The organism is Arthrobacter sp. Leaf234 (genome assembly GCF_001422665.1).
Lineage (GTDB): Bacteria > Actinomycetota > Actinomycetes > Actinomycetales > Micrococcaceae > Arthrobacter_D.
In genome coordinates, this window is the sequence record NZ_LMLU01000006.1 from 115069 (window position 1) to 230411 (window position 115343).

General features: G+C 68.5%; 110 protein-coding genes, 2 pseudogenes, 1 riboswitch and 1 other annotated feature (2 of these 114 only partly in view). Of the genes and pseudogenes, 47 read left to right on the forward strand and 65 right to left on the reverse strand.

Features of this window, described 5'->3' with window-relative positions; translation table 11 throughout:
* Positions 1-345 carry the 3' end of an amidase gene (locus ASF21_RS11390; RefSeq protein WP_200914822.1) on the forward strand. It extends 1416 nt beyond the left edge of the window, so only the last 345 of its 1761 coding nucleotides appear in the window; its start codon lies off the left edge, out of view; its stop codon occupies positions 343-345.
* A gap of 20 nt (positions 346-365) precedes the next feature.
* Here ASF21_RS11390 and ASF21_RS11395 read toward each other — a convergent pair whose 3' ends face one another.
* Positions 366-1859, reverse strand: a complete 1494-nt coding sequence (locus ASF21_RS11395) for a GntP family permease (protein ID WP_055771568.1) — start codon at positions 1857-1859, stop codon at positions 366-368.
* Between the two features lie 162 nt (positions 1860-2021).
* Here ASF21_RS11395 and ASF21_RS11400 point away from each other — a divergent pair, with 162 nt between their 5' ends.
* From ASF21_RS11400 to ASF21_RS11450, 11 genes are all read left to right on the forward strand, one after another.
* On the forward strand, positions 2022-3500 hold the full coding sequence (locus ASF21_RS11400) for a four-carbon acid sugar kinase family protein (RefSeq protein ID WP_055771121.1): 1479 nt from the start codon (positions 2022-2024) through the stop codon (positions 3498-3500).
* Positions 3490-4428, forward strand: a complete 939-nt coding sequence (locus ASF21_RS11405; RefSeq protein WP_268753692.1) for an NAD(P)-dependent oxidoreductase — start codon at positions 3490-3492, stop codon at positions 4426-4428. The genes ASF21_RS11400 and ASF21_RS11405 overlap by 11 nt, the downstream gene beginning before the upstream one ends.
* Positions 4406-5128: a FadR/GntR family transcriptional regulator gene (locus ASF21_RS11410; RefSeq protein WP_055771124.1), complete on the forward strand. Its 723-nt coding sequence runs from the start codon at positions 4406-4408 to the stop codon at positions 5126-5128. Before ASF21_RS11405 ends, ASF21_RS11410 begins: the two co-directional genes overlap by 23 nt.
* Positions 5125-5889: an SDR family NAD(P)-dependent oxidoreductase gene (locus ASF21_RS11415; RefSeq protein WP_055771127.1), complete on the forward strand. Its 765-nt coding sequence runs from the start codon at positions 5125-5127 to the stop codon at positions 5887-5889. Before ASF21_RS11410 ends, ASF21_RS11415 begins: the two co-directional genes overlap by 4 nt.
* 226 nt (positions 5890-6115) lie before the next feature.
* Positions 6116-6242: riboswitch (SAM riboswitch) on the forward strand.
* A gap of 150 nt (positions 6243-6392) precedes the next feature.
* A complete protein-coding gene (locus ASF21_RS11420; RefSeq protein ID WP_200914823.1) occupies positions 6393-8084 on the forward strand; it encodes an ABC transporter substrate-binding protein in 1692 nt (563 codons plus the stop codon).
* Positions 8085-9017 (forward strand): ABC transporter permease, encoded by a 933-nt coding sequence (locus tag ASF21_RS11425; protein WP_055771132.1) that lies wholly within the window; start codon positions 8085-8087, stop codon positions 9015-9017.
* Entirely contained in the window at positions 9014-9931 is a 918-nt protein-coding gene (locus ASF21_RS11430) for an ABC transporter permease (protein WP_055771135.1), read from the forward strand. The genes ASF21_RS11425 and ASF21_RS11430 overlap by 4 nt, the downstream gene beginning before the upstream one ends.
* Positions 9928-11685, forward strand: coding sequence for a dipeptide ABC transporter ATP-binding protein (locus ASF21_RS11435; RefSeq protein ID WP_055771138.1), 1758 nt, complete (start codon positions 9928-9930; stop codon positions 11683-11685). The genes ASF21_RS11430 and ASF21_RS11435 overlap by 4 nt, the downstream gene beginning before the upstream one ends.
* Positions 11682-13271, forward strand: coding sequence for an LLM class flavin-dependent oxidoreductase (locus tag ASF21_RS11440; protein WP_082471504.1), 1590 nt, complete (start codon positions 11682-11684; stop codon positions 13269-13271). The genes ASF21_RS11435 and ASF21_RS11440 overlap by 4 nt, the downstream gene beginning before the upstream one ends.
* Positions 13268-14704, forward strand: coding sequence for an acyl-CoA dehydrogenase family protein (locus ASF21_RS11445; protein ID WP_157365884.1), 1437 nt, complete (start codon positions 13268-13270; stop codon positions 14702-14704). Before ASF21_RS11440 ends, ASF21_RS11445 begins: the two co-directional genes overlap by 4 nt.
* 37 nt (positions 14705-14741) lie before the next feature.
* Positions 14742-15311: an MOSC domain-containing protein gene (locus ASF21_RS11450; RefSeq protein WP_055771141.1), complete on the forward strand. Its 570-nt coding sequence runs from the start codon at positions 14742-14744 to the stop codon at positions 15309-15311.
* Between the two features lie 57 nt (positions 15312-15368).
* Here ASF21_RS11450 and ASF21_RS16915 read toward each other — a convergent pair whose 3' ends face one another.
* The gene (locus tag ASF21_RS16915; protein WP_157365885.1) at positions 15369-15536 is read right to left on the reverse strand and encodes a hypothetical protein; all 168 of its coding nucleotides are present in this window, start codon (positions 15534-15536) and stop codon (positions 15369-15371) included.
* A 15-nt stretch (positions 15537-15551) separates the two neighbouring features.
* Positions 15552-16106, reverse strand: coding sequence for an isochorismatase family protein (locus tag ASF21_RS11455; RefSeq protein ID WP_055771144.1), 555 nt, complete (start codon positions 16104-16106; stop codon positions 15552-15554).
* Positions 16107-16282: 176 nt separating this feature from the next.
* On the opposite strand from ASF21_RS11455, the gene ASF21_RS11460 reads away from it, so the two are divergent.
* Positions 16283-16720 carry a VOC family protein gene (locus ASF21_RS11460; protein ID WP_055771147.1) on the forward strand — a complete coding sequence of 146 codons (438 nt, stop codon included), beginning with the start codon at positions 16283-16285 and terminating at the stop codon, positions 16718-16720.
* A 126-nt stretch (positions 16721-16846) separates the two neighbouring features.
* Here ASF21_RS11460 and ASF21_RS11465 read toward each other — a convergent pair whose 3' ends face one another.
* Complete coding sequence (locus ASF21_RS11465; RefSeq protein WP_055771151.1) at positions 16847-17311, reverse strand: VOC family protein; 465 nt, start codon at positions 17309-17311, stop codon at positions 16847-16849.
* 103 nt (positions 17312-17414) lie between these two features.
* Between ASF21_RS11465 and ASF21_RS11470 the strand changes: the two genes are divergently transcribed.
* Both ASF21_RS11470 and ASF21_RS11475 read left to right on the forward strand, forming a co-directional pair.
* On the forward strand, positions 17415-17858 hold the full coding sequence (locus ASF21_RS11470; RefSeq protein ID WP_082471505.1) for a DUF3054 domain-containing protein: 444 nt from the start codon (positions 17415-17417) through the stop codon (positions 17856-17858).
* A gap of 31 nt (positions 17859-17889) precedes the next feature.
* Entirely contained in the window at positions 17890-18171 is a 282-nt protein-coding gene (locus ASF21_RS11475) for an Lrp/AsnC family transcriptional regulator (RefSeq protein WP_055771154.1), read from the forward strand.
* Positions 18172-18221: 50 nt separating this feature from the next.
* On the opposite strand, the gene trpD is transcribed toward ASF21_RS11475, so the two are convergent.
* Positions 18222-19283 carry an anthranilate phosphoribosyltransferase gene (gene trpD, locus ASF21_RS11480; protein ID WP_157365886.1) on the reverse strand — a complete coding sequence of 354 codons (1062 nt, stop codon included), beginning with the start codon at positions 19281-19283 and terminating at the stop codon, positions 18222-18224.
* A gap of 148 nt (positions 19284-19431) precedes the next feature.
* On the opposite strand from trpD, the gene ASF21_RS11485 reads away from it, so the two are divergent.
* The 5 genes from ASF21_RS11485 to ASF21_RS11505 all read left to right on the forward strand — a co-directional run bounded on the left by ASF21_RS11485 (position 19432) and on the right by ASF21_RS11505 (position 24485).
* Complete coding sequence (locus ASF21_RS11485; protein WP_082471506.1) at positions 19432-20070, forward strand: heme-copper oxidase subunit III; 639 nt, start codon at positions 19432-19434, stop codon at positions 20068-20070.
* An 86-nt stretch (positions 20071-20156) separates the two neighbouring features.
* The gene (locus ASF21_RS11490) at positions 20157-20948 is read left to right on the forward strand and encodes a c-type cytochrome (protein WP_055771158.1); all 792 of its coding nucleotides are present in this window, start codon (positions 20157-20159) and stop codon (positions 20946-20948) included.
* A gap of 72 nt (positions 20949-21020) precedes the next feature.
* Positions 21021-22043: a ubiquinol-cytochrome c reductase iron-sulfur subunit gene (locus ASF21_RS11495; protein ID WP_055771161.1), complete on the forward strand. Its 1023-nt coding sequence runs from the start codon at positions 21021-21023 to the stop codon at positions 22041-22043.
* 1 nt (position 22044) lies between these two features.
* On the forward strand, positions 22045-23730 hold the full coding sequence (locus ASF21_RS11500) for a cytochrome b (RefSeq protein ID WP_055771163.1): 1686 nt from the start codon (positions 22045-22047) through the stop codon (positions 23728-23730).
* Between the two features lie 110 nt (positions 23731-23840).
* Positions 23841-24485: a hypothetical protein gene (locus tag ASF21_RS11505; RefSeq protein WP_055771168.1), complete on the forward strand. Its 645-nt coding sequence runs from the start codon at positions 23841-23843 to the stop codon at positions 24483-24485.
* A gap of 122 nt (positions 24486-24607) precedes the next feature.
* On the opposite strand, the gene ASF21_RS11510 is transcribed toward ASF21_RS11505, so the two are convergent.
* The 6 genes from ASF21_RS11510 to ASF21_RS11535 form a co-directional block, all read right to left on the reverse strand.
* Entirely contained in the window at positions 24608-25399 is a 792-nt protein-coding gene (locus ASF21_RS11510) for a GntR family transcriptional regulator (RefSeq protein WP_055771586.1), read from the reverse strand.
* Positions 25400-25525: 126 nt separating this feature from the next.
* Positions 25526-25927: a cytochrome c oxidase subunit 4 gene (locus ASF21_RS11515; protein ID WP_055771172.1), complete on the reverse strand. Its 402-nt coding sequence runs from the start codon at positions 25925-25927 to the stop codon at positions 25526-25528.
* A complete protein-coding gene (ctaD, locus tag ASF21_RS11520; protein WP_055771175.1) occupies positions 25924-27651 on the reverse strand; it encodes a cytochrome c oxidase subunit I in 1728 nt (575 codons plus the stop codon). The genes ASF21_RS11515 and ctaD overlap by 4 nt, the downstream gene beginning before the upstream one ends.
* The gene (gene coxB / locus ASF21_RS11525; RefSeq protein ID WP_055771178.1) at positions 27651-28523 is read right to left on the reverse strand and encodes a cytochrome c oxidase subunit II; all 873 of its coding nucleotides are present in this window, start codon (positions 28521-28523) and stop codon (positions 27651-27653) included. Before coxB ends, ctaD begins: the two co-directional genes overlap by 1 nt.
* Before the next feature lie 203 nt (positions 28524-28726).
* Positions 28727-29107, reverse strand: a complete 381-nt coding sequence (locus ASF21_RS11530) for a HesB/IscA family protein (protein ID WP_055771181.1) — start codon at positions 29105-29107, stop codon at positions 28727-28729.
* A 170-nt stretch (positions 29108-29277) separates the two neighbouring features.
* Positions 29278-30699, reverse strand: coding sequence for a dipeptidase (locus ASF21_RS11535; protein ID WP_055771184.1), 1422 nt, complete (start codon positions 30697-30699; stop codon positions 29278-29280).
* Positions 30700-30795: 96 nt separating this feature from the next.
* On the opposite strand from ASF21_RS11535, the gene ASF21_RS11540 reads away from it, so the two are divergent.
* Entirely contained in the window at positions 30796-31386 is a 591-nt protein-coding gene (locus ASF21_RS11540; protein ID WP_055771187.1) for a DUF3043 domain-containing protein, read from the forward strand.
* Between the two features lie 129 nt (positions 31387-31515).
* On the opposite strand, the gene ASF21_RS11545 is transcribed toward ASF21_RS11540, so the two are convergent.
* The gene (locus ASF21_RS11545; RefSeq protein WP_055771190.1) at positions 31516-32586 is read right to left on the reverse strand and encodes a quinone-dependent dihydroorotate dehydrogenase; all 1071 of its coding nucleotides are present in this window, start codon (positions 32584-32586) and stop codon (positions 31516-31518) included.
* A 107-nt stretch (positions 32587-32693) separates the two neighbouring features.
* Here ASF21_RS11545 and ASF21_RS11550 point away from each other — a divergent pair, with 107 nt between their 5' ends.
* On the forward strand, positions 32694-33758 hold the full coding sequence (locus ASF21_RS11550; protein ID WP_055771193.1) for an alpha/beta hydrolase: 1065 nt from the start codon (positions 32694-32696) through the stop codon (positions 33756-33758).
* Positions 33759-33810: 52 nt separating this feature from the next.
* Here the strand turns inward: ASF21_RS11550 and ASF21_RS11555 are convergent, their stop codons facing one another.
* The 3 genes from ASF21_RS11555 to leuA form a co-directional block, all read right to left on the reverse strand.
* On the reverse strand, positions 33811-34611 hold the full coding sequence (locus ASF21_RS11555; RefSeq protein WP_055771196.1) for an isoprenyl transferase: 801 nt from the start codon (positions 34609-34611) through the stop codon (positions 33811-33813).
* Entirely contained in the window at positions 34608-35354 is a 747-nt protein-coding gene (gene recO, locus ASF21_RS11560) for a DNA repair protein RecO (RefSeq protein WP_055771199.1), read from the reverse strand. Before recO ends, ASF21_RS11555 begins: the two co-directional genes overlap by 4 nt.
* A 107-nt stretch (positions 35355-35461) precedes the next feature.
* Positions 35462-37204 carry a 2-isopropylmalate synthase gene (gene leuA, locus ASF21_RS11565; protein WP_055771589.1) on the reverse strand — a complete coding sequence of 581 codons (1743 nt, stop codon included), beginning with the start codon at positions 37202-37204 and terminating at the stop codon, positions 35462-35464.
* A 226-nt stretch (positions 37205-37430) separates the two neighbouring features.
* On the opposite strand from leuA, the gene ASF21_RS11570 reads away from it, so the two are divergent.
* The gene (locus ASF21_RS11570; RefSeq protein ID WP_055771202.1) at positions 37431-39398 is read left to right on the forward strand and encodes a M13 family metallopeptidase; all 1968 of its coding nucleotides are present in this window, start codon (positions 37431-37433) and stop codon (positions 39396-39398) included.
* Between the two features lie 78 nt (positions 39399-39476).
* On the opposite strand, the gene ASF21_RS11575 is transcribed toward ASF21_RS11570, so the two are convergent.
* From ASF21_RS11575 to ASF21_RS11595, 5 genes are all read right to left on the reverse strand, one after another.
* Positions 39477-41066 carry an LCP family protein gene (locus ASF21_RS11575; protein WP_055771205.1) on the reverse strand — a complete coding sequence of 530 codons (1590 nt, stop codon included), beginning with the start codon at positions 41064-41066 and terminating at the stop codon, positions 39477-39479.
* Positions 41067-41248: 182 nt separating this feature from the next.
* Positions 41249-42178 carry a GTPase Era gene (era, locus tag ASF21_RS11580; protein WP_055771207.1) on the reverse strand — a complete coding sequence of 310 codons (930 nt, stop codon included), beginning with the start codon at positions 42176-42178 and terminating at the stop codon, positions 41249-41251.
* Positions 42165-43475: a hemolysin family protein gene (locus ASF21_RS11585; protein WP_055771210.1), complete on the reverse strand. Its 1311-nt coding sequence runs from the start codon at positions 43473-43475 to the stop codon at positions 42165-42167. The genes era and ASF21_RS11585 overlap by 14 nt, the downstream gene beginning before the upstream one ends.
* Entirely contained in the window at positions 43472-43945 is a 474-nt protein-coding gene (gene ybeY / locus ASF21_RS11590; protein WP_055771213.1) for an rRNA maturation RNase YbeY, read from the reverse strand. Before ybeY ends, ASF21_RS11585 begins: the two co-directional genes overlap by 4 nt.
* Complete coding sequence (locus ASF21_RS11595) at positions 43942-44976, reverse strand: PhoH family protein (protein ID WP_055771216.1); 1035 nt, start codon at positions 44974-44976, stop codon at positions 43942-43944. Before ASF21_RS11595 ends, ybeY begins: the two co-directional genes overlap by 4 nt.
* Before the next feature lie 445 nt (positions 44977-45421).
* On the opposite strand from ASF21_RS11595, the gene ASF21_RS11600 reads away from it, so the two are divergent.
* Positions 45422-46411 (forward strand): GerMN domain-containing protein, encoded by a 990-nt coding sequence (locus ASF21_RS11600; RefSeq protein WP_055771219.1) that lies wholly within the window; start codon positions 45422-45424, stop codon positions 46409-46411.
* Between the two features lie 55 nt (positions 46412-46466).
* On the opposite strand, the gene ASF21_RS11605 is transcribed toward ASF21_RS11600, so the two are convergent.
* The 3 genes from ASF21_RS11605 to hrcA form a co-directional block, all read right to left on the reverse strand.
* Positions 46467-47234, reverse strand: a complete 768-nt coding sequence (locus ASF21_RS11605; protein ID WP_055771221.1) for a 16S rRNA (uracil(1498)-N(3))-methyltransferase — start codon at positions 47232-47234, stop codon at positions 46467-46469.
* A 2-nt stretch (positions 47235-47236) separates the two neighbouring features.
* The gene (gene dnaJ / locus ASF21_RS11610) at positions 47237-48367 is read right to left on the reverse strand and encodes a molecular chaperone DnaJ (protein WP_055771224.1); all 1131 of its coding nucleotides are present in this window, start codon (positions 48365-48367) and stop codon (positions 47237-47239) included.
* A 77-nt stretch (positions 48368-48444) separates the two neighbouring features.
* A complete protein-coding gene (gene hrcA, locus ASF21_RS11615) occupies positions 48445-49458 on the reverse strand; it encodes a heat-inducible transcriptional repressor HrcA (RefSeq protein WP_055771226.1) in 1014 nt (337 codons plus the stop codon).
* A 175-nt stretch (positions 49459-49633) separates the two neighbouring features.
* Here hrcA and ASF21_RS11620 point away from each other — a divergent pair, with 175 nt between their 5' ends.
* Positions 49634-50485, forward strand: a complete 852-nt coding sequence (locus ASF21_RS11620; protein WP_055771229.1) for a DUF3097 family protein — start codon at positions 49634-49636, stop codon at positions 50483-50485.
* Positions 50486-50564: 79 nt separating this feature from the next.
* Positions 50565-50981 (forward strand): DUF4870 domain-containing protein, encoded by a 417-nt coding sequence (locus ASF21_RS11625; protein WP_055771234.1) that lies wholly within the window; start codon positions 50565-50567, stop codon positions 50979-50981.
* Between the two features lie 96 nt (positions 50982-51077).
* Here the strand turns inward: ASF21_RS11625 and hemW are convergent, their stop codons facing one another.
* Positions 51078-52307, reverse strand: coding sequence for a radical SAM family heme chaperone HemW (hemW, locus tag ASF21_RS11630; protein ID WP_055771236.1), 1230 nt, complete (start codon positions 52305-52307; stop codon positions 51078-51080).
* A gap of 27 nt (positions 52308-52334) precedes the next feature.
* On the reverse strand, positions 52335-54188 hold the full coding sequence (gene lepA, locus ASF21_RS11635) for a translation elongation factor 4 (RefSeq protein ID WP_200914824.1): 1854 nt from the start codon (positions 54186-54188) through the stop codon (positions 52335-52337).
* Between the two features lie 188 nt (positions 54189-54376).
* On the opposite strand from lepA, the gene ASF21_RS11640 reads away from it, so the two are divergent.
* Positions 54377-54937 carry a type II toxin-antitoxin system PemK/MazF family toxin gene (locus ASF21_RS11640; protein ID WP_055771242.1) on the forward strand — a complete coding sequence of 187 codons (561 nt, stop codon included), beginning with the start codon at positions 54377-54379 and terminating at the stop codon, positions 54935-54937.
* A 186-nt stretch (positions 54938-55123) separates the two neighbouring features.
* A complete protein-coding gene (rpsT, locus tag ASF21_RS11645; protein ID WP_055771245.1) occupies positions 55124-55384 on the forward strand; it encodes a 30S ribosomal protein S20 in 261 nt (86 codons plus the stop codon).
* A gap of 221 nt (positions 55385-55605) precedes the next feature.
* Here rpsT and holA read toward each other — a convergent pair whose 3' ends face one another.
* The 8 genes from holA to ASF21_RS11685 form a co-directional block, all read right to left on the reverse strand.
* Positions 55606-56619 (reverse strand): DNA polymerase III subunit delta, encoded by a 1014-nt coding sequence (holA, locus tag ASF21_RS11650; RefSeq protein WP_055771249.1) that lies wholly within the window; start codon positions 56617-56619, stop codon positions 55606-55608.
* 158 nt (positions 56620-56777) lie between these two features.
* Complete coding sequence (locus tag ASF21_RS11655; RefSeq protein WP_055771252.1) at positions 56778-59378, reverse strand: ComEC/Rec2 family competence protein; 2601 nt, start codon at positions 59376-59378, stop codon at positions 56778-56780.
* Positions 59375-60232: a ComEA family DNA-binding protein gene (locus tag ASF21_RS11660; RefSeq protein WP_162237545.1), complete on the reverse strand. Its 858-nt coding sequence runs from the start codon at positions 60230-60232 to the stop codon at positions 59375-59377. Before ASF21_RS11660 ends, ASF21_RS11655 begins: the two co-directional genes overlap by 4 nt.
* A gap of 348 nt (positions 60233-60580) precedes the next feature.
* The gene (locus ASF21_RS11665) at positions 60581-61426 is read right to left on the reverse strand and encodes a DegV family protein (protein WP_055771256.1); all 846 of its coding nucleotides are present in this window, start codon (positions 61424-61426) and stop codon (positions 60581-60583) included.
* An 88-nt stretch (positions 61427-61514) separates the two neighbouring features.
* Entirely contained in the window at positions 61515-64013 is a 2499-nt protein-coding gene (gene leuS, locus ASF21_RS11670; RefSeq protein ID WP_055771258.1) for a leucine--tRNA ligase, read from the reverse strand.
* 385 nt (positions 64014-64398) lie between these two features.
* Positions 64399-65916, reverse strand: coding sequence for a glycerol kinase GlpK (glpK, locus tag ASF21_RS11675; protein WP_055771261.1), 1518 nt, complete (start codon positions 65914-65916; stop codon positions 64399-64401).
* A gap of 66 nt (positions 65917-65982) precedes the next feature.
* Positions 65983-66729: an MIP/aquaporin family protein gene (locus ASF21_RS11680; protein ID WP_055771264.1), complete on the reverse strand. Its 747-nt coding sequence runs from the start codon at positions 66727-66729 to the stop codon at positions 65983-65985.
* A gap of 139 nt (positions 66730-66868) precedes the next feature.
* Positions 66869-68581: a glycerol-3-phosphate dehydrogenase/oxidase gene (locus tag ASF21_RS11685; protein WP_055771267.1), complete on the reverse strand. Its 1713-nt coding sequence runs from the start codon at positions 68579-68581 to the stop codon at positions 66869-66871.
* A gap of 155 nt (positions 68582-68736) precedes the next feature.
* Between ASF21_RS11685 and ASF21_RS11690 the strand changes: the two genes are divergently transcribed.
* Genes ASF21_RS11690 through ASF21_RS11710 form a run of 5 tightly spaced genes read left to right on the forward strand, consistent with a single transcriptional unit; the run spans position 68737 to position 72948 of the window.
* A complete protein-coding gene (locus ASF21_RS11690) occupies positions 68737-69735 on the forward strand; it encodes a sugar-binding transcriptional regulator (protein ID WP_055771592.1) in 999 nt (332 codons plus the stop codon).
* A 46-nt stretch (positions 69736-69781) separates the two neighbouring features.
* On the forward strand, positions 69782-70615 hold the full coding sequence (locus tag ASF21_RS11695) for an aldo/keto reductase (RefSeq protein ID WP_055771270.1): 834 nt from the start codon (positions 69782-69784) through the stop codon (positions 70613-70615).
* On the forward strand, positions 70615-71511 hold the full coding sequence (locus tag ASF21_RS11700) for an alpha/beta fold hydrolase (RefSeq protein ID WP_055771273.1): 897 nt from the start codon (positions 70615-70617) through the stop codon (positions 71509-71511). Before ASF21_RS11695 ends, ASF21_RS11700 begins: the two co-directional genes overlap by 1 nt.
* Positions 71508-72629: a glycosyltransferase family 4 protein gene (locus tag ASF21_RS11705; protein WP_055771278.1), complete on the forward strand. Its 1122-nt coding sequence runs from the start codon at positions 71508-71510 to the stop codon at positions 72627-72629. Before ASF21_RS11700 ends, ASF21_RS11705 begins: the two co-directional genes overlap by 4 nt.
* A 34-nt stretch (positions 72630-72663) precedes the next feature.
* The gene (locus tag ASF21_RS11710) at positions 72664-72948 is read left to right on the forward strand and encodes a hypothetical protein (protein ID WP_055771281.1); all 285 of its coding nucleotides are present in this window, start codon (positions 72664-72666) and stop codon (positions 72946-72948) included.
* An 86-nt stretch (positions 72949-73034) separates the two neighbouring features.
* Here ASF21_RS11710 and ASF21_RS11715 read toward each other — a convergent pair whose 3' ends face one another.
* The 13 genes from ASF21_RS11715 to pyrR form a co-directional block, all read right to left on the reverse strand.
* Entirely contained in the window at positions 73035-75242 is a 2208-nt protein-coding gene (locus ASF21_RS11715; protein WP_055771284.1) for a primosomal protein N', read from the reverse strand.
* A 43-nt stretch (positions 75243-75285) separates the two neighbouring features.
* Positions 75286-76497 carry a methionine adenosyltransferase gene (gene metK, locus ASF21_RS11720; RefSeq protein ID WP_055771287.1) on the reverse strand — a complete coding sequence of 404 codons (1212 nt, stop codon included), beginning with the start codon at positions 76495-76497 and terminating at the stop codon, positions 75286-75288.
* Between the two features lie 110 nt (positions 76498-76607).
* A complete protein-coding gene (gene coaBC, locus ASF21_RS11725) occupies positions 76608-77819 on the reverse strand; it encodes a bifunctional phosphopantothenoylcysteine decarboxylase/phosphopantothenate--cysteine ligase CoaBC (RefSeq protein WP_055771290.1) in 1212 nt (403 codons plus the stop codon).
* A 10-nt stretch (positions 77820-77829) separates the two neighbouring features.
* Positions 77830-78090 carry a DNA-directed RNA polymerase subunit omega gene (gene rpoZ, locus ASF21_RS11730; protein ID WP_055771293.1) on the reverse strand — a complete coding sequence of 87 codons (261 nt, stop codon included), beginning with the start codon at positions 78088-78090 and terminating at the stop codon, positions 77830-77832.
* A 43-nt stretch (positions 78091-78133) separates the two neighbouring features.
* Positions 78134-78703, reverse strand: a complete 570-nt coding sequence (gene gmk, locus ASF21_RS11735) for a guanylate kinase (RefSeq protein WP_055771296.1) — start codon at positions 78701-78703, stop codon at positions 78134-78136.
* A gap of 9 nt (positions 78704-78712) precedes the next feature.
* Positions 78713-79051, reverse strand: coding sequence for an integration host factor, actinobacterial type (gene mihF, locus ASF21_RS11740; protein WP_055771299.1), 339 nt, complete (start codon positions 79049-79051; stop codon positions 78713-78715).
* A gap of 130 nt (positions 79052-79181) precedes the next feature.
* Positions 79182-80063, reverse strand: coding sequence for an orotidine-5'-phosphate decarboxylase (gene pyrF / locus ASF21_RS11745; protein WP_055771302.1), 882 nt, complete (start codon positions 80061-80063; stop codon positions 79182-79184).
* Positions 80053-83358: a carbamoyl-phosphate synthase large subunit gene (gene carB, locus ASF21_RS11750; RefSeq protein WP_055771305.1), complete on the reverse strand. Its 3306-nt coding sequence runs from the start codon at positions 83356-83358 to the stop codon at positions 80053-80055. The genes pyrF and carB overlap by 11 nt, the downstream gene beginning before the upstream one ends.
* Positions 83358-84707, reverse strand: coding sequence for a glutamine-hydrolyzing carbamoyl-phosphate synthase small subunit (gene carA / locus ASF21_RS11755; RefSeq protein ID WP_082471508.1), 1350 nt, complete (start codon positions 84705-84707; stop codon positions 83358-83360). Before carA ends, carB begins: the two co-directional genes overlap by 1 nt.
* Complete coding sequence (locus ASF21_RS11760) at positions 84704-85255, reverse strand: hypothetical protein (RefSeq protein WP_235498943.1); 552 nt, start codon at positions 85253-85255, stop codon at positions 84704-84706. Before ASF21_RS11760 ends, carA begins: the two co-directional genes overlap by 4 nt.
* 11 nt (positions 85256-85266) lie before the next feature.
* Complete coding sequence (locus ASF21_RS11765; RefSeq protein ID WP_082471509.1) at positions 85267-86709, reverse strand: dihydroorotase; 1443 nt, start codon at positions 86707-86709, stop codon at positions 85267-85269.
* A complete protein-coding gene (locus tag ASF21_RS11770; protein WP_055771311.1) occupies positions 86706-87743 on the reverse strand; it encodes an aspartate carbamoyltransferase catalytic subunit in 1038 nt (345 codons plus the stop codon). The genes ASF21_RS11765 and ASF21_RS11770 overlap by 4 nt, the downstream gene beginning before the upstream one ends.
* The gene (pyrR, locus tag ASF21_RS11775) at positions 87740-88327 is read right to left on the reverse strand and encodes a bifunctional pyr operon transcriptional regulator/uracil phosphoribosyltransferase PyrR (protein ID WP_055771314.1); all 588 of its coding nucleotides are present in this window, start codon (positions 88325-88327) and stop codon (positions 87740-87742) included. The genes ASF21_RS11770 and pyrR overlap by 4 nt, the downstream gene beginning before the upstream one ends.
* Before the next feature lie 96 nt (positions 88328-88423).
* On the opposite strand from pyrR, the gene ASF21_RS11780 reads away from it, so the two are divergent.
* Entirely contained in the window at positions 88424-89701 is a 1278-nt protein-coding gene (locus ASF21_RS11780; RefSeq protein WP_082471510.1) for a PrsW family intramembrane metalloprotease, read from the forward strand.
* A 117-nt stretch (positions 89702-89818) separates the two neighbouring features.
* Here ASF21_RS11780 and ASF21_RS11785 read toward each other — a convergent pair whose 3' ends face one another.
* Positions 89819-90763, reverse strand: a complete 945-nt coding sequence (locus tag ASF21_RS11785; RefSeq protein WP_055771321.1) for an oxygenase MpaB family protein — start codon at positions 90761-90763, stop codon at positions 89819-89821.
* Positions 90764-90964: 201 nt separating this feature from the next.
* Here ASF21_RS11785 and ASF21_RS16920 point away from each other — a divergent pair, with 201 nt between their 5' ends.
* Positions 90965-91225, forward strand: a complete 261-nt coding sequence (locus tag ASF21_RS16920) for a hypothetical protein (RefSeq protein WP_157365887.1) — start codon at positions 90965-90967, stop codon at positions 91223-91225.
* A gap of 164 nt (positions 91226-91389) precedes the next feature.
* On the opposite strand, the gene ASF21_RS11790 is transcribed toward ASF21_RS16920, so the two are convergent.
* Both ASF21_RS11790 and ASF21_RS11795 read right to left on the reverse strand, forming a co-directional pair.
* Positions 91390-91776, reverse strand: a complete 387-nt coding sequence (locus ASF21_RS11790; protein WP_055771324.1) for a VOC family protein — start codon at positions 91774-91776, stop codon at positions 91390-91392.
* 209 nt (positions 91777-91985) lie between these two features.
* A complete protein-coding gene (locus tag ASF21_RS11795) occupies positions 91986-92876 on the reverse strand; it encodes an EamA family transporter (RefSeq protein ID WP_082471511.1) in 891 nt (296 codons plus the stop codon).
* Between the two features lie 86 nt (positions 92877-92962).
* Between ASF21_RS11795 and ASF21_RS11800 the strand changes: the two genes are divergently transcribed.
* Complete coding sequence (locus ASF21_RS11800) at positions 92963-93814, forward strand: LysR family transcriptional regulator (protein ID WP_055771327.1); 852 nt, start codon at positions 92963-92965, stop codon at positions 93812-93814.
* A 135-nt stretch (positions 93815-93949) separates the two neighbouring features.
* Here the strand turns inward: ASF21_RS11800 and ASF21_RS11805 are convergent, their stop codons facing one another.
* Together ASF21_RS11805 and ASF21_RS11810 are read right to left on the reverse strand one after the other, a co-directional pair.
* Positions 93950-94441: a DinB family protein gene (locus tag ASF21_RS11805; protein ID WP_055771331.1), complete on the reverse strand. Its 492-nt coding sequence runs from the start codon at positions 94439-94441 to the stop codon at positions 93950-93952.
* Positions 94442-94698: 257 nt separating this feature from the next.
* Positions 94699-95037, reverse strand: coding sequence for an ArsR/SmtB family transcription factor (locus tag ASF21_RS11810; protein ID WP_055771598.1), 339 nt, complete (start codon positions 95035-95037; stop codon positions 94699-94701).
* Here ASF21_RS11810 and ASF21_RS17440 point away from each other — a divergent pair.
* Entirely contained in the window at positions 95036-95158 is a 123-nt protein-coding gene (locus ASF21_RS17440; RefSeq protein WP_162237546.1) for a JAB domain-containing protein, read from the forward strand. The two genes, ASF21_RS11810 and ASF21_RS17440, sit on opposite strands and share 2 nt — an antisense overlap.
* An 86-nt stretch (positions 95159-95244) precedes the next feature.
* Here the strand turns inward: ASF21_RS17440 and ASF21_RS11815 are convergent, their stop codons facing one another.
* A complete protein-coding gene (locus ASF21_RS11815) occupies positions 95245-96609 on the reverse strand; it encodes an MFS transporter (protein ID WP_082471512.1) in 1365 nt (454 codons plus the stop codon).
* Between the two features lie 370 nt (positions 96610-96979).
* On the opposite strand from ASF21_RS11815, the gene ASF21_RS11820 reads away from it, so the two are divergent.
* Positions 96980-97807, forward strand: a complete 828-nt coding sequence (locus ASF21_RS11820; RefSeq protein ID WP_162237547.1) for an IS3 family transposase — start codon at positions 96980-96982, stop codon at positions 97805-97807.
* Between the two features lie 171 nt (positions 97808-97978).
* On the opposite strand, the gene ASF21_RS17580 is transcribed toward ASF21_RS11820, so the two are convergent.
* The 6 genes and pseudogenes from ASF21_RS17580 to ASF21_RS11845 all read right to left on the reverse strand — a co-directional run bounded on the left by ASF21_RS17580 (position 97979) and on the right by ASF21_RS11845 (position 101549).
* Positions 97979-98119 carry a DUF1905 domain-containing protein gene (locus tag ASF21_RS17580; protein WP_414826631.1) on the reverse strand — a complete coding sequence of 47 codons (141 nt, stop codon included), beginning with the start codon at positions 98117-98119 and terminating at the stop codon, positions 97979-97981.
* A pseudogene (locus ASF21_RS17585) lies at positions 98109-98267 on the reverse strand (DUF1905 domain-containing protein); the annotation flags it as partial. The gene ASF21_RS17580 and the pseudogene ASF21_RS17585, both read right to left, overlap by 11 nt.
* Before the next feature lie 118 nt (positions 98268-98385).
* Positions 98386-98703 carry a hypothetical protein gene (locus tag ASF21_RS11830; RefSeq protein ID WP_055771334.1) on the reverse strand — a complete coding sequence of 106 codons (318 nt, stop codon included), beginning with the start codon at positions 98701-98703 and terminating at the stop codon, positions 98386-98388.
* A 200-nt stretch (positions 98704-98903) separates the two neighbouring features.
* Entirely contained in the window at positions 98904-99932 is a 1029-nt protein-coding gene (locus ASF21_RS17495; RefSeq protein WP_321166895.1) for a DUF1349 domain-containing protein, read from the reverse strand.
* Positions 99933-100170: 238 nt separating this feature from the next.
* A complete protein-coding gene (locus tag ASF21_RS11840; RefSeq protein WP_235498950.1) occupies positions 100171-100620 on the reverse strand; it encodes a hypothetical protein in 450 nt (149 codons plus the stop codon).
* A 167-nt stretch (positions 100621-100787) separates the two neighbouring features.
* Positions 100788-101549, reverse strand: coding sequence for a hypothetical protein (locus ASF21_RS11845; protein WP_157365889.1), 762 nt, complete (start codon positions 101547-101549; stop codon positions 100788-100790).
* Positions 101550-101863: 314 nt separating this feature from the next.
* Here ASF21_RS11845 and ASF21_RS11850 point away from each other — a divergent pair, with 314 nt between their 5' ends.
* The 6 genes and pseudogenes from ASF21_RS11850 to mscL all read left to right on the forward strand — a co-directional run bounded on the left by ASF21_RS11850 (position 101864) and on the right by mscL (position 107615).
* Positions 101864-102820 carry a hypothetical protein gene (locus ASF21_RS11850; RefSeq protein WP_055771343.1) on the forward strand — a complete coding sequence of 319 codons (957 nt, stop codon included), beginning with the start codon at positions 101864-101866 and terminating at the stop codon, positions 102818-102820.
* 253 nt (positions 102821-103073) lie between these two features.
* Positions 103074-104332 (forward strand): annotated as a pseudogene (locus tag ASF21_RS11855) (IS3 family transposase).
* Positions 103374-103507 (forward strand) — a sequence feature (AL1L pseudoknot). Its footprint overlaps the pseudogene before it by 134 nt.
* Before the next feature lie 122 nt (positions 104333-104454).
* On the forward strand, positions 104455-104850 hold the full coding sequence (locus tag ASF21_RS11860) for an SRPBCC family protein (protein WP_055771346.1): 396 nt from the start codon (positions 104455-104457) through the stop codon (positions 104848-104850).
* Between the two features lie 297 nt (positions 104851-105147).
* Positions 105148-105975 carry a GNAT family N-acetyltransferase gene (locus ASF21_RS11865; RefSeq protein WP_055771349.1) on the forward strand — a complete coding sequence of 276 codons (828 nt, stop codon included), beginning with the start codon at positions 105148-105150 and terminating at the stop codon, positions 105973-105975.
* 320 nt (positions 105976-106295) lie between these two features.
* Positions 106296-106925 carry an ANTAR domain-containing protein gene (locus tag ASF21_RS11870; RefSeq protein ID WP_235498952.1) on the forward strand — a complete coding sequence of 210 codons (630 nt, stop codon included), beginning with the start codon at positions 106296-106298 and terminating at the stop codon, positions 106923-106925.
* A gap of 270 nt (positions 106926-107195) precedes the next feature.
* Positions 107196-107615: a large conductance mechanosensitive channel protein MscL gene (gene mscL, locus ASF21_RS11875; protein ID WP_055771352.1), complete on the forward strand. Its 420-nt coding sequence runs from the start codon at positions 107196-107198 to the stop codon at positions 107613-107615.
* Positions 107616-107944: 329 nt separating this feature from the next.
* Here the strand turns inward: mscL and ASF21_RS11880 are convergent, their stop codons facing one another.
* Complete coding sequence (locus ASF21_RS11880) at positions 107945-108313, reverse strand: hypothetical protein (RefSeq protein ID WP_055771355.1); 369 nt, start codon at positions 108311-108313, stop codon at positions 107945-107947.
* 672 nt (positions 108314-108985) lie between these two features.
* On the opposite strand from ASF21_RS11880, the gene ASF21_RS11885 reads away from it, so the two are divergent.
* Positions 108986-109294 carry a hypothetical protein gene (locus tag ASF21_RS11885; protein ID WP_157365890.1) on the forward strand — a complete coding sequence of 103 codons (309 nt, stop codon included), beginning with the start codon at positions 108986-108988 and terminating at the stop codon, positions 109292-109294.
* A 535-nt stretch (positions 109295-109829) separates the two neighbouring features.
* Here the strand turns inward: ASF21_RS11885 and ASF21_RS11890 are convergent.
* Positions 109830-110213 carry a hypothetical protein gene (locus ASF21_RS11890; protein WP_157365891.1) on the reverse strand — a complete coding sequence of 128 codons (384 nt, stop codon included), beginning with the start codon at positions 110211-110213 and terminating at the stop codon, positions 109830-109832.
* Between the two features lie 185 nt (positions 110214-110398).
* Complete coding sequence (locus tag ASF21_RS11895; protein WP_055771363.1) at positions 110399-110662, reverse strand: hypothetical protein; 264 nt, start codon at positions 110660-110662, stop codon at positions 110399-110401.
* A gap of 259 nt (positions 110663-110921) precedes the next feature.
* Here ASF21_RS11895 and ASF21_RS16555 point away from each other — a divergent pair, with 259 nt between their 5' ends.
* Together ASF21_RS16555 and ASF21_RS11905 are read left to right on the forward strand one after the other, a co-directional pair.
* Positions 110922-111644, forward strand: coding sequence for a GAF and ANTAR domain-containing protein (locus ASF21_RS16555; protein WP_162237548.1), 723 nt, complete (start codon positions 110922-110924; stop codon positions 111642-111644).
* Between the two features lie 132 nt (positions 111645-111776).
* Complete coding sequence (locus ASF21_RS11905; RefSeq protein ID WP_055771370.1) at positions 111777-112553, forward strand: GAF domain-containing protein; 777 nt, start codon at positions 111777-111779, stop codon at positions 112551-112553.
* Positions 112554-112655: 102 nt separating this feature from the next.
* Here ASF21_RS11905 and nusB read toward each other — a convergent pair whose 3' ends face one another.
* The 4 genes from nusB to ASF21_RS11925 all read right to left on the reverse strand — a co-directional run.
* Positions 112656-113066 (reverse strand): transcription antitermination factor NusB, encoded by a 411-nt coding sequence (gene nusB / locus ASF21_RS11910; RefSeq protein WP_055771373.1) that lies wholly within the window; start codon positions 113064-113066, stop codon positions 112656-112658.
* Positions 113063-113626: an elongation factor P gene (gene efp, locus ASF21_RS11915; protein ID WP_055771376.1), complete on the reverse strand. Its 564-nt coding sequence runs from the start codon at positions 113624-113626 to the stop codon at positions 113063-113065. The genes nusB and efp overlap by 4 nt, the downstream gene beginning before the upstream one ends.
* A 171-nt stretch (positions 113627-113797) precedes the next feature.
* Positions 113798-114892 (reverse strand): 3-dehydroquinate synthase, encoded by a 1095-nt coding sequence (gene aroB / locus ASF21_RS11920; protein WP_055771378.1) that lies wholly within the window; start codon positions 114890-114892, stop codon positions 113798-113800.
* On the reverse strand, positions 114882-115343 hold the 3' portion of the coding sequence (locus ASF21_RS11925; RefSeq protein WP_082471516.1) for a shikimate kinase. The gene runs 201 nt beyond the window's last position; the window shows 462 of its 663 coding nt (coding positions 202-663); its start codon lies beyond the right edge, outside the window; the stop codon is at positions 114882-114884. Before ASF21_RS11925 ends, aroB begins: the two co-directional genes overlap by 11 nt.

A 115343-nucleotide genomic window follows, 5' to 3' on the forward strand; every position in this document is an offset into this window, starting at 1 on the left:
GTCGTCTTCCCCGCGGCAGCCGACGTCGGACCGGCGGACAGCGACAGGAACCCCGCGTCGGCGGACATCGCCTGGCGGAACGGCGTGTGGGTCTCCAACGGGAACCTCGTCCCCCGCCATCTGGGGCTGCCCACCGTCACCGTCCCCCTGGGCATCATGGCGGACCTGCAGATGCCCGTGGGCCTCACCTTCGCCGGCTCCGCCTACGACGACACCGAACTGCTGCGCATCGGAGCCGCCTTCGAGGCGGTGAACCCGACGCGGAGGACGGTTCCCGCCCGCACCCCGCGCCTCGACCCGGAGGTCGCGCCGCGCTCGGCGAGCGGCGGCGGGGCGGCGGCCTGAGCGACGGCGGGCCTCGCGGATCAGCCCAGAACCGCGTTGGCGATGAACAGGAGCGGAATGGAACCGGCCCACACCGCCGTCGTGATGCCCGACCATCCCTTGAGGGCCGCGACGCCGTCGAGCCCGGCGAAGCGGGTCACGACCCAGAAGTAGGAGTCGTTGAAGTAGCTGAACACCATCGATCCGGCGGTGCAGGCCATCGCCGCCACGATCGGGTCGATGCCGAGTGAACCGACCAGCGGCGCGGTCACCGATGCTGCGGTGATCATCGCGACCGTCCCGGAGCCCTGGGCAAGGCGCACCAGTGTGGCGATGAGGAACGGTACGAGGAACGCCGGCAGGGCGGTGCCGGCGATGGCCTCCGCCAGGGCGTCCCCCACACCTGAGCTCCGCAGCACCTGACCGAGCGCCCCACCGGCACCGGTGATGAGGAGGATCAGGCCGGCGGACGCCGCAGCCTCGGCGAACCAGCCCTGCACCTTCGACCTCGGGGTCCAGCGCGGCAGCAGGATGTAGACGGCCAGGATGACACCGATCACCAGAGCCACGACGGGGTTGCCGACGAAAGCCAGCGGAACGGCCCATGACGACGGCACGTACTCCCCCGTACCGACGACGCCCTGGTTGTTCTGGTCGATCGCGCCGCTGACCGTGTTGAGGATGATCAGGAGCAACGGGACCAGCAGCGGCAGCGATGCGACGAAGGCACCGACCCGGTGCGGTGCGGCGCCCTCCGGAGGGGTGCCGAGGGTGGTGTTGTCGACGTCCATCGACGGGGCATCCCCATCGGCGCCTATTCCGGCTCGGCTCCCACGATCCGCAACAGCGGTCCCTCCTCGGTGCACTGACTGCGCCTGCGCCGTGCCGTAGACGACCTCGCGCACGCTCTCGTTCATGGACGGCTCGATCTTCGGACCGATCCACTTGGCGTAGACGATGACGATCGGCAGCAGCAGGATGGTGAACACGAGACCCGCGAGGATCAGCGCACCGAGATCCGCACCGAGGATTCCGGCGACCGCCAGCGGGCCAGGGGTTGGTGGTACCAGGTGATGGGTCAGCGTCATGCCGCACCCGAGGGCCAGCGCAAGGGTGATGTAGCCGGCGCGCTTGACCCGGGCGATCGAACGGGCCAGCGGATTCATGATCACGTAGCCGGAGTCGCAGAACACCGGGATGGACACCAGTGCGCCCACACTCCCGAGCGCCCAGGGCTCTCGTCCCTTGCCGAAGAGTTTGAGGAACGCCATCGCCAGCGAATTGGCAGCACCCGATACCTCGAGGATCTTGCCGATGCCGACGCCCCGGCCGATCACGATGCCGATCGACGCCAGGGTGTTGCCGAAGCCCGTCGTGATCGACGTGACGATGTCCAGCGGTGCCTGCCCGGCGACGATACCGGTCACGAGCGCGGCGATCAGGAGGGCGACGAAGGCATCGAGCCGGGTCCTCAGCACCAGCACGATGATGGTGGCGATGCCCAGGACGAGCGCCAGAAGAAGTTGAATGTCCACGTACTGCTCCTCGATCACTGAGGGGGCCTCGTTGCCAACCCAGGGGTAGCACGGACCTGGCCGGTACTTTGACGGGGAATGTGCTGCCTGTCACACTAGCACTGGACATATGACATCTGACAAGGGTCCTGGGGCGATGACCAGGAGTGAAGGTGCGGATCAGTGATACTCGAGGAAGAGTTGCTCGGCCCCTATCCGGCGGTCCGGCCCGTGGACCCGGCGACGATCGCCGCCGCGGTCCAGGAATCCGGGCGGATCCTCGTAGTCCTCGACGACGACCCGACCGGCACCCAATCGGTCGCCGATCTGCCGGTCCTCACCTCCTGGGAGCCGGTCGACTTCGCGTGGGCCTTCGCCCAGCGGATCGATGGAATGCCTGCACCGGCGGTCTATGTCCTGACCAACACGCGCAGCCTCGACCGGCAGGCCGCTGCATCGCGCAACCGGGAGATCGTTGCGAACTCGCTCCGGGCCGCTCGCGATGCCGGCGTCACCGTCGGGTTCGTCAGCAGAGGGGATTCAACCCTCCGGGGCCACTTCCCGCTGGAGACCGACGTCATCGGCGAGACCCTTCGCTCCCTCGCAGGCATCAGGACCGACGGCGTCGTCATCGTCCCGGCCTTCCCCGACGCCGGCCGGATCACCATCGGCGGCACCCACTACCTCCGGGGAGACGAGGGTACGGTCGTCCCGGTCGGGCACACCGAGTTCGCCACGGACGCCACGTTCGGGTTCACGTCCTCGGACCTGGGTGACTACGTGGCGGAGAAGAATGGTGGAACGGCCGGCGCCGTCGTCCGGCTCGACCTCTCGATCATCCGCTCGGGAGCCCAGGCCATAGCCGACGCACTGGACCGCGTGACCGACGCCGTGCCGATCGTGGTGGACGCCGTCACCGAGGACGACCTCCGAGCCCTCGCCCTGGGGCTCGAGGAATCGGAAGGCCGCGGCAAGAAGCTGCTCTACCGGGTGGGTCCGCCCTTCGTCCGTGCCCGGATCGGCCAGAGCGAACGCGCGCCGCTCACGGCCGAGGACGTCTTCGCCGACCTGGACGCTCCCACCTCGGGCGGACTGATCGTGGTGGGCTCCCACGTGGGACTGACCACCCGGCAGCTGGACGCCCTGGTGGCCCGTCGACCCGAGGCAGGGCTGGTCGAACTCGACGTCGAGGCCGTCCTCGACCCCGATCGTCGGCAGACCGCGGTGGCCGACGCCGTGCAGGCCGTCGTCGACGGGCTCCCCCTGGGCGAGGTGATCCTGCACACGAGCCGCCGCCTGATCCGGACGGACGATCCGGAGCAGAGCCTCGAGGTGGCCCGCACCATCTCCCGCTCCGTGGTCGACGTCGTCCGCTCCACCCTTGGCGCAACCTCGGTCCGCTTCGTCGTCGCCAAGGGTGGCATCACCTCCTCCGACGTCGCCGCTCACGGCCTCTCCATCCGGCATGCGATGGTGCGCGGACCCATGCTCCCGGGCATCGTCTCCCTCTGGCAACCGGCCGACGGCCCCGCCCGCTCCGTCCCGTTCGTGGTCTTCGCCGGCAACGTGGGAACGGATGATTCCCTCGCCGACGTCGTGGACATCCTCCGCTCTCCCGCGACGGACCGCACAGCATCGGCGGGTGACACCCGTGACGCCTGAGGCCGGCCCCCCGCAGGTCGCCGTCCTGGGCCTCGGCGCCATGGGCCTGCCGGTGGCAACCCGGCTGGCCGGTGCCTTCAGGATCATCGGCTACGACCCGCTGCCGGCTTCCCGGGAGAAGGCCGAGCAGACCGGCGTCAGGTGCGCGGCGTCGGCCGCCGACGCGGTGGCCGACGCCGGGATCGTGCTCCTCGCGGTCCGCGATGCAGCCCAGGTGGAGAGCGTCCTCTTCGGCGAGCACGGCATCGCCGCCGCACTTGCACCGGGTGCCGTCGTCGTGATGACCAGCACCGTGGGCCTGGACGCCGTCGCCGCCTGGACCACGCGTCTCGCCGAGCAGGGCGTGGCCCTGGTCGACGCACCCCTGTCCGGTGGCCCCGTGCGAGCCGGCGAGGGCGATCTGCTGATCGTCGTGGGCGCCGAACCGCGCGCCCTCGACACCGCACGCCCCGTCCTGGAACGGCTCGCCTCGACCCTGACCGTGGTCGGGACGAAGGCAGGGGACGGTCAGGCCTTGAAGACCGTCAACCAACTCCTCTGTGGCGTGCACATCGCGGCGGCGGCCGAGGCACTCGCCCTCGCGGATGCTCTGGGGCTCGACCGCCGGCAGACGCTTGCCGCGCTGGAGGCGGGGGCAGCATCGTCGTTCATGCTGTCCAACCGTGGGCCGCGCATGGTGGAGGGGTACGACGACGACGTCCAGGTGCTGAGCCGCCTGGATATCTTCGTCAAGGACCTGGGCATCGTCGGGGATGCTGCCCGGGCGGCGGGACTCGCCGCCCCTGTGGCCGCCGCGGCCGAACAGCTGTTCCTCCTCGGCCAGGTGCAGGGTCTGGGCACTGCCGACGACTCAGCCGTCATCAAGGTGCTCGCTCCCCGACATCGCACGACCGAGGAGGACACGGATGGCGCGCAAATCCCTCGCTGAGTCGGTGTTCGACGACCTGCTCGAACGGGTCATCGACGGCACCTACGCACCCGGCTCGGCCCTCCCACCCGAGAACGACCTCGCAGCGTCGAGCGACGTGAGCCGTCTGACGGTGCGGGAAGCGCTCAAGCGACTGCAGGCGCAGAACATCGTGCAGATCAGGCGGGGCCTCGGAACGTACGTGAATCCGGCGGCCCAGTGGACCGATCTGCAGGCCATCCTCAGATATGCGTCCACCACGGCCGACTCCCCCGACGTGGCGCTGCGCCTGCTGGAGATCCGCAGGATGGTAGAGACCGGTGCAGCGGAGCTGGCGGCACTCCATTCCACGGACGAGGACCTCGAACGTATGGAGGAGGCGAACCTCGCCTTGCGGGCCGCTCACCACGCCGGCGACCTCGATGCCGTGACCGCGTCGGACCTCGCCTTCCACGACGCGATCTTCCGGGCCTCGGCGAACCCGTTCCTCCCGGTGATCCTCGGACCGCTCAGTCAGCTGCTCTACGCGATGCGACGCGCGACCTCGTCCTTCCCCCAGGTACAGGAACACGCCATCGAACATCACCAGGTGGTCCTCGCGGCGATCCGTACCCGCAACCCGGAGGTCGCGCGCAAGGCGATGCAGGCGCACATCAACCAGACCTACGACGACTACGAGCACTTCATCCACCAGCAGCAACGACACCAGGAGACCACGTGACCTTCCCGACAGAACGCACCGCAGTCCTGACCGGCGCGGCCTCGGCCCGCGGCATCGGCCGTGCCACGGCCGACCGGCTGGCCCGCGACGGGTGGTCCGTCGCCATCCTCGACATCGACGGCGCCGCAGCCGAGGAAGCCGCAGCAGCCATCGCGGAGCGGCACGGTGTTCGTACGGTCGGCGTCGCCGCCGACGTGTCCGACGAGGCCTCGGTCGACGCCGCGATCACCATGGTCGAGGCGACGGTGCCGCCGATCGTCGCCGTCATCAACCTGGCCGGCATCAGCTCTCCCACGGGGTTCATGCAGGAGACCAGGGCGGCCTGGGACAGGGTCTTCGCCGTCAACATGACCGGCGCCTTCCTCGTCACGCAGCGCGCCCTGCGCGGGATGATCGAACGCAAGCTCGGCCGGGTGGTCAGCATCTCCTCCATCTCCGCTCAGCGCGGCGGCGGCACGTACTCGAAGGTGGCCTACAGTGCGTCGAAGGCGGGCATCATCGGCTTCACCCGTGCCCTTGCGCGCGAGATGGGGGAACATGGCATCACCGTCAACGCCGTGGCACCCGGCCCTGTCGATACGGACATCATGGGCGGAACCCTCACCGATGATCGCAAGCAGGACATGTCCAGGGACATCCTGATGGGACGTGTGGGCACCGTCGATGACATCGCCGCGCTGATCTGCTTCCTGGTGGGACCCGACGCCGGCTACATCACCGCGGCCACCTACGACATCAATGGCGGTCTGCAGATCTCCTAGGCCTGCGCGGGATCCGCGACGCGCTGTCGGTGACGATGAGCGGCACCGCCGGGGATTCTCACGTGCGCGCCTTTCCGGAGTGCAGGGAATTGCGGCGTGTCCTTCTGGACACCTCGAAGGCGCCTTCGCCGAATTCCCTGCACTTTCGATAGATGATCGAATCTTCGCGTCACATTACTTCTTTTATTTCCCCAAGCCATCAGCACTCTGCTTATAGTTGGGACAGCTTCAAGAGACGCGGTCGGAAAGCTCCGACTGGACCGCGCACCAACCCCATGTTCCTGGGTGGTTCGGATGACGAAGCGGCCTCCACCCCGGCGCATGCGCCGGACCGGTGCGGGCAAGAGCACTCCGAAAGGGCTTCGCCGTGAGCTGTTCAGCACTCCCCTAGCATTTCTCTCCCTGTCCCGACGTCGCGCCCTGCGCTGCTGACGAGGGACTGCTTCCACCTTTCTCCGGACGCCCTTCGCTCGAATGCGTCCTTTTTCCCGAGGGAATTCACCATGCCTGAAATGTCGATCCATCCTGCCCGGAATTCATCCGGTGCATTCACCTCCGCCCTACCCTTCCGCACGCCGCTGTCACGGACGGCCCTCGGCGCCGTCACCCTGATCGTCGTCCTCGCCGGATGCGCCGGACCCACGGGATCCACTGCGCCGGCGGGCACCGAGCCGGTGTCCGGTGGCATCCTCGACGTCTCCATCTCCGCAGAGCCCGGCTGCCTCGACGGGCACGGTATCTCGGCCACGCAGCAGCAGTTCCTCGGGCGTCTCATCTACGACAACGTCGTGACCCTGGACGAGGACGGGGAGATCGCGCCGTACCTCGCCGAGTCCTGGGAGATCTCCGAGGACGGCAGGACGTACACCTTCCGCCTGCGCGAAGGTGTCACGTTCAGCGACGGGTCACCCTGGAACGCGGAGGTCTTCGGACAGAACCTGGAGCACATGCGGGACCCGGCCACCAAGTCGCCCCTCGCCGCCGCCTACATCGCCCCGTACGTGGACGGGACCGTCGTGGACGAGTACACCTTCGAAGCACACCTCGCCCACCCCTACACGCCGTTCCTCTACACACTCGCGCAGTCCTGGCTCGGCATGAACTCGGGCAAGGCCATTACCGAGTCCCCGGAGACCCTCTGCCAGAATCCCATCGGCACCGGCCCGTTCACCGTGGAGGACTACCGGCCCGGGCAGAGCATCAGCTACGCGAAGCGGGAGGACTACGACTGGGCGCCCGCGTGGCTCGAGGGTGAGGGCGCGGCCCACCTCGACGGCGTCGAGGTCACCCTCGTCGCGGAACCGGTGATCCGGCACCAGTCCCTGGTCTCGGGACAGTACGACCTCACCGAGAACCTGGCACCCCAGAACGCGGCAGCGGTGCAGGCGGACCCGAACTTCGTGTACGAGAACCTGCCGAGGACGGGCAGTCCCTACGTGCTCGGCTTCAACCTGGCGCGCGCTCCGTTCGACGATCTCGCCGTCCGCCAGGCCTTCGCCGCTGCCGTCGACACCGAAGCGGTGACCGAGAGTCTCGGGTTCGGCACCTACACACCGATCGACAGTTTCCTCTCGAAGGAGAGCAAGTACTACGATCCGACCGTCGAGGGCGTGCTGACCTACGATCGGACACGAGCGGACGCTCTCCTCGACGAGGCCGGCTGGACGGGGCGGGACGCAGATGGCTTCCGCACCAGGGACGGCGCGCGGCTCACCGTCGAGGTGCCGACCGTCGAGAGCTCGACGCCCAGTCCCCTGCTCGTGCAGCTGCAGGGTGAGGCGCGGAAGGTGGGGTTCGATCTCCGGATCATCCAGGTACCCCAGGCCCAGCTCACGGAACTCCGCTACGCCGGCGATTACGACGCCCTGGCCGGCGTGTGGCACACCAACACCACCGATGTCCTCTTCATCCGGTACCACTCCTCGGAGATCACGGGTGAACGGATCGGCCAGAACTCCTCCTCGGTGGATGACCCCGCCCTGGACGCGCTGCTGGCCACCGCGCGGGAGTCCGATGACGGGCCGGAAGCGGCGGAGGCCTACGCGAAGGCCCAGCACCGCCTGCTGGAGATCGTTCCCGGGGTGCCGCTCTACGAGAATCCGAGCCAGTTCGCCTACTCGAGGACGGTGCAGGGCGTCGCCGTGGACACCTCGCATCCCGTGCCCGTCCTCACCTACGCCTGGAAGGCGGAGTAGGTGGCCGTCCTCCGCCGCGTCGTCACCCGCCTGCTGATCGGGGTCGGCGTCCTGTGGGGCGCGGCCTCCCTCACCTTCCTCGCGATCCATCTGGTACCGGGGGACATCGCCCTGCTGATCCTCGGTGGGCCGGACGCCCGACCTACCCCGGAGGCCCTCGCCCAGGTCCGCGCCGACTATCTGCTCGACCAGCCGTTCGTCGTGCAGTACGGCAGCTACCTGGGCAACCTGCTGCAGGGTGACCTCGGACAGTCCTATCGGCTGCGCATCCCCGTGTCCGAGGCCATCGGACAGCAGATCGGGGCGACGGCGGCCCTGTCCGCCGCCGCCGTCGCCCTCGCGCTGCCCCTCACGTTCGCGGTGGCGATCCTCTCGGCGCAGCGCGCCCCGTGGATCCGCGGGATCGTCTCCGGGATCGAGGTGGTCCTCGCTGCAACCCCCACGTTCATCATCGGGTTCGCCCTCCTGATCGTCTTCTCCTTCACGCTCCACTGGTTCCCCATCGGCGGCAACCAGGGGCCGGCCGCGCTCGTCCTGCCTGCCCTCACCCTGGCCCTGGCCGTCTTCGGCACACTGTCGCAGGTCCTCCGCAACGAACTCGAGGACGTCCTGGAGCAGCCCTTCATCCTCACGGCACGGTCCCGGGGCCTGCGGGATCTCGCCGTCCGCTTCCGCCACGCCCTGCGGCACGCCATCATCCCCGTGCTGACGATGTCCGGCTTCGTGGTCGCGGCACTGCTCGGCGGTTCCGTGGTCGTGGAGACGCTGTTCAGCCGGCAAGGGCTCGGTTCCCTCACCCTGGCGTCCGTGTACAACAAGGACCTCCCCGTCATCATCGGGATCGTGCTCCTCGCTGCCGCGGTCTACGTCGTGGTGAACCTCGTGATCGACCTTCTGTACACCCTCATCGACCCGAAAGTGGTGACCGCATGAGCATCACCGACCGCACGCTCGCGCCGGTCGCGGTGCAGGCCGCCCCGACCGGTACGCTCCCCACGCCCGCGGAGCCGAGGCCGCACGTACGAGCGGCACGACGACGGCCCGGTCTCCGCCCGGGGCTCGTCCTGGCCTCCGCGTTCCTCCTGTGGCTCGCCGCGGCGGTCCTCGTTCCCGGACTGCTCGCTCCCGGCGATCCCTACGCCGTCGAGCCGGCGAGGAGTTTCGAGGCACCCGGCCCGCAGGCGTGGTTCGGCACGGACGACTCCGGCGCCGACGCCTACACGCGGATCATCCACGGCACAGCGACATCGCTCTCGATCGGTCTCGGCGCGACCGCGATCGGGGTGGTCGGCGGCACCGCGATCGGCCTGCTGGCCGGCCTGAACGGGCGGCTCGTCGAGGCATCGGTCATGCGGGTGCTCGACGTGACCCTCGCCATCCCGGAGATCCTCCTGGCGCTCGTGGTGATCGGCATCATCGGCGGCGGGACGGGGAACGCCATCCTGGCGATCGGCGCCGGCAGCATCGCCTACTACGCGAGGATCACCCGTGCGCAGACCCACCTGGTCCGCCGCTCCGGGTACGTCGAGGCGGCGCGTACCCTGGGGCTGCCCGGCTGGCGCATCCTGCTCGCGCACATCCTGCCGAACGTCCTCAAGCCGGTCCTGGTGCTGGCGACGATCGGCGTCGGGTCCGCCATCGGAGCAGGTGCCTCCCTCAGCTTCCTCGGGCTCGGCACCCCTCCCCCCGCGCCCGAATGGGGTGCCATGCTCTCGGCCGGGCGCAACTTCATCTCCAACGCGCCGTGGCTGATCACGCTCCCCGCGGCCTTCCTCGTCGCCACCGTCCTGTCCATCACCGTCGTCGGGCGCGAGCTGCGCCGGCGGTCCGAAGGAAGACTCCCATGACCTCGCTCCCCGTGTCCCCCGTGTCCCCCGTGTCCCCCGTGTCCCCCCTCGTCGAGCTCCACAACCTGACCGTCGCCTTCGGGCACGGCGCCCGGCGCCGCGAGGTGGTGCGCGGCGTCAGCCTGTCCGTCCGGCCCGGTGAGTGCCTGGCCCTCGTGGGTGAATCGGGATCCGGGAAATCGGTCACCGCCCGCACCCTCGTGGGCCTGACCGGTCCGTCCGCAGTGGTCCGGTCCGACGTCCAGCGGTTCGGCGGGGTGAATGCCGGGCAGTGGTCCGAACGGCAGTGGTCCCGCGTCCGCGGGCGCCGCGCCGGGTTCGTCCTGCAGGACGCACTGTCCTCCCTCGATCCGCTCCGGACCATCGGCGCCGAGGTCGGTGAGGTCCTGCGGCTCCACTCCGAGCTGGACCGGCCAGGACGACGGCGTCGCGTCGCGGAGCTCCTGGCCTCCGTGGGCGTGCCGGATCCCGAGCTGCGCGCGGACCAGTACCCGCACGAGCTGTCCGGTGGTCTGCGGCAGCGGGCGCTCATCGCCTCCGCCGTCGCAGCGGACCCGGCCCTCCTCATCGCGGACGAACCGACGACGGCGCTGGACGCGACGATCGCGGCGCAGGTCCTCCGGCTCCTCGGCGGCCTCAAGGGATCACGGACCGGCATGCTCGTGGTGAGCCATGACCTCGCCGTCGTCGCCGACCTCGCCGATCGCGTGGCGGTCATGCGGGACGGGGAGATCGTCGAGGAGGGTTCGGCCGAGGCCGTCCTGCGGGATCCCCGCCACCCCTACACGCAGGGACTGCTGGCGGCCGTACCGTCCCGCGCGTCCCGGGGTCGCCGCCTCACCGCGCCTTCGTCCGCCGCCGCCGCGGGGACACCGGACCGGCCACCGTCGGACGCGCCCGCCCCGGCGGTGCGTGACCTCCGCGGGTCCGCCCGCCGGTCCCCGGCCGGCGACGCCCCGATCCTGACGGTCGCCGGGCTCCGGAAGGACTATCCCGGACCGTCCCGCACCACGCGCACCGCGCGCACCGCGGTGCAGGACGTCTCCTTCACCCTCGAAAGGGGGACGACCCTCGGGATCGTCGGCGAGTCCGGTTCGGGAAAGAGTACCGTCGCCCGGATCGTCCTCGGGGTCGAGCAGCCCGACGCGGGCTCCGTGCTGGTCCACGGACGCACCTGGGACGAGCACCGCGCGGCTCGCGACACCGCTGCTCGGCGCTCCGTGCAGATGATCTACCAGGATCCCCTGCAGTCCTTCGACCCGCGCAGGACCGTGCGGCAGGTCATCGGTCAGGCCGTCGCCGCGGCAGGGGTTCCGCGCAGGGCCCGGGCCGCCCGCGTCCTCGACCTCCTCGAGCTCGTGGACCTGCCGGCGGACCGCGCACGGTCCCGTCCGCTCGACCTCTCGGGCGGCCAGCGCCAGCGCGTCGCGATCGCCCGCGCGCTCGCCGCCGAGCCGGAGGTGATCATCTGCGACGAGCCGGTGTCCGCCCTCGACGTCACCGTGCAGGCGCGCATCCTCGACCTCCTGGCGGATCTCCAGGAACGGTTCGGTCTCAGCTACCTCTTCATCTCGCACGACCTCGGCGTGATCCAGCACGTGAGCCGCGACGTCCTGGTCCTCCGCGATGGCGTGGTGCTGGAGCACGGCCCGGTCGACCACATCTTCGAGTACCCGCGCCACGCGTACACGCAGCACCTCATCCATGCCATCCCCGCGCTTCCCGCCCTCCGGAAGGACACCGTCCGCTCATGACACGCCAGATCTCCTTCAATCTCTTCGAGATGAACTGCGTGGGACACATCTCCCACGGTCTCTGGGTCCACCCTGACAACAACCGCCACCGCTTCAACGACCTCGACTTCTGGGTGGAGACGGCGAAGCTGCTCGAGGCCGGTCTCTTCGACAGCGTCTTCCTCGCCGACGTCATCGGCACCTACGACGGCTATCGGGCCGGGCCGGAGACGGCACTTCGGGAAGCAGTGCAGATCCCGAGCAACGATCCGCTCCTGATCATCCCCGCCATGGCGGCGGTGACCGAGCACCTCGGGTTCGCTGCGACGTTCTCGACGACCTACGAGCCGCCGTTCGCCTTCGCCAGGAGGGCGTCGACCCTCGATCACCTGACCAAGGGCCGTTTCGGCTGGAACATCGTGACCTCCTACCTGCCGAACGCCGCCCGCAACTTCGGCCTGCCCGACGAGGTGGAACACGATCAGCGGTACGCGATCGCCGACGAGTACCTGGATGTCCTCTACAAGCTGTGGGAGGGGTCGTGGGACGACGATGCGGTGATCGAGGACCGCGAGCGCCGCGTGTACACCGATCCGTCGAAGGTGCGGTACATCGACCACCGCGGCCCCCACTTCTCGGTCGCGGGTCCCCACCTCAGTGCTCCGTCGCTGCAGCGCACGCCGGTGCTCTTCCAGGCCGGCAGTTCGACGGCCGGCAAGGCCTTCGCGGCGAGGCATGCGGAAGGGGTCTTCGTCGGAGGGCGTGACGCCGCCGCGTACCGCGACAACGTCGCGGACGTCCGCCGGCTCGCCGTCACGAACGGCAGGGCAGCGCACCACATCAAGGCCTTCGCCGGTGCCGTGGTGATCGTCGGGCGGACCCACAAGGAGGCCCAGCGCAAGGCCGAGGAGTTCCGCCGGCTGTCCAGCGCGGAGGGCTACCTCGCCCATGCCGGCGGTGGCGGGATCGATCTCGCCGCGTACCGTGCCCACGAGGTGATCGACGACATCCTCGCGCGCGAGGACCGCCCCGGTCGTGACCGGCTGCCCAGCAACCGACGGCATCCGGCGGGCACGACCGTCGGCGAAGCCCTCGAGCGCATCACGAGGTTCGACCGCGGCCCCTTCGTGGCCATCGGCACGCCGGTCGAGGTCGCGGACGAGATCGAGCGATGGGTGGAGGCCACGGATCTCGACGGCTTCAACCTCCGGCAGTTCCTCACGCCCGGGACCGCCGAGGACTTCGTCGAGTTCGTCGTTCCGGAGCTGCAGAAACGGGGGCTCTACCGGCGCTCCTACGAGGAGTCCACGCTGCGCGAGCGCCTCTTCGGGCCCGGCAACAGGCGCCTGTTCCCAGAACATCCGGGAGCCCGCTACCGCAACGGTGCGCACCTCGGCGACGACGCGCGCCCCCTCGCCCGGGAGGAGGCGTCCGACGACGGGCACCTAGCCCTCCTGTCGGTTGCCGGCTCGTCGGTCGCCGCCTCGTCCCCCGCTGACCGGAGCGCTGCTGCGCCAGCCGTCGCCGGAGCGCCCGCAGGGGCCGACGCGTCCGGCGCCACGCCGTCGTCCGCCGCTACGCCGGCTTTCGCCGGAGGCAGGCGATGAGCGTGGCCGCGGATCGGGAACCGTCGACCGCCCGGGCCGAAGGGACACCTGTCCGGGCCGAAGCGACCACCGCCGGGCCGGCCGGGCGGACCTCCGGAACGCCCCACGCCGACAGGGCGGTCGATGCGGTCGGTGCGGTCGGTGCGGTCGGCCGCGGGCCCGGCACGGCGGATCCATCATCGACCGCCGCCCTCCTGGACCGGTTCCGTCCGCTGTTCGCCGGCATCGCCGAGGGCGCCGTGGACCGCGAGCAGCAGCGCCGGCTGCCCTTCAGGGAGGTGGCGGCCCTCAAGGAGGCCGGCTTCGGGGCCCTGCGGGTGCCGGTCGAGTACGGCGGCTCCGGTGCCACGCTCCGGCAGCTGTTCTCGCTGCTCACCGAGCTGGCAACCGCCGACTCCAACCTCACGCAGCTGTGGCGCGGCCACTTCGCGTATGTCGAGGGGCTCCTGCTGCAGCCGCCGTCGGCACATCGCGACCGCTGGCTCTTCGACATCGCGGCAGGAGCGATGATCGAGAACGCGTCGAGCGAGCTGACGGGAACCTCGCTGCGCGACATCCGGACCGCCCTCACCGAGACGGACGGGCGGGACAGCGCCCTCACCCTCACCGGGTCGAAGTACTACAGCACCGGGAGCCTCTACGCGGACTGGATCGCGGGCAGCGCTGTGCGCGACGGCGAGCGTGTGGGCTACGCGGTCCGCGGCACCGCCGCCGGCGTGGAGCGCGTCGACGACTGGGACGGCTTCGGGCAGCGGCTGACCGGCAGCGGGACCACCCATTTCACCGACGTCAGGGTGGACCCGGCGCATGTCCGCACCTACTCTCCGGATGCCCCGAGCCATGTACACGGCTTCTTCCAGCTCGTCCTCGTCGCAGCGCTCGCGGGTGTCGCCCGCGCGGCGGCCCGTGACGGTGCGGACTTCGTGCTCCCGCGCACGCGCTCCTACATCACGGCGACGACGGCGCTCCCCCGGGAGGACCCGCAGGTGCTCCAGGTGGTCGGAGAGGTGGCGGGGCGTGCCTTCGCGGCCGAGGCCGTGGTGCTCGCGGCCGCCGACGCTCTCGACGCCGCCGCCGGACTCCTCCTGGCGGACCCGGCCGATGTTTGGCTCGCCGGGGACGGTCCGGGTACCCGACCGGCGACCGGCAGGGCGGCGGATCGTTCCGCCACAGGTCCCGACACCGCTGCACGGGCTGCAGTGGACGCCGCCGAGGTCGCGGTGAACCAGGCCCAGCTGGTCGCGGTCGAGCAGTCGCTGAGGGCGGCGACAGACCTCTTCGAGATCGGCGGAGCCTCCGCGACGGAGGCCGGCAGGGCGCTCGACCGGCACTGGCGCAACGCGCGCACCATCGCCTCCCACAATCCGGCCGTGTACAAGGCGCGCTCGGTGGGCCACTGGCTGGTGCACGGCGAGCGCGAGCCCGTCCCCTGACCCGCAGCGGGTCCGGCCGTGCGGGTAGCGTGGGTGCATGGCCGAGTTCAGGTACGACGTCGAGATCCTCCACCTCCTGGTCTCGCCCGCGCACGCGTACTTCGGGCGCGCGAAGGACGGGGCGGCGGACGTCCCGACACAGGATGCCCCCGGCGTCGACGTGGTCGCGGGCAAGGGGATCGTCGGTGACCGCTTCTTCGGGAAGGCCGCCCACATGGACGCGGCGGTGACACTGATGGCCGTGGAATCACTCGACGCCATCGCCGCGGACCTCGGTGCAGAGCCCTTCGACGCCCTCCTCCCCCGCCGCAACATCATCCTGCGCGGTGCCGAGCTGACGCCGCTCATCGGCCAGGACTTCGCCCTCGAGACGCCGGCGGGAACCGTGGCGTTCCACGGCGGACGCCACGCGCACCCGTGCGCTTGGATGGACCGCGTGCTGGCGCCGGGTGCGCATAAGGCCATGCGCGGCCGGGGCGGGGTCCGCTGCCGCCCGCTGACCAGCGGGACGCTGCAGCGCGGGCGCGCCGTCCTGATCAGCCCGGTCCTGCTCGACCCCGGCAGGGCGCACGTCGCCTCGGTGCTGCGACCGGGCCGCCTGCCCTGACGGGGGTCCTTCCCCGACGCCTGTCGTCATTCCCCGGGTGAGCCGCCGGAATCGCCGTCACCGGCAAGATGGCGAGGCGTCATCGCGCGCCGGAAGGATGCGCACACTGCCCACGCCCACGCCCACGCCCTCGATCGCCGTCGCTCGCCCGCTCGCCCGGTCGGCCGACGCGTCCACGGCGTCCACGGCGTCCATCAACGGCTCACCGGCGTCCACGGCGTCCATCGACGGCTCACCGGCTCACTCCGAGAAGGCCACCTCCCGGGTCGTCGCCACTGCGGCCTTCCTGCCGGGCGCGGTCTGGTTCCGCCAGTACAGGTTGGTGTGCGCGATGACCCTGTCCGGCGTCGGCGCGCCCCACGCGCTGAGGTCCTCCGTCGTGTGGGCGTCACCCACGAGGGTCACGTCGTACCCGCGGACGAAGGCCCCGTGGATGGTCGAGCGGATGCAGGCGTCCGACTGTGCGCCCGAGACCACGAGCCGCCCCACCCCTGCCGCCGCCAGGACGTCCTCGAGGTCCGTACCCTCGAACGCATCGCCGTGCGCCTTGTGCACCAGGCGCTCGCCGTCGAGGGGACGCAGCTCGGGCACGACCTGCCACGCGTCCGAGTCGCGCTCGAGCTCCTCGTCGGAGTGCTGCACCCAGACCACCGGGACCGCCTCGGCACGCGCGCGCCGGACGAGCGCCCCGATGTTCGCGACCACCGCGTCCCGGTCATGGGCGGACGCGACGACCCCGTTCTGTACGTCGACCACCAACAGTGCTGTGGAGGGACGGTGCTCGAGTGTCGTCATGGCTTCTCCTCGTCGGTACCGGATGTCCGTGCTGCGCTCCCCTCGGGGCAGCGGGATCCTTCAGCGGCTGCCACCCAGAGTACGACGACGGCGCCTCCCGGAGGGAGGAATGCGGACAGGGCAGTTCCGCAGGGTCGGGAAGCCGCCACCACCGCTCCGTCCGCGATACTCAGGTCATGGATCAACAGGTGCACTTCGTCACGCTGGCAACGCCCGACCTCGACGCGGCACGGCAGTTCTACACCGCAGGCCTCGGCTGGACACCCCTCATGGACGTCCCCGGCGAGATCATCTTCTTCCAGGTGGCCCCCGGCGTCCTCCTCGGGCTGTTCGACGCGGAGTCCTTCCGCCGCGATGTCGGCGGCAGTGCGTCGGGCGCTCCCGCGGGTGCGCACGGGATGAGCCTCTCCCACAACGTCGGCTCACGGGAGGAGATCGCGGTGACCGTCGGACGCCTCGCCGACGCCGGCGGAACCGTCCTGAAGGACCCCCAGGACGGCGAATTCGGCGGGATCCACCATGGCCTCGTTGCCGATCCCAATGGCATCATCTGGGAGATCGCCCACAACCCCGGCTGGCGCGTCGACCAGCTCGGGAACGTCCGTCTGGCGTGAGGGCCGCGCGAGCGGCCCCGGCCCCGGCTCAGGACTCGGCGTACCTCGCGTGAGGCCGGCCGGGCCCCGGATCGGGACCTGCCCGATGCGGCTGCAGGGCGTCGGGGCCCAGGTCGGGTGACCCGTTCAGGTACCGCGGTAGGCCGTCTCCAGGGCGGCGATGTCGAGTTTCTGCATCGTCAGCATCGCGGCGACCGCGCGCTGGGCGCCGTCGGGGTCGGCTCCGCCGATGAGGGACGGGAAGACGGCAGGGATGATCTGCCAGGACAGGCCGTAGCGGTCCTTCAGCCATCCGCACCGGCTCTCCTCGCCGCCCTCGGTCAGCGCCGCCCAGTACCTGTCGACCTCCTCCTGGTCGTTGCAGGAGATCTGGAAGGAGACGGCTTCGGTGAAGGAGTACTGGGGACCGCCGTTCAGCCCGACGAAGGGTTGCCCGTCGAGCTCGAAGGACACCGTGAGGGCCGGGTCGCTCTCGGCGGGGCCCGTGCGGGAGACATCGAGGATGCGCGAGTTCCGCACCACGGAGGTGTACAGCGCGGCAGCCTCCTCGGCCTGGCCGTCGAACCAGAGGCACGGAGTGATCGATCCCATGGGGGTACCCTTCGTCTGGCCGTGCAGCCGTGCACGGCTTCGTGTGGTGCGTGGCTCGAACCTAGTCCAGGAGACCGGGGTCGACAAGCAGTAGGGTGGCCCCATGCCGAGCCGCCCCACGACCAGCCCCACGACCAGCCCGACACAGGATCGCTCCGGCCCGCCCCGCACCTCCCCGGTCAGCCCGGCTCTCGTCTGGACCGGAGTCGACGTCGTCCTGATCCTCGCCTTCGCGGTGTCCGGTCGCAGGACCCACGAGCACGGGGTGACCTTCCTCGGCGTGCTCGACACGGCGTGGCCCTTCCTCGCCGCCTATGCCGTGGTGAACCTGGCACTGCGCGCCCGGCGCTCGCCGTCGACGCCGTGGCCCACCGCCGTCGTGCTCTGGCTGGCGACCGTGGTGGGCGGGCTCCTCCTGCGCGCGGCGTCGGGTGAAGGGGTGGCGCTCAGTTTCCAGATCGTGACGCTGCTGGTGCTCGGGACCTTCCTGGTCCTCCCCCGCGCCGTCGTGCGCGCCCTCCGCCGCCGTCGCCTGCCGGTAGCGTAGGAGCAGATCCCTTCCCCCCGAAAGGCACTCCATGATCACCGCATTCGTCCTCATCCAGACCGATGCCTCACGCATCCCCGAGAGCGCGCAGGCCATCTCCGAGATCGAGGGCATCAGCGAGGTCTACTCCGTCACCGGCGAGTGGGACCTCATCGCGATCGCCCGCGTCAGTCGCCACGAGGACCTGGCCGACGTCATCGCGGACAGACTGTCCAAGATCGAGGGCATCCGCTCGACGACGACGCAGATCGCCTTCCGTTCCTACTCCCAGCACGACCTCGACGCCGCGTTCTCCCTCGGGTTCGACAGCTGACGGCCACGCTTCCGGGAGGACCGACCGCAGAGCCCGCGGCGGCCGTCGGGTCAGAGGGCCCGGCTGACGTCGATCCAGCGGGTGAGGGCGTTCTCGGCGGCGCCCGAATCGATGGAGGCACGGGCGCGGACCATGGCGGCCCGGAGGCGCTCGACGAGTGAGCCCTCCGCCGCCTCGTCGAGGGCGACCAGCCCTGCGGCGGCGTTGAGCACGACGGCGTCGCGCACCGGACCGGGGTGGCCTGCCAGGACAGATCGCACGACGGCGGCGTTCCCGGTCGCGTCGGTCCCGCGGAGGGCGTCGACGGGTACCACCTCGAGCCCGACGTCGCCGGGGTGGACCACCTGGGCCTCGACCCTGCCGTCCCGTACCTCCCACACCGTGGAGGAGCCGCTCGTCGTCATCTTGTCGCGGCCGTCATCGCCCCGGAAGACGAGGGCGCGGATGCCACGAGCCGCGAGCACCCCTGCCATCAGCGGCGCCATCCGCGCATCAGCGCAGCCGAGCGCCTGGGCGCTGACCCCGGCAGGGTTGCTGAGCGGCCCGAGGAAGTTGAACGTGGTGGGGATGCCGAGCTCACGTCGCGGGACCGCCACGTGTTTCATGGAGGGATGGAAGACCTGCGCGAAGCAGAAGGTGATGCCCGCCCGCTCGGCCGTCAGGGCCACCTCCGCGGGCGCGAGGTCCATGCGTACACCGAGCTCTTCGATGACGTCGGCGGCCCCCGAGGCGGAGGAGGCACCGCGATTCCCGTGCTTGACAACCCTCGCGCCGGCACCTACGGCCACGAGGGAGGACATGGTCGAGATGTTCAGGGTGTTCAGTCCGTCGCCGCCCGTGCCGACGATGTCGAGGGTGGGCCCGGCCACCTCGATCCGGTGGGCCCGGCCCAGCATCGCCTGCACCAGGCCGACGAGCTCGTCGACCGACTCCCCCTTGGCGCGCAGGGCCACGAGGAAGCCTGCGATCTGGACGTTGCTCGCCTCGCCGGACATGATCGCGTCCATCGCCCAGCGGCTCTGTCCGGTGCTCAGATCCTTCCGCCCGAGGAGGGAGGAGAAGATCGAGGGCCAGGTGGGGTACGCCGCGTCAGGGCTGGTTGTCAGGCTCACTCCCACAGATTATCTACGAATTGTAGAAAGTCATCACGGGGAACTTCCGCGTAAACACGGGCGTCGGCGCCCACTTCGGCGCGGTGGCGGCCCTGTGGGCCCCGTTTCGCGTTGGTGATCATGCCGATCTTGGGGACATAATGAGTCTGTGACATCTGCGACCCAAGCCCCCAGCGCCGCTCCGCATCCCGCCCTGAACCGCCCCAACATGGTCTCCGTCGGAACCGTGGTGTGGCTGTCCAGCGAGCTGATGTTCTTCGCCGGCCTCTTTGCCATGTACTTCACCCTCCGCTCCACCTCGAGCGAGCTCTGGGCGATGGAGACCGAGAAGCTGAACGTCCCGTTCGCCCTCGTGAACACCATCATCCTGGTGTCGAGCTCCTTCAGCTGCCAGTTCGGTGTGTTCGCCGCCGAGCGGCTCCAGCCCCGCCGCACCGGCGGGGTCTTCCAGCTGGCCCGCTGGGGCATGGTCGAGTGGTTCCTCCTCACCTTCGTGATGGGCGCGATCTTCGTGTCGGTGCAGGCCTACGAGTACGCCGAACTCGTCGCGGAGGGCGTCGCACTCTCCTCCAACGCCTTCGGCTCGGCCTTCTACATCACCACGGGCTTCCATGGCATCCATGTGATCGGCGGACTGATCGCGTTCCTGTTCATCATCGGCCGCGCCTTCATCGCGCGGCAGTTCGGACACTTCGAAGCGACCTCCGCGATCGTCACGTCCTACTATTGGCACTTCGTCGACGTCGTCTGGATCGGCCTCTTCATCATCATCTACTTCCTTCAGTGATTCCCTCCGCTAGACTCTTCTACTAGAGGTAGAATTCAATGAAGAACACCAGCAGCTCTGGCACCACGACAGGTAGGAAACACTCCGTGAAGGCACTTTCCCAGAGGCGGCGTCACCCACTAGCAGCGTTCGCCCTGCTCCTGATGGCGCTCCTCGTCACCGGCGGGATCTACGCCGCAGCCAGCACCGCCAACGAGGCTCAGGCGCAGACCACCACGTTCACGGCGAACGACGTCGAAGAGGGCAGCAAGCTGTTCTCCGCCAACTGCGCCTCCTGCCATGGCATGGGCGCCACGGGCTCGGACGCCGCTCCCTCCCTCGTCGGTGTCGGCGCCGCCTCCGTGGACTTCCAGGTCGGCACGGGCCGCATGCCCATGCAGATGGACGGACCCCAGGCGCAGGCGAAGCCGGTCCAGTTCACCGACGAGCAGATCCGTCAGATGGCCGCCTACGTCGCCTCGCTCGGTGCCGGCCCGGCCATCCCGGGTGAAGAGATCCTGAGCGCCTCGGAGGGTGATTCCTCCAACGGCGGCGAGCTGTTCCGCGTGAACTGCGCCATGTGCCACAACGCCGCCGCGGCCGGTGGCGCCCTGACCCGGGGGAAGTTCGCCCCGTCGATCGACGGCACCAGCGAGAAGCACATCTACGAGGCCATGGTCACCGGCCCCCAGAACATGCCGGTTTTCAGCGACGCGAACATCTCCCCGGATGACAAGCAGGACATCATCGCCTTCCTCAAGACCATCGAGGAGCAGGGCTCCCCCGGCGGAGCGGACCTCGGTTCGCTCGGACCGGTGTCCGAGGGCCTGTTCATCTGGGTCGCCGGTCTCGGCGTCATCATCGCCTTCACGGTGTGGCTCACGTCAAGGTCCTCGTGACCATCCGACTGAACACCGCCAACGAATCACAGACAGTGCGCATGCACCAGCCAAAGAAGGATGAGAGGGATTATGGCCGACTCTAGTCACGGCGCTCCCGGCACGTCGGTCACCGTAGCCGCACCGGGCGGGGAGCTCGACGAGTTCCAGAACCCGGGCCTGCCCCCGCACCGGCCGCGCCTGGCCGACCGCGACCCTAAGGCGGAGAAGCGTGCCGAGCGCCAGGTGGCGCTGCTGTTCGCGATCTCCGTCGTCGGGACCCTGCTCTTCTTCGTCGGATACTTCTTCATCCCGCTCGACCAGACCATCGAACGCCTCCGCCTGCAGAATCTCATGCTGGGCCTCGGCACAGCCTTCGCCATGCTCGGCATCGGCGTAGGAATCGTGCACTGGGCCAAGACGCTGATGCCGGACCACGAGGTCACGGAGAGTCGCCACGAGGTCCGCCCCGAGCAGGACCGCCAGGACGCCGAGAAGATCGTCAATGACATCCTCGAGGAGTCCGGCATCAAGCGCCGTCCCCTCATCCGCAACACCCTGCTCGGTGCAGCGATCCTCGCTCCCCTGCCGGCGATCGCCATCTTCCGGGACCTCGGTCCCCTGCCCGGCAATTCGCTGAAGCAGACCATGTGGGACACCGGCGTCCGTCTCACCCGCGACCCCAGCGGCACCCCCATCCGTGCCTCGGACGTGACCGTCGGATCGGCGTTCCACGTCATTCCCGAGGGTCTCAACGAGGTCGAGAACAAGCTCGAGGAGAAGGCCAAGGCAGTCGTCCTGCTCATGCGCCTCGACCCCGAGGAACTCAATCCCTCCCCAGGCCGGGAGAATTGGGGCTACGACGGAATTGTTGCGTATTCCAAGATCTGCACGCACGTCGGCTGCCCGGTAGCACTGTACGAACAGCAGACGCACCACCTGCTGTGCCCCTGCCACCAATCCACCTTCGACCTCGAGCAAGAGTGCAAGGTGATCTTCGGACCGGCAGCACGTCCGCTACCACAGCTACCCATCGAGATCGACGACGAGGGCTATCTCGTCGCATCGAGCGATTTCCAAGAACCCGTAGGACCTAGTTTCTGGGAGCGAGGCTGACATGAGCAGCTCAACCGCGACACATACCTACACGCCGAAGACGCGTGTCGGAAAGGTCACCGACTACGTCGACTCCCGGGTCGGCGGTTCGGGAATCGTCAAGGAATTCGGCCGGAAGATCTTCCCCGACCACTGGACGTTCATGTTCGGTGAGGTGGCGCTCTACACCTTCGTCATCCTGCTGATCTCCGGTACCTTCCTCACCTTCTTCTACGACCCCTCCATGGCGGAGACGCACTACGAGGGCAGCTATCTGCCGCTGCGTGGCGTCGAGATGTCCGTCGCCTATGCATCGTCGCTGGACATCTCCTTCGACATCCGCGGCGGACTGTTCATGCGTCAGATCCACCACTGGGCTGCGCTGCTGTTCGTCGCGTCGGTCGCCGTGCACATGCTGCGCGTCTTCTTCACGGGTGCGTTCCGTCGCCCCCGCGAGTTCAACTGGGTCGTCGGCTGCGTCCTCCTCATCCTGAGCCTGGCCGCCGGCTTCACCGGTTACTCGCTCCCCGACGACCTGCTCTCCGGAAACGGCCTGCGGATCATCGACGGTGTCATGAAGGCCATCCCGGTGGTCGGAACCTACCTGAGCTTCTTCCTCTTCGGCGGCGAGTTCCCGGGCACCATGATCATCGGCCGCCTCTACGTGCTGCACATCCTGCTGATCCCCGCGGTCATCCTGCTGATGATCGGCATCCACCTGTTCATGGTGGTGCTGCACAAGCACTCCCAGTTCCCCGGCCCCGGACGGACGAACACCAACGTGGTCGGCTACCCCGTGGGTCCCGTCTACGCAGCGAAGGCCGGCGGATTCTTCTTCATCGTCTTCGGTGTCCTCGCAGCGATCGCCGCGGCGTTCACGATCAACCCGATCTGGAACTACGGTCCCTACGACCCCTCCCCCGTATCGGCCGGCACACAGCCGGACTGGTACATCGGCTGGGTCGACGGCGCCCTGCGGCTCATGCCCGGCACCCTCGGTGACAACTTCGACTTCGAGTTCATGATCCCGTTCCCCTGGGGCGTCAACGCGCTCTCGCTGAACGTGCTCATCCCGGCCCTTGTCCCGGCGATCATCGTCTTCACGGCGATGTTCCTGTGGCCCTGGATCGAGGCCTGGGTCACGAAGGACAAGCGTGAGCACCACCTGCTGAACCGGCCGCGCAACGCCCCGACCCGCACGGCCATCGGCGTTGCCGGCATCACGTTCTACTGCGTCATGTGGGCCGCTGCCAGCTCGGACCTCATCGCCACGCACTTCCTGGTGTCGCTGAACGACGTGCTGTACTGGCTGCGCTTCCTCGTGATCTTCGGCCCGATCCTCGCCTTCATGGTCTCGCGGCGCATCTCCCTCGCGCTGCAGCGGAAGGACCGCGAGATCGCGCTCCACGGACGCGAGACCGGTCGTATCGTCCGACTCCCCCACGGCGAGTTCATCGAGGTCCACGAGCAGGTCGACGACTACAAGCGGTACAAGCTGACCGCCTTCGAGTCGCCCGAGGTCATGGTCCCGACGCCCGATGAGAACGGCAAGGTCGGTCTGGTCGACAAGGTTCACGGACGGGTGTCGCGCTTCTTCTTCGAGGACCGCGTCGCGCCGGTCACCCCGAAGGAGCTCGCCACGTCGCACGGCGACCACCACAGCGAGATCGCCGGCGCGAAGGACCGGGAGTCCATCGCCAGCCACTGATCGGCTGCTGATCTCGTCCTGATCGACCGAAGGGCCCGGACCTCACCGTCCGGGCCCTTCGTCATGTCCACGGAGGGCGGTACGCGCCGTCCAGTCCGGAGGTACTTCCCATGCATCACCACGACGACTCCCGGCCACTGCCCGATCCCGTTCTCTCCGGACGCAGGCGGGACACCGGGCTGTACAGGGCCGCGACGATCGTGAGCGAGGTCCTCGCGCCGGCCGTACTCGTCTCGTTGTTCCTCGTGATCCTGGCCTTCCGCTTCGCCGGGTGGCCCGCCGGGCTGCCCACCGCGCTGGTCGCCGTGGGGTTCACCACCGCGCTCCCCCTGGCCGGCGTGCTTGCGCTGGTAAGACGGGGCTCGATCACCGACCACCATGTCAGCGACCGACGTCAGCGGGCGCCGATCCTCGGCGCAACCCTCGTATCCATCGCCCTGGGCCTGGGGCTGCTCCTGGCGATCGATGCACCATGGGAGCTCATCTCCGGGGTGCTGTGCACCGTGGGCGGCGTGGTGGCGGTCCTGCTCGTCAATCTGGCGTGGAAGCTGTCCGCGCATTCCGCCGTGGCGGTCTTCGTCGTCGTCGGGTCCATGGGATTTGCCGGCGGGTGGATCGCCGTCCTCCTCGTGGTGCCTCTCATCATCGGCTGGTCCCGCGTCACGCTCGGGGCCCACACTGCCGGGCAGGTCCTCGCCGGGTACGTCGTCGGTGCCGTCATCGGCGGCGCCTTCGTCCTTGCGATCAGCGACTAGGACACGGCACTCCCGAGGGAGACGCGCCGGGTGCTGAAGCGCCCACGGTGCGCTACGCCGTCCTGGCGGAACAGCCGTCCGCAGCCACCAGCACCCTCCTGACGCCGGGGACGGGAATCCAGTTACCCGAGCCGCTTGGAGCTGTACGCGCGCGGCGTGCGCACCCCTGGGCGCTGCAGCGGAACCCACAGCTTGTAGCGGTCCGCCCGATAGTAGGACACCGAGTAGTCGATCATCGAGCGGGCCACATAGGCGTGCCGCTGGATCCTCAGCAGGGGTGCATTCAGCTCGACATTGAGCAGGCGGGCGATCGACGGTGAGGCTGCCGTCGCCTCGATGGTGTCCTCACCCCATTCCATGACCAGTCCGTACTTCTCGCTCAGCACGTTGTACAGCGAGGTCGGCGGAGGGTCGTCGAGGATGCCGACAACCCGGTGCGCCGGAATGAAGTTCTCGTCGACGCTCATCGGCTCACCGTCGGCAAGGAGCTGCCGACGGAACCGCACCACAGGCTGACCGATATCGATCTGGAGTTCCCGCGCCACGAGCGGCGACGCGCCCTGCTGTTCGAAGGCGAGGACCCGTGCGTCCGGCACCATGCCGCGACGGATCATCTCCTCGGTGTAGGACGTCATCTTCATGTGGAGGTCCATCTTGCTCCTGGCGACGAAGGTCCCGAGCCCGACGATCCGCTCCAGCACCTCCTCGGCGACGAGAGCATCGATGGCCTGCCGGACGGTCATTCTCGCGACACCGAAATACTCGCTCAGCTGCCGCTCGGAGGGGATGGCGGTCCCCGGTTCTCCGTACGTCTCCAGGTATCGCCGCAGGCTCTCGCGGAGCTGCACGTGCTTCGCCTCGTGCGACACCGGGTCCAGCGGCTCGGCGTCGAAGGGACGCGGGAGGATCGTCATGGCCATCCAGCTCCTGTCGTCCTGGTTCCTACCGGCCGACGACGGTGCGGCGGTCGACCGTGGTTAACGCGAAGGGAGCCCGCTCGTGGCGGACTCCCTGTGACGCGATGATGCTGTCGTTCTGCCCTAGTGGGCGTGGTACCCGCGGCTGTATTCGAAGACCCAGCCGACCAGCGCGATCACGGCGAGTCCCATGCCGATGTAGAGGATCCAGAACCCGATGGCGATGCCGAGGAATCCGGTCGCTGCGGACAGGCCGAGAACCAGGGGCCACCAGCTCCAGGGGCTGAAGTGCCCCTGCTCGCCGGAACCCTCGTGGATCTCCGCGTCCAGACGATCCTCCGGTCGCTGCCCGACCCGCTTGCCGGTGAACGCCAGGTAGAAGCCGATCATGCCGGCGAGTCCGCCGACCAGCAGGATCCCGAGGAATCCGACCCATTCGGACCATTCGGTCAGCCAGCCGTAGACGAGGGCGATGGGAACGAAGATCGGCACGCCGATCAGGAACAGGTTCTTCTCGATCCTCATGACTTGGCATCCTGTCGGTCCGCCGAGCCCATGAAGCTCGCGGCGCTGTCGTCCGGCGTGTGCGTCTGCTGCAGCTCCGGGTGGTGCAGGTCGAGAGCAGGGCGCTCGGACCGGATCCGGGGCAGGGAGGTGAAGTTGTGGCGCGGCGGCGGGCAGGAGGTCGCCCACTCCAGCGAGGCACCGAAGCCCCAGGGATCATCGACCTCGACCTTCTTGCCGGTGCGCCACGTGATGTAGACGTTCCAGAAGAAGGGGATCAGTGACGCACCGAGGACGAAGGACCCGACGGTGGAGAACTGGTTCATCGCCGTATAGCCGTCCTCGGGCAGGTAGTCCGCGTAGCGGCGCGGCATGCCTTCGACACCGAGCCAGTGCTGGATCAGGAACGTGGCGTGGAACCCCAGGAACAGCATCCAGAAGTGGATCTTCCCGAGCCGCTCGTTCAGCATCTTCCCGGTGAACTTCGGCCACCAGAAGTAGAAGCCCGCGAACATCGCGAAGACCACGGTCCCGAAGACCACGTAGTGGAAGTGCGCCACGACGAAGTAGGTGTCCGAGACGTGGAAATCCAAGGGCGGCGACGCGAGGATGATCCCGGTGAGCCCACCGAACAGGAAGGTCACGAGGAAGCCGAGGCTCCAGAGCATCGGGGTCTCGAACGTCAGCGAGCCCCTCCACAGGGTGCCGATCCAGTTGAAGAACTTCACGCCCGTCGGCACCGCGATCAGCATCGTCATGAAGGCGAAGAACGGCAGGAGCACGGCTCCGGTCACGTACATGTGGTGCGCCCAGACCGTCACGGACAGCGCGGCGATGGCGATTGTCGCGTACACCAGGCCCTTGTAGCCGAAGATCGGCTTGCGGCTGAAGACGGGGAAGATCTCGGACACGATGCCGAAGAACGGCAGCGCGATGATGTAGACCTCGGGGTGGCCGAAGAACCAGAACAGGTGCTGCCAGAGGATGGCACCGCCGGCCTCGGGGTCGAAGATGTGCGCCCCGAAGCGCCGGTCCGCACCGAGCGCGAACAGGGCGGCGGCGAGCGGCGGGAAGGCCATCAGAACGAGGATCGCCGTGATCAGCGTGTTCCAGGTGAAGATCGGCATCCGCCACATCGTCATGCCGGGAGCCCGCATGCAGATGATGGTGGTGATGAAGTTGACCGCACCCAGGATGGTGCCGAAGCCCGAGAGGGCGAGGCCGAAGACCCACAGGTCACCACCGACACCCGGGGAGAACGTGGTGCTCGAGAGCGGGGCATAGGCGAACCAGCCGAAGGACGCCGCGCCCTGCGGGGTGATGAAGCCGGACACGGCGATGGTGCTGCCGAACAGGAAGAACCAGAACGCGAGGGCATTCAGTCGCGGGAAGGCCACGTCGGGTGCGCCGATCTGCAGCGGCATGATGACGTTCGCGAAGCCTGCGAAGAGCGGCGTGGCGAACATCAGGAGCATCACGGTGCCGTGCATCGTGAAGAGCTGGTTGTACTGCTCCTTCGTCTGCAGGATCTGCATACCCGGCTCGAACAGCTCGGCGCGGATGATCAGCGCCATCACACCGGCGAAGCAGAAGAACACGAAGGACGCCATCAGGTACATGTACCCGATGGTCTTGTGGTCCGTGGAGGTGATCCAGTTGACGACGATGCGTCCCTTGGACCTCGGAACTACACGGGGAGCGGCGATGGTGCCGGCTTCCTCAAGGGTGTATTCGAAGGTGGACATCAGCTGCTGCTCCTAGCTGGGTCGGTATCGGGATCGTCCTCCGGGTAGGAGTCGCGGTCGTACTCGTCGCCGAGCTGTCCGTCCTCCAGCTGCGCCATCTGTGCGTCGAACTCCTCCTGGGAGACCACCTCGACGTTGAAGAGCATCTCCGAGTGGTACTGCCCGCACAACTCGGCGCACTTGCCCGCGAAGGTGCCCTCCTTGGTGGGCGTGAGGTTGATGTAGTTGGTGCGGCCCGGGTAGAGGTCACGTTTCTGCAGGAACGCGGGGACGAAGAAGGAGTGCTGGACGTCGCGGGCGTTGAGCTGGAGCTCGACGCTCCTGTTGACCGGGAGGTACAGCGTCGGGAGGTTCTCCGGAACACCTTCCTCGCCGTTCAGGCTGCCCTGGACACCGGTGGAGTACTTGTCTTCCTTGACATAGTTGAAGTCCCACGACCACTGCTTGCCGCGGACGTCGACGATGACGTCGGGATCCTCGACGCGGGCGTCGATCGTCGCGATGTCGCGCTCCGTGAAGTAGAAGAACACCAGCACCATGAACAGCGGGATCGTCAGGTAGAAGATCTCCAGCGGCAGGTTGTAGCTCATCTGGCGCGGGTACCCGGTGTCATTCTTGCGGCGGCGATAGGCGACCATGCACCAGATGATCAGGCCCCACGTGATGATGCCGACGGCGAGCGCCGCGATCCACGAGTTGACCCACAGGTCCGTGATGATGCCGGTGTGGTTGGTGTTGTCCCGGTCTGCCGGAAGCCAGCCCTTTTGGGCTTCAGCCGAACAGCCGGTCAGTAGGAGGGCGCCGACCAGCGAGATGCTGGAGATCTTCGCGATCCTGACGCGCTTGCTACCGGTTCGGTCCTGCGAAATCACAGACGGACCTTCCTTTTCTACGTGCGTTGCCACCCGCTCATGAAGCTGCCCGGGGTGCACATCCAGTTTTACTACTCACTGTAGAGCTTACCCGTAACACCGACGATTCGGTGACATGCAAAAGGCCCGGGAAGCACGTCCAGCGTGCAGTCCCGGGCCTTTCCGCGATGCCGTCCCACCGCGGCTGCGGTGCGGACAGGAGGTCAGTGGAAGGAGTCCCCGCAGGCGCAGGATCCGCCCGCATTCGGGTTGTCGATCGTGAAACCCTGCTTCGAGATGGTGTCCTCGAAGTCGATGGACGCGCCCGAGAGGTAGGGGACGCTCATCTTGTCGACGATGACCTCGACGCCGTCGAAGTCGCGGACGGCGTCGCCGTCGAGCACGCGTTCGTCGAAGTAGAGCTGGTAGATGAGGCCGGAGCAGCCCCCGGGCTGGACTGCGACGCGCAGCCGCAGGTCGGTGCGCCCCTCCTGCTCGAGGAGGCTGCGGACCTTGCCGGCAGCGATGTCGGACAGATCGACCTCGTGCGCGGGGAGCTCGGTGGTCTCCTCGAGGGAGGCGGTCTCGGTGGTCGAAGTACTCATGGTGTTTCTCCTAGCTCGGACGACAGCATGCCGTGTCCGCTCTCAGTGCTGTCCGCGGTGTCGCGCGCACGGCTTCGTTCCATGGTACGCCGGGCCCGCTCTCGTCATAACGAGGGGACGGGCGGAAACATTTCCACCCGTCCCCTCGGGCACCCACTGTGGGGCGGCCCTCAGGCGCTGAGGCCGCCGTCGTTGATCCGGGCCAGGAGGATGGCTTCGGCGAGGACGGCCTTCCGGAACTCGTCGAGGTGGAGGGACTCGTTGGCGCTGTGCGCGCGCGAGTCCGGGTCCTCGACGCCGGTGATGAGGATCTGCGCGGACGGGAACAGTTCCGTGAGGTCCGCGATGAACGGGATGGACCCGCCCATCCCGGCCTCGACGGCCTTAACGCCCCACGCCTCCTCGAGGGACTCGAGGGCGAGGCGCGAGGCGGGCTCGCCGGTGTCGGTGCTGAAGGGGCTGCCGGTCTCCCCCGGCGTGAAGGTCACGGTGGCACCGAACGGGGCATGTGATTCCACGTGTGCACGAACGGCGTCCATGGCGGCCGCGGGCTGCTGGCCCGGGGCGAGACGGAGGCTGAATTTGGCGCGCGCCCTGGGCAGGAGCGTGTTCGAGGACAGCGCGACGGTCGGGACGTCCATCCCGATGATGGAGAGGGCCGGCTTGTGCCACAGGCGCGACGCGATCGATCCCGTTCCCGCGAGCTGTACGCCCTGGAGCACCGACGCGTCCGAGCGGTAGTCCTGCTCGTCGTAGTCCACGGTCGCGTGGTCGCCGCCGGCGAGTCCCGCGATGGCGACGTCGCCGGCGTCGTCGTGCAGGGTGGCGATGAGACGCGCGAGGAGGGTCGGTGCGTCGAGCACGGGACCACCGAACATCCCGGAGTGCACGGCGTGGTCGAGGACCTGGACCTCGATGGTGCCGTCGACGAGGCCGCGCAGGCTGGTGGTGAGCGCGGGGACGCCGACCTTCCAGTTGCTGGAGTCGGCCACGATGATGACGTCCGCTGCGAGATCGTCCCGATAGGTCTCGAGGAAGGAGCGGAAGGTCGGCGAGCCGGCCTCCTCCTCACCCTCGATGAAGAGGGTCACGCCGACGCCGAAGGAGTCGCCGAGCACCTCGCTGAGAGCGCCGAAGGCACCGATGTGGGCCATGATGCCGGCCTTGTCGTCGGCGGCTCCGCGCCCGTACAGCCGACCGTCGCGCTCCGTGGCGACGAAGGGTTCGGACTCCCACAGGTCGGGGTCCCCCGGCGGCTGCACGTCGTGGTGGGCGTACAGCAGGACGGTGGGCCTGCCCTCGGTCGGGGCACGGCGGGCGACGACGGCGGGTCCGCCGGGCGTGCCGTCGTTGTCCACGCGGAGGATGCGCACGTCGTCGATCCCGACGCTGCGGACCAGCGCGGCGACTGCCTCGGCGCTGCGATCGAGTTCGTGGGCGTCGAAGGCGTCCCAGGCGATGCCCTGGATCGCGACGAGATCGGAAAGCTGCTGCACGATCCGCGGGAAGGCCGCATCCACGCTGGCACGGAGGCGGGAGCTGACGGCCGACGGCTCGTCCGGGAGCGCTGGGGAAGTGTTCGAGGAGGTCATGCCGAAAACCCTACACAGCCGGATGATCCGCTCGGCCCTCCCGGTCGTGATCTGGCGCAGGGACGGCGGCGGGCGGGGAGCCGGTATCCTGAGGAGGTGTTCGGACGTAAAGAGAAGACTCCCGCTGCCCCTGCTGTCGTCGACGGGGCCCCGCGCTCCCAGGAAGCCGTGCGTGCGCAGGGCAAGGGAGCGCCGACGCCCAGGCGCAGCGTGCAGGAGGCAGCGCGGAAGCGCCCTCTCGTCCCGAACGATCGCAAGGCGGCCCGGGAGCAGAGCCGGTCGACCGTGCGGGACGAACGGGCGAGGATGCGCCAGGCGCTCGACACCGACGACGAGAAGTACCTGCCGCTGCGGGACAAGGGGCCGAACCGGCGGTACATCCGCCAGTTCGTCGACGCCCGCGTCAACATCGGCGAGTTCCTGATGATCGCGGCGCTGGTCTTCGTGATCCTGAGCTTCTTCCAGTCCCTCGCCGTGCAGAGCGCGGTCCTGATGGCGTTCTGGGTGCTGATCGTCGCCGTGGTGGTCGACTGTGTGCTGCTGCGGCGCAAGCTGAAGAAGAAGCTGACGGAGAAGTTCGGGTCGCCGAACCAGGGCGACCTCTGGTACGGCGTGACGCGTGCGCTGCAGTTGCGCAGGCTCCGGCTGCCGAAGCCCCAGGTGAAGCGCGGCCAGTACCCCTCCTGACCTCCCGCGGGAGGTCAGGACGCTCCCTGCTCAGCAACGTCACGAGCCGGGCCTTCGGGCCCGGCTCGTCGCGTCTTCGACGATGGTCGCCCACGGACGAAGGCCGCCTGGTCCAGCGGACGCGAGGCCTCAGGCGCCCGAGCGTGCCAGCCCGCGGTTGATCCGCCGGGCCCAGAACGGGCCCTCGTAGAGGAACGCCGTGTACCCCTGGACGAGGGTGGCTCCTGCGTCGAGGCGTTCCCTGACGTCCTCGGGTGTCTCGACTCCCCCGACGGCGATGATCGCCAGACCGTCGCCGACAGCCGCGCGGAGCCGCTTCAGCACCTCGAGCGAGCGCGCCTTGAGGGGTGCACCGCTCAGGCCGCCGACCCCCTTCGACATGACGGTCGCAGCGTCGGTGGCCAGGTTCTGGCGGGTGATCGTGGTGTTCGTCGCCACGATGCCATCGAGACCGAGGTCCAGGGCGAGGGCACCGACGTCGTCGATGTCCTGATCGGTGAGATCCGGCGCGATCTTCACGAGGAGGGGGACGTGTCGACCGGCGGCCGAGTCCGCCGTCGACCGGACGGCTTCGAGCAGGGGCCGCAGCGACTCGACGCTCTGCAGGAGCCGGAGGCCGGGCGTGTTCGGCGAGGAGACGTTGACGACGAGGTAGTCGGCGACGGGAGCCAGCTGCTCGGCACTCACGAGGTAGTCGGCGACCGCGTCGACGAGGTCCACCTTCTTCGTCTTCCCGATGTTCACGCCGACCACGGGTCGGGTTCGGTGCCCGTAGCGGCGGGTGAGCCTGGTCCTCGCGGTCCGCAGGCGCGGGGCGACGGCGGCAGCGCCGTCGTTGTTGAAGCCCATGCGATTGATCACGGCACGGTCCTCGACGAGCCGGAACAGGCGCGGGGCCGGGTTCCCCGGCTGCGCCTGCCCGGTGATGGTGCCGATCTCCACGTGGCCGAACCCGAGCGCGGTCAGGGAGAGGATGCCCTTTCCTGCCTTGTCGAAACCGGCGGCCAGTCCGAACGGCGACGGGAAGTCCACGCCGAACGCCGTGGTCGCGAGGCCGGGGTGCGGTGCACAGAAGCGGCGCAGGGCCCAGCCTGCCGGGGTGAGGTCGGCGGCACGGATGAGGGCGAACCCGATCCTGTGCGCCTTCTCGGCGTCCATCCCGGAGAAGACGATCCGGAAGAAGGTCGGGTAGATGCGCATGGTCCCAGAATTCCACGCTCCGTCGCCCCGGACCAACTCGCCGGCCGTCATCGGTTCCATGCCGGACAGCTGCAGCCGACCCGCTGCGCACGCGGTACTGTCGCTGCATGGACGATCCCTGGGTGGAGGACATCCTCGGCGAAGACTTCCGGGCCCTGACCCTGCACCTCGAGCCCGACGACGAGGGCCCGCGGGTGGCCACGCTCGTCGCCTACGAGCCGGTGGGCGGGACCGCCACTGCAACTGCGCCGGGAACCGGTCCACAGGACGATCCGCCGGCCCGCGCAGTCCTGTACCTGCACGGCTTCAGCGACTACTTCTTCCACCGGGAGCTCGCCGCAGCCCTGCACCGGTGCGGGTGGGCCTTCTTCGCCCTTGACCTGCACAAGTACGGGCGCAGCCTCCGTCCCGGCCAGACTCCCGGTTTCACCACCTCCCTCGACGAGTACGACGCCGACCTGGAGGCCGCCGTCGCAGCCCTCGGCAGGCGCATCGCGGGCCGTGCCCGGCGGGTCCCCGATGATCCGGCGCCGGGGTCCGTGGACCTCGTCCTGATGGCGCATTCAACTGGCGGCCTGACGGCGGCGCTCTGGGCGGCGCGGCATCCCGGCCGGGTGGCAGGCCTGGTCCTCAACAGCCCCTGGTTGGAGGCGCAGGGCAGCGCACTGCTGCGCTCCGCGGCACAGGGCATCCTCGACACCGTCTCCCGCCGACGGCCCAAGGCGCGCCTGCGCCTGCCCGAGCTCGGCTTCTATTTCAGGAGCATCAGCGATACGCGCGACGGCGAGTGGCCCATCGATGCGGCCTGGCGACCGGAGGCCGGCTTCCCGATCAGGGCGGGCTGGCTGGCAGCGGTCCTCGCGGGTCACGCCGCGGTGGCCCGGGGTATCGCGATCGACGTTCCGGTCCTCGTCCTGTGCTCGGCGGCGTCGACCCTCAGCACCACGTGGAGTGATGCCATGCTGCGCACCGACAGCGTCCTGGACGTGTCGGCGATGGTGCGGCGAGCAGCGGAACTGGGCCACACGGTGACCATCCGGCGGCTGCAGGACGCGCTGCACGACGTCTTCCTGTCCCGGCGCGATGTGCGCGAACAGGCCATCGACACCGTGGAGTGGTGGCTCGAGGCCTCGGTGCCACCCCTTCGCACCGCCCGCACAACTCCCCGCTGACGGGGTCCGACCGCCTTCGCGCGGTCGGGACCCTGGCGGAACGCCCGTCACCTCAGGAGGACGTCCGCTCCGCCGACGCCTGATCCACGGCTCCGCCGTATCGGCGATCGCGCGCGGCGTACTCCTCGATCGCCCGCCAGAGCGTGCGTCGATCGACGTCCGGCCACAGCGTGTTCATGAAGACCATCTCGGCATAGGCCGACTGCCAGAGCATGAAGTTGGACAGCCGCTGCTCCCCGGAGGTCCGGAGGAAGAGGTCGACGTCGGGCAGATCGGGTTCGTCGAGGTACCGCTGGATGGTCTTCTCGCTCACCGACGACGCCTTCAGCCTGCCCGCCGCGACGTCCTCGGCGATGGCCCTCGCCGCGTCCGCGATCTCCGCACGGCCCCCGTAGTTGACGCACATGGTGAGCGTGCAGGTGGTGTTCGCGACCGTGTGGCGCTCGGCCTCCTCCAGTTCGCGGATCACGGACTGCCACAGCCGGGGCCGCCGCCCGGACCAGCGGATACGGACCCCCCACTGGTTCAGCTGGTCGCGCTGGCGCCGCAGGACGTCCTTGTTGAAGCCCATCAGGAACCGGACCTCCTCGGGGGACCGCTTCCAGTTCTCGGTGCTGAAGGCATAGACCGAGACGTGCTTGACGCCGATCTCGATCGCGCCGGCCATGACATCCAGCAGGGCCGCCTCGCCGGCGCGGTGCCCCTCGGTGCGCGGCAACCCGCGTTCGTTGGCCCAGCGCCCGTTGCCGTCCATGACGATCGCCACGTGCCCGGGAACGAACTGCGCGGGAATCGACGGCGCCCGCTCGCCGCTCGGGTGCGGCCACGGTGCTACGGATCCGTCGGGCTTCATACACGCTCCACATGTTTGAGGGAGGCGACCCCGCGTTCGAGGTGCCATTGCAGGTAGGCCGCGACCAGGCCGGCCGCTTCGCGCCGGGCCGCGGCCTCCGAGGTGTCGGCGACCGTCCAGTCCCCGGTCAGGAGGGCGCCGAGCAGCGCCATGGTGGACGACGACGGCGACGCCGCTCCCGGCGGCCTGCAGTCGGGACAGACGGCCCCGCCGAGCGGTGCGGAGAACGCGGAGTGCGGTCCGGGCGCGGCGCAGCGCGCACAGTCCGTGAAGCTGGGAGCCCATCCCGCGGTGGCCAGGGCGCGCAGGAGATAGGAGTCGAGGATGAGCTCGGACGGGTGCAGGTTGCGGCTGAGTGCGGAGAACGCGCCGGCCACCAGGGCGTACTGCGCTCCCCCGGTCTCGCCGATGTCCGTGAGCCGCTCGGCGGTCTCGGCGATCGCGGTCGCTGCCGTGTAGCACCCGTAGTCGGAGGCGATCCCGTGGCCGTAGAGCCCCTTCGTCTCGACCTGGGTGATGACATCGAGGGTGCGGCCCCGCGCCAGCTGCAGGTCGACCGACATGAAGGGCTCCAGCCTCGAGCCGAACTTGCTGCTGGTGCGGCGGACCCCCTTGGCGACGGCCCGCACCTGCCCCTGGTCACGGGTCAGCAGCACGATGATGCGATCCGCCTCGCCGAGCTTGTACGTGCGCAGCACCACTCCGTGGGTGCGGTAGGTACGCGAGGCCGACGAGGAAGTCACGTCCCCATTCTTCCACCTGCCACCCCCGCGCCGGCCGAGCGGCACGGGGGCGGCAGGTGCGGCGATGCCGGGCCCGGCAGAAGGACCCGGCCGCGCGGCGCGATGGATCAGGCGGCGTCGCGGATGGCGCGGTTGACGGCCGAGACGACGGCCTTCAGCGCGGCCATCGTGGTATTGGCGTCGATCCCGACGCCCCACAGCACCCGCTCGCCCACGGCGCACTCCACATACGCCGCAGCGCGGGCGTTGCCGCCGGAGGACAGCGCATGCTCGGTGTAGTCCAGCACCCTGACGTCCACGCCGTCCTCCCCGAGGATGGTCAGGAGTGCGTCGATGGGACCATTGCCCGTGGAGGACCTGCGCTGCTGTACTCCGTCCACCAGCAGGGTGGCGACGAGCTTGAACGCGCCGTCCTCGGCCGTGTCGGTGTTGACCGAGGTCAGTTCGTAGTGGCCCCAGGTCTCTGAGCCGCCCTCCGCACGGGTCGGCAGGTACTCGTCCTGGAAGACAGACCACAACTGGGCGCCGCTGACCTCCCCGCCCTGCGTCTCGGTGCGGCGCTGGATGACGCCGGAGAACTCGATCTGCGCGCGGCGCGGCAGGTCGAGGCTGTGCTCGTTCTTCAGCAGGTACGCCACACCGCCCTTGCCGGACTGGGAATTGACGCGGATGACCGCCTCGTAGGACCGGCCGATGTCCTTCGGGTCGATGGGCAGGTAGGGGACCGCCCACGGCAGGTCGTCCACCCCCACACCCGCTGCGGCGGCGTCGCGCTCCATGCTCTCGAAGCCCTTCTTGATGGCGTCCTGGTGGGAGCCGGAGAAGGCGGTGAAGACGAGGTCGCCGCCGTACGGGGAGCGCTCGGGCACGCTGAGCTGGTTGCAGTACTCGGCCGTGCGGCGGATCGAGTCCATGTCGGAGAAGTCGATCTGCGGGTCGATGCCCTGGCTGAACAGGTTCATGCCGAGCGTCACGAGGTCCACGTTGCCGGTCCGCTCACCGTTCCCGAAGAGGCAGCCCTCGATCCGGTCCGCGCCGGCCAGGTAGCCGAGTTCGGCGGCGGCGACGCCTGTCCCCCGGTCGTTGTGCGGGTGCAGCGACAGGATGATGCTGTCCCGGTCGGCGAGGTTGCGGCTCATCCACTCGATGGAGTCGGCGTACACGTTGGGTGTGGCCATCTCGACGGTCGCGGGGAGGTTGAGGATCATCTGCCGGTCGGCGGAGGCCTCGAAGACGGCGGAGACCTCGTTGCTGATGCGAGCGGCGAACTCGAGCTCGGTGCCCGTGAAGGACTCGGGCGAGTACTCGTAGGTGATCCGGGTGTCACCCATGGTCTCCTCGAACTTGCGGCACAGGCGCGCACCCTGCGTCGCGATGTCGATGATGCCGTCCTGGTCCTGGTTGAAGACGACCCGTCGCTGGAGGACCGAGGTGGAGTTGTAGAGGTGGACGATCGCCCGGTCCGCTCCCTCGAGGGACGCGTAGGTCCGTTCGATCAGGTGCTCGCGGGACTGTGTCAGCACCTGGATGGTGACGTCGTCGGGAATGCGGTCACCCTCGATCAGCTGCCGGACGAAGTCGAAGTCGGTCTGCGAGGCGGACGGGAAGCCGACCTCGATCTCCTTGTAGCCCATGCGGACCAGGAGATCGAACATCTTGTGCTTGCGCTCCGGGTTCATCGGATCGATGAGGGCCTGGTTCCCGTCGCGGAGGTCGACGGCGCACCAGCGGGGTGCCTTCGTGATCGTGCGGTCGGGCCAGGTGCGGTCCGGGAGCTCGACCGTGATCTGGTCCTGGAACGGCATGTACTTGCCGAACGGCATTCCGGAGGTCTTCTGAGCGTTGTCCATGAACATCGGCCTTGTCTGTGGGAGGTGAGGTGCTGGCGGCCGGGCATCGCGGACTCCGCGGCGAGGGGTGGCCAGTAGCTCTACAGCGTCCTAGGCCTCGCCGCGGCACCGAAGGAGAGTCGTCTGTGCGCGCACTCCGTCACCCTAGCACGGCACCTAGGATGGGTTCCGGGGCGCTCGGACGGGCGTCGTCCTGCGCTGCACCACGGAGAACCAGGAGCCGATCTTGACCATCAGCACGTTCGATCCAGCCCATCTCGACGGGACCACCCGTCCCCAGGACGATCTCTTCCGGCATGCCAACGGCGTGTGGCTGAAGGACGCCGTGATTCCCGAGGACCGCCCGCTCGCCGGGTCCTTCACCGCACTGCGCGACGCCTCGGAGCTCGCCGTCCGGGCGATCATCGAGGAGGCCGCCGCACGATCGGCGGACGGTGCCGGTGCGGCCGCGGACGGGATCGACGCGAAGCTGGGCACGCTCTATGCGGACTTCATGGACGCGGACCGCGTCACCCGGAACGGTTCGACGCCGGTCCTGCCCCTGCTCGAGCGCATCTCCGCCGTGACGACGGCCGATGAACTGGTGGGCCTCAGCGCAGGCCTGTCGCGCTCGGGCGTGCAGGGCCTCCTCGCGCCGTACGTCAGCAACGACGCCGGGAACCCGACCCGCTACCTGCTGCACCTGTACCAGTCCGGACTGGGCCTGCCGGACGAGTCCTACTACCGCGAGGACGGCTTCGCCGAGACACGGCAGAAATACCAGGCACTCCTCGAGCAGCTGTTCGCGCTCGTCGACGCTCCCGACGCCGCCGGCGCGGCCGCGCGGGTCGTCGCACTGGAGACACGCCTCGCGTCCTCGTCGATGGGCTCGGTGGAGCGTCGGGACCCCCAGAAGACCTACAACCTCCTCGGGCACGGGGACCTCGAGGATCTCTCCCCACACCTGGTGCCCTGGCTCTCCACGGTGACCGACACTGCGGCGCAGTACGCCGAGCTCGTGGTGAACCAGCCCCACTTCGTGCGCGGGCTGGACGCCGCACTCCGCGAGGAGGAGCTCGGGACGTGGCGTGAGTGGCTCGCGAGCCGCGTCCTGCTGCACGCATCCGACTACCTCGACGATCGCTTCGTCGACGCGACCTTCGCGTTCTACGGCACCCACCTCGCCGGGACCCCGCGCCTGAAGGACCGCTGGAAGCGCGGGGTCGCCCTCGTGGAGGGAGCGATGGGCGAGGCGATCGGCCAGAAGTACGTCGAGCGGCACTTCCCCGCCACCCACAAGGAGGCGATGCTGGCTCTCGTCCGGAACCTCATCGCGGCCTACGGGACGAGCATCCGCGGCCTCTCGTGGATGACCGACGAGACCCGGTCGAGGGCCCTCGAGAAGCTCGCGCAGTTCACCACGAAGATCGGGTACCCGGAGGAGTGGATCGACTACGCCCCGCTCGAGGTGATCCCCGCGGACCTGTATGCCAACGTCCTCCGTGCCGCGGAGTTCGAGCACAGCCGGCAGCTGGGCAAGCTCGGCGGACCCATCGACCGTGGCGCGTGGCTCATGACGCCGCAGACCGTCAACGCCTACTACATGCCGACCATGAACGAGATCGTGTTCCCGGCGGCGATCCTGCAGCCGCCGTTCTTCGACATCGAGGCCGACGACGCCGTGAACTACGGCGCGATCGGCGCGGTCATCGGTCACGAGATCGGACACGGTTTCGACGACAAGGGCTCGCAGTTCGACGGGACCGGGATGCTGTCCAACTGGTGGAGCGAGGACGACCGGAAGGCCTTCGACGAACTCACGGGCCGCCTCGTCGCCCAGTACGCCGCCCTCGAGCCCTCGGAGGTCCCGGGGCAGGCGGTCAACGGCGAACTGACCCTCGGCGAGAACATCGGCGACCTCGGCGGACTCGGGATCAGCTACCGGGCGTATCTCCTCAGCCTCGAGGGCAGGGAGGCACCCGTGGTCGACGGCCTCACGGGGACGCAGCGCTTCTTCCTCTCCTGGGCCACGTGCTGGCAGCAGAAGATCCGCCCCGAGGAGGCCCGGCGTCGGCTGACCGTGGACCCGCACTCCCCCAACGAGTTCCGCTGCAACCAGGTGGTACGGAACCTCGACGAATTCCACGAGGCCTTCGGCGTGGGTGAGCAGGACCGCCTGTGGCTCGGGCCGGAGGACCGCGTCCGCATCTGGTGACGCAACGGGAGGTCCGCCCGTCGGCTCGGGGCCGGACCTCCCCGGGGCACGGACCCCGGTCGTGCGCGGTTCGCGCGGCTAAAGCCCCGAGGATGCCTGGCAGGTGATCTGGTCGGCGGTCTGGCCGTCGAGCTCGTTCCCGAGTGGGGGGACAACGACGGCGGAGCCGGTCGCGAGATCCGCTCCGACCTGCATCTGGACCCCGACGAGACCCGGATCGGCGATGACGTTCGCCGTGGCGACCCCGAAGCGCGTCGCCACGTCCGCTGCGGCGGCGTCGTAGCCCGGTCCGTAGACCACGAGGGTGGCCTCCGCAGGCACCGACTCGAACGTCGTCGCCTGCGTGTACCCGGCCTCGAGGACCAGCCGCTGCACCTCTGCAGCGCGGCCCGCGTCCGTCGTCGCGTTCACGACGAGCAGCGGCACGGATGCAGGGTCGAAGGCCGGTGCCTCGGGTGTGGCAGGAGCATCGGAGGGGTCCGGCGTCGTCCCCGGTGCGGAGGGTGCGGACGGTACCGCGCTCTCCTCGGTCAGGCCACGATCCTCGCGCAGCGCATCGAACAGGGGTGCTGCCGCCGCTTCGTCGATCACGAGGCGGTTCGGATCCTGGTCCCAGGGCTGCACCGGGACCGTCACGAATGCCATGTTGCCGAGGTCCACGTCCTTGAGCCGGTCGGCGATCTTCAGGATCTCCGCAGGCTGGGACAGGCCTTCGTCCACCGTGAGGTTCCGCGTGACCACGTCCGCGATGGAGTAGAGCTTAGGTAGGTTGGTGAGGGTGCCCTCGGCACGCACCTTGCGGGCGAGCGACGCCATGAACGACTGCTGGGCAGCGATCCGGCCGATGTCCCCTCCGTCACCGAAGCTGTGGCGCGTCCGGAGGAACGCGAGGGCCTGGTCGCCCTCCACCTCACTGGTTCCCGCGGGCAGCCTCAGGCCCGAGAACTCGTCGTCGACCGGTTCCTGGACGCAGACCTCGACACCGCCCACCTCGGACGAGAGCTCGCTGACCGCAGTGAACCCCGCCATCATGAAGTGGTCGACGGAGAGCCCCGTCAGGTCGTTGATCGCGGCGACGGTGCAGCCGGGACCGCCCTCGTTCAGTGCCGCGTTGAGCTGGCCCAGCTCCTGGGCTTCCGATGGCTGCCCCGTGTCGGGGTTCACGCACGCGGGCAGCGGAACGAGGAGGTCCCGCGGGAACGAGACGACCGTGACGTTCTCCCGATCGGCCGAGAGGGTCAGGAGCATCATCACGTCCGAGTTGCCCTCGCCCGAGGAGTCGCTCTCGTCACCGAAGAAGTCGCCCGAGTTGCCCGTCCTCGTGTCGGAGCCGAGGATCAGGATCTGGAGGGGATCCGTGCTCGAGTCGACGGGAAGCGCGGACTGCTGGCCCTCCGCGAGATTGAGCGGCATCGTGACGACGTTGGACTGGAGCCTGAAGACCTGGACCCCGACGAAGGCGACGGTCGCGACGATCAGCGTCGTCATGACGAGGGCCGTGATCTTCAGTCCGCGGTGGTGCGGGGCCTGCCCGAGGTGGCGGCCGACCGGACCGTCGCCGTCGGTCGTGCCGATGATCCCGCCGTCTCCGACCGACGGGTCACCCGACGCGCCGGACGGCTGGACGTCGACGCGGTCGGCGCCCTCGGGTGGCTGTCGGCGGGTCATGCCCGGGCTCCTTCGGATGGCTGGACGATTCGGATCATTCTGTCACCGTCCGGACGGCCGGGCGTGCGATGCGCCCGTCGCGCTCCCCGACGTGGTGGAGGGACCCGCTCGCCGATGATCCACGCCGTGCGTGACAGGACCCCGCTGAGGTGCCAACGACCGGGGCAGGGCGTTGGTGCCCGTCAGAAGCCGAGCTTGACGAGCTGCTTGGGGTCGCGCTGCCAGTCCTTGGCGACCTTCACGTGGAGGTCCAGGTAGATCCGCGTCCCGAGCAGCGCCTCGATCCCCCGCCGCGCGTTGGTCCCCACCTCGCGGAGGCGGGCACCACCCTTCCCGATGATGATGGCCTTCTGGGACGGCCGCTCGACATACAGGTTCACATGGACGTCCAGCATCGGATTGTCCTCGCTGCGCCCCTCACGGGGAATCATCTCCTCGACGACGACGGCGAGGGAGTGCGGCAGCTCGTCACGCACTCCCTCGAGGGCCGCCTCCCTGACCAGTTCGGCGACCATGATCGCCTCCGGCTCGTCGGTGAGCTCACCGTCCGGGTACAGGACGGGCGATTCGGGCATGTGCCGGCTGAAGACGTCGGCCACCGTGTCCACCTGGAACCCGTCCGCCGCGGAGACGGGAACGATGTCGGCCCACCCCTCCGGCCCGGCGACATCGGTGCCGAGCGCGGCGACGGCCAGGAGCTGTTCGGTCAGCGCCCTGCGATCCACGAGGTCCGTCTTCGTGACGACGGCGATCAGCGGCTTGCGGCGCAGGCGTGCGAGCTGTTCGGCGATGAAGCGGTCGCCGGGGCCGATCTTCTCGTTCGCGGGGAGGCAGAAGCCGACGGCGTCGACCTCGGCGAGCGTGTCCGCGACGAGGTCGTTCAGGCGCTGCCCGAGCAGCGTCCTCGGCCGGTGCAGGCCGGGCGTGTCGACGAGGACGATCTGCGCGTCCTCCCGGTTCACGATTCCACGGATGGTATGGCGGGTCGTCTGGGGCTTGGCCGAGGTGATGGCGACCTTCTGTCCCACCAGGGCGTTGGTGAGGGTCGATTTCCCGGCGTTCGGGCGTCCGACGAGCGAGACGAACCCCGCCCTGTGCTTAGCGTCGCTCATGGTCTGCCTCTGTCGTCTCTCGTTCGTGGTGCTCGGTGTTGATGGGCGCTATGCGGTGCGCGATCACGTGCGAGACCCTGTTGCGTCGACCCTCCACGCGCTCGGCCCGTAGACCGATACCGTCAATTGTGACCTCCGACCCGACGATCGGCACCCTGCCCAGGGTCTTCGCGAGCAACCCTCCGACGGTGTCGACCTCCTCGTCATCGAGATCGAGGCCGAAGAGCTCCCCGAGGTCGTCGATCCCCATCCGCGCACTCACGCGGAATTCGCCGTCGTCGAGCCTCTCCTGCTCCGGTACCTCCGAGTCGTACTCGTCGACGATCTCGCCGACGATCTCCTCGATCAGGTCCTCCAGCGTGACCAGACCCGCGGTGCCGCCGTACTCGTCGATGACGATGGCCACGTGCGTGGACTCCCGCTGCAGCTCCCGCAGGAGGTCGCCCACGGGCTTCGACTCGGGGACGTACCGGGCAGGCCTGCATTCGGCGTCGACCGCTCGTACGAGATGGGAGGCCGGCCTGCCGTGGAGGCTGGCCACGACGTCCTTGAGGTAGAGCAGACCCTTGATGTCGTCCGAACTCTCGCCGATCACGGGGATCCTCGAATAGCCGGAGCGGAGGAACAGGGACATCGCCTGGCTCAGCGTCGAGCCGGACTCGATGGTGACCATGTCGGTGCGCGGGACCATGACGCTGCGGACCTTCGTATCGCCGAGTTCGAACACCGAGTGGATGAGTTCGGCCTCGTTGTCCTCGATCATCTCGGCATCGGAGGCACGCGAGAGCAGTTCCCTGAACTCCTCCTGCGTGAAGAAGGCCGCCTCATCCCGCGCGGCCCCCGGCGTGATCGCGCTGCCGATGCGGACCAGCCAGCGCGGGACAGGGCCGAGCAGGGCACGGAGGAACGCCACCAGGCCGGCCGTCAGGCGGACGACGGTCGCGGCGTGCATCCGTCCGAGCTGGCGCGGGGACACGCCGACGATCACGAACCCGATGGCTGCCATCACCGCGGTGGCGAGGAGTCCTGCCAGCCAGATGCTGTCCAGCAGATCGTGGAAGAGGATCGCCACCGCGACGGCGCCGGCCATCTCGAACCAGACCCGCCAGAACCGCAGGGCGTGCATGTGGGCCACGGGGGCGTCCAGGATGCGACGCAGGGACGAGGTCCGCGAGCCCTGGACGAGGGCTTCGCCCTCCTGTCGTGGCAGGTAACTGAAAGCTGCTTCGGCCGCCGTGACGAGTGCAGCGGTCAGGGCGAAGAGCAGGCCCATGAGCCCGAGGAGCCAGATGGTCAAGCGCGGGTCTCCCGGGGGGCGTCGCCACCGAGGAAATCGGCGAGCAGTTGGCGCTGCAGGCCGAACATCTCCTTCTCCTCGTCGGGCTCCGCGTGGTCGAATCCGAGAAGATGCAGGACGCCGTGGGTGGTCAGCAGCAGGAGCTCGTCCCGCGTCCCGTGGCCTGCTGCCGCACCCTGCGCGGCGGCCACCTCGGGGCAGAGCACGATGTCACCGAGGAGCCCCGCGGGTGTCACCCGGCCCGCGGTCCCCGGCCGGAGTTCATCCATCGGGAAGGAGAGCACGTCGGTGGGGCCCGGCTCGTCCATCCACTCGATGTGGAGTTTCTCCATCGCTGCGGTGTCCACGAGGATGACGGACAACTCGGCCTCGGGATGGATGAACAGGGATTCGAACAGGAAGTTGGTCAGGCGGACGAGGGATTCCTCGTCGACGTCGTAGCCGGACTCGTTGTTGACCTCGACGCTCATCGGCCGGTCACCGGGCGGCCGGAGCGCTGCTGGTTGCCGCGCTGCTCCTCGTCCCAGGCGCTGTAGGCGCTGACGATGTCGCCCACGAGGCGGTGGCGCACCACGTCCGAGGCGTCGAGTTCGCTGAAGTAGACGTCGTCGACGTCGCGCAGGATCTCGCTCACGATCCGCAGTCCGGAACTGGTGCCGTTGGGCAGGTCCACCTGCGTGACGTCGCCGGTCACGACCATCTTGGACCCGAACCCGAGGCGTGTGAGGAACATCTTCATCTGTTCCGGCGTCGTGTTCTGCGCTTCGTCGAGGATGATGAAGGCATCGTTGAGCGTCCGGCCGCGCATGTACGCGAGGGGCGCCACCTCGATCGTGCCGGCGGCCATCAGGCGCGGGATCGAGTCGGGGTCCATCATGTCGTGGAGGGCGTCGTACAGCGGGCGGAGATACGGATCGATCTTGTCGTTGAGCGTTCCGGGCAGGAAGCCGAGACGCTCCCCTGCCTCGACGGCGGGCCGGGTGAGGATGATCCGGTTGACCTCCTTCTGCTGCAGGGCCTGCACCGCCTTGGCCATCGCCAGGTAGGTCTTGCCGGTACCCGCCGGTCCGATGCCGAAGACGATCGTGTTGCGGTCGATCGCTTCGACGTAGGTGCTCTGGTTCAGGGTCTTCGGGCGGATCGTCTTCCCGCGGGAGGACAGGATGTTGACCGAGAGCACCTCCGAGGGGCGTGCGGCGCTCTGCGTCTTGAGCATCGTCACGAGCTGCTCGAGCACCTGCGGGGAGACGGTCGCGTTGTTGCTCGCCATGGTGCGGATCTCGCTGACGAGGCGCTCGGTGCGCAGCACGTCGGCAGACGGTCCGGAGATGGTGAGCTCGTTGCCCCTGGCCTGGAGGCCGACGCCGGGGAAGGACTCCTCGATCAGGCGGAGGGCCTCGTCATTGGAGCCCAGTGTCTGCACCATCTGCTCCGTCGAGTCGAAGTAGACGGTCCTCGTATCCAGTCCTGCCACGTTGATCCCTGTTGAAGATTCGCTCATAGCTCGGCCGTGCGGCCTTCGATCGCCCCTCGTTCGCGTTGTCGTCCTGGCTCCGTACCCTGCGTGCCGCGGCTGTTTCCACCCGTTCACGGCGAACCGGTTCGGCCTGGGACAGAGAGCTTAATCGTACGTCATAGGCACGGCGCAGCAGGGGCCGATGCTCCGGGGGCACCAGGGCTCCCGATGCATCCCGAGGGCTGCCGACCCAGCCGGTCCCCGTCGCGAATCGGCAACGGCTTCGTATCGATCCGGTTTCAGTCCTCCACACCCCTCGTATTCCTGCCGGGCCGCCGTTCGGGCTGTGCCAAGCTGATGCAGGTTCGGCAGGGGTGACCCGTCCCGTGGCCGGCCTGGCGAGAGCACCCTCCGTGCCCGCTCGTCACCCGAGAATCTCGTACCGATCGACCCATCGCGCCCTTCAAGCGCCTGACGGAAAGGGGCCAGCATGAACAGCCAGGACCCCCTCCGGCAGAGCAGGCTCGGCCTCCGCGGGATCCTGCTCGTCTCCGGCGGCGTCCTCGTGGCGAGCAGTGTCTTCCTCCTCCCGAATCTCGACGTGTTCGAGGGCAGTGCGGCGAGGACGGATCTCGCCCGGCCGATCGAGGCCTCCGGTCCGGGGACCGTCAGCGGCACCCCGTCCGAGGAGGCCCTGAAATCGCAGGGGCCCGCTGCGGGGCCGGCGGAGACCTCACGGCCGCTCGTGCCGGTCTACTGGCTGGGTGATGTGAACGGGTCGGACAGGCTGTTCCGGGAGTTCCTGCCCTCCCCTGCGGCATCGAGCGGTGATCCCATCTCCGAGGCCGTGCGGATCATGACCGAGGGCGAACCCCTGGACCCCGACTACACCTCCCCCTGGGATCCCGCCTCGAGCATCAGTTCCTCCGTCTCGACGAGGAACGTCATCACCCTCGACATCTCCTCCGACGCGCTGTCGCAGCGCCTCGACGAGGAGGATGCCCGGCTGGCACTGCAGCAACTCGTGTTCACGGCGACGGCGGCAGCGTCGGACGGCGGTCTCATCACGGGCGGTGAGGCCAGCTCGGTCGTGGTGCTGGTCGACGGGACCGCCGACTACCGTGCCTTCGGATCGGTGGACCTCGGCGGACAACTGACCAGGGACACCAGCGTCCTCGCCCCGGTGTGGATCATCGACCCGCAGCAGGGCGTCGAACTCGGCAGGGAGAGCTTCACCGTCCATGGGCTGGGACCGGCGGGAGACGACTCCGTGGTCTGGCGCATCGACCGCAGGACCGAGGGCTCTGCCGGCGCCACGGACCTGTTCCTGGACGGCGTGGTCGAGATCGTGCCCGCCGACGGCGCGCCGGGCGCCTACTCCTTCGCCGTCGGCCTGCCTCCGGGGAGCTACGACATCACGGTCTCGGCAGGAACCGGCGAGGGCGTTGCTGAGGACTCGAAGTCCGTCGTGGTCCGCTGACCGGATCCGTGACGGTGCCGCGCGGGTACCAGCGCCCGGGCAGGTGACCGAGCGACTACCAGCGCCCCAGCAGGTGGTTCAGCAGGACGAGCGCCGCCGGACCGGCGGACGATGACCGGAGCACGTGCGGCCCCAGCCGCGCGCTCTCGGCGCCCGCGGACCGCAGCTTCCCGAGTTCCGCGTCGCCGATCCCACCCTCGGGTCCGACGACGACGGCCGTGGTCGACGGCCCGTCGAGTCCGCCGGTGCTGCGGAGCACGTCGAGGTGATCGGACAGCGAGGCGTGGGCGTCCTCGTGCAGCACGATGACGTGGTCGACCGCGGCGGCCCATGCGATGAGCCCCGCGGTGTCCATGACGGGCAGGACGTCGGGGACGAACGAGCGCCGCGACTGCTTCGACGCCGCATTCACGAGGGACAGCCACTTCTGCCGGCCCTTCTCCGCCTTCTCGCCGCGCCAGCGCACGATGCTCCGCTCGGCATGCCACGGCACCACCGCGTCGACCCCGAGTTCTGTCGCCGCCTCCACCGCCTGTTCGTCGCGGCCGGCCTTCGCCAGGGCCTGGACGAGGACGAGGCGGTGCAGGGGTGCGGGGTCCTGCCCGGCAGTCTCGACGGTGAGCTCGACCGTCCCTGCTCCGACGGCCACGATGACACCGGTCAGGCGGTACCCCGTCGAGTCCGAGACATCGATCCTCTCGCCCTGGCCGAGTCGACGCACCGTGGCGGCATGGCGTCCCTCGTCTCCCCCGAGGACGAAGGGGCCCCCAGGGCAGGCGGAACGGACCTCGGTGCCCGGCGCGAAGAACAGCGGACGCGTCATGGTCAGCGGTTCCCGAGCCGCTCCCGCAGACGGGCGAACACGCCGGAGCCGTTGCTCGCCAGCTGACCGTCGGTGTACTCCTCGTTCCGGAGCTCGGCGAGCTTCCGGAGGAGTTCCTCCTGCTGGTGGTCGACGTTGCGCGGCGTCTCGACGTTGAGGTGGACGCGGAGGTCTCCCCTGCCCTGGTTGCGCAGGTGCGTGACGCCGAGCCCCCGCAGGGTCAGGATCTCCCCGGACTGCGTGCCCGGCTTGATCATCAGCTCCTGGTCGCCGTCGAAGGTGTCCAGGTGGACGGAGGTACCGAGCGCCGCCGCCGTCATGGGGACACTGAGCGTCACGTGGAGGTCGTCGCCGTCGCGCAGGAAGGTGGAATCGGCGTTGACCCGGATCTCCACATAGAGATCGCCCTGGGGCCCACCGGCGATCCCGGCCTCGCCCTGGCCGCCCAGCTGGATGCGGGTGCCGGTGCTCACGCCTGCGGGGACCTTGATGGTCAGGGTCCGGCGGGCACGGATGCGTCCCTCGCCGCTGCATTCGTGGCAGGGGCTCGGGATGACGGTGCCGTAACCCTGGCACGTACCGCACGGCGCGCTGGTCATGACCTGGCCGAGGATGGACCGGACGGCCCGCTGGACCTGTCCGGAGCCACCGCAGATGTCACAGGTGCGCGGCGAGGTACCGGGCTGGCAGCAGGAGCCGTCACAGGTGGGACACACCTCGGCGGTGTCCACCTCGATCTTCTTGTTGGTGCCGAAGACGGCGTCCTTCAGATCGATCCGTACGTTGATCAGCGCGTCCTGCCCCCGGCGTGTGCGGGACGGTGCGCCGCCCTGCTGGCCGCTGCCCCCGAAGAACGTCTCGAAGATGTCCTGGAAGGCGAACCCGGAGCCGGAGTAGCCCGAGCCGTAGCCGGTGTCCGTCCCGTTCTCGTTCCCGGTCGTGTCGTAGACGCGACGCTTCTGCGGGTCGGAGAGCACCTCGTAGGCGCGGGTGACGAGCTTGAACTCCTCGGCCGCACCATCGCCCGGGTTGACGTCCGGGTGGAGCTTGCGGGCCAGCTTGCGGTAGGCCTTCTTGATTTCCTCCCCGGTCGCGCCCTGCGCCACACCGAGGACCTCATAGTGATTACTCACTCCTGCACATCACTTCCTGTTGGAGACAACTGTCGTCTGCTCACCGGCCGGGCCGGTGGGAATCCTGCGGGGCCCCGCTACTCCTCGAGGATCCTCGAGAGGTAGCGGGCGACGGCGCGCACGGCGGCCATCGTGGTCGGGTAGTCCATGCGGGTGGGTCCGAGGACACCGAGCTTCGCTTCGGCGTCCGGTCCGTAGCCGGTCGCCACCACCGACGCCCCCGAGAGGCCGCCGTAGGGGTTCTCGCTGCCGATCCGCACTGAGATTCCGCGTGCGTCGTACTCCATCTCGGAGAGGAGCCGCAGCATGACCACCTGCTCCTCGAGTGCTTCGAGGATCGGGCCGATGCTCAACGGGAAGTCGCCGGTGGACCGTGCGAGGTTGGCCGTCCCCGCGAGCAGGATCCGGTCCTCGCGGCCGAGCCCGGCAAGCTGCTCGAGCGCCCTGACGATCGTACCCCCGTGCGTGCGGAGGCCGCCCGGCAACTGGGCGAGCGCGGAGCCGAGCTCCGCGGGGAGGTTCGTGAGCCTGACCCCGGAGACCGCGGACAGGATCCTCTGCTTGAGTTCGGCGAGTTCGCTCTCCTGGATGTCCGTCGGCGTCCGGACCATCCGCTGCTGGACCGTCCCGCTCGTCGCGATCAGCACCACCAGGATCTGCTGAGGAGCGAGCAGGACGAACTCGATGTGGCGGACCGATGCCCCTCCCACGCGGGGGAACTGGACGACGGCGACCTGGTTCGTCAGCTGCGCGAGCAGCCGCACCGTCCGGTCCATGACGTCGTCGACGTCCTCTGCACCCTCGAGCAGCGTCTGGATGGCTTTCTTCTCCGGACCGGAGAGGGGCTTCACCTCCGAGATGCGGTCCACGAAGAGGCGGTAGCCCTTGTCCGTGGGGATCCGGCCGGAGCTCGTGTGAGGTGCGGCGATCAGCCCCTCCTCCTCGAGCACCGCCATGTCGTTGCGGATGGTGGCCGAGGACACCCCGAGCCGGTGGCGGTCGACGAGCGCCTTGGAGCCGACGGGCTCCCTCGAGTGGACGTAGTCCTCGACGATGGCCCGGAGCACTTCCAGGCGTCGCGGTTCACTCACTCCTCAAGTCACCTCCGGGTCTGTCCCTACCTCACGAGCACGCGGTCAGGGTGGTTCCGAGCGGTTAGCACTCGACACACCCAAGTGCCAAGTCTAGTACGTCGCGGGCGATTGTTAGCATTGGCAACCCGGGCCGCGGCATACCGCCGGAGCCCTCGTCGGAAGGGTGTTCGGGATGGATCACGGCTGGGGAGCACAGGACATCTCGGCTCCGCGACGCGTCACCCTCCCGGAGGTCCCGGTCGAGCGGGACATGGTCCTCGAGGACGTCCAGAGCGGATTCGTGGGCGCTGTGGTGCGCGTGGAGAAGTCCGGCGGACTGCACGTCATGGTGCTCGAGGACCGCCGGGGCAGGCACCGGACGTTCAGGCTGGGACACGGCTTCCTGCTCGACGGCGCTCCGGTGCAGCTGGTCGCCCCGCGCCCGGTGACGACCGCGGCACGCACCCGAACGGCGTCGGGGAGTGTCCGCGTCGAGGGGGCGCGCGCCCGGACCGCCCGCGCGAGCCGGATCTGGGTGGAGGGCCAGCACGACGCCGAACTCGTGGAGAAGGTGTGGGGTGACGACCTGCGGCTGGAGGGGATCGTCGTCGAACCGCTCCACGGAGTCGATGATCTCGAGGGCGCGATCCGCGCGTTCGGGCCCGGGCCGACCCGCCGCCTCGCGATCCTCGTCGACCACCTCCTGCCCGGCACGAAGGAATCACGGATCGCGCAGCAGGCGATGACCGTACCCGGAGCACGTGACCACGTGCTGATCGTCGGCCACCCCTACGTGGACGTCTGGCAGGCGGTGAAGCCGGCCGTCCTCGGGCGGACGGCCTGGCCCGTGGTGCCGCGCGGTCAGGACTGGAAGACGGGCATCCTCGCAGGGCTCGGCTGGCCGTACCAGGACCAGGCCGCCGTCGCCCAGGGGTGGAAGCGCATCCTCGGAGGCGTCGGGAGCTACGCGGACCTGGAGCCCTCGCTGCTCGGTCGCGTCGAGGAGGTCATCGATTTCCTGACCGTTCCACCGGGCACGGCCTGAAGCGATCCGCGGCGGCCAGCCCGTATCCTTGGAGCACAGTCACGGCGGAGGAATTCCGCGAGCCAGCAAAGGAATACCGTTGTCCAACACCGCCGACCATCAGCACGAAGGACAGAGCGCGTCCCTCCCCGCCTTCGAGGGAACTCCGGCCAACGCGCTGCCGCTCACGGCGTCCGAGGACCGGCAGTTCGCCACGCTCGCGCACTTCGGCGGCATCCTCGGGTTCATCCCCTCGCTGCTGATCTTCCTCATCTTCAAGGACCGCGGCCCGTTCACCGCCCAAGAATCGAAGGAGGCGCTGAATTTCACGCTCCCACCGACCCTCCTGGCCCTCACGGCCTGGCTGCTGTCCCTCGTGCCGGACATCGGCGGGATCTTCGCGGTCGTCAACGCCCTCATCTGGGTCGCCATCACGATCTTCTCCGTGAACGCCGGTATCCAGGTGAACCGTGGACGGCCCTACCGCTACGCCCTGAACCTCCGGCTCATCCGCTAGGCACGACCGCCCGTATACCTCCGGCCCCTGCGCCGCGGTGATCCGGCGACCCTCCGGAGGTGTGCGGGGGCAGTGTGCGGCGGCGCTCCGTCGGTGTCAGTCGGGCAGCAGTCGGCGCACGACGGCGTCGGCCAGCAGGCGTCCCCTGAAGGTCAGGACCACGCGACCCGCGAAGGCCTCGACGGGCTCCACCAGCCCATCGGCGATGAGACCGGCCACGGCCTTCCTGCCCGACGCCGTCAGGACCGCCGTCGGGAGTCCCTCGCGCAGGCGCACCCGCAGCATGACGTCCTCGACGTAGCGGTCCTCGCCACCGAGGATCTCGCGGCCGGCTGCGGGAGACGACCCGCCCTCCAGCGCGGCGGCATAGGCGCGCGGATGCTTGACGTTCCACCAGCGCGTCCCGCCGACATGGGAGTGCGCGCCGGGACCGGCCCCCCACCAGTCGTTCCCGCGCCAGTAGGCAAGGTTGTGGCGGCAGGCGTCGGCGGGCGTCCTGGCCCAGTTGCTCACCTCGTACCAGTGCAGTCCCCCGGCCGTCAGCAGCTCATCCGCAAGGGCGTACTTGTCCGCGTGGTCGTCGTCGTCGATGGGTGGGACCTGCCCGCGACGGATCTGGGACGCGAGGCGGGTGCCCTCCTCGATGATCAGCGCATACGCGGAGATGTGGTCCGGCGCGTAGGACAGCGCCGTCGTCAGCGAGGTCCGCCAGTCGTCCAGGCTCTCCCCGGGCGTCCCGTAGATGAGGTCGAGACTCACCGCCAGGCCCGCCTCGCGGGCCCACTGGACGGCCTGCGGCACGCGTTCCGGCGCGTGCGTCCGGTCGAGCACCGCGAGGACGTGCGGGACGGCGGACTGCATGCCGAAGGACACACGCGTGAAGCCCGCGTCACGGAGGATGCGCAGGGAGTCCGGCGTCACCGAGTCCGGGTTGGCCTCGGTGGTGACCTCCGCACCGGGCGCCAGTCCCCAGCGACCCGTCGCGGCCCGGAGGATCGAGGCGAGATCCTCCGCGGGCAGCAGGGTCGGCGTCCCGCCGCCGAAGAACACGGTGGACATCGGGCGGGCCGGCACGCCGGATGCCGCCAGCGCCCGTGCTCCGAGGTCCAGCTCGGCGAGGACGGAGCCGGCATACGCGTCCTGCGACGCTCCCCCACCCAGTTCGGTGGCGGTGTAGGTGTTGAAGTCGCAGTAGCCGCAGCGCACGGCGCAGAAGGGGATGTGGACGTAGAGGCCGAAGTCGCGAGCCCCGGCATCGACGGCGGCCTCCGCCGGCAGGATCCCGTCCGCCGGCGCGGGCAGGCCGAGTGGCAGGGCGCTAGGCACTCCTGACCTCCTTCGAGGGGTAGAACGTCACTTCTTGGCTTTGTCCTTCGACTCGTCCGAGGACAGTGCGGCGATGAACGCCTCCTGGGGAACCTCCACGCGACCCACCATCTTCATGCGCTTCTTGCCCTCCTTCTGCTTCTCGAGGAGCTTGCGCTTGCGGGTGATGTCACCGCCGTAGCACTTGGCGAGGACGTCCTTGCGGATGGCCCGAATACTTTCGCGCGCGATGATGCGGGCGCCGATGGCAGCCTGGATGGGCACCTCGAACTGCTGGCGCGGGATCAGTTCGCGCAGCTTCCCCGTCATCATCACGCCGTAGGCATACGCCTTGTCGCGGTGGGTGATGGCGCTGAAGGCGTCGACCTGCTCGCCCTGCAGCAGGATGTCCACCTTGACGAGGTCCGAGACCTGGTCGCCGTCGGCCTTCCAGTCCAGCGAACCGTAGCCGCGGGTCTTCGACTTCAGCAGGTCGAAGAAGTCGAAGACGATCTCCGCGAGGGGCAGTCGGTACCTGATCTCGACGCGGTCCTCGGACAGGTAGTCCATGCCGCCCAGCACGCCGCGGCGCTGCTGGCACAGCTCCATGATGGCGCCGACGAACTCCGACGGCGCCAGGATGGTCGCGGACACCATGGGCTCGCGGACCTCGGCGATCTTCCCCACCGGGTACTCGCTCGGGTTGGTCACCTTCAGGACCCGCTTGTCCTCGAGCGTGACCTCGTACTCCACGTTCGGAGCCGTGGAGATGAGGTCCAGGTTGTACTCGCGTTCGAGGCGCTCCCGCGTGATCTCGAGGTGCAGCAGGCCGAGGAAGCCGACACGGAAGCCGAACCCGAGCGCGGCCGAGGTCTCGGGCTCGTAGACGAGGGCGGCGTCGTTCAGCGTGAACTTCGCGAGGGCGTCGCGGAGCACCGGGTAGTCGGTGCCGTCGAGCGGGTACAGCCCGGAGAACACCATGGGCTTCGGATCCTCGTAGCCGCCGAGCGACTCCGCGGCCGGCTTCTGCAGGTTGGTGACGGTGTCACCGACCTTCGACTGGCGCACGTCCTTCACGCCGGTGATGAGGTAGCCCACCTCGCCCACACCGAGGCCCTTGGAAGGCTTCGGCTCGGGCGAGCTCACGCCGATCTCGAGCAGTTCGTGGCTCGCGCGCGTCGACATCATCTGGATGCGCTCACGGGGGCTGAGCTTGCCGTCGACCACCCGGACGTAGGTGACCACGCCGCGGTAGGTGTCGTACACGGAGTCGAAGATCATGGCGCGCGCCGGTGCGTTCGGGTCTCCGGTCGGCGCGGGGAGGTCGCGCACGATCTTGTCCATCAGCGCCTCGACGCCGACGCCGGTCTTGCCCGACACCATGAGGACGTCCTCGGGTTCGCCGCCGATGAGGCTCGCGAGCTCTGCCGCGTACTTCTCCGGCTGCGCTGCCGGGAGGTCGATCTTGTTCAGGACCGGGATGATCGTCAGGTTGTTCTCCATGGCGAGGTACAGGTTCGCCAGGGTCTGCGCCTCGATGCCCTGCGCGGCGTCCACGAGGAGGACGGCCCCCTCACATGCCGCGAGGGACCGCGAAACCTCGTAGGTGAAGTCGACGTGCCCGGGGGTGTCGATCATGTTCAGCGCGTAGGCGGTCCCGTCGACCTCCCAGGGGAGACGAACGGCCTGGGACTTGATGGTGATGCCGCGCTCGCGCTCGATGTCCATGCGATCGAGGTACTGCGCCTTCATGTCCCGCTGCTCGACGGCACCCGTGAGCTGGAGCATGCGGTCAGCCAGGGTGGACTTCCCGTGATCGATGTGGGCGATGATGCAGAAGTTCCTGATGATCGCCGGATCGGTGGCGGCAGGCACCGGCGCGGTGCGGGCCATGGGTGACACGTGTGTTCCTCACTTCGACGGGACGGGGGTCGGCGTACTGGGCGAGCGGTCACCCTCGTGCGGCGACCCGCCCGGTCGCGGCGGCCTGCCCCTAGTCTCCCACGACGCCGGTCGGCGCCGACAATCGCGCGAGGACGCACGATGGCGGGCCCCGCGGCCCGCGTGGGCCGGCTCGGTAGGATCGCTGCATGGCATTCTCGGTCAACACCCTCGTGTCACTCGCCCGCGACGTCCTTCGGGTGGTGGCCCGCCCGTCGAGGACGACGGACCGTCGCACGGGCGGTGGCGGCACCCGGGACGCCGGACGCGCGACGAACCCGTCGTCGACCCCGACGAAGCGGTCCGCCGCCCACCCAGATGCCTCGGCGCGCCGCCACAAGGCCGTCGTCTCCTACTCGCCCTCCGCGGACGGTGACCCGGATCCCGGCGAGATCGTCTGGTCATGGGTGGCCTACGAGGATGATCCGACGCAGGGCAAGGACCGCCCGGTGCTCCTGATCGGCCGGTCGGGCTCGGACCTGCTCGGGCTCATGCTGACCAGCCGGGACCGTAACAACGACCGGGATCACGACGACAGGTATGTGGACGTCGGTACCGGGGGCTGGGACCGGCAGGGCCGGCCGAGCGAGGTGAAGGTGGACCGCGTGCTGCGGCTGTCCGCGGCGGACATCAGGCGTGAGGGCTCGGTTCTCCCGCGTGAGCGCTTCGAGCGCGTGATCGCCGCCGTACCTGCCCATCTCCTGCACTGATCACCGGCTCACCCTGCCTGGCAGGTCCTCTGCGCGGTGCGTTTCTGGTAACCTTGACAGCTGTGTGTCCGCGCAGGTCTTCGGGCACTTTGGCCGATCACCGCACGGTATCCCCACGCCGCTCAGTCTCCGGTTGGCCGAAATACCCTCACGACCCAGTCCGCAATACAAAGAAAGTTCTCATACGTGGCAAATATCAAGTCCCAGAAGAAGCGCATCCTCACCAACGAGAAGGCGAGGCAGCGCAACAACTCGGTCAAGTCCGAGCTGAAGACCGCCATCCGCGCCGTGAACACGGCCGTCGAAGGTGCTGACAAGGATGCTGCCGCAACGGCCCTCCAGGCCGCCAGCCGCAAGCTCGACAAGGCTGTCAGCAAGGGTGTCCTGCACAGGAACAACGCAGCAAACCGCAAGTCCGCGATCTCTAAGAAGGTCAACGCGCTCTAAGCTGCGGACCTCAGTGACGAAGGGCCGGCTCCCCACGGAGCCGGCCCTTCGTCGTCCGGGCTGCAGTCGGACTGCGGGAGACCTGCATCCCTCACCCGGCCCTCATCCCGGAGGGGCCGGGAGCACGCGACGACCACCGATAAGTCGTGGCGCGAGGCCGCTCGACCGCCACGTGGGGTCGGCGAGTCGCCCTCCCGGGCGGGACGCCGCCGATCCGTCCCTCAGCCGTCGCCGAGCGCGATGACGGTCACGGCGCGCTCGACGGCGTACACCGGGTCGCGGGACTCGCCCTTGACCTGCGCATCCGCTTCTGCCAGGGCCCTGATGGCACGTGCGAGGGCGTCGGAGCTGAAGCGCTGAGCCTCCCTCCGGGCCTGGTCCACCTGCCACGGCGCCATGCCGAGGTCCCGGGCGAGCTGGGCGGAGGACCCGCGCACTCCGTGGACCTTCGCAACGGCCCGGACCTTCATGGCCAGGGCCGCGACGATCGGCACCGGGTCCGCGCCGGTGGCCAGGGCATGGCGGAGCATGGACAGGGCCTGGGCCGTCCGGCCTGCGAGCGCTGCATCGGCGACCTTGAAACCCGTCGCCTCGACACGGCCGCCGTAGTACTTCTCGACGAGTTCGGCAGTGACATCCACAGCGGTATCGGCCATCAGCTGCTGACAGGCCGCCGCCAGTTCCGGCAGCTGGGAGCCCACCGCCGCGACGAGCGCGCGGACGGCGTCCGGGTCGATGCGGCGCTTGGCCCGCTTGAACTCGGCTGTGACGAACTCGGCCTTCTCGCCGTCCTTCTTGAGGGGCTGACAGTCCACGATCGTGGCCTGCGCGGCGCGGACGGCGTCGAGGAGCTTCTTGCCCCGGTTCCCTCCCGTGTGCCGCAGGACCAGCACGACATCGGGCGCCGGATCCGTCAGATACGCCAGGGCGTCGACCAGGAAGGCGTCGTTCATCTGCGCGAGGCCGGCCGCCTCGATGATCTTCCAGTCGCCGAACAGCGAGGGGCTTGCATGCATCGTGAGCATTCCGGCCTCATAGGTTCCGGCGTCGAACCGCACGAGCTCCGCACCCGGCTGGGCGATCCTGACCTGGTGGCGGATCGACTCCGCCGCCTTCGATGCGAGGTAGTCCTCCGGCCCGGCCAGCAGCACCACAGCGGCAGGCCGGACATCACGCCAGGGGGTCGGGGCCTGCGCGGCGCTGCCCGCGCGGCTCACCGGTGTTCTTGTTGCCATGAAGGGCAGTTCCTCTCGAAAAGATCGGTACCTACTGTTGCACGATGGTGCCGCGCCTCCAAGCCGTCGTCCGGTCTCCTGATCCTGGTCCCGTCCGTTGTGCGCCTCCGTGGTCACCGCGTGGCGCTTGTCCCCCGCTCGACGGCGGGATCCTCCGGTCAGCCGATCGGCCTCACCTCGAGACGGCTCCCGTCGATACGGATGAGGAAGGAGCCGAGTTCATCGGTGCGGGCCGTCGGGACGCCGGCGGCATCGAGGGCATCGACGATCGTGGGGTGCGGGTGCCCGTAGTCGTTGTCCGCTCCGACGGAGATGACGGCCAGCCGCGGGTCGAGCCCGTCGATCAGGACGGTCCCGCCGTTCCTCGCCCCGTGGTGGGCGATCTTCAGGACGTCCACCCCCGGGCGGAGAGCCGGCGTGGCACCGAGCATGCGGGCTGCCATGTCCTCCTCCTGATCGCCCGTGAGGAGGATCCGCACCGGCCGGCGAGGGGTGTCGACGAGGAGGTCGAGCACTGCACTCGCGTTGTTCTCCTCGCCGCCGCTGACGGGTCCCTCGGGCCAGAGGACGTCCACCGTGACGCCGTCGAGCTCCATCGTCGTGCCGCCGTCGAGCTCTGTCGGCCGTACCCCGGCTGTGGAGGCCGCGTCCGCCACCTCCCGCGGGAGGCTTTCCTCGCCGGTCGAGTAGTAGAGGGCCCCGACGGTCCTCCCGCGAAGCGCTCCGGCGGTGCCGCCGTAGTGGTCGTCATGGAGGTGGGTGATGACGAGGGCATCGACGACGTCCACCCCCAGCCTGTCGAGGCACCGGTCCATGGCGGCGGCGTCCGGCCCGGTGTCGACCACGAGGGCGTGCCCGGGTCTCGTCCGGACGACCAGACCGTCGCCCTGTCCGACATCGCAGGCGGCAAGCAGCCAGTCGGAGGGCGCAGAGGGCTGCCGGACGTGGCTGACGATGAAGCCCCCCACCACGGCCAGGACGACGCAGGCGGCAACCGCCGTCCGACATCGACCGCTGCGGCGTCGGTGTGGGTGGGACACGCCTGCGGCCTCCTCCTGCGAGCGCGACCGGGGAGGGAACACAGGGCTGTCGGCCGCTGCACCCGGATGCGAGATCACGGGAGCGGCAGGGCTCCCTCCTCCCGCGTCGCGGGCCCCCCGCACCCTCTGCAGCGGTCGCCCGTCGAGGAGCCGGGATCGGGCCGTGAACCGTGCCGTCGAACTCGCCGGCCTCCTGACCAGCAACGACAGCACCGCGGCCGAGGCCAGTGCGGCGAGGACGACGCCGACCGGACCGGTGGCCCACGGCACAGAGGTGCCCGGCAGGTCGGCGAACGTGTCCGCCACGGCACCGACCCACCGTGTCCCGACCTGCGCCGAGGCGACGAGCGGTTGCGCGAGCACCGGGGCGCCCGCCAGAGCGAGGACCGACACCATCCCGAGGAGCGTGACCGCCGGCACGACTGGCGAGGCGGCGACGTTCGCCGGCAGCGAGTACACCGGCAGCGACGGCTGGAGCAGGACGAGGATCGGCGTGCAGAACAGCTGGGCCGTCAGCGGGATCGCCAGAAGCTGAGCGGGGAGGCGGGGCATGACGCGGCACATCGACTCGACCACCGACGGACCAGCACTGACGAGTCCGAGGGTCGCGGCGACCGACAGCATGAACGCGAAGGACACCGACAGCCAGGGATCGACGGCGAGCAGGATGATGATCGACAGCATCAGCAGTGTCAGGGAGACCCTCCCCCGGCCGGACAGGACCGCAGCCACGCCGATGGAACCCATCACGGCGGCCCTGAGCACGCTGGGCTCCGGCCGCACCAGGAGGACGAAGGCTGCAAGTGCCATGACCGCACCCGCCGCCGCCACCGCGCGGGGTGTCCTCGCAGCCCTGAGCCCGATGAACGTGAAGGCCAGGACGTAGGAACAGTTCGCCCCGCTGACCGCCGTCAGATGCGTCAGTCCGGTGATCTTCATGTCCGCCTCCAGGGCAGGGTCCAGCGCCGTCCTGTCGCCGAGGACCATCCCTGGGAGGAGACCACGATCGCGCCCGTCCTGCTCCGCTGCGGTGCGGAAATCCGTCCGGAGCGTGTCCGTGGCGCCGAGCCAACCGGTGGCATGCTCGATGGTCGGCCGGCTCGACGGGAGGAACATCGCGGTCGCCCGGCCCTGCCGGGTGCTCGGCTGCAGTAAGCCGAGCACCCGCACGATGTCACCTGTTCCGACCTGCGACCACGGTGCTCCGCCCAGCACCACGACGGGCGTGGCCGCGGTGAAGCCGACCCCCCGCAGGACCCCACCGACGACGTCGGCGTCGACGAGGAACCGCTCACCGTCCCCGAAGGCGCCCGGCGGTAGAGCGGACGGCTCCCCCGTGACACGCAGCACGACCGTGATCGGAGAGCCGCTGTCGACGGCGTCCGACACCGGACCGGCCTCTGCACGAGCGAGGCTCCCACCCGTGGCCAGCAGGATGAGGGCGATCGTCGCGACGGGCACCAGTCCGTGGGCGAGCCCGGCAAACCATCGCCGGGCCGACCGCCGACGGAGGACGACGAAGACCACGAGGACCAGGGCGAGTGTCGCAGTGCCCAGCCCCCCGGCCGTCGAGGCCGCTGCGGTTCCTCCGCTCGCAACGGCCGCTGCCGCCCAGGCGGCCACAGCTGACGGGAGGAGACGCAGGTCGGCCGTCCATTGCGACGGACCGGTCCCGCGGGCGGCCAGGGGCTCGGCTGCGGCCGCCGCCCGCCTGGTCACTGGACCACGATGAGCGGCAGGATCCTCTCGAGCAGGGCCGGCCCGATGCCCGGTACCGCATCGATGTCGGAGGCCTGCAGGAAGGGACCGTGCTCCGTCCGCCAGTCCAGGATCCGTTGGCCGAGCACCGGACCCACACGCGGAAGTGTCTCGATCTCGGTGAGTGTCGCAGCATTGATGTCGATGGGACCGGTCCCGGTCGGGAGGTCGGCACCGGCCGGGCGATCCCCGCCGCCTGCCTCGGCCGGCGTGCCCGGCGGCGTCGGGTTCTGCAGGCCCCCGGGGACCGCCGGTGCTTCCTCCCCGACGGCCAGGAGGTGAAGATGCTGCCCGTCGGTGGGCCGCGCCGCCAGGTTCACCCGTTCGAGGTCGGCCTCCGGCAGCGCACCACCGGCTGCTTCGAGGACATCGGCCAGACGCGCATCGGCATCGATCTCCACGACTCCCGGTACTGCGACAGCACCGGTGACAAAGACCCAGAGCGTGCGGGTCACCTCGTCATGACCCTCGCCCGCCCGGCCAGGGGGTGGCAGGGCCGATGCCGCGGAGGGTACCGTTGCCCCGTCGGCAGCGGCGCGGTCCGGATGGTCGGCGTCGTCCAGTGCGTCGGGGTCGTTGCGTTCGGTCCCGACCGCCTCGTGCGGGCCATCGAGCTCGATCGACATCGCCGCAGCCGACGGTTCGGAGCTGCGGACGAGGAACAGGGCCGCGCCGACCGACAGCGCGATCCCGAGGAAGACCAGTGCCGCCGATCGGGCGACACGCCACTGCAGACCCCGGGTCATGGCCGGACGACGTCCTACCGCGCTGTCCTCCTCCTCCGACGGCCACTCGACCTCGTTCTGCTGGGACACGGCGGGACGTGACCAGGATCGCCGGCCGCCCGGGTCGGATGGGTCGAACACGTTGGATGCGTCGGATGGGTCGAAAGGATCGCCCGATCCGTCGCCACTGTCACCGCGCAGACGGAGGCGCTGTAATCTCCGGGAGTCCTGCATGACCGCGGGGATGTCTGCGTCGCCGGTCGTCGGCCATCGGTGCTGTCCCATGCGGGTAACGCTAGGAGCAGCCGGCGTGGCCTTCGTGGCGTGATGGTGCTATGTGGACAACGCGGCCAGGAGTGCGGCACACGATCCGGACCGCACGGATCGGATCGACGGACCGGGTACCGGACGGATGCGCTCGATACCGGACGGACGGGCTCACAGCCGGACGGACGGGCTCACGGTGACGGCGACGACACCGAGACCGGCATGGGCCGCGAGCACCGACGGGCAGGGGGCGGTGGTGACCTTTCCCCCACTGGCGGACTCGATCCGTCCTGCCAGCGCAACGGCCTCGGCCTCGTTGCCGAAGTGGTGCACCGTGAGGTCCACCGCACCGACCCGCGCAGCGGCGTCCGCGAGGACGACTTCCTCGAGCCGCTGCAGGGCCTTCGGTGCGGACCTGAGGCGTTCCAGGGGTACGAGCCGTCCACCCTGGACGTGCAGGATCACCCGGACCGAGAGCAGCGTGCCGAGCCAGCCGGCCGCCGCCGGGATACGCCCCCCGCGGCGCAGCTGCTCCAGGCTCGGGACGTAGAAATAGAGGGCCGAGGCCCGGGCAGCCATCGCGGCGGCGGCAGCGGCGGTCTGCAGGTCCCCACCCCTCTGCAGCGCCGCCAGCGCGGCGAGGGCAGCCCGGCCCTGGGCCATCCCGGCCGTCCTCGTGTCGATCACCTCGACGGGCAGGACGGATCGCGAGGACGCCATCCTCGCCGCCTCGACGGTGCCGGAGAGCTGGCCCGAGAGGTGCACGGAGACGACGCCGTCGTACCCCTCCTCCGCGAGGGAGCCGTAGACGCGGTCGAACTGACCGGGCGAGGGCCGCGAGGTCCTCACGTCCGCACCGGCGGCGAGGGCGACCATCAGGGGTGCGGTGACGTCGTCGTGTTCACCCGTCAGGATGTCGTGGCCGACGAGCACCGGCATGGGCACCACCCGGATGCCGTCGGCGAGACCGCCGGCCGCGCTCCACCCGGGAGCGAAGCCGGCCGCCGAATCGGTCACGACAGCTATCCGCACCGTCGTCTCCCGATCGCGCGTGCGGCACCTGGAGCGGGACGCATCAGGCCGGGACGTATCAGGCCGGGACGCATCAGGCCGGGACGATGTTGACCAGCTTCGGCGCCCGCACGATCACCGTGCGGATGCCCCGGCCGTCCAGGACCCGCTGCACCTGCTCGCTCGCCAGGGCGAGCTCCCGCAGCTCCTCCTCGGCGATGTCGGGCGACACCGTCAGGCGGTCACGGACCTTGCCCTGCACCTGCACGACGGCGACGATGGTCTCCTGCGTGAGGAGCGCGGGGTCCACCGCCGGCCAGCCGGCCGTCGCCACCGTGGCCTCGTGGCCCAGCCGGTTCCAGAGGTCCTCGGCCGTATAGGGCGCGAACAGGCTGAGCAGGATCGCGACCGCCTCGGTGGCCTCCCGGACGGCGGGATCGGCACCGCCGGCGCCGGAGTCGATCGCCTTCCGCGTCGCGTTGACCAGCTCCATGAGCTTGGCGATGACCACGTTGAACTTGTTGGCCTCCATCAGCTCGGCGGCGTCGGAGACCGTCCGGTGCGTCACCGACCGCAGTGCGCGGTCGCCTGTCGCCGGGTCGGACCCGACGGCACTCGTCACGTCGTTCCCCAGGCGCCAGGCACGGGCCAGGAACTTCGCGGAGCCCGACGGCGAGACGTCCGCCCAGTCGACGTCGTCCTCGGGCGGCGACGCGAACACCATGGTGAGGCGCACCGCGTCGACGCCGTAGCGGTCGAGCTGCTCCCCCAGGTCCACGCCGTTGCCGAGCGACTTGCTCATCGCCTTACCGCCGTTGAGCACCTGCCCCTGGTTCAGGAGTGCGCTGAAGGGCTCGGTGAAGCCGACCATGCCGAGGTCGAACAGCACCTTGGTGAAGAACCTGCTGTAGAGCAGGTGCAGGATGGCGTGCTCCACGCCGCCGACGTACTGGCCGACCGGCAGCCAGCGGTTGACGGCGTCCGTGTCGAACGGTGCCGTCTCCAGGTCCGGGTTCACGAAGCGCAGGTAGTACCAGGACGAGTCGACGAAGGTGTCCATGGTGTCGGTGTCGCGCTTCGCAGCGCCGCCGCAGGACGGGCAGGGGACGTTCACCCAGTCCTCGACGGCGGCCAGGGGCGAGGTACCCTTCGGCGCGAGCGACTCGCCGCGCAACCCCTCGGGCAGTGTCACGGGAAGCTGGTCGTCCGGTACGGGCACCTCGCCACAGGACGGGCAGTGGATAATCGGGATGGGTGTACCCCAGAACCGCTGGCGGGACAGCAGCCAGTCGCGGAGCCGATAGTTGATGGTGTGCTCGCCCGTCCCCTGCTCTTCGATCAGTTCGACGGCACGGCGGATGGCGGTGGGTTTGTCCAGGCCGGTCAGCTCGCCGGAGTTGACCAGCGTGCCCTCGCCGGTGGTGGCGACACCGGTCACGGCGGCATCCTCCGCGCCGGTGTCCACGACGGTGCGCACGGGCAGGTCGAAGGCGCGGGCGAAGTCGAGGTCACGCTGGTCATGCGCGGGCACTGCCATGATGGCGCCCGTGCCGTAGTCGGCCAGCACGTAGTCCGCGGCCCAGACCGGCAGTTTCTCCCCGGTCAGGGGGTTCACGGCGTAGCGGCCGGTGAATACCCCCGTCTTCTCACGCTCGGTGGCCTGGCGCTCGATCTCGGACAGTTTCTTGACCTGTTCGCGGTACGCCTCCAGCTCGGCACGCTGCGCGGGCGTGACCAGGTCCAGCGCCAGGTCGGCGTCCGCGGCGACGACGAAGAACGTCGCCCCGTACAGGGTGTCGGGGCGTGTCGTGAACACGGCCACGTCCGACGCCGCCTGGTCGGCATCGGCCTCGATGCGGAACCGCACGTGCGCGCCCTCCGACCGGCCGATCCAGTTGCGCTGCATGGCCAGCACCCGCTCGGGCCAGTGGCCCTTCAGCTGCTCCATGTCGTCCAGCAGGCGGTCGGCGTAATCGGTGATCTTGAAGTACCACTGGTTCAGGTTCTTCTTGGTGACCATGGTGCCGCAGCGGTCGCACGCACCGTTGATGACCTGCTCGTTGGCGAGGACGGTCTGGTCCTTCGGGCACCAGTTGACCGGCGAGTTGCGGCGGTAGGCGAGGCCCTTCTGGAAGAACCGGACGAACAGCCACTGCGTCCATCGGTAGTACTCGGGATCCGAGGTGTGCAGGCGGCGCTCCCAGTCGGCGCTGATCGCGTAGCGCTTGAACGAGTGGGCCTGTGTCTCGATGTTGGCGTAGGTCCACTCGGCCGGGTGCGCGTTGCGCTTGATGGCGGCGTTCTCGGCGGGCAACCCGAAGGAGTCCCAGCCGATCGGGTGCAGGACGTCGTAGCCCTTCTGCCGGTAGAAGCGCGCGGCGACGTCACCCATGGCAAAGGCCTCCGCATGGCCCATGTGCAGGTCTCCGGAGGGGTAGGGGAACATGTCGAGCACGTACCGTCGCTCCCGCGAGCCGTCGTCCGCCGGGGCGAAGGCCCGGAGCTCGTCCCAGACCGCCGGCCAGCGCGCCTCGATGGCGGCGATGTCGTAGGTGTTCTCGTCCGGCTGGGCGACCTCGGGATTGGTGCTCACTGTGTGACCTGTTCTGTCGGTGGAACCTGGTGGGACCCAAGGGACCCTGGTGGAAGGCGACGGGACGCGCGGGGTGATGCTGCTCCTGCCCCTTCGTCCTGCGCTGCGGAACCGGGAATCCGACGCACCCTGCGCCGGACACACAAAAGCCCCTCACGCAGGAGGGGCCGCCGCACGGTCGATACCGTGCGGCTAGGTAAGCAGGAGGTTCCGGGACATGCGGCCAGTTTAGCAGTGTGCGCAGCAGTGGCGGCAGCCACGACGGCACCCGATCCGCACGAGCGCGGCAGCGCCCGGCCCAGGGGCCGCCTGGCAGCGCCCGGCCCGTCGAATGACGGACCGGGCGCTGTCGAGTGGTGCCAGGAGCCCCGGAAGGGCGCCCGTGCTAGCTGACGTCCTCGTCGACCCAGTCGAAGGTCTTGGTGACGGCCTTCTTCCAGAGGCGCAGCTGGCGATCACGCTCGGCGTCGTCCATGGACGGGTTCCAGCGCTTGTCCTCGGCCCAGTTGGTGGCCAGCTCGTCGGTGTCCTTCCAGAATCCGACGGCGAGGCCCGCGGCGTAGGCGGCACCGAGAGCGGTGGTCTCCGTGACCTTCGGACGGATCACGGGGATACCGAGGATGTCCGCCTGGAACTGCATCAGGGCGTCGTTGGCGACCATGCCGCCGTCGACCCTGAGGTCCTCCATGTTGACGCCGGAGTCGGCGTTCGCGGCGTCCAGTACCTCGCGGGTCTGGAACGCCGTCGCCTCGAGAGCGGCGCGCGCGATGTGGCCCTTGTTGACGAACCTGGTCAGGCCGACGATCGCACCGCGCGCATCCGAGCGCCAGTACGGCGCGAACAGGCCGGAGAACGCGGGGACGATGTACACGCCGCCGTTGTCGTCGACCGTCGTGGCGAGCTGCTCGACCTCGGGTGCGCTCTTGATGATGCCGAGGTTGTCGCGGAGCCACTGGATGAGCGAACCCGTGACGGCGATCGATCCCTCGAGCGCGTAGACGGGCTTCGCGTCACCGAGCCGGTAGCAGACCGTGGTGAGCAGACCGTTCTTGGAGTGGACGATCTCCTCACCGGTGTTGACGATCATGAAGTTGCCGGTGCCGTAGGTGTTCTTCGCGCCGCCCTTGGCGAATGCCGCCTGACCGAAGGTCGCCGCCTGCTGGTCACCGAGGATGCCGGCCACGGGGGTCTCGCGGAGCAGCTGCGAGGTGTGGACCGAGCCGTAGACCTCGGAGGAGGATTTGATCTCGGGCATCATCGACAGGGGCACACCGAAGTCGGCGAGGATCGACTCGTCCCACGACAGTGTCTCGAGGTCCATGAACAGCGTGCGCGACGCGTTGGTGACGTCGGTGATGTGGACTCCGCCGTCCACCCCGCCCGTCAGGTTCCACGTGACCCACGAATCGGTGTTGCCGAAGATGAGGTCACCGGCCTCGGCCTTGGCACGCGCGCCGTCGACGTTGTCGAGGATCCACTTGATCTTGGTCCCCGAGAAATAGGTGGCCAGCGGAAGCCCGACCTTCGACTTGTACCGCTCCACGCCCCCGTCCTTCGCGAGTTCGTCGACGATGTTCTGGGTGCGGGTGTCCTGCCAGACGATCGCGTTGTAGACGGCCTTGCCGGTGGTCCTGTCCCAGACGACGGCGGTCTCGCGCTGGTTCGTGATGCCCACCGCGGCGATGTCGTGGCGGGTCAGGTTCGCCTTCGAGAGCGCTGTACCGATGACCTCGCGGGTGTTGTCCCAGATCTCGGCGGGATCGTGCTCGACCCACCCGGCCTTCGGGAAGATCTGCTCGTGTTCCTTCTGACCCGAGGACACGATGTCGCCCTTGTGGTCGAAGACGATGGCCCTGCTGGAAGTTGTGCCCTGGTCGATGGCGATGACGTACTGCTGCGACATGTCCTACTCCTTCATTGGATGACAGGTGGTGGCGGTCGGTGACGACTGCGGTGCTGGCGTCGGGGCCTAGGCGGCAGGGACGGGGAACGAGATGAACTGGATGACGATACCCGCGAGTGCGCCGCCGATGATCGGGCCGACGATGGGCACCCAGGCGTAGCCCCAGTCGCTGCCGCCCTTGCCCTTGATCGGCAGGAAGGCGTGCGCGATACGGGGCCCGAGGTCACGGTTCGGGTTGATGGCGTATCCGGTGGGGCCACCGAGCGAAGCGCCGATGCCGACCACGAGGAGGGCGACGGCCAGCGGGCCCAGTCCCGACGGCGTGTTGCCGAAGGAGAGGATGACCAGGACCAGCACGAAGGTGGCGATGATCTCGGTGACCAGGTTCCAGCCGTAGTTGCGGATGGCCGGGCCGGTGGCGAAGACGCCGAGCTTGTTGGCGGGGTCCGGCTCGTCGTCGAAGTGCTGCTTGTAGGCGAGCCAGCAGAGCACCGCGCCGAGGATCGAACCGATCATCTGGGCGGCGAGGTAGGCCAGGGTGGTGGCGAAGGTCTTGTCCACGCCGGGCGCGTACTCGGCCGCGTCGCCGTTGAACAGCAGGCCCATCGTCACCGCGAAGTTGAGGTGTGCTCCCGACAGGGCGCTGACATAGACACCGGCGAAGACCGCGAGGCCCCAGCCGAAGTTGACCATGAGAAAGCCGCCGTTATTACCCTTGGTCTTGGCCAGCGCCACGTTCGCGACGACACCCGTACCGAGCAACAACAGCAGCATCGTGCCGAAGGTTTCGGCAACAAATACTTCCAGAGACATCTTTGACTCCTCTATCTATTCATTTATTGGCGGGTGCCGCCGCCTCGACGGCACCCGTTTGGTTCCCCCCGGCAACCACTGCCGTTGGCATAGCACCGCTGCGAGTGACAGCGGTTCGATCACGTGACGGCGGGAGCCGCTAGGCGATCAGGCTTTTGACCTCGACCCTGTGGGCCGCGGCGAGGACGTTCTCGGCGAGCTCGATCTCCGATGCTGACCGTGCAGCATCCCACCCCAGCAGGGGGGCCAGGGTCCCGGCGAGTTCTGAGAGCAGTTCCTCGGAGACGAGTCCCCGGAAGGCGAGCGATGTACGGCGGATCAGGACGTCGATCAGGTGGCCGATCTGCTCGTGCTCCACCATGTAGGCGAGCTCACGCGTACTCAGCTCCTTCGTGGAATTAAACATCCTGTCGGGACCTTCGGCGAGGTATTCGATGACGTCTTTTGCGCGTGTTCCGTACCGGGTGAGCAGAACGTCCACGCGGGCCTCGTCGAAGCCGGGCCGGACGGCATTCCGGATCCACAGGCGCTCGGCGTCGTCGTCCGTCGGGAAGTCCTGGCCACCACCGATGGCGACTCCCGCCGTGGAGGTCTTTCGAGCGGCCCCGAGAGCGGCGAGTGTGTCGTCGGCGAGGTGTTCGGAGAGGGCGCGGAAGGTGGTCCACTTGCCGCCGACGAGGCTCAGGGTGGTGACCTGGCGGTCGCCCACCTTCTCCTGGCGCTTCTCGATGCGGTAGTCGCGGGACACGAAGCCCGGCTGGGTGTCGTCGTGGCGCGGCAGCGGCCGCACGCCCGAGAAGCTGTACACGATGTGGTCCTTCGAGACCGCGATGTCCGGGAAGACATGGCCGATCAGTTCGAAGAAGTAGTCGATCTCCTCGTCCGTGCAGACGGCCTGCTCCTCGACGTCGACGTCGATGTCCGTGGTGCCGACGAGCACGCGGTCGCCCATGGGGTAGATGAGGACGATCCGGCCGTCGACGTGCTCGAAGAAGATCTCGGTGCCATTGCAGGCCTCGAGCAGCTGGGGGTGGTCGAGGACGATGTGCGAGCCCTTGGTGCCACCCATGAACAGGGTCTCGGTGCCGAGGGCCGCATTGGTGCCGTCGGTCCATGCGCCGGTCGCATTCACGACGACGTCGGCCTGGAAGCCGAAGGTCTCGCCGGTGAGCTCATCGCGCAGGAGCACGCCGTCGTCGGTCGTGCCGACGGCACTGACGTAGTTCGCGGCCCGCGCGGCGGGGTTGGCGATCTGTCCGTCGCGCAGGACGTCGAGGGTCAGGCGCTCCGGGTTGTGCACGGAGGCATCGAAGTAGGTGGCCGCGTACTTGATGTCCTTGCGGAGTTCGGGCATGGCGGCGAGCGCCTTCTTGCGACCGACGAAGGAGTGACGCGGCACGTTGCCGCCGTCGCGCGAGAAGAAGTCGTACATGGTCAGGCCGGCCTTGATGAGGACCGCGCCACGCTCGACCTGCTTGCCCTGCTTGTGCGTCAGGAAACGCAGGGGGGCGGAGAGGATGCCCGAGAACGTGGTGTAGATCGGGATGGTGGTCTGCAGCGGCTTGACGTAGTGGGGGGCGATCTTCATCAGCGCGTTCCGCTCGATGACCGATTCGCGCACGAGGCGGAACTCGCCGTTCTCGAGATAGCGGATGCCGCCGTGGATCATGTGGGAGGACGCGCCCGATGCGCCCTGGCAGTAGTCGCCCCGTTCAACGAGAGCGACGTCGATGCCCTGCAGTGCGAGGTCGCGGAAGGTTCCGACCCCGTTGATGCCGCCACCGATGATGAGCACGGACGCCCGGGGGTTGTCCCTGAGCTCCTGCACCACGGTGCGCGTCGAAGATGTCATGCCTTCACCGGGGGTGCGGTCGGCTGGAATGCTCAAGGGACTACTCCGTAACTTCAATGTCGGGAATGTTTACTGCGCTATCAATTCTTCGAGCAGTGGGAATAACAGTCAACCGCATTGCACAAACGTGCACAGCGCGTCAGACTGACGGGATGATGACCATCGAGGACGGCTCGTCGGACGGTATCGGCGACCCCGACCGGGCACCGGGCAACCGCTCGCGGGATGCCCTGAGGGCAGCCCAGATGTACTACCTGCAGGACCTCACCATGAACGCCATCGCGCGGGAGCTGCGTACCTCCCGCTCCACCGTCTCCCGCCTGCTCTCGATGGCACGGGAGACGGGACTGGTGCAGATCCAGGTCAACAACCCGTCCGACCGGGCTCCTGCGCTGGAGCAGCAGATCAGCCGTCGTTTCGGCGTGGAGGCGCACGTCGTCCCGGTGGCCGACAGTGTGAACGACTCAGAGGTGCTCGACCGCGTCGCCATCCAGGCCGCCCGGACGATCGGCCCCCTCGTGGATTCGAACGCCATCGTCGGCGTCGCCTGGGGATCCACCCTCAGCGCGGTGAGTCACCATCTGACCCGGAAGCAGACCCACGACAGCACGATCGTGCAGCTCAACGGGGCGGGCAACACCCAGACCACGGGCATCACCTACGCCAGCGAGATCCTGCGGCGCTTCGGCCAGGCCTACGGAGCGCGGGTGGAGCAGTTCCCCGTCCCCGCCTTCTTCGACCATGCCGCCACGAAGACCGCCATGTGGGAGGAACGCAGCGTCCGCCGCATCCTCGACCTGCAGCGGCGCATGACCATGGCGATCTTCGGCGTGGGATCGATCGGGGCGGGGATCCCCAGCCACGTGTACAGCGGCGGCTACCTGGACCGCGAGGACCTCGAGACGCTGGAGACGGACGAGGTCGTCGGTGATGTGGCCACGATGTTCTTCCGCGCCGACGGCACGCATCGTGACATCGTGCTCAACACGCGCAGCACGGGCCCCGAGCTCGACCAGCTGCGCACGGTCCGACGCCGGATCTGCGTGGTGTCCGGGGAGTCGAAGATCAACGGACTCCGCGGCGCCCTGGCGGCGGGGCTCGCCACGGACCTCATCCTCGACGAGGGCTCGGCCCGGCGGCTCGTGCACTCCTGACGGCCCGGGGCAGCCGGGTGCGCCCCGTCCTCGATAGAGTGCACGCATGAGCTCTCCCGCGCCCCGTGCCGCACTCGCCGACGGACGAATGATCGACCGGGTGGGGTACGGCGTGTACAAGGTGTCGCCCGAGGACACAGCGCGCCTCTGCTCCACGGCGCTCGACGCCGGCTACCGACTCCTCGACACCGCGTCGCTGTACGGCAACGAGTCCGGCGTGGGATCGGCGGTCCGTGAGTACCTCGGATCGGGTGACCGGGACGAACTCTTCATCACCTCGAAGGTGTGGAACGACGACCACGGCTTCGATGCGACGCTCCGGGCCTTCGACACGAGCATGGACCTCCTCGGACTCGACCGGCTGGACCTCTACCTCATCCACTGGCCCTGCCCCTCCAAGGACCTGTACGTGGAGACCTGGCGCGCCCTCGAGCGGCTCCAGGGCGACGGCCGGGTGCGCTCGATCGGCGTCTCCAATTTCCAGCGGACCCACCTCGAACGGCTGATCAACGAGACCGACGTGATCCCGGTCCTCAACCAGGTGGAGCTGCACCCCTACCTGCAGCAGCGGGAGCTGCGCGCCTTCCACGCCGAGCACGGCATCGCCACCCAGGCGTGGAGCCCCCTGGGGCGCGGCAACGTGCTCGACGACGCCGTGATCGTCCGCATCGCGGCCGAACTCGGCCGTACCCCTGCCCAGGTGATCCTCCGCTGGCACCACCAGCAGGACATCCTGACGATCCCGAAGGCCAGTTCGAGGGAACGCATCGCCTCGAACCTCGACATCTTCGGCTTCGAGCTCGACGACGCCCGGATGGCCGCCCTCGACGGGCTGGAGCGTGGCCGGCGCTTCGGGTCACACCCGGACCGGGTGGGCTGATGCGCGACGCCGTCGTCCGCACCATAGGCTGGGAAGGCACGCTGCAACGCATCTGGGACTTCCCTGCCGTCGGGTCCCCGGAACCGGCGGGACCGGCCGGACCGGCCACCCCTGCCGCACTGCCGATCGTCATGGTGCACGGTTTCCGGGGTGACCACCACGGCCTGCTGCGGCTCGTCGAGGAGCTGCCGGGCCACCGGGTCGTCCTGCCGGACCTGCCCGGGTTCGGGCAGGGCCAGGAACTGACGTCCACGCACGACGTCGGCACCTACGCCCGCTTCACCGCCCATGTCGCGCGACTCGTCGGTCCCGGACCGCGCATACTCCTCGGTCACTCCTTCGGGTCCATCGTCGCGGCCGAGGCGGTGGCCTCGGACCCGGACCTCGCTGCGGTCCTGGTGCTGGTCAATCCGATCAGTACCCCTGCCCTCGAGGGACCCAGCCGCGCGGCGTCGCGGGTCGCGGAGGGCTATTACGTGGCTGCCGACCGGCTGCCCGAAGCCGCGGGACGCGCACTGCTCGCCAGCCCGGTGATCGTGCGCGGCATGAGCGCCTTCATGGCGAAGACGAAGGACCGGACGCTGCGCCGCTGGATCCACGGGCAGCACGACGCCTGGTTCAGCTCCTTCGCCAGCCGGCGCGTGGTCCTTGAGGCCTTCCAGGCGTCGATCTCCGGCACGGTGCGCGACCGCGCACAGGACATCGACGTTCCGGTGCTGCTCATCGCCGCCGAGCAGGACGACATCGGGTCGGTCGCGAGCCAGCGGGATCTCGCCGCGCTCTTCCCTGCCGCGACCCTCCGGGTCATCCCCGACGTCGGACACCTCGTCCACTACGAGAAGCCGCGCGAGGCGGCGCAGCTCATCGAGACCTTCCTGGAGGCCCTGCCCGCATGAGGATATTGTTCGACGCCCGCTTCACGCGGACCGACCACCACGACGGCATCAGCCGGTACGGGGCGAGCCTCATCGAGGCCCTCGCTCGGACGGACGATGTCGTCATGCTGATCAGCGACCCACGGCAGCTCGCCCTCCTCCCGGACGTACCGCACGTGCGGATCAGCAGCCCGCTCTCCCCCGCCGAGCTGTTCGTGGCGCGGCGCATCAACGCCCTGCGACCCGACGTCGTCGTCTGCCCCATGCAGACCATGGGCTCCTGGGGGCGCCGCTATCCGCTGGTGCTCACCCTGCACGACCTCATCTACTACGAGAACCCGACGCCCCCCTCCTTCCTGCCACTACCGGTGCGCCTCCTGTGGCGGCTCTACCACCGCGCGTACTGGCCCCAGCGGCTGCTGCTGGACCGTGCCGACGTCGTCGCCACGATCTCCCGCACCACCGCCGGGCTCATCGCCGCGCACCGCCTCACTCGGCGGCCCGTCATGCTCGTCGGCAACGCCCCGCAGCCGACCGGACGACGCCGCGATCCCGAGGCTCCCCGCTCACCGTCGATGCTCTACATGGGCTCGTTCATGCCGTATAAGAATGTCGAGACGCTCGTCAGCTCGATGTCCGGGCTCCCCGGACATGTGCTCCACCTCCTGAGCCGCATCACCCCGGAACGGCAGGCCGAACTGGAAGCACTGCGGGCGCCGGCAGGCAGTGTCGTCTTCCACGGCGGGGTCACGGACACCGAGTACGAGGACCTGCTGGACGACGCCACTGCGCTGGTCACCCTGTCCCGGGCCGAGGGGTACGGCCTGCCGATCATCGAGGCGATGGCGACCGGCACGCCCGTGATCGCCAGCGACATCCCGATCTTCAGGGAGGTGGGCGGGAACGCGGCCTTGTTCGTCGACCCGGCTGATCCGCAGGCCGTGGCGGACGCGGTCCGTCAGCTCGATCATCCCGGCCGCTGGTCGGAGGCCTCACGCCTGGGCCTCGAGCGGGCCGCCATGTACTCGTGGTCGGCGTCCGCCGGTCAGCTGCGCGACGCCTGCCGCCGCGCCATCGAGGAGCACGGACGGCGGAGACCGGGTTCGCGGACGCGGGCCGGACGAGGCCCATCGCGATGACCGCGTCGCGCCGAGGCCGACGCAGGGCGCGCGCATGACGGACCTGCAGTGCGCTGCCGTCGTCGTCCTGCTCGGGATCGGCGCCCCGCTACCGGCCTGGCTCGGCCGACTCAAGATCGCCGAGACCGTCGACGCCCCGGCGCAGGCGGATGTCTGTGCCCTCGTCGACGACGCCGCCGATCGGTTCCGGGGCGAGACCCTCGTCCTTGCGGCCCCGGCGCCCGCCCTGGTGGCGGCTCTCCGCGCCCACGGCATCAGCGGCGCACCGCCGGTCATCGTCGGGGTCGACTCCGAGGGGTGGACGGTGCGCTCGCCGTGACGGGCGGTGTCCCCGATCGGACCTGACACCTCGGGCGCACCCGGAGCCGGTCTCGGAGGCCGATGACCGCGCGCGGCAGGACGCGCTCAGAGCACGTCCAGCGCGTCGAGCCGGACGTGCACGGGATCACCCGTCCGCTTGGCGGAGAGCGCCGCGCGGCGGGCACGCAGCTGCCGGGTGATCCCGGCCGCAGCCCGGTAGGGGAAGAACAGCAGCACACGGTGGCTCCCCTGCCCGGCCAGCACCTCCGTCGAGGGCGCACCCTTGCCCGCACCGCGCAGCGCTCCGGCGGCACGCGCGGCGAGGACGGCCTCTCGGCGGATGTCGGGCGGGATGGGGGCCGGCCCCACCACGCGGGCGGCTCCCTCGAGCTCCAGATCCTCGAGGAAGTGGGTGAGGGCCTCGCGGGTGCCGGTCAGCACGGCGTAGCGCACCGCGGGCGGGAGGCCCAGCTCGCGGCGCTCGGCCAGTTCGCGTGACGCGGCGCCCGCGGGATCCCAGCGGACCAGGTGACCCACGGCGACGTCGTCGTCGCCCGTGATCACCACGGTGCCTCCGGCCGACGACGGCCGCGCGAGCGCCGCCGCGGAGAACCAGCGTCTCAGCGCGTCCTCGCCCGCACGCAGCGACTCCCTGCTGAGCAGGGCGTTGCCGTCGAGCAGGATGACCGCCGCGTACCCGCCCGCGGCCACCGGCTCGGCACCCGGTGTCGCGACGACGACGGCGGGAGAATCCCGGACGGTGTCGATGATGTGATCGCCCGCCGAGGAGATCACCGGGACGCCGGGGAAGGCCCGGCCCAGTTCCTCGGCGGTCCTCGTGGCGCCCGTCACGGTCGCCCGGACGCGCGTGCCGCCGCACTCGGCGCAGACCCAGTGGTTGTCGGGCCGGCCGCACCAGCGGCAGGACAGCGGGGCGTTGCGGCTGCCCTGCGCGAGCGGCCCGGAGCAGGAGGAACACCGAGCGGGGTGCCGGCAGCGATCACACGCCAGCGCCGGCGAGAACCCCGTCCGGGCCACCTGCAGGAGCACCGGCCCGCGGGTGAGTCCGGCCTGCGCAGCGGCCCACGCAGCATGCGGGATGCGGGCCTGCGCCGCATGCGGGTCCCGCTCCATCTGGAAGGCATCCGCGGCGTGCACCACGCGCGGGGTCGCCCGCCGTACCTCCGTCCGGTCCGCCTGGATGGCACGCGCCCAGCCTGTGTCGACGAGGCGCTGCGCCTCGGTGGAGCGGGCGAAGGACGACAGCAGCATGCCCGCACCCTCCTGCTCCGCACGGAGCAGGAGGACGTCCCGGACGTGCTGGTAGGGCGCGCGTTGCTCGACGTGCTGGTCGTCGCCGTCGTCCCACAGGCAGACGAGGCCGAGGTCCGCCACGGGGGCGTAGGCCGCCGAGCGTGTCCCGACGGCGACACGGGCGGACCCGTGGAGCAGACGCAGGAAGTTCCGGTAGCGCGGCGTCGCTCCGTCCTCACCCGTGAGCCGTGCGACGGTCCCGGCCCCGAGCCTCGCCGCGAGCGAGGCCTCGACACGGGCGAGGTCCCGCTGGTCGGGCACGACGACGAGGGCTCCCCGCCCCGAGGCGACCGTCGCCGCGACCGCATCGGTCAGTTCCTCCGTCCAGGCTCGCGGCCCGAACCCGCCGAGGCTGCTGAGGACGGCACGGGGCGCCTCGCCGGCCTCGAGGTGCTGGAGGAAGGCCACGCCGTTGGCGTACCGCCCGAAGGCGCCGGAGCTGCTGACGCTGCCCGGGCTGTCCGATGCGGGGGCGACGCCGGAGGACGACGCCGGTGCGTGCCCCGTCCCCGATCCTGCGGCCGGCAGGAACTCCGCCTCGACGCGCGCCATGCGCGGCGGGATCGCGGACCGCAGGACGTCGTTCACCGTGCCCACGGAGCGTGCGGCGACCGACGTTGCGAGAGCCAGGACGTCGGGGGTCAGGACCTGCAGCGGGGAGACGACCTTCCCGAGCGGCAGCAGGGTCGCGGTCGTGCTGGACCGAGCGACGCGTTCGGCAAGGAAACCGGCGTGCTCGCGCCCGGCGAAGCGCACCTTCACCCTGACGCCCGGCTGGGCGTCGACGTCCATCGCCGCCGGCACCGCGTAGTCGAAGTACCGGTCGAGGTGGGGCAGCTGCGCGTCGAGCACCACGCGCGCGATCGGCAGGGTGGCGGCCCGTTCGGGATCCGCCGTCGGCAGGTTCGCGGCCCCGAAGCCGTGCAGGAGGGAGAGTTGTCCCCCGCTCTCACCGTCGCGCCGGGACGGCCCGGCGGTGCGGCTCTCGTTGTCGGTCATGGTGTCGGCCGTCCGCCTCGGCGGCCCGTCCCGTCCCTCCGCGTCAGGCGTTGAAGTAGCTCCGCAACTTCTCCACGCGATCGGTGCGCTCCCAGGTGAAGTCCTCGTCCTCGCGTCCGAAGTGCCCGTGGGCCGCGGTGCGCTGGTAGATGGGACGCTTCAGGTCGAGCGCGCTGATGATGCCGAGGGGCCGGAGGTCGAAGATCTCCCGGATGGCGTCACCGATGGCCTGGGGATCGACGGTCTCGGTGCCGAAGGTCTCGACGTAGATGCCGACGGGCTGGGCCATGCCGATCGCGTAGGCGATCTGGATCTCCGCGCGGCGCGCGAGCCCGGCGGCGACGACGTTCTTCGCGACCCAGCGCATGGCGTAGGCGGCCGAACGGTCCACCTTCGAGGGATCCTTGCCGCTGAAGGCGCCACCACCGTGGCGGGCCATCCCGCCGTAGGTGTCGACGATGATCTTCCGGCCCGTCAGGCCTGCGTCCCCCACGGGACCGCCGATGACGAAGGCCCCGCCGGGATTCAGGATGTGCCGGACCGAGGAGGTGTCGAGCTCCGATTCGGCGAGCACGGGCCCGATCACGTGTTCGGCGAGATCGGCGCGCAGCTCGTCGAGGGAGACCTCGGCCGAGTGCTGCGAGGAGATGACGACGGAGTCGATGGAGACGGGGCGATCGCCGTCGTACCCGATGGTGACCTGCGTCTTGCCGTCCGGACGGAGGTACGGGAGCGTCCCGTCCTTGCGCACGTGCGTGAGGCGTTCGGAGAGTCGGTGCGAGAGCCAGATGGGCGTCGGCATCAGGACGGCCGTCTCGTCGCTGGCATAGCCGAACATGATCCCCTGGTCGCCGGCTCCCTGCGCGTCGTAGGGGTCGACCCCGGTGCCCTCGCGGGTCTCGAGGGAGGTGAAGACGCCGGACGCGATCTCCGCACTCTGCTGGCCGATGGACACGGAGACACCGCAGCGTGCGCCGTCGAACCCGTTGGCGGAGGAGTCGTAGCCGATTCCCAGGATGGTCTTCCGGACGATCTCGGGGATCTCCACGTACGCCTCGGTGGTGACCTCGCCCGCGACGTGCACGAGGCCGGTCGTGACGAGCGTCTCGACGGCCACCCGGGAATCGGGATCCTGCGTCAGCAGGCCGTCGAGGATGGCGTCACTGATCTGGTCGCAGATCTTGTCCGGATGGCCCTCGGTGACCGATTCCGAGGTGAACAGGCGCAGGGGGGAATCGGTGCTGGGTGAATTCACGTGCTCACTCTACTTGGTCGGAGGGACGATCCTGCCCGGGCGGCGAGCCACGTGACGGGAGCACGAGGAGGCAGTTCCCGGCGTACGGGCGGACGGGACGGACGACGGCGTCAGCGGACGAGCAGGCGGGCGGCGTGGTCGATCACGGCGTCCGCGACCGTCCGCTTGGACCCGCGTACCGGACCCGATTCGGTGCCGTCCGCGTCCAGGATGGTGACCTCGTTGGCGTCCTGGCCGAAGACGAGGCCGGAGCCGACGACATTGAGGACGAGGAAGTCGCAGCCCTTCCGGGCGAGCTTCGCCCGGGCGTGGGTGATCGGGTCCGCTGCTGCGTCCCCGGTCTCCGCCGCGAATCCGGCGATGACGAGGGGCTCCGCCAGCGACGAGCGGGCGATCACCGCCTCACGGAGGACATCGGGGTTCCGGACGAGCGTGATGACGGGATCGGCGCCGTCGTCGGTCTTCTTGATCTTCGTGGCCATGACCTCTGCCGGTCGGAAATCGGCCACCGCGGCGGCCATCACCAGGACGTCGGTGGTCGGCAGGAGGCCGAGGACGGCGTCGCGGAGCTCCAGCGCGGACTCGACCCGGACGACGTCGCAGCCCGACGGCGGAGCCACCTCGGCATGGGCGAGGACCATGGTCACGTGGGCCCCCTGCGCCAGCGCCGCCTCGGCGAGGGCCATCCCCTGCTTGCCCGAGGACCTGTTGCCGAGGAACCGCACGGGGTCCAGCGCCTCGCGCGTGCCGCCGGCCGTGATGGTCACCCGTTTGCCCGCGAGGGCTCCGGATCCCGCGGCACCCGTGGCCGCGATGGCCGCCGCGAAGATGTCGGCGGGCTCGGGGAGCCGGCCCGGTCCCGAGTCGGAGCCGGTCAGCCTCCCGGACGCCGGCTCGATGACCGTCACGCCGCGTGAGCGGAGGGTCTCGACGTTGGCGCGGGTCGCGGCGTGCTGCCACATCTCGGTGTGCATCGCCGGGGCCATCACGACCGGGCCGTGCGCCATCAGGAGGGTCCCGGTCAGGAGATCGTTCGCGAGCCCCGCGGCGGCACGCGCCAGGACGTCCGCGGTGGCGGGCGCGACGACGATCAGGTCCGCCTCGTGGCCCAGGCGCACGTGGTTCACCTTGTCGACGTCGTCCCAGACGCTGTTGCTGACGGGGTGGCCGGACAGCGCCTCCCAGGTGGCCGTCCCCACGAAGCGGGTCGCAGCATCCGTGGGGATGACCGTGACGTCGTGGCCGGACTCCGTGAAAAGACGGAGGAGGGATGCAGCCTTGTAGGCTGCGATCCCTCCTCCGACACCCAGTACTATGCGCACCGCTCGGCGGTTACTCGGACTGTTCCATGGGCGAGGACACGAGCATGCCCTCGTTGATCTCGCGCAGCGCGATGGACAGCGGCTTCTCGTTCAGCTTGGTGTCGACGAGGGGGCCGACGTACTCGAACAGGCCCTCGTGGAGCTGCGAGTAGTACGCGTTGATCTGGCGGGCGCGCTTGGCACCGTAGATCACGAGGGCGTACTTCGAGTCCGAGGCCTCCAGCAGAGAATCGATCGGCGGGTTGATGATGCCTTCGGGCTGAGTTGACACAGAATCTCCAAATATTAGGCGGGACGGCGGGTGCAGGGCGTTGTCAGCGCTGCAGCGGAAGCAGTCCCATCAGTGATACGAGCTCGTCTGCCGCATGCTCCACGGTGTCGTTGACGACGGTGTGGTTGAATTCCGGCTCGGCAGCAAGTTCCAGTTTAGCCGTTTCCAGCCGCTGCTGCTGTTCCTCGGGTGTTTCCGTGCCGCGGCCGACCAGTCGGCGCACCATCTCCTCCCAGCTGGGCGGGGCGAGGAACACGAAAGTGGCGTCCGGCATGCTCTCCTTGACCTGCCGCGCACCCTGCAGGTCGATCTCCAGGAGCACCCGTCGCCCCTCGTCCATGGCGGCCTGCACGGTCCTCCTGAGGGTCCCGTAGCGGTTGCGGCCGTGGACCACGGCCCACTCCAGGAGCTGGCCCTCGTCGACGAGCTGGTCGAACTCCTCGGACGAGAGGAAGAAGTAGTGCACACCGTCCACCTCGCCGGGGCGGGGCGGGCGCGTGGTGGCCGAGACGGACAGCCACACCTCGGGATAGTTGTCACGGATGTACGTGGAGACCGTTCCCTTGCCGACCGCCGTCGGACCGGCGAGGACTGTCAACCGGGGTTGTGACACTGGGGTTCCTTACTTACCGGCCGGGCCGGTGTGATGTTGTTCGAGGTGAGAGACCAGGGCCTTGCGCTGGTGGATGCCGAGGCCGCGGACGCGCCGCGTGCCCGCGATGCCGACCTCCGCCATGATCGCGACCGCCCGGACGTCTCCGACGCCGGGCAGTGCCTTGAGGAGGTCGAGGACCTTCAGGCGGCCCACGGCGTCGTCGCCGTCGCGGTTCTCGATCACGTCCGCAACAGAGAGCTTACCGGTCTTCAGCCGGGACTTGATGTCCGCCCGCACCGCCCGCGCAGCCGTCGCCTTCTCACGCGCCCGGGTTCGTTCGTCATCCGTCAATGGCTTCAGGCTCACTCATGCTCCCTGCGCTGGACGGCACCACGGAGGGCGGCGGCTGCTCGTCGATTGGATCGGTCACGTTCCGGGGTCGGACTGGAACCGAACCTACCGGGCGCACACCCCTGAAATCAATGCTGCCCCTGCTTCACGCGAGCTCGTCGCGTGTCCGTTCGGCGGCTGCCCGCAACCGCGCCCCGTCCGGCCCCGCAGCGAGGATGGCACGGCTCGACGTCGGGAGCACGAGCGGCAGCGCGCCGCCGAACGCGGCGCGGAGCTCGCGCGTCCCCGCCCCCTGCGCGCCCACTCCCGGGGCGAGGATCGGGCCGTTCAACCGCGCCAGGTCGAGGCCGAGCCGCTCGGCGGCGTCACCGATCGTCGCTCCGACGACGAGCCCGACATGGCCCGGTCGGCCCGCGCCGTCCTGGTCCGCGTTCTCGCCGGCTGCGGCGAGCGCTATCGAGCGGGCGACGGAGGCGTCCCCGCCGACGTGCTGCACCGAGCGGCCCTCGGGATTGGAGGTGAGGGCGAGGACGAAGACCCCCCGCCCCGTGGACCGAGCGAGGTCGAGCGCCGGCCGCAGCGATTCGAAGCCGAGGTACGGATTGAGGGTCACGGCGTCCGCCGCCAGCGGGCTGCCCTCCCCCAGCCACGCCTCGGCGTACGCCTGCATGGTGGAGCCGATGTCGCCGCGCTTGGCGTCCGCGATGGTCAGGGCACCGGCGTCGGCCGCACGGGCCAGCAGCGTCTCGAGGACGGCGAGCCCGCGTGAGCCGTGCCGCTCGTACAGGGCGACCTGCGGCTTGAGGGCCACCGACACCGGCCCCACGGCGTCGAGCACCGCGAGGGAGAACCGCTCCAGGCCCTCGGGTGAGTCCGGGAGGCCCCACGCAGCGAGGAGCGCCGGATGGGGATCGATGCCGACGCACAGGCTGCCCTTGCCGCTCCGGGCCGCCGCGAGGCGCTCCCCGAAGGAAGCGCGGGAGGTGCTGGATGCCCGGGGTGCGGCGGCAGGGACCTCAGGACGCATCGCGTGCCTCGGTGGACGCGCGCAGGTTCGCGGCGTGCTCCTGCAGGCTCGTGACCGACCACTCGTAGGACCGCATGGCCTCGATGGCCTGCACGGCGGCGCCGACCTCGGGGATCGTCGTGATGACCGGCAGGCCGTAGGAGGTCGCAGCGGCCCTGATCTCGTAGCCGTCACCGCGGGCCTGTCCACCGGAGGGCGTGTTGATGATCATGTCGATCCCGCCCTCGGTGATGAGGTCCACCACCGTGCCCTGCCCCTCGCCGGCTCCCTCGGCCACCTTGCGGACCGTCGTGGCGTGGATGCCGTTGCGGCGCAGCACGTCGGCGGTGCCGCCCGTGGAGACGATCTCGAAGCCGAGGTCCACGAGCCGCTTGACCGGCATGATGATGGACCGCTTGTCCCGGTTCGCCACCGAGACGAAGACCTTGCCCTCGACCGGCAGGGCTGCATTCGCCGCGGCCTGGCTCTTGGCGAAGGCGGTGTCGAAGTACTTGTCGATCCCCATGACCTCGCCGGTGGAACGCATCTCGGGGCCGAGCAGCGAGTCGACGACGGTGCCCTCCGGCGTCCGGAAGCGGCTGAACGGCAGCACGGCCTCCTTGACCGAGACCGGGGCGTCCAGGGGCAGGGAGCCCCCGTCCCCCTGTGCGGGCAGGAACCCCCGCGTGCGGAGCTCGGCGACGGTGACACCGGTGCCGATCAGGGCGGCGCCCTTGGCCAGCTGCACCCCCGTGGCCTTCGACACGAACGGCACGGTACGGGACGCCCGCGGGTTGGCCTCGAGGACGTAGAGGACGTCGGAGGCGAGGGCGAACTGGATGTTGATCAGTCCGCGGACCCCGACCCCCTGCGCGATCGCCAGCGTGGCCTCACGGACCCGCTGGAGGACGTCGGCGCCGAGGGTGATGGGGGGCAGGACGCACGCGGAGTCGCCGGAGTGGATGCCGGCCTCCTCGATGTGCTCCATGATGCCGCCGAGGTACATCTCGGTGCCGTCGTACAGCGCGTCGACGTCGATCTCGATGGCGTCCTCGAGGAAACGGTCGATCAGCACGGGGTGCGCCTCGGTGATCTCCGTGGCGTTGGCGATGTAGCGGGAGAGGTTGGGCTCGTCGTAGACGATCTCCATGCCGCGCCCGCCGAGGACGTAGGACGGACGCACGAGCACGGGGTAGCCGATGTCGTCGGCGATCCGCTTCGCGTCCTCGAAGGACACCGCGGTACCGTTCTTCGGCGCGATCAGCCCGCCGGCGTCGAGCACCCGGCTGAAGGCCCCGCGGTGTTCGGCGAGGTCGATGGCCTCCGGTGACGTGCCGAGGATCGGGATGCCGGCGTCGGCCAGTTCCTGCGCGAGCTTCAGCGGGGTCTGGCCGCCGAGCTGGACGAAGACGCCGAGCACGCCTCCCGTGCGCTCCTCGGCGGCGATGACCTCGAGGACGTCCTCGAGGGTCAGCGGCTCGAAGTAGAGGCGCGTGGAGATGTCGTAGTCCGTGGACACCGTCTCCGGGTTGCAGTTGACCATGACGGTCTCGTAGCCGGCCTCGCGGAGCGCCATGGTGGCGTGGACGCAGGAGTAGTCGAACTCGATGCCCTGGCCGATCCGGTTGGGACCGGACCCCAGGATGATGATGGACGGCTTCTCGTGCTGGGCCACCTCGTCCTCCTCGTCGTAGGAGGAGTAGTGGTACGGGGTGTAGGCCGCGAACTCGGCGGCGCACGTGTCCACGGTCTTGAACACGGGACGGATCCCCAGCGCGTGGCGCACGCCGCGGACGACGGCGTCGGGGGTGTGCGTGAGGGCGCCGATCTGCTCGTCGGAGAAGCCGTGGCGCTTGGCCAGGCGCAGCACGTCCTCGGAGAGGTTGGGGGCGGTGCGGACCTCCTCGGCGACCTCGTTGAGCAGCACGAGCTGGTCGAGGAACCAGGGGTCGATCCCCGTCGCCTCGTACAGGCGCTCCACGCTCGCACCTCCCAGCAGCGCGCGCTGCACCTGCGAGAGGCGCTCGGTGGTGGGGCGCTTCGCGGCTTCGACGAGGGCGTCGACCTCCTCGGGCGCCACGGCAGCGTAGGACAGCTGGGAGCCCTTCTGCTCGAGCGAGCGGAGCGCCTTCTGCAGGGCCTCGGTGAAGTTGCGGCCCATCGCCATGGCCTCGCCGACCGACTTCATGGTGGTGGTCAGCGTGGGGTCCGCCGCCGGGAACTTCTCGAACGCGAAGCGCGGGACCTTGACCACCACGTAGTCCAGCGTGGGCTCGAAGGACGCCGGGGTCTTCAGCGTGATGTCGTTCGGGATCTCGTCGAGCGTGTAGCCGAGGGAGAGCTTCGTGGCGATCTTGGCGATCGCGAAACCCGTGGCCTTCGATGCGAGGGCCGAGGACCGGGACACGCGGGGGTTCATCTCGATGACGACGACGCGACCGGTGTCCGGCTCGACGGCGAACTGGATGTTGCAGCCACCGGTGTCCACGCCGACCTCACGGATGACGGCGATGGAGATATCGCGCAGGCGCTGGTACTCGCGGTCGGTGAGCGTCAGCGCGGGGGCCACGGTGATGGAGTCACCGGTGTGCACGCCCACGGGGTCGAAGTTCTCGATGGAGCAGACGACCACGACGTTGTCGTTCCTGTCCCGCATCATCTCGAGCTCGTACTCCTTCCATCCGAGGATGCTCTCCTCGAGGAGGACCTCGCTCGTGGGGCTGTACTGCAGGCCCTGGCCGACGATCCGGCGCAGGTCCTGCTCGGTGTAGGCGAGCCCGGACCCGAGGCCGCCCATGGTGAAGGAGGGCCGGACGACCATCGGGTAGCCGAGGTCGTCGGCGGCGACGAGCGCCTCGTCGATCGAGTGGATGATCGCCGACCGCGCCGACTCAGCACCGCAGCGCTCGACGACGCCCTTGAACTTCTCGCGGTCCTCGCCGAGTTCGATGGCGGCGATGTTCGCTCCGATCAGCTCGACGCCGAACTTCTCCAGCACCCCGTTCTTGTCGAGGGCGATCGCCGTGTTGAGGGCCGTCTGCCCGCCGAGGGTGGGCAGGAGGGCGTCCGGGCGCTCCTTCTCGATGATCTTCGCGACCACGTCGGGCGTGATGGGCTCGACGTAGGTGGCGTCGGCGAACTCGGGGTCCGTCATGATCGTCGCGGGGTTCGAGTTGACGAGGATGACGCGCAGGCCCTCCTCGCGCAGGACGCGCAGGGCCTGGGTGCCCGAGTAGTCGAATTCGGCGGCCTGCCCGATGACGATCGGGCCGGAGCCGATGACCAGGACGCTCTTGAGGTCGGTTCTGCGGGGCATCAGTTCTCTTCCTGCGTGGTGCTGGTCTGTTCTGCGTGGCTGTGCCGGGACTGGTTACCCGTCACCTTCGAACCGTGGGTGCCGAGTTCGGCGGCGGCTGCCTCAGCCAGTGCCCCGGCTTCGGAGCCGGCATCGAGTGCCGAGGCCCGGACGGCGTTCCCCGAGCCGGGCGCGGCCTTCTCGGCCTGCATGAGGTCGATGAACCGGTCGAAGAGGTAGGCGGAGTCATGGGGACCCGCTGCCGCCTCCGGGTGGTACTGCACCGAGAAAGCGGGCAGGTCCAGGCACGCGAGGCCCTCGACGACGTCGTCGTTCAGGCTGACGTGGCTGACCTCGACGCGGCCATAGCGTCCGGCGGGAGCCTCGACGGGGCCGTCGAGGGGCGCGTCGACGGCGAACCCGTGGTTCTGCGACGTGATCTCGACCTTTCCGGTGCGGCGGTCGAGGACCGGCTGGTTGATGCCGCGGTGGCCGTAGCGGAGCTTGTAGGTCCCGAAACCGAGGGCGCGCCCGAGGATCTGGTTGCCGAAGCAGATGCCGAAGAACGGCATGCGGGCGTCGAGCACACGGCGGAGCAGCTCCACCTGCGCGTCCGCGGTGGCGGGGTCGCCGGGTCCGTTGGACATGAACACGCCATCGGGCTGCGCAGCGACGACGTCCTCGAAGGTGGCGGCAGCGGGCAGGACGACGGTCCGCACACCGCGCTGGGCGAAGTGCTTCGGTGTCATGGCCTTGATGCCGAGGTCGAGCGCCGCGATGGTCGCGAGGGTCTCCCCGGTCCACCCGTGCTCGGCGGGCTCCACGACGTACGCCTCGTCGATGCTGACCTCCTCGGCGAGCCGGGCGCCCGTCATGGACGGCTGCGCGAGGACCTTCGCGACGAGTTGCGCCTCCGTCAGGCCGGCCTCGGAGCCGGAGAAGATCCCGGCGCGCATGGCGCCGCGCTCGCGCAGGTGGCGTGTGACGGCGCGCGTGTCCACGCCCTCGATCCCGACGACGCCCTGCTCGCGCAGCTGGTCGTCGAGGCTCTGCTCGGAGCGCCAGTTCGACGGGCGGCGGGCGGCGTCACGGATGATGTATCCGGCCACCCAGATGCGCCGGGACTCGGCGTCGTCCGCGTTCACGCCGGTGTTGCCGATGTGCGGTGCGGTCTGGACGACGAGCTGGCGTGCGTAGGACGGATCGGTGATGGTCTCCTGGTAGCCGGTCATGCCGGTGGCGAAGACCGCCTCGCCGAGCGCGGTGCCTCGGGCGCCGTAGGCGCGGCCGCGGAAGGTCCGGCCGTCCTCGAGGACGAGCACCGCGGGTGCTTTCGCCTGGATCGGTGCCGTCGATGGAGCGTGGCTCACAGCTGTTCCCTGCCTTCGGGGGTCGGTGGAGTTCGGTGGGTCGTGCGGCTGGTCCCGTCCGGGGGCCCAGCGGGGATGAGGGCGGCGACGGCCGCGACGAGCTGGGCCTTGTGGGCCGCGTGCCGCGTGCGGAAGCCGGTGTCCACGCGGCGCTGCTCGCCGTCCGGGCCGGTGCCGAGCCGCCAGGTGACGACGACGAGGCCCTCCTTCTCGACGAACTTGCCCGTCATCCCGCCGGCGAGCTGCACGGAGACGAGGTCCTCGCGCGGTACGAAGACGGCGCGGGCCCCGGTACGGGTGAACAGGACGCCGTGGGGGTGGACGGTGGCGACGGCGTTGCCGCGGAGGCCGAGGCCGTGGACGGCGATGCGGTCCAGCCAGTCCCCGGCTGTCGTCGTGGCGACGTACTGGCCGTCGGCCTCGTACAGGACGCGTCCGGGGTCGGTGGGCATCTCGGGTGGTGGGGGGACGTCCGACTGGCGTCGGAGCCGGTTCCGCCAGCCGAGGGCCATGAGTGCCACGATGACGACGATGATCGCGACGGTCATCAGGATCCAGCCTAGATATTCCATGCCGGAGCCTCTCCGCCCTGCAGACCGCCCTGCAGACCGCCCTGCAGACCGCCCTGCGCCCCGGTCTGCTCCCCGTGCGGGGCCGAATGCGGGGTCGGTCGTGGGGTCGCGAGGCTGCCGTCGAGGACGGTGGGGTGACCGCCGAAGAACGTCGCCCGGACGCGGCCGGGCAGTTCGAGGCCGCGGAAGGGGCTGTTGCGCCCCTTGGTCGCCATCGTCGAGGGATCCACGGTCCAGCGGGCCGCGGGGTCGACGAGGATCAGGTTCGCGGGCTCCCCGACGGCGAGCGGACGGCCCTGGTGCGCCAGGCGGCCGATCCGTGCCGGCGTCGCCGAGGTGACCCGCGCGAAGCCCTCCCAGTCGAGCAGACCGGTCTCCACCATTGCGTGCTGCACCACGGACAGGGCGGTCTCGAGGCCCGTCATGCCCATTGCCGCCTGCGCCCACTCGCACTCCTTGTGCTCGCTCGGGTGCGGGGCGTGGTCGGTGCCGACGACGTCGATGGTGCCGTCCGCGAGGGCCGCCCGGAGCGCGTGGACGTCGTCGGACGTGCGCAGCGGTGGGTTGACCTTGTACACGGGGTCGTAGCTGCGGACCAGTTCGTCGGTCAGCAGCAGGTGGTGCGGCGTGACCTCGGCCGTCACGTCGATGCCGCGGGCCTTGGCCCAGCGGATGATCTCCACCGACCCGGCGGTGGAGACGTGGCAGACGTGCAGGCGCGAGCCCACGTGCTGGGCGAGCAGGACGTCGCGGGCGATGATGCTCTCCTCCGCGACCGCCGGCCACCCCGTCAGGCCGAGGACGGCGGAGACGTCGCCCTCGTTCATCTGGGCGCCCTCCGTCAGGCGGGGCTCCTGCGCGTGCTGCGCGATCACGCCGTCGAACGCCTTCACGTACTCGAGGGCCCGGCGCATCAGGACGGGATCGTGCACGCAGATGCCGTCGTCGGAGAAGACCCGGACGCCGGCCCGCGACTCCGCCATGGCACCGAGTTCGGCCAGGCGCTCGCCGCCGAGCCCGACGGTGACGGCGCCGACGGGCCGGACCTCGACCCACCCGGAGGCGAGCCCGAGGCGGTAGACCTGCTCGACGACGCCCGCCGTGTCCGCGACGGGCGAGCTGTTGGCCATGGCGTGGATCGCGGTGAACCCGCCGAGGGCCGCGGCCCGCGAGCCGGTCTCGACGGTCTCGGCGTCCTCGCGGCCGGGCTCGCGGAGGTGCGTGTGGAGGTCCACCATGCCGGGCAGCGCGACGAGCCCGTCGGCCTCGATCGTGACGGCGTCCGTGCCGGCGTCACGGCCGGCCTCCGGGCCGAGGGCGGCGATCACGCCGCCGCGGACGAGGAGGTCGGTGGGCGCGCCGCCGAGGAGCGAGGCGCCGCGGATGAGGTATCCGGCGTCGTCTGGACGGGGTGTGGTGTCGTGGCTCACGGAGTACGGCCTTCCGGGGTCGTGGCGGGCGGGTCGTCCTGGTCGGCGCGGCCGTCCGCTGCGTCGTCGTCCTGCGGGTCACCGGACAGCAGCAGGTAGAGGGCGGCCATGCGGACGGAGACACCGTTGCGCACCTGCGCCAGCACGGTGGACCGCGGGGAGTCGGCGGCGGCGGAGGAGATCTCGAGCCCGCGGTTCATCGGCCCCGGGTGCATGATCACGGTGTCGTCGAGTCCCATGGTGTCGAGCAGCGCCAGGCGGCCGTCGTCGAAGCCCCAGCGCCGCGAGTACTCCCGCGTGGACGGGAAGAACGCGGCGTTCATGCGCTCGGCCTGCAACCGCAGCATCATGACGGCGTCCGGGCGCTCGGCGAGGGCGTCGTCGAGGTTGTAGAAGACCCTGCAGGGCCAGCTGCCGACGCCGACCGGCAGGAGCGTGGGCGGACCCGCGAGGAGTACCTCGGCACCGAGGGTGGTGAGGAGCCAGACGTTGGACCGGGCGACGCGCGAGTGCAGCACGTCGCCGACGATCAGGACCTTCATGCCCGCCAGCGTGGTTCCCGCGGAGGGGGTGCCGGCGATCCGCGCCCAGTGGCGGCGGAGCGTGAAGGCGTCGAGGAGCGCCTGGGTGGGATGCTCGTGCGTGCCGTCACCGGCGTTGACCACGGCAGCATCGATCCAGCCGGACGCGGCCAGCCGTGCGGGTGCGCCGGAGGCCGGGTGGCGGATGACGACGGCGTCGGCACTCATGGCCTCGAGCGTCTGTGCCGTGTCCTTCAGCGACTCACCCTTCGACACGGAGGAGCCCTTGGCCGCGAAGTTGATGACGTCCGCGGACAGGCGCTTCGCGGCGGCCTCGAAGGAGATCCGCGTGCGCGTCGAGTCCTCGAAGAACAGGTTCACGACGGTGCGGCCGCGCAGGGCGGGCAGCTTCTTGATCTCCCGCTCCCCCACGGCCGCCATCTCCTCCGCGGTGTCCAGCAGGCGGAGCGCGCTCCGGGCCGAGAGGTCCTGCGTACTGAGCAGGTGCTTCACGCGCGGTCCTCGATGACGACCTCGTCGACCGGCGAGCCGCCGATCAGGTCGATCTCCGCGAGGTGCACGCGGACGCGCTCCTGGGAAGACGTCGGGAGGTTCTTGCCCACGTGGTCCGCGCGGATGGGCAGTTCGCGGTGCCCGCGGTCCACGAGGACGGCGAGGCGCACCGCGCGCGGGCGGCCGAGGTCGGCGAGCGCGTCGAGGCCGGCCCGGATGGTCCGCCCCGAGTAGAGCACGTCGTCGACGAGCACCACGACCTTGTCGTCGATGCCCGACGGCGGCAGCTGGGTGGCCAGCGGGGAGCGGGTGGGATGGCGGCGGAGATCGTCCCGGTACATGGTGACGTCGAGCTGGCCGGTGATCAGGTCGGGATCGACCGTCGGGTCCACGGCGGCGATCTTCTGCGCGAGTCGCTGGGCGAGGGGGAAACCCCTGCGGGGGATGCCGAGGAGCACGAGGTCACGGGACCCCTTGTTCGCCTCGAGGATCTCGTGGGCGATGCGCGTGAGGGCGCGATCGATGTCTGCTTCTGCGAGAACGACGCGCTTGTGGATGCCGGATTCCGAGGCAGGCACAGTCATAACACGCTTCCTCCTTCCCCGCCTCACGGGACGGAATTTAAAGGCTGGTTGCGGGGTCAAAACTATCACAGCAGCGCCGACCCCTAGGGTTGCAGCATGGCTATGAACAACCCTGGACCCGGTGGCGGCGAGCCGCGCGACGTCGGCCACCAGCAGTACGCGCCCGATCGGCAGGACCAGGGCTGGTGGGGCACCACCACCGTCCGGCAGCACCGATCCGCGCCGCTGCGTCCGGGCGGGCCGGCGTCCCGGCCCGTCTGGGACCAGCCCGCGCCCCGGCGGCGCGGAGTGCTCAACGTCATCCTGGTCGTCGTCGCCGCGCTCGTGGTGGCGGCCGTGCTGCTCCTGCTCTCGCTCTCCCTCGGGCCGTCGGCGTTCATCCTGTGCGGCATCCTCGCGCTCGTCCCCCTCGGGATCTGCCTGCTGGGACTGCGCTGGATCGACCGCTGGGATCCCGAGCCGAGGGGGGCCCTGCTGTTCGCCTTCCTGTGGGGCGCGGGGACCTCGGTGGTGGTGACCCTGCTCCTGGGGACCTATGTGGTGGAACTGCTGGGCAGTGCGCTGACCACCACGTCACCCGACCTCATCGGACCCGTGCTGCAGGCACCGCTCGTCGAGGAGTTCGCCAAGGGCCTCGGCGTGCTGATCCTCGTCTACACGCGCCGCAGCCATTTCGACGGGCCTGTGGACGGAATCGTCTATGCCGGCACGGTGGCGGCCGGCTTCGCCTTCACGGAGAACATCGTCTACTTCGGCTCGGCCGTCGTGGAGTCGGGGAACGCAGCGGCGGTGGTGGGCGTGTTCATCCTCCGCGGCCTGTTCTCGCCCTTCGCGCACGTCATGTTCACTTCGCTCCTCGGCTTCGTGCTCGGATTCGCCCTCAGCCGCGGGGGCGGCAACGCGCGGATCCTCGGGGCGTTCGTGCTGGGGCTGATCCCCGCGATCGCGGGACACATGCTCTGGAACGGCGGTACTCTCGTGCTGTTCCACGATTTCTTCCTCTTCTACCTCGTGGTGCAGGTGCCGCTGTTCGTCGCCGCCGTCATCGCCGTCGTGCTCCTCCGCCGCTCAGAGCGCCGTCTGACGGAGTCACGCCTCGGCGACTACGCCCGCGCGGGCTGGTTCACCCCGGAGGAAGTGCGCATGCTGGCCACGCGGCCCGGGCGCTCGCAGGCCCTGGCGTGGGCGGGCTCGGTCGGTGCCCGGCAGGAGATGCGCGGGTTCATCCGCACGGCATCGCGGATCGCCTACACCCGCCAGCGGATGCTCGGCGGACGGCGCGACGCCGACTACGCGGCCGAGGAGCGCGTCCTCCTCGACGAGGCGACGCAGCGGCGGGCGCGCATCTTCCAGCTCGCGTCGACGCCCCGGTAGGTCCTCCCCGCGCACTCCGTTCGTCTCTGCGGGCGAGTCCGGACCGCAGGTCGTTCGGCGCGAAGCCGATGCGCCGGCCGCCCTACGCTACGCCGCCGCGCGCTCCGCCGGCGAGGGTCAGTCGAGCCAGTCCGGGCGGCCGGCGAGGCCCAACCGGTAGCGCGCCGCATCCACGGAGGGGCTGTGAGGTCCGAGGGCCAGCTGGAAGGTCCGCAGCTGAACGCGGGTGCGCTGCAACCGGAGGCGGTTCGCGAGCGAGCGGTCACCGCGGCCGGGCACCCCGGCGAGGGGTGCCACGGACGGTGAGATGACCAGCGCTCCAGCGCTGGCGATGCCGCTGTAGAAGATCCGTTCCGCGCGGTTCAGCCCGTCCGGGGCTGACAGGAACGTGAGCAATTCGGCGGGGACGGGTTCGAGCTCGGGTTCCAGCGCACGCAGTGCGTCCGCGAGTTCCCGGCGGTTGACCGGGAGATCTTCCGCTCCCAGAGTCCGGGCGCTGCGGGACCAGTCGGCGACATAGGTGTCGGCCCAGTTGCGGCCGAACCGCGGGGCCAGGTCGTGGCCGACGGCTTCGTGGGCCCCGAGGAAGGCATCGGTGAAGGCCAGGTGCACCCATCGCAGGAGGGCGGGGTCGGAGGCGGAGTAGGCGCGGCCGTCGTCGGTGGTGCCCTTGACCCGCCCGTGCATGCGGCGGACCCGAGCCGAGTCCCGCTCGGCGAGTTCCGCGGAGCCGAAGGTGGTGATGGTGAGCCAGCGCGCGGTCCCGGCGAGGCGGGCCCAGGGGTCACTGCGGTAGGAGGAGTGACGTGCAACACCGGCCATGGCGAGGGGGTGCGCACCCTGTCCGAGGAGGGCCGCGACGCCGCCGACCAGAGTGGAGAGGCCACCGTGGACCTGCCAGACGACGCTGTCGGGCTCGAACAAGCCGGGGCCCTCCCCGACCAGGGCGATGTCGCGCACCCAGTCAGGTGCACCGGTGGGGTCTCCGGAGACCCGGGCACGGAAAGCGCTGCGGACGCGGTGGGCCACTTCGGCGGGGCGCGGTATCGAGCTGACAGGCATGATGCTCCAACGACGGTAGGTCGGGTACGACGGACACCCCGGACAGGAATCTACTACGAAGCGTAGAACACCGCTCTGACACGGCGATCGTCGCGAGGACCAGTGACGTCGTGGAGCCGACGACGGGATGCACCTGAGCAGAAGCACAGGGGTCCGGCCACACGAGCGACGATCAGCCGTCCGCGGTGAGCGGGTATCGACATGAACGAGTTGGGCCGTGCACCGGCACCCGGGGCCTGCCCGGCCCCAAGGCTGCGCGGCTCGCGCTACGACGCACGCCCTACCCGAGGAGCCTTCACTGCAGCACTGCGCGCCGACGTTGTCGCCGTCCTTTGCCTGCAGCCTCCGCCCACGGCCGCTCTGATGTGGCTGGGGATCTGCGTCAGCGTCGACCTGATCACCCCGGCCCTTCCGGTCCTGCTCGCCCGGACCATCGCCAGTGCTCTGGGCATCATCGCGTAGGCATCATCCCCTGCAGGTCGGTGAAGGGCTCGCCCACTCGGACGATGAAGCGGACAGTGGCCCCGGCTTCGATGTCGTGATGGCATGGACTGAGCGGGCGGCGACGAGCCGAGGATCCACCCTCGGGTGCGACGACGCGCGACCAAAGTGCGTCGTCTCCAGCGCTACGGTTCACCCAGCTCCTGCATCGCGATGATACTCATGACATTGCCGGAGGGGTCCGTGAACCAGGCGATGAGGGGACCACCGTGTCGATTCACCCCCTTGTCGTCGGTCATACCGTCGTAGCGTGCAAACACAACGCCCTTGGCCGCGAGCTCGTCGACAGTGGCGTCGACGTCCGGAACCGGGAAGTTCAGGACGGTGAACGACGCAGCCTGATGAGCTGACCCTTTCGGGTACACGAGCACATGATGATCACTCCCCAGATCGATCGAGAGCATTCCGTGTTCCTCGGTGATCGACAGTCCGAGTGATTCCTCGTAGAACACCCTCGCCTCGTGAAGGTCCCGCACCGAGAAGCCACTGAATGCTTTCGTCTGATCGATCATGCGGCTCAGTGTGACACTCCGGATGGGTGGCCACCAGAGTCGGACGTCCGTGGACAGCTCTCGGCAGACTCGGCAGACGGCCACGGGAACCGACGGGGGCCCGGACCACGGGACGCCCGTCCCACCGTGCGCGGCTGGAGCTGCCTGCACGGGCCGAGATTCCACCGGCTTCCGCACGGTCGCGCAGGTGGATCGAGGTCACTGCTTGATCAGCCTTCATCGGCTCGCGCGGTTGCTGATCGTGTTGTGCGGGCGGCCAGGCGTAGGGCGGCCGTGTTCGCGGTCACGATGAGAACTATCCCGACCGATTCCACCGTTCCCAGGTGCTCGTCGAGGAGTACCGCTCCGATGAGTGCGGCCAGCACCGGGTTGATGCTCATCAGGATGCCGAACACATTCGCAGGGATCCTCCGGAGGGCAATCAGGTCCGCCATGAATGGAACCGCCGAGGCGAGGACGCCGGCACCGATAGCGCAGAGCAGGGTGAATGCGTCCGGACGGCTGGTGACGAGGACCCAGCCGCCGATGGGCAGGAAGAGAACGGCGGAGACTCCCGTCGCTGTGGCGGTACCCTGTGCTCCAGGGATGCGGGAGCCGATGGTCCTGTTGAGCAGGATGTAGGCGGCCCAGCTACACGCAGCAATGAGGGCGAGCCCGATGCCCGCATAGTCCGTGGTGGATTGAGGCCGGCTGATCGCGGTGACGCCGGCTCCTGCGATGACAGCGCAGATCACACTGCTCCTGGTCCGGGCGCTGAGCAGGGCGACCGCGAGGGGCCCGCAGAACTCGAGGGTCACAGCCAGGCCGAGGCCGATGCGATCGATGGCCAGGTACAAGGTGAGGTTCATCGTCCCGAACACCAGCGCCAGGAGCAGGACCGGCCACCACTGAGCCCGGGTGAGGTCGAGCACCCGGGGTCTGACGAGCGGCAGCAGGATCGCGGCGGCGACGATCTGGCGGACAGCAACGACACCGAGCGGCCCGATGACCGGGAAAGCCAGAGACCCACTGGCCGCCCCGAACTGATTCGAGAGCGCACCGCCCAGAGCAGTTGCCAGACCGGTTGTGCGGTCACCCGCCGCGTGCTTCAGCTTTGTCATGCTGGAAGTGTGCAGAACCGCCACGGCCTGCTCACAATGCATGAATCCCATGATTGATGCGTTTGAGGCATGAGTAGGATTCAGGGATGGATATCGAACTGCGTCACCTTCGATCCTTCGTCAGCGTCATCGATACGGGCACTTTCACCGACGCCGGAATCGAGCTCGGTATCTCGCAGACCGCTGTCTCCCGCAATGTCGCCGCGCTCGAGTCCATCCTCCTGGTCCGGCTCCTGCACCGCACGACCCGGACCGTGGACCTCACTCCGGACGGTGAAAGGGTGCTTCGGCATGCCCGCCGAGCCTTGGCTGTCGTCGGAGACCTGCGCCAGGACGCCGTCGCCGGCTTGAGCACCCTCCGGGTCGGCTACGCATGGTCAGCCCTGGGCAAGCACACCCCCGAGTTCCAACGCCGATGGGCCGAAGCCCTCCCCCACCACGAGCTGCGACTGACCCGGATCAACACACCCACAGCAGGACTGGCCGAGGGGACGAGTGACGTGGTGATCCTGCGTCGGCTACCGGATGTGGCAAACCTCGACCTGGTCCTGATCGGTACCGAGAAACGCTATTGCGCAATGGCCGTCGGGGACCCCCTGGCGGCCAAACGTACAGTGACACTCGCTCACGTAGCTGCAGCTCCGCTGGCGATCGATCACCGGACCGGAAGCACCCAGCTCGACCTCTGGCCCGACGCCGGCCAACCACGCCAGACCATCCCCACCACCGACGTCGATGACTGGCTCACCGTCATCAGCAGTGGAAAAGCCCGTGGAGTGACCGCGCAATCGACAGCACACCAGTACCGCCGCCAGGGGCTCACCTACCGACCTATCCGCGATGCAGCACCCGTACCTGTCTACGCCGCCTGGACCCGGACCGACCCGCCAGCCATCCTGCAGGACATCATCGTGCTCCTCGCGGGCCTCTACCGCTGAGCCCGAAGGAGGTGCTGGTTGCATGGGACTCCTGCTACGACGGCGAGGGTGCGGGCTCCTCAGGTGGTCGTTCGCAGCTGCGCCGGGCGCGGGGGCACGTCCATGCCCTGAGCGGTCCGAGGTTCGCGCTCGTCCTCAACGCGCGCGGTGAACGTAGAGATCGCGGAGGAGCGCGATCTCGGCACCGTGGTGCAGGATCTCCTGGTTCATCCACCAGACGATCGAGGGAAACGTCTCCTCGGCATCACTGCCGTACGGGTAGCTGCTGAGGCCGGTCCGGTCGTCGTCGGACTCGGCGATCTGGAGTAGCGACCGGCGCCAGTCGGCCGCCGTTCGCCGGATCCGTGCAATGGCGCCGGCTGCATCGGCGGGGGATACGTCGGCAGCTCGAGTGAAGGTGCGATCACCGCCCAGATGACTGGCGCGGCCCATGAGCGTCTCGGACAGGTGATCGAGCCGCCAGGCGATCGTTGTGAGAGGCGGGGGCCACGGACTGTCGGGGGCTCCGTCCCGCCCCCACTCCCCTGCGCCGATCAGCTGTGCAGCGCCGCGTCCGGGACCGTCGGCACGCCGTCGCACCGACCAGCACCCGCCGACCGGTTCCCACAGGTATTCGGCGTCCGTCAGTACCGGGACGTCGACGTCCCGGTCGTCACCCGCCCGTGGCGGTCGCCCCCTGCGGTGGGGGCGGCGCGGGTGAAAACTCCTGGAAGGGAACGTCGACGGATGGACACGGGAGCTCGACGGTCCCGACGATCGAGGTCGGAGGGTCTACGACAGGTGATCCAGTTCCGTGGCCCTCCCACCGGCCGGAAGGTCCCATCGATCACGGAACGTGGCACTGTATCGCGGAGACCCACCACCCTTCGAGGGCCGGTCGGCGTCTATTCGTGGACGGGTTCACCGGTGACGCGGTGGTCGGCGTGGTTCATCCCCTCGAGGATGAGGCGGGTGAGGTGTCCGTCGATGATGCTGTAGATGACGTTGCGAGCTTGCTTGCGGGTGGAGACGAGCCCGGAGAGGCGGAGTTTGGCCAGGTGCTGACTGACCGCGGTGCGGTTCGCTCCGGTTCCGGCGACGAGGGTCCCGACGTCGGCCGAGCCCTGTGTCAGGATCCAGAGGATGTGCAGCCTGGTGGGGTCCGCTAGCATCTGAAAGGTCGCCGCACCTGCGGCTAGGCGATTCGCGTCGGGGTGGACCGAGTGCACCAGACTCGGAGTCATGGGGCGCACCCCCGTGACGTCCTCAGGCCTGACGTCCTCACCCGTGGACGTCCGGGAAGTGGTCGTGGATGCCCTCGACCGGTCGGCCTGTACGTCGCCCATGATGTTCCTGGCCCCCTGATCGCCCTGTTGATACCGGTGGATCGTCCCGAACGCCGTTGTCCGTCCCGCAGGTACGTCATCCACGTTACCGCCCTCCCCTACCCCTTACTGCCCGCGTTCGGTACCGTGCTGCGCCTTTTCAGCTGATTCGCCGGACGCCGCGTCGACAGATCCTTCTCCCTCAGCCTCCGCCGCCAACTGCGTCGAACCGTTCCGTGCAGGCGGCCCTACCTCCTCCTTTGATCCGGAAGGGCCGGTGGCGGGCCAGAGGACGATCGCGGCGATCGTCCCGATGAGAGCACATGCCGCCAGGACCAAGGCCACGGTCTCCTGCCCTGCGGCGGCGCCGACCCACCCGGCGAGGGGGTAGGCGAGGAGGAAGCAGGCGTGGGACAGCGAGAACTGGGCGGTGAAGAGGTAACTGCGGGTGTCGTCGGTCGCGACCCGGCGCAGCAGACGGGAGGACGGTGTGCTGATCATCGACGTGCCGATGCCGAGCAGCACCCACAGGCCAAGGAAGATCGCCCACGAGTTGTCGGTGAGGTGGATGCTGCTCTGTTCCGTGGACGCGAGGAAGGCCACGGCGATCAGGCCCGCAATCAGGATCCACCCACCTGTCAGCATGAAGGTGCGGTCCGGGGTCCGTTCCAGGACCCGAGGTGCGAGGAAGGCCACCAGCATCGAGCCGACCCCGTAAAAGGCCAAAGCGATTGCTACGTCGGTGTTGGAACCACCGAACAGGTCCCTCGCGTAGACGACGGTGTTGACCAGCACCAGAGCCGTTGCGGTGGCGACCACCAGGTTCAGTGCCATCAGGCCGCACAGGGAGGGTTCCCTGAGGAAGATCCGGGTTCCGAGCGTGGTGCGATGCAGCAACGAGCCCTGAGAGTGCGACGCCGGGATGGTTGGCAGCCGGGTCGCCAGGACCATCGCCGCGGAGACGAGGAATCCGATCATCGTCCCCACGAACAAGTTGTGGAAACTCATCACCGCCAGGAGAGCAGCCGCCAGCAGCGGGCTCACCAGGGACTCCAGGTCATAGGCAAGCCGGGACAGGGACAGTGCCTTGGTGTACTCCTTCTCCCCGGGCAGGACGACGGGAATCAGGGCCTGGAACGCGGGCGTGAACGTCGCCGAGGCGGACTGCAGGATGAAGACGAGCACGTAGATCTGCCAGACCTGATCGATGAAGGGCAGGCCCAACGCGATCGCCGCCCGCACCAGATCCGCGCCGACCAGGACACCCTTTCGCGGCAAGCGCTCGACCAGTGCCGCCATCACGGGGGCGACGAAGACATAGGCGATCATCTTGATCGTCAACGCCGTTCCCAGGACCGCACCGGCCTGTCCACCGGCCAGATCGATTGCGAGCAGGCCCAGGGCGACCGTCAACAAGCCAGTACCCAGTAGGGCGACCACCTGCGCGGTGAAGAGGTTGCGGTACGCCGTGCGGCGCAGAACAGAAAGCACGAGGGGGACCCATCTCCAGCAGGAACACGACCGCCAATGATACGTGCATTATTACGCACTGATGTATACGTGCCTGACTTGCGGGTCGGACGGTCCAGCCGAGGAACTAAAGGATGTCGCCTATCGCGCGCACACGAGTCGAGACAGGGTGCCCTACCGGCGGGTGGTGCACATGTCCTGCAGCGCTGCATGAGATTCGGCCTCTATACCCCTCGTACCCCCTGCTGCCATCCGCCTGCTACCCCGGTCGCACGGTGTCCGAGCCCCAGGTGCAACGATTCCGACACTGTGACCGGGCGATAAAGCAACGCGATTCCAGCGATGTCGCGCTGCCCTGTTGAGTGTGTTCTATCGCACCGCTCTGCGACCAGTGTCAGAGCGCATCTCGATCCACGCGGGCCGCCCGAACCTCTCGCGCACGGCTCTTTTGGTCCATACAGCTGACCCAAACCGGGATTGGGAAGAAGCACGCCTGATCAACGCGGCCCTCGATCTTCACGCCGATGATCCGGCGTTCGGGTACCGCTTCATCGCCGACGGGCTCAACGCCGGTGTTACCCGTGTGGCCGGCGAGCGTCGCATCTGGCGACTGTGCTCAGCCAGCGGCATCCTCTCGGTCATCCACCGCAAACGGGTCGGCGACCGGCAGGCGGGCCCACCGGTCCACGATGACCTGCTCGAGCGGAACTTCACCGCCACTACGAGGGACACGCGGTGGGTCACGGACATCACCGAGCAGCCTACCGCTGAGGGCAAGCTCTACCTCTGCGCGATCAAGGACCTGCACTCGAACCGCATCGTGGGCCACTCCATCGACGGGCGCACGAAAGCCTCCTGCGCGGTGGCAGCACTGGCCCACGCCGTGGCGCTCAGAAGCCCCTCGGGAACGGTCGTGCATGCGGACCGAGGTAGCCAATTCAGAAGCCGGACATTCGTCTCCGCGCTGCACGCGAACGGGCTGCACGGCTCGATGGGTAGGGTCGGTGCATGCGGTGACAACGCTGCCATGGAATTATTCTTCGCCCTGCTGCAAAAGAACGTCCTGAACCGCAAACGGTGGGAAACCCGGCAGGAACTCCGCCTGGCCATCATCACCTGGATCGAGCGAACCTACCACCGTCGGACACGGCAGAAAGCACTCGGCGAACTCGCCCCGATTGAATTCGAGACAATCAACAACATGGCGCTAGCCGCCTGAAATCTATCAACCCACGAGTCAACCAAACCGTGGGCAGTCCCCCGCGCACGGCACCCGAGTAGGACCAAGCGCAGTCAACGCGGAACGGCCCACATCACCTCCGACAGTGATGACGGTGCCGCTGGTCAGAAAAGAGCTAGCTGAGCACCAAATCTCACTGAAGAAGTGCTGTCAGTTGAGGCGTTCAGTCAGGTGCACAGTAACGGTGTCGCCGAGCTCTTTGCCGAGCTTCCTCCGTAGCTTGACGCTGATCGAGAGCATGTGCCCCCCCGATACCAGTGGGCAGGAGACCTGCTGTAAGCGGTTCACCATCGACGGTAGCGACGACCTTGATTGTCTTACCTGTTCCGAAGAGTTCAACCGAGTCTGGCACCTCCACGCATGACCAGAGGTCACCTTTCACCGTGACTCCGATCAGCGCGGAGAAGGCGAGATCGAGTGGACCGACTCTCGTACTCACAGTAGTTTCCTCATCGTCTCTGGTGGCGCGGTCCTTCAGAGGATATCGGGACGACGCCCGCAAGCGGATCCTTGTGCGGACAGCCAGTCGGCACCTACGAGATTCCGTCTCAGCGCTTTCAGAACGGAGCGAATCCGAGGAAAAGAGAGTAAGACCGTGCGCACAGTAGCCAGGCGAACCTCAAGGCAGCGAACAGAAGGCTTCCCTGGGAGGACCGTGTTTTGAGCGCAACCTCAGGCTCGAGGCAAAGGTAGATCAGCACGAGGAAGGGCGCGAAGAGTAGAACTGCGACAGCAAGCCGAAATGCCTGGGTGTCGCCGGCAACTTTAAGCGCAACACCCTGCTGGATCGTGATCCAGAACCAGGCCCCCAGGAAACCGGCGAACAGAACAGCCGCAGCAACCGACACGGCTTTCGTAGCATCGCCCTCTCTCATGATGCTCCACTCACTTCCTCGCTCATGCGAATTCCCCGGAACCTACTGCCACATGACCTGGGGACCATACTTTCCGCCTGCCCGGTCGATGATCCCCCGCCGTCCGCAGCACGATCCTCCAGCGGGATCCATTTACTGGTCGCGTCGATTCACTCGTTCAGCCGAGCATGCTGCGCATCCCGTAGATGTGTGGTGCAGCTCTAGTCGTGTTCAGGGTGCAGCGTCGCATCTGCATCGGTTTCAATCCATCGGGTGAAGGTGGTCGTGAGGCCGGCCCGGGTAGGCGAGGCGCAGAATGGGCCGATCTCGACGCTCGCGGTCTCCTTCAGAGGTGCAACGCGGATAAGCCGAAAAGGCTCATCCCCAGCGCGGGCCCGAATGGTGACGGCGTTACCGGCCCTGCTGAGGCGTACTGTGATCTCCTGATCGATCCACTCAGGGACAGGTGCCACCGACCAGTCAGAGACCTCCTGTGTCACGACTGCCCCAACCTGGGGGACTCCGTCTGACACCTCCACACCGGCCTTGATCCACACGGAATCCGAAACGTGCAGGTAGATCCCCGCCTGGTCGAACTGCTCGGTGTAATCCAGGAGAAATGAGACCTCCATTGCACCCTCGGCGGGCAGCGGTGCCAGCAAGGCATGCGCGCTGTCATGGACGAAGCCGTACGAGGTGTGCCTCCAGGCGTCGCTGTTCTCGGCCGCAGTCACCCGCAGAGCTCCCCCCTCAGCGACGGCACGCACAGGCGAATTGCGCCATGTCCCCCGGTCCCAGACATCGCCGGCCTCACTGATTGTTCGTGTCATGCCATATCCCCTATATCTTTCGTTCAAGCTTCGGACCCCATTCAACCAATGACACATCCGACACAACAGCGAGGTTCCGGTAAGCCGGTCCGCTTCCCGGCATTGCGCATCGTCCCGATGGGCTTGTCTGTGACCGTGGGTGGGCTGGTTGTCGAGGCGGCCGACGCCGACGGGGCGGGCGGGAAGGGCGAAGACGACAACAAGCGAGGTGGCGAGAAAGTCTACCGCGCCTAACAGCATGAGTCCGGCCCCGCCGATGTGATTGCCGACTGCTTGTGGTGTGACGGTTGCGAGATACATTCCATTGGCGATGAGCATGGGCAGCGTGGCGCCGGCCAGAAGGATCGTACCTAGCTCCACGAGACCCGCACGGCAGCTACTTTTTCTACCAACCAGGGCGAAAGGGATCGGGACGCTCACGTAGAGCAGGGCAGGACTGACGTGCGACACAGTGAAGAAGAATTGCGGATTGGATGTGACGTCGAAGGTGAGGGCGAGGTTGGTTGCGAAGACTTAGGCGGCGAGGAGGGACAGTGTGGAAGCGGTGAGCCCGGCAGAACCCGGAGCGCGGTAGGCATTACTCAAGCTTGTCTCTTCGTCGTGGTAGACGTTATTGAGCGGGTTGCTGCTTTCGACCGCCGGGGGTTTGTCCGTGGTGCTAGCACTGGTTATCCGTGAGTTCGAGCATCATGTTCGTATCGGCCGTGAACTGCTCGGGTCCTTGCTCGTAGGTGAAGCGGACAGCTCGGGTGGTGCCAACGTCTGCAGCTCCGTTATCGATCACGAGGACGATGTTCACCTGCTGGCCGGCTCTGAGTTTGTCGTCATCAAGCTTCCTCGCGCTGTCCCAGGCCGCCATCGCTTCCGGTTCCGTCGGATCCGTCGAACCCGTGCCGATGACGAACGAGTGAGTCTCATCGACCGGCATGACGTAGGCATCCCGGATTTCGAGGCTCTCCCCCTCGACCAGAACGGCCCCCGTGATGGTGAGTGTCGTATCGCCGTCGTTCGTTACGACGTTCCCGAAGACAGCGCTGCCTTGGTCGGGTTGCACGCTGCAGACTTCAGAGGGATCACCTCCCGCCCTGAGCGGGCCGCCGCTACTCACCTGCAAAGTGCAGGTGGTCAGCAGGACCGTCGACGTGATGAGCAAGGCAACGCGTAGAAGGCGATCCGCTTGCGACATCTGTATCACGTCACTACAGGGGAGACCGGGCTGCTACTGTCGCACGCGACCAGCAGATACGGGTCAAACGTCGCTCACAAGCGCTGGCATCAGTCCGTTGCAGGCGGTGAGGGATGTCCTGCCAGCCAGTGGCGTGCTTCTTCGGCGGTGGTGAAGTAGCTGGTCTTATAGGGTGGGCGGGCCCGCTGCCGGTAGAAACTGGTCAAGGTCCGACCGCTCGGGTCAGCGCTGACGACGGCCAGGGCTGTGATGTTCAAACCATCAGCCAGGATCTTCATGGCACCCTCGGACGCGGACAGCATCTCGTGAAGTTCCAGGAGCAGTGGCGGGCACGTGGTGGGATTCATGAATTCGGCCCGTGCGAGGAGGTTCTCAGCAATCTTCTCGGTGATGTGGAAGGCCTGCGTCCACCTCACCCACAGCACACCGCCCCTCATCTCCGAGACGAAGGCGTGCTGCACACCGTAGCTCTCGCCGAAGATACTGGGATGCTCGTGGGTGTCATCGAGCAGCCATTCGCGGGCAGCGGTGTCATCCGTGAAGTACCCGGTCGGTGTCACCGACCGGTGGGTGAAAGCGGTGAGGATCCGTCCGATGTCGTCGATTCCGACGATGGCGATGCGGGAACACCTGGTGTTCCTGATGAGAAGTTGCTTGGCCTCGGCGGTGATGCCGCCAACGAGGCTGACGTACATCAGCAAAGGACGCGGCCCTTCCGGGGATGCGACGGTGATCTCAGCCGAAACGGAGGCAACGTCCGCGGAGTCGACCGTGATGTCTGCGGACCACCGGAGGCGGAGATGGTCGCCGGCGTCCTCGAGCGCGTACCGGCCGCTCGTTGTCTGTCTCACCACACAGTTCCTGACCTTCACACCACCGAGAAATTTCCCGGAACGAACGGACGGGGGCCCAACCGACCCATCATCACGCCACCAACGACAGGCACCAACGTCAGCGCCACCAGACACCCTCAACGAAAATATCAAAAGCGGCTACATGAGATTCTCCCTTGCAACACACTGCGGAGACTAAGCCGACTCACGATCGACGCGACCGGCACACGACTCACCCCATCGTGGCCCCGGCAGTTGCGGCATCCAAGCAGAAATCCTTTGCTTGGGCGTTGCGGCGATCGCATGCACGAGACCGGCATGACATTCGGCGGGTGTTTCTCATCGCGTTTCCCGTGCTCGTTGCAGTTCTGCTGTCTATCGTGATCCCCGTGATCGTCGGAGCGGCTGGCCGGCGAATTGACCGCAACGGTCACGCAGGGGTTCGCCGGAACCCAGACACGGAGGCACTGTTCACGGTGACGAATCGTCGCTGGCAGTCCGTCCTATTTCGCGCGCTCGGCATCGCCTTCCTAGTAACCGGCGGTTTATCCACGCTCGTCTCGATCGTGGAATCCGAGGAGATGGACGGACCGGGTCCCCTCATCAGTGCGGCCGGCATCGCGGTCGCTGGAGCTCTCCTCGTCGTTCTCGCCATTGGGATTCGTCGATTCCGGGTAGACGCCTTCGACAACCACCTGACGGTCCGCCCCTGGTTCCGAGCGACGCGGATCGTCGCACTGACCGAAATCGGTTCGATCCGCCCGGCACTCCATAGCTTTGGCGGAATCGACGTGAAGGACGTGAACGGCAGGGCGCTCTTCACTGCGACAAAGATCAGCATCAGCTATGACAACATCGTCGCCTACCTGCACCAGCGATTTCCCAAACAGCAAACCCACAACTCCCCGGCGCCCAGCGACGTCAAGCCCTGGCAAGGCGCAACCCTTCGAGCCGAGTGGATCCCTCTTCCCCGCGGACGCAAGGGCACTCTGGAATCGGGCGTTCTCCTAACTGCTGGCGCGGTGGCCGGGCGCATGTACACGAGTGAACTCATCGACCTGCTCAAGCACCGGGTCGGCATCGTGGAGTCCACCCCTTCGGATGCCCTTAGCTTCCTCTGCTGGCCCGACGCAGCGTTACCGTCGTCGGTCGTCTGGGAGGCCACGAAAAACCTCCCAGCCGACTCGCTGGCCCTCCTCGCCGACCCCATGGACAGCGGACCCACCGCCGCGCTCACCGGAACTGAACTCACCTACTTCTCGGAATGGATTAGGACTCTTCCCCGCTAGCCCGGCCCGGAAAGACCCGTCCCATCCGACAAAGGTGACTCAACTATAAGACACGTCAGCCTTCATCGCTGCGACTCGTAGGTCGGCCGCCGAACTCGCCTGATCGTCCTCCCAGCGAACCCTTGTTGAGAGCACTCGGAGGCGGGAGCCGAATGCGCGAGGAGACCGATGCTGGCCCATATGTGCCGCCGCCGGCCGGTTGACCCGCTCTGGGTTTGATGGAAACTTCTGACCTTGAAACGAGAAGAGAGTCATGGCATCAAGTCAAGGAGCGGGCAAGCCGACAGCACGTCGGTACTCGCCGGAAGACAAAGCCGCAGCGGTCCTGGTGGTGCGAACGCTGCGGGCAGAGCTCGGGACCGAGCACGGGACGGTCCGTCGGGTCGCGTCGCAGCTCGGGTTCGGAACGGAATCGGCACGGTCATGGGTCCGGCAGGCCGGCGTCGATGAAGGTCACGCCGCCGGCGTGAGTACCGCCGAGGCTTAGTGGTTGCGGGAGTTTGAACAATAAGTCCGGGAGCTGTGGCGGGGCGAACGAAATCCTGATGCGGGCCGCGCGTTTCGTCGGGGCGGAGCTCGACCGCCACCACCGGAAGTAGTTGCGTTCATCAACGCGAACAGACACGACATCGTCGAAGGCGACCGCTTGGGGTCGAGCCCATCTGCACCCTGCTGCAGGTGGCCCCGAGCACGGACTACGCCGCGAAGAACCGCGTGCCATCACGCGTGCCGACAGCGACGCCGCCCTCACACCCGAGCTGGTCACCCCGTGGGAGGCCGATCACCGGTTCTACGGTGTCCCTGAACTCTGGAAAACCGTCCGCCGCCGGTATCGCTATCGGCCGCGACCAGACGGGCAGATTGATGCAATCCGCCGGCATTGAAGGTGCGACACGTTCGAAGAGGGTGAGGACCACGCGGCCTGATCCCGCCGCGACACGACACCCGGACCTTGTTCGCCGTATCCACGGCGCCAGCGCCAAACCGGCTGTGGGAGACTGACCTGCCCTTCGTTCCGACCTGGGCCGCCGTCGCGTACGTCTGCTTCATCATCGACGCGTACTCGCGGACGATCGTCGGGTGGAGGTGCGCGTTTCTCAAGCGCAGCGAGATGATCCTCGACGCGATCGAAATGGCGATGTGGGCCGAGGCACTCGCCCTGCGGACCTTCGGTGTCACAGCGATGCGGGGAGCCAATTCACGTCGATCCGGTACGGCGAACGCCTTGCTGAGATAGGCGCCACCTCGTCGATCGGGACTGTTGGCGATTCACATGACAACGCTCTGGCCGAGACGGTGAACCGTTACTACAAGGCCGAGCTCGTTCGACGTCCAGCACGCCCGGGACCTTGGAAAACCGTCGAGGACCTCGAGCTAGCGACGCTCGGATGGGTCCACTGGCACAACACGCAGCGCATTCACGGCTACCCCGGCGATGTTCCGCCTGCGGAGTTCGAGCGGAGGTTCCATGCTGGGCACACCGACCGCCATCAGCTGGTCGAAGTCACATAACCCGAGTCTCCATCAAACCCAGAGCGGTTCAATCGCGACGACCTTCGATAATTTGGAACCGCCTTCGACAATCTCCTGAGTGCACGCTTGATGGCCGACTCGATTGAGCGCATGATGCCGCTATGAAGAGCCAACATGTAAGCCGAGTCATCAGCGCGCCCCCGCATGTCGTCTACGACTATGCGTCGAACATCGAGAACCTTCCCGCATGGGCTGAGGGACTTGCACAGAGCGAAGTAGTCAGGAATGGCGACACGCTGTTCGTGGAATCACCGATGGGTCGGGTGGAGGTCCGCTTCGGCGAACAAAACCGCTTCGGCGTCCTCGACCACGATGTGACGTTGCCGTCCGGGACCGTGGTCACAAACCCTGTTCGGGTGCTAGCGCACCCGGATGGGGCTGAAGTGGTCTTCACGGTCCGCCAGATCGAGCTCGACGACGAACAATTCGCCAGGGATATCACCCTGGTCGAAGCCGATCTAGAGCGACTTGATCGCCAGCTTGGTCAGCAGTCCTAGCCATCGGGCTGCTGTCAACGCTACTTTCACCGAAGAATCTCCCGACGAGACCGACGACAGGAACCGCGTCCGCACCGCTGCCGACACGACACCTGCGAGCCGGCCGCTCAGGCAGAACGCATTCGAGTAAGACGACGGCGCGGACAACTCGCGGTCAGGAGCCCCCGTTGCAGGTCAGTGTATCCGAACAAGGCTGATAGCTAGTTTGCCTAGCTTTACGGGTCGTGAGTTAAGTGCGTACAGTGGACCTCAGGTCAAGAAACGGCCACTACAGCTTTTTGCACGAAGGACGACTACATGTCCGTTTCACCCGTGACCGACGCCGCTGAGGCTACTGATGCAGCCTACGGCTCCCCATCTATGTGCCCGCAGACAACAGATCTAGCGAACCCGGCGGATCCGGCTCCGACTTCCGGAGCGACGAGGGCGGCTCATGCGCCTGATCCGGCATCCGTCGCTGAGGAAGTCATCGGCTCCGTCGTCGCTCTCACCGTCGCCGCTTCAGCCGCAAGCGAGACCTCATCCGAGTCACCTGATGACGACCTCCACGGCGTCGACGGCGTTGATGGTGTCGACGGTATTGCGTCTTCCTCGGATCGCATCGAGGGCCTTTCGGACTCGGAGCTCGAGGGCTGGTCTCGGCCGGCCAGCGAAGCGCCGGACGTCATCCCGTTCCACCTGGGCGAGGCCAGCGACCGTCAGCTACGCCGGTGGAGTAATGACCTGTTCAAGCAACTGAACAGGGACTCGCCGTCCTTCATGATCGTTGATGACTACACACGAGTCATCGAGGAAATCGAACGCCGTGATGCCGACGCGGCTTCCAGCGCGAACCCGCCGGAGTTCCGGCAGAAGTTCCGGGACAATGCTCTGGGCCGACGGTTCGAACTCTTCCGCGACGGTGTGCTTGCCGGCTATATCGCCTACTCCATGCGGGCAGGGGTGCTGCGCCTGAAGCGAACGGTCGTTTCGGAGCCGTTCGAGCATCAGGGCGTTGAGGGCATCCTGATCCATCAGGTCTTACTCACCGCCCACCGGCGCCGCCTCGCAGCTATCGCGTATTGCCAGAAAGCCCAGGACTTCCTCCAGCTCAACCCCCAGTACAAGCAACTCGTCCACACCTGAACCGACCCGCGCAACACTGCGGACAACCTTCAAAATGCCACCACCGAAGACGGAGCAGGCGACACTGCCAGACACTCCGGGACGTTCAGCTCGTCCCAGGTGAGGGCAGTGACCAGGATCAATCCCATCGTCGCCCGCCCGTACCCGCCAGTCAGGTGCCACTGGGAGCGCCGATGCCGTCGTGGTGGTAGGGCGATCAATGGCACGCGTCCGATCCGCCACAGTGATGACGGGGAATGGTGTCGGAGGACTTTGCTACTGTCCTTTTCTGAGGTCCGGGTTAAGACGCTAGCCCGAGGCAAGTCCGTTGAATGGGTTTCATGACCATGACCATTTCCGAAGAATCGGCGGCACCCCATCCCGGGGACACAGGTATCGACTCCTTCATCGACTGTCCGACCGGGACGGTCGAATACTATTTCGGGTCACCGACGTTCCAGTGGTCCGATGAGCTGTTCCGGATCCACGGCTACGAACGCGGCGACATCGTTCCCACCCTCGAGCTCGGTCTGGGTCTCGCGCACATCGAAGCCGTCGTCAGGGACGGAATCGAGGCGTTCTGGGACCGCGTATCCACGACCAAGGGCCCCGCCTCAGCGTATGTATCCCTGCGGTCGCTGGATGGCAAGATCCACAAGATCCTGATGAGCGCCGACCTCATCCTCGACGGCGACACCCCCGTCGGGGTGTGGGGGCTCGTCGTCGACCTCACACGGTCCATCCACGCCGACCGGCACCAGCTCGCGAACGAAGCCGTCGCCGCGTCAACACTCAGCCTGGTAGTCATCGAACAAGCCAAGGGCATCCTCATGAGCCGGCACGGGATCAGTGCGCTGGAAGCCTTCCAACGCATCAGCTGCTACAGCCAGAACGTCAACCGCAAAGTCGAGCCACGACGTTCGAACGCGCCTGAACTCAGACCGGCGACGAGCGTGAGGACACCCTCCTGACCAGCGCTTCGGCCGTCGTCGGGCTCGCATCCCTTCCCCTGATCGGGATCGCCACGCCGGCCATCGGCTTCGGCGCCGAGACGCCCATGGTCATGACACTGCTGATGGGCGCGCTATTCGTCATTGGAGTCGGTTCGTCTGCGGTCCTCAATCACCGCAATTGAGTACAGCTGCTTCTCCCCCTGCCACCCGCGAAAGAACGTTCCCGGTCTACTGTGTGGGTATCGACGACCGTGCACACCGTACGGCTGGAAACGAAGGGCACCCATCATGCTGCAGGGCTTCAAGGACTTCATCATGCGGGGCAATGTCATCGAACTGGCGATCGCGGTCGTCATCGGGGGTGCGTTCACCGCACTTGTCGGCGCTTTCTCGACCTTTATCATCAACCCGGTCATCGCCTCGGCCGGCGGCGTCGATGCCGCCGGTCTCGGCTTCGAAATCAGGCCCGGCAACGCAGCAACATTCGTCGACTTCGGCAGCCTGATCACCGCGGCCATCACCTTCCTCATCACAGCAGCAGTGGTGTACTTCGTGTTCGTCGTTCCGATGAACCACGCAGCGGCACGCGTGAGGGCTCGAGCGGAAGTCCGAGAGCCGGCAGCCGAACCAGTCCCAATGGACGTCGCCCTGCTCACCGAAATGCGTGACCTGCTCCAGCGCATCGACTCACGCAGCGGTCGCCTCTGAAACGGCAACACTGTGGCTTTACCACCATCGAAGCTCGGGCCCGCTTACTCGAGGTCACCACATACCAGCACCATCGGGGATGCCCCATCGCCTCGCCTGAAGCATCACCGCCTCACGTGAAAGGTGGCATCTTCTCGATAGGAGCTCGCATTATCCGGTTCGTTGTCGCCGCGGTGTCCGTAGTGATCGGCGTTTTGATTTCTGCTGGAGGAGGGGTTCCCACCGATGTGGTGGGCGCTCCGGTCTCCTGAGTCTTGATCATCGCCGGCGAGGTTCGCTTCTCCTTAAGGAGCAGCAGGTAGCCTCACGAAAGCGCTCTCGACCGACTGTCACGACCCTTGACGGCCTTCCTGTGGTGAAGGTCCTCCGTGGTACAGGGAGCCGAAGGCCAGCATGTCGAGACTCACTGTGTGCAGGTTCGTCGCCAGCGGGTCTTCCACCTCGGACCCTGACGGGTAGCCGACCCAGTTCCTACTGCCCACGAGGAACGCCTTCTGGGCCAGACTCAGGGCGTTGTACGCGTCGTTGCCGGGGAACCTCGTGTCCTCCACCAGCCGGCTCAACAGCTCGCGCGTGCCCACCATTCGACGCTCCGTACCCTGTCCGTCCATGAGGGCATACGTCCATTCGTGTCCCCCGCCGAACAGCTTCTTGGGCGTGCGTGCGATCGCTCTGATCCAGCGTTCCCGATACGTCATGCCGACCTCGTGTCTCCTCCGTCGCCCCTCACGCCACTGTACGAGATGTCCTTCTCATTCTCAGGAACCCCTGACTGCCACATCACCCCTGGACGGTGCGCGACAGGGACATCGTCCTATGTGCGACCCGTGCTGAGGGTGTGCCCCGACGCCATCGTTCGGACGAGGAGCAGAACCCGTCGCAACCCCGCGGAACACCAACAGGACTTCCGCACATGGCTCCTGCCACACTCCTGGCCGAGGTTGGACGTTGCACAAGCCACGGATGCCGAAGATGTCCTTCTCCACTGTGCAGGAGGCGGAGCGCCTCCCCTCGCACAGCAGTAGCCCCGTTAGACGCCGCCCCACCGACACCCGGTAGGCCGACCCTGCACGCAACCCCTCCAGCACTGCGTGCAGGAAGTCAGCCATGATGCGGTGAACACACAGTCACCACGGTCACCGAAGGTGGCACCGATCAACTCGGGCGTCTATCGCGGGGCGGACGATCAATTCCATGATCACCACGTAGTGCGCCTATGCCGGGGCAGCAGTGACAGACGATCCTCGCCCTGTCGAGCTCTACGTGACCTCGCGGCGCGGTTGCACGCTGTCCTGCTGCTCAGTGAAGCTTGATAGCCGGAACGAGCGTGTGACGCAGACGCGTCACACCACATGCTTGAGGAGGTTCAGGTGGACTCTTATACCGAACGATTGGGGAGGCCTCTGGAGCACACCACAGCCGTCGACCTCCAGTTGGCCATCTTCGACACCGTTGAGCAGGCTCGTGGCCTGTCCGTTCGCGAGGCACGTGAGATCTTCGCCGAAGAGCTTTCCGCCAGGAAGATCACCCCGCCCAGCGGCTTATGGATTGATGCTGCCATGACGTCCGCCGCGCTCGGCAACCACTACATCATCAGTAACGAAGCCCGCTGGGGAGCCGAAATAGCGCTCGAGCACCGGGAACAAGAGAACGGTCCACGCCAGGAACGACGCGCGTAGATAGCGTAGATAGCACTGTCGCCTCGCCGGTCGAGCTCGATCCAAAGCAGCACGATCCCCCCCCAACCAGCTGCGACCCCGAGTCCGTTCGACTCCCGCTTCCCACGCGCGGTGGAGATCACCCTCGAGGGATTCCTCGACGACGTCGACTCCTTCCTGCAGGAAGGCGGACTTGACCACCGGAACTACGACGGCACTACCCTCCGCGACCACCTCCGCGCCCTCACCCAGAACGGACTCGACCCCCGCCCCCGGAAACTCGACGCCATGAAGAACCAGCCGCACCAGCACACCCGTCACCACGGCGAGCACCGACTCCACAGGGACCACCCTGCGGGTGGGAGCGCAGCCTTCCTCATCCACTCGTACTCCCGCCGCCGCGCGTCGTCCGTGACCTGGCCGGCGCCGGGGCGTGGTGTCCATGGGGCATCGACCTGCTGCCGGACGCACCGTGGAGAGAGTCCATGTACTGCTGGAGTGCGGCCTGGGGTATGAGATACGAGCGGCCTACGCGCACGCTGTACAGCGCTCCGGACTACACCAATCTGTACACCGTCATCTTCGACACCCTCATGCTCAGCGCAATCTCCCCCACCGTCGGTGTCCCGTCGCGGACACCGAACCCGACCCTGTACCGCTCGATCGACTCCTCCGTCAGCTCCCCCAGGGTGGACAGGCCGAGCATCTCCAGGATCCTGTAGGCATGGCCTTCGATGGCACAAATCGGCACCTGCAGCCTTCCTGTGATGCTGACGCACGTCTCGCCGCGGATGACCATCAGCGCAATCAGTTCCTGCCGATCGGTCAGCAGACGCTGCACCGGCGAAGGGCCGCGCTCCTCGTCATCGGCACTGGTCATGGTCATGGTCATGGTCATCAGTGAATGGTCAAGAACTGCGAAAGGCGATGGTGCGAGCATGGTGAGAACTCCAGCGGAAGGGACAGGGCATGGTGCCGACGTACAGGAAGGCCGCCCTTCCTCAGTCTCGCGGCGTGCCTCGGGCACTAGCAAGATCCTCTTCAGGACGCGTCTGGAAGAGGACATGAGACCGGACCGGACCGGACCGGTGCTGCGGTGACCGGTCCGGGGCAGGTGAGGTCTGGTCAGGGCTGCTCGCTGCTCCTGACGAAGCTCACTCCGAACGGTGGTGCCGTCCGTGACGTCGGAGGCCCACGGCACGCCGAGGGCGAAGAATAGGCCACCTCCTCGCCCTCGCGGCCGAGCAGACCCCGCACCCGGAGACTGCTCACCGCCGCTCGCCCATCGTCCAGGTCCAGGTCCAGGTCCAGGTGTGACAACGTGGCCACCTCGGTCAGGGTCACCGAACGCCCCTGATCGATGATGGCCGGCAGCATCTCGTCCTGCATTCTCGCCCTCCTGGTGGTCGTGCACATCGCTGTCCGCCGGCCCTCGTTCGGATCGTCGTCACGGTCGCCCCAGGCATGGGGCTCGGAGCGCGCAGCAGCGCAACGGCGCCGGAGCACCCATCGGGTCTGTAGGCTTTCCCTCATGCACGATGCCCTTGGTCCCGCGACGCTCGACGCCGCAACGAGCGGACTGGTCGGAGCACCTGGAGGCGTGCAGCGAGTCGCGAGCCCCCGCAGTTCCGGCCGTACGGCACCAGAAGTGACGACAACTGCTGTCGACGGCGTGCCAGGCGTTCTGGCGCGTCCGGGAGGCACTCCGGCGGTCCTCGAGCAGTTGACGGATCTCGGGGCGCAGCTCTTCGGCCCTGATCGCGCCGTACCCTGCGGGCTCATGTTCAGGCGTCAGGGCGAGCAGGCGCTCTTCCTCAGCGTCTCCCCCGTGGTATTGGCGCTCTACGCCGCCCTCAACGCGCAGCATGCGGCGGACGCCGGGCCCGCTCCCCTGGCCCTCGAGGCGCTGGGCCCGCAGGTGGCCGACGACACGAGCGATCCGACCTATCCCCCGTTCTTCGCGGTGACGGCGGCGGTTGGATTCCTCTCGATTCTCAGCATTCCCCTCGCCCTCGACGGCGGGGACCGAGCGGCTCTGAACTTCTACGCTCGCCCCGCCGCATTCTTCACCCCGGAGCGCCAGCACATTGCGGCCGTCTTCGCGGAGCAGGCCGGCGCGACCGCGCGGACGCACATCCGGCTGAACGCCAGCGAGAAGCTCACGGACGACCTGCAGGCAGCCATGCGGTCCCGGACGGGCATCGACATCGCGATCGGGATCATCGTCGCCCAGAACCGCTGCTCGCAGGACGAGGCCTTCGGCATCCTCAAGCGCGCCTCGATGGCCCGCAACATCAAGCTGAAGGACCTCGCGGCGGGCATCATCACCCAGGCCGGCGGAGCCGGGACCCGCACGCATTTCGGTACCTGATGCGCCTCGTGGCAGCAGTGCCGGACGGCGACGGGTGCAGGATGCAGCCGTTCCACCACCGGCGTCGTCCGCGCCTCTCCCCCACCCCACGGAACGGGACCGGATGACCGGACCCTTGAACTCGGAGACCCCATGAGCAGCCAGGTGCAGATCACCACGACCACCCGCGCGTTGTCCGAGGCGAACCTGGAGCTGTCGCAGCTCTGGATGCGGTACTACGCGATCGGCGGAGCCGTCTCGGGGTATGAGGTCGAGGCGTATCTCGGTGGGCTGCTGATCCTGCCCGGACCGGAACGGGATCTTCTCGCTGACGCCATGAACGAGCTGCTCGAGCAGACCTCCGTTCTGACGCGGGTACCGCAGAGCGGGGCGCAGTCCGACGGCGGCTCGGAACAGGACCCGAGAAAGGCCCTGGGAGCGGCGGCCGCCTTCCTGTTCACGGACGGCGAGGCAGAACAGGAGCGCCTCGACGCCGTCACCCGCACCCACCTGCTGGACACCGCTTCGGAGCAGCGATTCGACCGGTACACCGCCCGGGTGCGGACGCACCTCGGGGTGCGCTCCTCGATCATCGCCCTGATCGACGACCACAGGATGTTCCTGAAGTCCGTCCTCGGACCGATCGAGCAGAACCTGCCCCGGGAGATCACCTTCTGCAATGCGACGATCCGGAATGCAGGGCCGCTGATCATCCCGGACTCCCTGAAGGACGCACGCTTCGCCTCGAACCCCCTGGTGCTCGGGGAACCCCGCATCCGCTTCTACGCGGGCTATCCCCTGCGCGGCCAGGGCGGATGGACCGTGGGCACCCTCTGCGCGATCGACCAAGCGCCACGAGACTTCAGCGCCGCGGACGAGCGGTTCCTGCAGGATGTGGCTCTCGCGGTCGAGGCCGAGATCACCCGCTGAGACGCTCGATGCGGCAGGACCCATTGCGTCGGCAGGGCGCACGCAGAAGCTCCCGTCCCGCGGGAGGCGGGTGACGGGAGCTCCGGGTCGCGCGGGCGGCGACTACGCCAGGAGCGTCGGCTTCAGCTGCTGCAGACGGCCGAGGAGCCCGTTGACGAACTTGGGCGACTCGTCGGTGGAAAGCATCTTGGCGAGCTCGACCGCCTCGCTCACGGCGACGCCGTCCGGGACGTCGTCGTTGTAGAGCAGTTCCCAGCTCCCGATCCGGAGGATCATGAGGTCGACGGCGGGCATCCGGTCGAGCGTCCAGCCCTGGGAGTACGTGCTCAGGAACTCGTCGATCTGCTCCTGGTGCTCCAGGACGCCCTCGACGACATCGACGGTGTAGTCGGCGATGACCATGTCGGTCTTCTCCCGGCGGGCGCGGATGACCTCCAGGGCCGGCATCTCACGCTGCGTCGACTCGAACAGGATGTCCAGCGCCCGGCGTCGCGCCTTGCTGCGTGCGCTCACTCGTTGACGCGTCCCAGGTACTCGCCCGTGCGGGTGTCGACCTTGACCTTGGTGCCGTTGCCGAGGAAGAGGGGGACCTGGATCTCGTGGCCGGTCTCGACGGTGGCCGGCTTGGTGCCGCCGGTGGAGCGGTCACCCTGCAGCCCGGGCTCCGTGTAGGTGATCTCGAGCGTGACCGAGGCCGGGAGCTCGACGTAGAGGGGCGAACCCTCGTGCATGGCGATCGTGGCCATCTGGCTCTCCAGCATGAAGTTGGCCGCGTTGCCGACCGTCTTGCCCGGGACCGTGATCTGGTCGTAGTCCGTGGTGTCCATGAAGACGAAGTCCTCGCCGTCCTTGTACAGGTACTGGTAATCGCGGCGGTCCACGGTGGCCGTCTCGATCTTCAGGCCGGCGTTGAAGGTCTTGTCGACGACCTTCCCCGAGAGGATGTTGCGGAGCTTGGTGCGGACGAAGGCGCCACCCTTGCCGGGCTTGACGTGCTGGAATTCGAGGACGTTCCAGAGGTTGCCCTCGAGCTTCAGCACAGTGCCGTTCTTGATGTCGTTCGTGGTCGCCACAGATTCACTTTCGTCGGTTTCGGACGTGTCGTCGTCGGACACGGGAGCGGATGGGCCGGCCGAGGCGCAGCGGGCGCGCCGGAGCGCGCCGAAAGTCCGTGGCCCAGTCTACCCTGTGCACGCGGACCGGCTGCTAGGGACCCGGCAGCCCGTGGAACGGCCGGGGCCCGGTCAGGAGGCGATCTCCTGGTACGCCGCGAAGAGGAGCGACGTGTCCGGGACCTCGAGCATGCCGGGACGTCCGACGCCGTCGAGCACCACGAAGCGGAGCAGGTCGCCGCGCGACTTCTTGTCCCGGCGCATCCCGTCCAGCAGGGCGGCCCAGCGGTCCCGCCGGTAGGTGACGGGCAGCCCGAGGGATTCGAGGACGCTGCGGTGGCGGTCGGCGTCTGCATCGCTCAGCCGCCCCACCATGCGGGAGAGTTCGGCCGCGAAGACGAGCCCCACGGACACCGCGGCCCCGTGGCGCCAGGAGTACCGTTCCGCCAGTTCGATGGCGTGCCCGAGCGTGTGCCCGTAGTTGAGGTACTCGCGCCGGCCGGATTCGCGGAGGTCCTCGGAGACCACCTCCGCCTTGACCCGGATGGACCGCTCGACGAGTTCACGGAGCACCGGTGAGCCGGCGTCCGTCGCCGCAGCGGTGTCACCCTCGATCAACTCGAGGATCGCCGGATCCGCGATGAAGCCGCACTTCACCACCTCGGCGAGACCCGTGACGACCTCGTTCCTGGGCAGGGTCCCCAGGGCGTCGAGGTCCACGAGAACGCCCGCGGGGGGATGGAACGCACCCACGAGGTTCTTGCCCTCGGCCGTGTTGATCCCCGTCTTGCCACCCACGGCGGCGTCGACCATGCCCAGCAGGCTCGTGGGTAGGTGGACCACCCTGACGCCCCGCAGCCAGGTCGCGGCGACGAAGCCGCCCAGGTCCGTCACGGCGCCGCCACCCACGGTGACCACCGCGTCCGAGCGTGTGAAGTCGTTCTGTCCGAGGACCTGCCAGCAGAAGGCGGCCACCTGGATGTGCTTGCCTTCCTCGGCGTCCGGGATCTCCGCGGTGACCGCGGTGAATCCGGCCTCCGCCAGCTCGTCGCGGACCGTGTCCCCCGTGGCCCGCAGGGCGCGCGGGTGGATCACCAGGACGCGGCGCACCCGCTCACCGAGGATCTCCGGGAGGCGTCCGAGCAGTCCGCGTCCCACGACGACGTCGTAGGTGCTCTCGCTGGTGCTTCCGGTGACCGGGATGATGGTCGCGTCGTCAGGGGCCATGGGGGTGGAGTCCGATCTCGTAGTTCTGGTCCGGGGCGGGCGTGTCGTCAGGCCCGTCGTGCTGGTCGTTCTCGACGTGCGGCAGGGCACCGGTCCGTTTCGTCGGCTTCGTCGCCGCGGCAGGCGGATGCGACAGTGGTCGGCCGACATCGAGGGGAAGGCTTTTCAGAACGGCGTCGGTCGTCGCGCGGACCGACAGGCCACGGCAGTCGACGACGACGTCGGCGACGTCCTGGTACACCGGCCTGCGGGCGAGGTACAGCTCCTGCCACCGCTCGGCAGGCCGGCCGGCAAGCAGGGGGCGCGCAGCGTCCCCCTCGATCCGCGGGAGGACGGTGGCGAGATCGGTGTCCAGGAACACGACGACGGCGTCAGCGAGGAGCTCCCGCGTCCTGTCGTGCAGCACCGCACCGCCGCCCAGGGACACGACCGCGCCGGGCACCAGTGACTC

Coding starts and splice junctions, on each gene's coding strand:
- ctaD (WP_055771175.1), bottom strand. CDS start 27,651: ATGTCCACCTTCGAATACACCCTTGAGGAAGCCGGCACCATCGCCGCT.
- ASF21_RS11450 (WP_055771141.1), top strand. CDS start 14,742: ATGGCCGAGTTCAGGTACGACGTCGAGATCCTCCACCTCCTGGTCTCG.
- ASF21_RS11435 (WP_055771138.1), top strand. CDS start 9,928: ATGACCTCGCTCCCCGTGTCCCCCGTGTCCCCCGTGTCCCCCGTGTCC.
- ASF21_RS11715 (WP_055771284.1), bottom strand. CDS start 75,242: ATGACCGACAACGAGAGCCGCACCGCCGGGCCGTCCCGGCGCGACGGT.
- ASF21_RS11555 (WP_055771196.1), bottom strand. CDS start 34,611: ATGAAGCCCGACGGATCCGTAGCACCGTGGCCGCACCCGAGCGGCGAG.
- ASF21_RS11460 (WP_055771147.1), top strand. CDS start 16,283: ATGGATCAACAGGTGCACTTCGTCACGCTGGCAACGCCCGACCTCGAC.
- ASF21_RS11705 (WP_055771278.1), top strand. CDS start 71,508: ATGAGGATATTGTTCGACGCCCGCTTCACGCGGACCGACCACCACGAC.
- ASF21_RS11445 (WP_157365884.1), top strand. CDS start 13,268: ATGAGCGTGGCCGCGGATCGGGAACCGTCGACCGCCCGGGCCGAAGGG.
- ASF21_RS17580 (WP_414826631.1), bottom strand. CDS start 98,119: ATGGTGAACCGCTTACAGCAGGTCTCCTGCCCACTGGTATCGGGGGGG.
- ASF21_RS11695 (WP_055771270.1), top strand. CDS start 69,782: ATGAGCTCTCCCGCGCCCCGTGCCGCACTCGCCGACGGACGAATGATC.
- leuA (WP_055771589.1), bottom strand. CDS start 37,204: ATGGACAACGCTCAGAAGACCTCCGGAATGCCGTTCGGCAAGTACATG.
- ASF21_RS11500 (WP_055771163.1), top strand. CDS start 22,045: ATGAGCAGCTCAACCGCGACACATACCTACACGCCGAAGACGCGTGTC.
- ASF21_RS11465 (WP_055771151.1), bottom strand. CDS start 17,311: ATGGGATCGATCACTCCGTGCCTCTGGTTCGACGGCCAGGCCGAGGAG.
- ASF21_RS11880 (WP_055771355.1), bottom strand. CDS start 108,313: ATGACGTATCGGGAACGCTGGATCAGAGCGATCGCACGCACGCCCAAG.
- ASF21_RS11895 (WP_055771363.1), bottom strand. CDS start 110,662: ATGCAGGACGAGATGCTGCCGGCCATCATCGATCAGGGGCGTTCGGTG.
- ASF21_RS11760 (WP_235498943.1), bottom strand. CDS start 85,255: ATGACCGTCGCGATCATCGTCGTCATCGTGGCACTCATGGCCCTCGGC.
- ASF21_RS11680 (WP_055771264.1), bottom strand. CDS start 66,729: ATGTCTCTGGAAGTATTTGTTGCCGAAACCTTCGGCACGATGCTGCTG.
- ASF21_RS11600 (WP_055771219.1), top strand. CDS start 45,422: ATGAACAGCCAGGACCCCCTCCGGCAGAGCAGGCTCGGCCTCCGCGGG.
- ASF21_RS11640 (WP_055771242.1), top strand. CDS start 54,377: ATGGCATTCTCGGTCAACACCCTCGTGTCACTCGCCCGCGACGTCCTT.
- ASF21_RS16920 (WP_157365887.1), top strand. CDS start 90,965: ATGAACGAGTTGGGCCGTGCACCGGCACCCGGGGCCTGCCCGGCCCCA.
- ASF21_RS11685 (WP_055771267.1), bottom strand. CDS start 68,581: ATGACATCTTCGACGCGCACCGTGGTGCAGGAGCTCAGGGACAACCCC.
- pyrF (WP_055771302.1), bottom strand. CDS start 80,063: ATGCGTCCTGAGGTCCCTGCCGCCGCACCCCGGGCATCCAGCACCTCC.
- ASF21_RS11620 (WP_055771229.1), top strand. CDS start 49,634: ATGGATCACGGCTGGGGAGCACAGGACATCTCGGCTCCGCGACGCGTC.
- ASF21_RS11510 (WP_055771586.1), bottom strand. CDS start 25,399: ATGACGATCCTCCCGCGTCCCTTCGACGCCGAGCCGCTGGACCCGGTG.
- ASF21_RS11410 (WP_055771124.1), top strand. CDS start 4,406: ATGGCGCGCAAATCCCTCGCTGAGTCGGTGTTCGACGACCTGCTCGAA.
- ASF21_RS11475 (WP_055771154.1), top strand. CDS start 17,890: ATGATCACCGCATTCGTCCTCATCCAGACCGATGCCTCACGCATCCCC.
- ASF21_RS11785 (WP_055771321.1), bottom strand. CDS start 90,763: ATGCCTGTCAGCTCGATACCGCGCCCCGCCGAAGTGGCCCACCGCGTC.
- aroB (WP_055771378.1), bottom strand. CDS start 114,892: ATGGCCCCTGACGACGCGACCATCATCCCGGTCACCGGAAGCACCAGC.
- holA (WP_055771249.1), bottom strand. CDS start 56,619: ATGGCAACAAGAACACCGGTGAGCCGCGCGGGCAGCGCCGCGCAGGCC.
- ASF21_RS11470 (WP_082471505.1), top strand. CDS start 17,415: ATGCCGAGCCGCCCCACGACCAGCCCCACGACCAGCCCGACACAGGAT.
- ASF21_RS11865 (WP_055771349.1), top strand. CDS start 105,148: ATGTCCGTTTCACCCGTGACCGACGCCGCTGAGGCTACTGATGCAGCC.
- ASF21_RS11905 (WP_055771370.1), top strand. CDS start 111,777: ATGAGCAGCCAGGTGCAGATCACCACGACCACCCGCGCGTTGTCCGAG.
- ASF21_RS11870 (WP_235498952.1), top strand. CDS start 106,296: ATGACCATGACCATTTCCGAAGAATCGGCGGCACCCCATCCCGGGGAC.
- ASF21_RS11440 (WP_082471504.1), top strand. CDS start 11,682: ATGACACGCCAGATCTCCTTCAATCTCTTCGAGATGAACTGCGTGGGA.
- ASF21_RS17440 (WP_162237546.1), top strand. CDS start 95,036: ATGGGGCGCACCCCCGTGACGTCCTCAGGCCTGACGTCCTCACCCGTG.
- mscL (WP_055771352.1), top strand. CDS start 107,196: ATGCTGCAGGGCTTCAAGGACTTCATCATGCGGGGCAATGTCATCGAA.
- ASF21_RS11420 (WP_200914823.1), top strand. CDS start 6,393: ATGCCTGAAATGTCGATCCATCCTGCCCGGAATTCATCCGGTGCATTC.
- ASF21_RS11690 (WP_055771592.1), top strand. CDS start 68,737: ATGACCATCGAGGACGGCTCGTCGGACGGTATCGGCGACCCCGACCGG.
- ASF21_RS11780 (WP_082471510.1), top strand. CDS start 88,424: ATGGCTATGAACAACCCTGGACCCGGTGGCGGCGAGCCGCGCGACGTC.
- ASF21_RS11545 (WP_055771190.1), bottom strand. CDS start 32,586: ATGCGCATCTACCCGACCTTCTTCCGGATCGTCTTCTCCGGGATGGAC.
- ASF21_RS11605 (WP_055771221.1), bottom strand. CDS start 47,234: ATGACGCGTCCGCTGTTCTTCGCGCCGGGCACCGAGGTCCGTTCCGCC.
- ASF21_RS11795 (WP_082471511.1), bottom strand. CDS start 92,876: ATGACAAAGCTGAAGCACGCGGCGGGTGACCGCACAACCGGTCTGGCA.
- ASF21_RS11550 (WP_055771193.1), top strand. CDS start 32,694: ATGGACGATCCCTGGGTGGAGGACATCCTCGGCGAAGACTTCCGGGCC.
- ASF21_RS11890 (WP_157365891.1), bottom strand. CDS start 110,213: ATGCTCGCACCATCGCCTTTCGCAGTTCTTGACCATTCACTGATGACC.
- ybeY (WP_055771213.1), bottom strand. CDS start 43,945: ATGAGCGTCGAGGTCAACAACGAGTCCGGCTACGACGTCGACGAGGAA.
- ASF21_RS11595 (WP_055771216.1), bottom strand. CDS start 44,976: ATGAGCGAATCTTCAACAGGGATCAACGTGGCAGGACTGGATACGAGG.
- ASF21_RS11575 (WP_055771205.1), bottom strand. CDS start 41,066: ATGACCCGCCGACAGCCACCCGAGGGCGCCGACCGCGTCGACGTCCAG.
- ASF21_RS16915 (WP_157365885.1), bottom strand. CDS start 15,536: ATGGACGCCGTGGACGCCGGTGAGCCGTTGATGGACGCCGTGGACGCC.
- ASF21_RS11830 (WP_055771334.1), bottom strand. CDS start 98,703: ATGAGAGAGGGCGATGCTACGAAAGCCGTGTCGGTTGCTGCGGCTGTT.
- ASF21_RS11800 (WP_055771327.1), top strand. CDS start 92,963: ATGGATATCGAACTGCGTCACCTTCGATCCTTCGTCAGCGTCATCGAT.
- ASF21_RS11530 (WP_055771181.1), bottom strand. CDS start 29,107: ATGAGTACTTCGACCACCGAGACCGCCTCCCTCGAGGAGACCACCGAG.
- ASF21_RS11700 (WP_055771273.1), top strand. CDS start 70,615: ATGCGCGACGCCGTCGTCCGCACCATAGGCTGGGAAGGCACGCTGCAA.
- ASF21_RS11860 (WP_055771346.1), top strand. CDS start 104,455: ATGAAGAGCCAACATGTAAGCCGAGTCATCAGCGCGCCCCCGCATGTC.
- ASF21_RS11515 (WP_055771172.1), bottom strand. CDS start 25,927: ATGAGGATCGAGAAGAACCTGTTCCTGATCGGCGTGCCGATCTTCGTT.
- ASF21_RS11455 (WP_055771144.1), bottom strand. CDS start 16,106: ATGACGACACTCGAGCACCGTCCCTCCACAGCACTGTTGGTGGTCGAC.
- ASF21_RS11710 (WP_055771281.1), top strand. CDS start 72,664: ATGACGGACCTGCAGTGCGCTGCCGTCGTCGTCCTGCTCGGGATCGGC.
- era (WP_055771207.1), bottom strand. CDS start 42,178: ATGAGCGACGCTAAGCACAGGGCGGGGTTCGTCTCGCTCGTCGGACGC.
- ASF21_RS11430 (WP_055771135.1), top strand. CDS start 9,014: ATGAGCATCACCGACCGCACGCTCGCGCCGGTCGCGGTGCAGGCCGCC.
- carB (WP_055771305.1), bottom strand. CDS start 83,358: ATGCCCCGCAGAACCGACCTCAAGAGCGTCCTGGTCATCGGCTCCGGC.
- ASF21_RS11535 (WP_055771184.1), bottom strand. CDS start 30,699: ATGACCTCCTCGAACACTTCCCCAGCGCTCCCGGACGAGCCGTCGGCC.
- ASF21_RS11810 (WP_055771598.1), bottom strand. CDS start 95,037: ATGACTCCGAGTCTGGTGCACTCGGTCCACCCCGACGCGAATCGCCTA.
- glpK (WP_055771261.1), bottom strand. CDS start 65,916: ATGTCGCAGCAGTACGTCATCGCCATCGACCAGGGCACAACTTCCAGC.
- ASF21_RS11505 (WP_055771168.1), top strand. CDS start 23,841: ATGCATCACCACGACGACTCCCGGCCACTGCCCGATCCCGTTCTCTCC.
- ASF21_RS11790 (WP_055771324.1), bottom strand. CDS start 91,776: ATGATCGATCAGACGAAAGCATTCAGTGGCTTCTCGGTGCGGGACCTT.
- pyrR (WP_055771314.1), bottom strand. CDS start 88,327: ATGACTGTGCCTGCCTCGGAATCCGGCATCCACAAGCGCGTCGTTCTC.
- ASF21_RS11495 (WP_055771161.1), top strand. CDS start 21,021: ATGGCCGACTCTAGTCACGGCGCTCCCGGCACGTCGGTCACCGTAGCC.